The sequence below is a fragment of the Streptomyces morookaense genome, from assembly GCF_013030945.1.
Lineage (GTDB): Bacteria > Actinomycetota > Actinomycetes > Streptomycetales > Streptomycetaceae > Streptomyces > Streptomyces morookaensis.
The window spans coordinates 1-112,469 of the sequence record NZ_JABBXF010000032.1; the positions used below are offsets into that span (position 1 = coordinate 1).

Below are 112,469 nucleotides of genomic sequence, written 5' to 3' on the forward strand. Positions count from 1 at the left end.
TGCGGGCCCCGCGAGCCCCGCACGGTCCGTCGTCGGAGCGCCCGACCCCCGGGGCGGGCTGACCGGGCCGCAGGGCCGGCATGCCGCCGCCCCCGTCGCCGCTCCGCCCGAGGGAACGGTCCGGCTCGCCGGCTCGCAGGTGCCGATCGGCCCCGGCCCCCGGGTCGCGGACGCCCAGGCGCACCCGGCCGCCGGTCCCACGGCCGGCTGGGTCCGGCCCCCGTCCGAGGCCTCCGCCGCTCTGCCGGGCCAGGCGGGTGCACCGGCCGCGCCGCCCGCCCCCGTCGCGTCGCCCGATGCGGGCAGCACCAATGTCCAGGCCGACCAGGGGCGTTGGCGCCCGTGGCGGTTCCGCATGTCGAACGACGTGTGGGGCACGCCCACCGTCGCCGGGGACCTGCTGTACGTCACCTCGTTCGAGGTCCACGCGCTCGATGTCGCCAGCGGGCGGCGGCAGTTCAAGACCCGGGACGTTGCCTGGGCCATGGCCGTGGCCGACGGACGCATACACGCCTCGGACGGGCCCACGCTGTACGCGCTCGACGCGGCGGACGGCGCGGAGCGCTGGCGGCTCTCCACCGACGGCTGGGTGTACTCCCTGCGGGCCGAAGGCGGCACGGTCGTCACGGGCACCCGCGGCGGAGGCGTCCAGGCATGGGAGGCATCGACCGGCGAGCTGCTGTGGGAGACGGGCGGCGCCCAGACCGACTTCGAGACCCCGGACTGCGGGCCGGCCCTCCACGACGGCGTGGTCTACGTCTGGGCCGACGCGCGGCTGCGCGCCCTGGAGGCCCGCACGGGAGTCGAGCGGTGGTCGTATCCGGTGGGCGACGCGGCCTCGTGCGGCGGTGTCCCGGTGCGGCTGCTGGCCGCTCCGGACGGCATGGCGTACGTCGCCGCCGGTACGCGCCTGCTCGCCGTCGACGTGGCGCGCGGCGACGTGCGCTGGCGGTTCGAGGCCCCGGCGGTCTTCCTGTGCCCGCCCGCCTTCGCGCCCGGCCCCGTCGTCTCGGGCGGCGGCGTCTACATCGCGGACTACCTCGGCACCGTCTACGCGCTGGAAGCGGCCACGGGCCGTGACCGGTGGCGCATAGCGACGGAGGCACGGCAGTCGACGGAGCCGGTGCTCGTGGCGGACGGTTCCGTCCACCTGGGCAGCGGCGGCGCGCTCTACACCCTGGACGCGGTGACGGGCACGCCGAAGTGGCGGTTCGCGGCGGGCGGCGACATCGTGGGTGCCCCGGTGGCCGCCGACGGCCGGGTGCACTTCGGTTCCGCCGACCACTGCCTCTACACGGTCGACGCGGCAGGTGGCCAGCTCCGCTGGAAGCTGGCCACGGGCGGCGAGATCACCGGCTCACCCGTGGCCAAGGGCGGTGTCGTCTACGCCTGCAGCAAGGACCGCTGCGTGTACGCGCTCGACGCCGCCAAGGGAACCGGCCACACGCGGCGTTGACCGTGCGGGCGCCGGAGACGGTCCACACCCGGCGTTGACGGGTCGGGCATCGGTCGGTGCCCGCCTCAGCGCAACCGGTATTCGCGGGAGCGCGCCGTGAAGAGGTCCGCCTGGTGTGCCGGCGGCAGATTGCCGAGCGTGACGAGGTGCGGCGCCAGGGCCAGTGCATGGGAGCGGGCCTGCTCCTTGGCCGCCCAGAGGGCCCGCACGGTGCCCTGCACGGCCTCCGTCGGCTGCGCCGCGATGACGGCCGCGGCGCGCAGGGCAGCCTCCACGGCGCCGCCGGGCGGGGTCAGTTCGGACACCAGGCCGATCTCGTACGCGCGTTGCGCCGAGAGGCGCTCGGCCGTGCCCATCAGTGCCGTCCGCGCGGCTTCACCGAACGGCATGCGCCCGGCCATGTACAGGGACTCGTACGCGCTGACCATGCCGTACGTGGTGTGCGGGTCGAAGAAGGTGGCGTTCCGGGAGGCGACCACGAACTCGGATTCGCCCAGCAGGTAGAAGGCGCCGCCGCAGGCCATGCCGTTCACCGCGGCGATCACGGGCTTCCACAGGTCCGAGGCTTTGGGGCCGATCGTGAGCAGCGGGTCGTCCAGGGAGTACGGCGACGCGGGCTGCGGCGTCTCCGTGGTGCGGTCGAGGCCCGTGCAGAAAGCGCGGTCGCCTGTTCCGGTGAGGACGATGCAGCGGATCGCGGTGTCGCCGCGGAACTCGCGCCACAGCGCGGTCAGTTCGGCGGCGGTGGCGGCGTCGATGGCGTTGAGGCGGTCCGGGCGGTTCAGGGCCACCAGTGCGACGCCGTCCGCGCCGCTCTCCACGGTCGTGGTCATGACCGCTCCGGCGTCCAGCGGGGGAGTGCCATCCCCTGGACCCGTGGGAAGACGGCCCGTACGGCCGCGCCGATGCGCAGGTCCTCCGGGGCCGCGGAGTCGATCTCCGCGTCCGGGGAGGCGACCAGGTTGCCCACCAGACGGATGCCGGGTGCGTCGGCGAGCTCGACGAGGACCACGTTGTACGGGGCGTGTGCGGCGTAGCCGGGCAGCAGGGGCGGGTGGGGCCGGACGTATGACCAGATGTGACCGGTTCCGCTCGTCAGGCGCCAACTACTGGTGAAGGAATGGCACTTCGGGCAGCAGGGGCGGGGCGGGAAGCGGGGTTCGCGGCAGTCGGAGCAGATCTGTATGCGCAGTTCGCCCCGTGCTGCGAAGTCCCAGAAAGGGGCGCCGTCCGCGTCCGGGACCGGTGCCAGGAGGCCGTTGTCAGTGGTGGCCCTCATCATGGGGGACATGAGTTCAACTCCTCAGCAGAAGCGCCGATGTGGGGACTCCCTCGCCCGCCGTGACCAGGCACGTCGCGGCGCCGGGGACCTGCGCGGTCGAGCTGCCGCGGAGCTGCCTGACTCCCTCGTTGATGAGGTTGAAGCCGTGGACGTACGCCTCGCTGAGGCCGCCCCCGCCGGTGTTGAGCGGGAGCCGGCCGCCGAGCTCCAGCGCGCCGCCCTCGGTGAAGGCCGCGCCCTCGCCGCGTCCGCAGAAGCCGTAGCCCTCCAGGGAAAGGGGGATGAGCGGGGTGAACGCGTCGTAGATCTGGGCGACATGGACGTCGCACGGGCCGAAGTCCGCGTGCTTCCAGAGGTGTCGGGCGGCGGTCCAGGAGGGGCCGGTCAGGGGGGATTCCGTCCAGTAGTTGACCATGCCGTGGTGCTGGGCCGGCAGGGCCTGGGCGACGGAGTGGATGTAGACGGGGGCGGCCCGGCAGTCCCGGGCCCGCTCAGCGGGGACGACGACGCAGGCCAGCGCGCCGTCCGTCTCCAGACAGTTGTCGAAGAGGCAGAGCGGTTCGCTGATCCAGCGCGAGGTCATGTACATCTCGCGCGTCAGCGGGCGGTCGTACATGATCGCGGCGGGGTTCTGGTTGGCGCGGTTGCGGCAGGCGAGAGCGACGTTGAAGAAGTGGTCGCGGGTGGCGCCGTATTCGTGCATGTAGCGCCGGGCCAGCATGGCTATCTCGTCGACCGGGCGCAGGAGTCCATACGGACGGGTCCACTGCGCGGGCGTGGGGAGCTGGGCCTGCGTGTTCCGCCAGGGGCGGGGGCCCGAGCCGCGCTTGCGTGAGCGCCAGGCCACGCCGACGGTCGCCTGTCCCGTGGTGATGGCCGCCGCCAGGTGGGCCACGGTCGCACAGGAGCCGCCGCCTCCGTAGCCGACCCGGGAGAAGAAGGTCACGTCGCCGGCGCCGATGGACTTGGCGACCTCGACCTCGTCGGTCTCCTCCATGGTGTACGAGGCGAAGGCGTCGACCTCGGACGGGGCGATGCCGGCGTCGTCCAGCGCCGCCAGGATGGCGCGGCACGCCAAGGTCTTTTCGGATTCGGGGAGTTGTTTCGCGAAAGGAGTCTGACCAATGCCGACGATCGCCGTCGCGTCCTTGAGCGGTGCCGCCGTCGTCCTCATCGCCATCGCCGCCTCGGTGGTGTCGGCGCCGGTCGTGCCGGCACTGTCGCCCGTGCTGCTGCATGCCGTGTTGCTGCAAGCTGTGCTGCTGACAGCGCGGAAGGCTATCGCTAATCTGACGTGCCGTCAGCTAGTTCGGCGGGCGGCCGAGGATGGCGAGGGTGTCCGATGTACGGTGACCTGGAGTTCGGATCGATACCCCGTCTCGTCCGCACCGCCGCCGAGCGGTACGGCGACCGCGAGGCCGTCGTCGAGGGCCGGTCCCGGACCGGCTACCGGCAGCTCGGCGAGCGCGTCGAACGAGCCGCCGCCGCGTGCCTCGCCGCCGGCGTCGAGCCCGGTGACCGGGTCGCGGTCTGGGCGCCCAACACGGCGGACTGGATCGTCTGCGCCCTCGGCGCGGTCACGGCCGGAGCCGTGCTGGTTCCCGTCAACACCCGCTTCAAGGGCGCCGAAGCGGCCCATGTGCTGGCGCGCACCCGGGCGAAGCTGCTGTTCGTCACCGGCACCTTCCTCGGCACGTCCTACGTCGCCACGCTCCGCCGGGCGGCGGGCACCAATGGGGGAACCGGCCCTGGCGCCGGCCCCCTGCCCGGGCTGCCTCACCTGCGCCGCGCGGTGGTCCTCGCCGATGCCGCACCCGCATCGGCCGGCTTTCTCACCTGGAAGGAGTTCCTCGCAGCGGGGGAGACCGTCTCCCCCCGGGAGGTCCGGGCACGCGCCGATGCCGTCCGGGCCGATGCGCCCTCCGACATTCTCTTCACCTCGGGCACCACCGGCGAGCCCAAGGGGGCCGTCATCACCCACGCACAGACGTTGCGGGCGTTCGGCACCTGGAGCGAGCTGGCCGGACTGCGGGAAGGAGACCGCTATCTGATCGTCAACCCCTTCTTCCACACCTTCGGCTACAAGGCCGGCATCGTCGCCGCCCTCATGCGCGGCGCGACGATGGTCCCGCTGCCCGTCTTCACCCCGGAAGCGGCGCTCGCCCTGATCGCCGCCGAGCGGATCACGGTGTTGCCCGGGCCGCCCACACTCCACCAGGCGCTGCTGGAACACCCGTTGCGGGGGGCGTACGACCTGTCGTCGCTGCGGGTCGTGGTGACCGGTGCGGCCACGGTGCCCCGGCGGCTGGTCGAGCGGCTGCGCGACGAGCTGGGGATACCGGTCGTGCTGACCGCCTACGGCATGAGCGAGGCCACCGGGCTGGTGACGATGTGCCGGCGCGGGGACTCCGCGGAGGTCGTGGCGGGGACGTCGGGACGGGCTGTTCCCGGTACCGAGGTCAAGGTGGTCGGTGCCGACGGTGCGGCGCGGCCGGCGGGGGAGCCCGGCGAGGTGCTGGTGCGGGGCCACCAGGTGATGTCCGGCTACTTCGAGGACCCCGCTGCCACGGCGCGGGCCGTCGACTCCGGCGGCTGGCTGCACACCGGCGACGTCGGCGTCCTGGACGGTGAGGGCAACCTGCGGATCACCGACCGGCTCAAGGACATGTTCATCGTGGGCGGGTTCAACGCCTTCCCCGCCGAGATCGAGCAGCTCCTGGCCCGGCACCCGGGCGTTGCCGAGGCCGCGGTCGTCGGAGTGCCGGACGCGAGGCTGGGTGAGGTCGGCAGGGCCTTCGTGGTGCGGAGTGCGGGCGCCGCGGCGGCCGGGCTGACGGCCGAGGGGCTGATCGGGTGGGCGAGGAGGGAGATGGCCAACTACAAGGTGCCGCGCGAGGTGGAGTTCGTGGCGGAGCTGCCGCGCAATGCGGCGGGGAAGGTGCTCAAGGGGGCGCTGCGGCGGAGGTGTTCATGCCGCTGACGGCTCTGGGACGCGGGAGCGGGAGCGGGAGGCGGGGCGCGGGACGGTGATCGTCGCCATCCGGTACGGCTGACGTCCGGACGGGGACGTGATGGTGATCACCGGCCCGCGCCTCCGCAAGGCGAAGTGCCGGCTGCCGAGGCCGGGTGCTTCGCGCTCATGGCCGACCCCGGGGCGGCTGTCGGCGGACCTGGGGGGGCGTCGGGCCGAGCCGTCTGTCCGCCCGCCTGTCCGCCCGTCCACCGGGCAGACCCCCGCAGACCGCCGGGCCGCGCACTGGGCCGTCCGCCGGCGAGCCGCACCGATGTCGGCGCGCCGGCGACGACGTCAGACGTCAGCGGTCGCCCATGCCGTGGTCGTCGGCACCGAAGCCCACGAAGCCTCCTGTGTCGCCCTGCATGTGGTCGTCCGACCCGAAGGCGGGGCCTGCGTGGTGGGCGAGGGGCTGGGCCATGCTGTGGTCGTCGGCCGAGGCCTGTGCCGTGCTCAGGAAGGCTGCCGCACCAGTGAGCGCGAGTATGGCGCAGGCCTTCGTGGCGGCCTTGGCTATGGACTTCGTGCCGTTCATCGTGACTCCTCCGAATCGGGGGTGCGGTGTCCCGGCGGGGCGGGGCACCGATGTGACGGTGGGGTGTTCCGGCGGCCGTGGTGGGGCCGCAAGTGCAGTGCTGTGCGGTGGATATGGATGACAGGTGCCGGTGTCCGGTTCGAGTGAACCCGGGTGCGGGAGCCTCCGCTGTAGCACCGAGGCCTTCCTTGACCCGGTGTTGACGGTTCCACGTCGTGGGCAGTCGCCCCTGCGGTGTGTGAACAGCCGCAGGGACCGGCATCGACGGCTCCCCCTCCGCGCCGTCGGTGCCGGCCCCTGTCGATCCCCCGTTGCGGCCACCCCGTTCTCCGGTGGGCCGTTGTGGCCCGGAGGAACGGGTGCCGGGTATGTGCGATGTGGTGCTGGGTGGTGCTGGACTTGCCGGTGGTGCTGCTTGCCGATTCGGCTGGGGAGTTGTCCCGTTTCCCCCGTTGCTCCCCAGCCCTGGAGGCTTCCCCCGAGGAGAGAACGTCCCCCGTTCCCCCGTCCCTCTCCGAGCCTCTCCGCGCCTGTCCTACAGTTCCCCCGTCGATCCCCCGTCGATCCCCCCGGATCGTCGGCCCCCCGGTTCCTCTTCCCCCCGTTCCTCCTCCCCCGTGCTGTCCCCCGTCGTATCCCCCCGGGGAGCGGAGCCCTGGCCCGATGGGCCCGGGCTCCGCCCGGTTGCCGGCGGCAGGCCTGCCGGCCTAGTAGGGCTTCTCGGCGTCTTCCATCGTGAAGACGGGAGCCTCGGTCATGTGATCGTCCATCATGACCCGCTCCGGACCGGTCCCGTGGTCGTCCGCAGGAGACTTCCCGCGGGCGGCCGCGTTCGCGGTGAGCCCCTTCGTGCCGGTGCCGTGGTCGTCGGCCGGTGCCAGTCGTGCGGCGAGGTCGTGCGTCCCCGTGCCGTGGTCGTCCAGAGGCGATGCCGCAGGACTGACCTGGCTCTCGTCGCGCATTGTCGTCAACTCCGTCTGTTCAGTGCGAGTCGTTGGTGGTCTGGGGAGTGTGCGACCCGCCCGGCGACTCCCCCGAGAACCGCCGGACGGGTGCCCTTCCAGGGCTGTTCACCCTAAAGGTGAGGCCTCACCTACGACCCGCCTGCCCCCCGATGCAGCGGATCGACGAACCTCAGACTGGACCCTCGCGATAAACGATCGATGAACGGGCACGTGGAACGGGTTTTTACCGGGGCCGCAGCGGGAAACGGGCCCCGGAATCCACCCCTCTCATCACGTCCGTCTAAGCCGCTTGGACCGGAGCCAGTAGACCGCGGACCTCCGCCGCCTCCGACGAGCCCAACTGGTCGAAAAGGGACAGGGCTTCGGTCCAGCAGGCGTGTGCGCGTCCCGTCTGGCCGAGGGCGTCGAGGCTGCGCCCGAGCACGGTCAGCACGTTGGCCCGGCGCCAGTCGCCGCCGAGGGTGCGCAGCACGGCCAGTGCTTGTTCGGCGTGGGCCGCGGCCTGGGCGAGTTGTCCGGTGGCGAGGTGGAGTTCGGCCATGCGGAAGAGCGTCATGCCTTCCCACATCCGCTGGCGGTTCTCGCGGAAGACGGGCATGGCCTCCAGGAGGCTGGTCATGGCCTCTTCGTGGCGTCCTGCCGCGGTGAGGGCGAGGGCGTAGGCGTAGAGGGCGTTGGCATGGCGCCAGGAGACGTTGACCTCGCGGTAGAGGTGGATGGCCTGTTCGGCGAGGGCGAGTGCGGATTCGACGCGGCCGGTGGACAGATGGACGCGGGAGAGATTGCAGAGGGCGCTGGCCTCGCCGGGGCGGTTGCCGTCGGCGCGGAAGGCGGCGAGGGCCTGTTCGCCGTAGATCTCGCCGTCCTCGTAGCGGTGCTGGTAATTGGCGATGATCCCGCGGTTGTTGGAGGCGTAGCACAGCGGGATGGCGTCCTGGGTGAGGCGTCCGAGGTCGACTGCGGCGCTGGCGTGGTCTTCGGCGAGTTCGAAGCGTCCGGCGAAGTGGTAGACGTGCGTGAGGACGGTCCTGGCGCGGCCTTCGGCGCGGGTGTCGCCGCTCGCCTGGCTGGAGGCGAGCAGGGTGATGGCGGCCTGTTCGTACTGGCGGGAGTCGGCGCCGGATTCGGCCAGGTCCTTGGCGGCGAGGAGCAGGTCGACGGCGCGGCGCAGGGTGTCGCCGGTGGAGTCGGCGTGCTGGCGCACGCAGGCGAGCAGGCATCCGGCCTCGGAGAAGAGCCAGTTGCCGGCGGCTGCGGGGTCGGTGAAGGCCAGTCCGGGGTGGGCGGTGGGTGCCAGGTGGGCGCGCAGCGGGTCGCCGGGCCGTTCCAGCACGTACACGCCCGCCGCCGTGGCCAGGTAGAAGTCCAGCAGGCGGGAGAGGGCGGTTTCCCGTTCGTCCGGGGAGTGTTCGTCGCGTTCGGCGCAGGAACGCGCGTAGAGGCGTACGAGGTCGTGATAGCGGTAGCGGCCGGGTGCCGCTGACTCCAGGAGCGAGGTGTCGACCAGGGACTCCAGGACGTCCTCGGCGTGGTCGGCGTCCATGTCCAGGACGGCGGCCGCGGCGGCGAGCGAGATGTCCGGCCCGTCGGCCAGGCCCAGCAGGCGGAAGGCACGGGCCTGTTCGGCGGTCAGCTGCCCGTAGCCGAGCTCGAACGTCGCCGTCACCGCCAGGTCACCGGCCCGCAGCTCGTCCAGCCGGCGCCGCTCGTCGGCCAGCTTGCGTGCCAGCACCGACACCGTCCACGTCCGCCGCGACGCCAGCCGGGACGCGGCGATACGGATCGCCAACGGCAGGAAACCACATGCAGCCACCACATCCATCGCCGCATCACGCTCCGCCCCCACCCGCTCCTCGCCCACGATGCGGGTGAAGAGGACGAGCGCCTCCTCGGGACTCATCACATCCAGATCCACGAGGTGTGCCCCGGCGAGGTCGACCATGCGGATGCGGCTGGTGACGAGGGCGGCGCAGCCCTCGTTGCCGGGCAGCAGCGGGCGGATCTGGGCGGCGTCGCGGGCGTTGTCGAGGAGGGCCAGGACGCGGCGGCCGTCGAGCGTGGAGCGGAAGAGGGCGGCGCGCTCCTCGACCCCGTCCGGGATGGCCGGGTCGGGGACGCCGAGGGCCCGCAGGAAGGAGCCCAGGACGGCCTCGGGCTCGGCGACGGCCGGGCCCGTGCCCTGGAGGTCCACGTAGAGCTGGCCGTCGGGGAAGTGGTGCCGTGCGGCGTGGGCGACGTGCACGGCGAGCGTCGTCTTGCCGACACCGCCGATGCCCGCGACCGCCGACACGGCCATCACACGGCCCTCGGCGGTGGCCAGCTGGTCGCTCAGCTCGTGCACCATGTCGGCGCGCCCGGTGAAGTCCGGGACGGTGGCGGGGAGCTGGGCGGGGCGGACGAAGGCGGGGCCCGCGGAGTTGCGGTCGCCGCCGGCCATGTGGAGGTTGAGGTCGGCGTCCGCCTGGAGGATGCGTTGCTGGAGTTCGGAGAGTTCGGGGCAGGGGTCGACGCCGAGTTCGTCGGCGAGGAGGCGGCGGGTGTCGGCGTAGACGGCCAGGGCCTCGGCCTGGCGTCCGCTGCGGTAGAGGGCGAGCATGAGGAGCTCGCGCAGCCGCTCGCGCAGCGGGTGGGCGGCGGTCAGGGCGGTGAGTTCGGAGACGGCCTCGGCGTGGCAGCCGACCTCCAGATCGAGGTCGAGCCGGGTCTCCAGCAGGCTCAGGCGCCATTCCGCCAGCCGGGTGCGCTGGGTCTCGGCGTAGGGGCCGGGCAGGCCGGCGAGCGGTTCGCCGTCCCATACGGCCAGGGAATCGGCGATCAGTTCACGCGCGCGCAGCCGGTTGCCCGCAGCCCGCGCCTTGTCCGCCTCACCGGCCAGCCGCTCGGCCGTGTCGATGTCCAGCCCGCCGGGCGTCACTTGGATCGCATATCCGCCGGACTCGCTGACGAGCGTGTCGGCATCCGGCCCGAAGGCCTTGCGCAGCCGTGAGGCGTACGTGCGCAGAGCGGCCAGGGCCGCGTGCGGGGGCTCCTCGCCCCACAGCGCGTCGACCAGCTCCGGGGCGGTGGCGGTGCGCCCGCCGCGCAGCAGCAGGGCTGCGAGCAGTGCCCGCTGCTGGGGTGAACCGGTGTTGAGCAGTTCCTCTCCGCGCCAGGCGCGGACGGGACCGAGCACGGTGAAGCGCAGTGCCTGCCCGTGCCCTGAATCGCCGGCCATCGTGACCCCCTGCCTGTCCTGCTCGGTCGCACCGGCCAGTCTGCCTTGTCCTAGCCGTTTACGTCAGCAGTGGTCCGGCCTCTCCACAAGGCCTGCCAAGGAACATCTCACCGACCGGATGACCGGTCGCCCCCCGCTCTCCTGACGTACCGTCAGATCGGCGCTACCGTGACGGCCATGGAGAGCTTCCCGACGATAATCTCGGTGGACGACCACACGGTCGAGCCCCCCGACGTCTGGCGGGACCGTCTTCCGGCGAAATTCCGCGACGCCGGGCCGCGGATCGTGCGGGCTCCGATCAAGGAGATGACCTTCCTGGGCGGCCGTTTCGCGCCGGTGATGGGAGCCCCCGGCGATGCGGGTCCGGTGGCGGACTGGTGGGTCTATGAGGATTTGCACCGTCCTCTCACCCGGCTGGATACCGCCGTCGGATACTCCAGGGACGACATCGGGCTGGAAGGGATCACCTACGAAGAGATGCGGCCGGGCTCGTTCAGCGTCCCCGAGCGGCTCGCCGACATGGACGCCAACCACGTGCAGTCCGCGCTCTGTTTCCCCACCTTTCCGCGCTTTTGCGGCCAGACCTTCACCGAGGCCGCAGACCGCGAACTGGCCCTGCTGTGCGTACGGGCCTACAACGACTGGATGACCGAGGAGTGGTGCGGTCCTGCAGCCCGCGGCCGCCTGATCCCGCTGGCGATCGTGCCGCTGTGGGACGCGGCACTGGCGGCGCAGGAGGTGCGGCGCAACGCGGCGCGGGGCGTGCGGGCCGTGTGCTTCTCCGAGATACCGCCGTATCTCGGCCTCCCCTCGGTCCACACCGACGCCTGGGACCCTTTCCTGCGCGCATGCGACGAGACCGGCACGGTCGTCGCCATGCACATCGGCTCGTCCTCCCGCATGCCGTCCACCTCCGAGGACGCACCACCCGCCGTGAGTTCGGCCCTCACCTTCGCCAACTGCTGCTTCTCGATGGCCGACTGGCTGATGTCGGGAGCCTTCACCCGCTTCCCGGACCTCCGCCTCATGTACGCCGAGGGGCAGATCGGCTGGATCCCGTACATCCTCGAACGGGCCGACACGGTATGGGAGAACAACCGTAAATGGGGAGGCATCGGCGACAAGGTGCTCGAACCCCCCTCGGAGCTCTTCGCGCAGCACATCCACGGCTGCTTCTTCGACGACGCCTTCGGGCTGCGCAACCTCGACGCGATCGGTGTCGGCAACGTCCTCTACGAGACCGACTACCCGCACAGCGACTCCACCTGGCCGCGCTCGCGGGAGGTGGCCGAGGAACAGATGGGGCACCTGACGCCGGATGTGGTGGAGCGCATCGTGCGCGGCAACGCGATCGAGCTGCTGGGACTGACACCGGACGGACTCTGGGCGGGGGCCCCGGCGCGTGGCTGAGGCCACGGGGCTGCGCGTCCTGCCCGAGGGCCGGCTGTCGTACGGGATGCAGCTGCCCGTGCAGTCGCTGAGCACGCTCTACGCCGAACCGTGGGAGGTGACGGCGGGACCCGCCGAGCTGCGCGAGGTGGCCCGCGCCGCGGACCGGCTGGGCTTCGCGTACGTCGCCACGTGCGACCACGTCGCGGTTCCCGCACGGCTCGCCGCCGCCATGGGCACCGTCTGGTACGACCCTGTCGCGACTCTCGCCCACGTGGCCGCCGTCACGGAACGCGTGCTGCTGCTCAGCCACGTCGCCGTCGCGGCGCTGCGGCACCCGCTCGTCACCGCGAAGCAGTACGCGACCGTGGACCGGCTGTCCGGCGGGCGGCTCGTCCTCGGCGTCGGCGCCGGGCACGTGCGGGAGGAATTCGAGGCGCTGGGCGTGGACTTCCGGCGGCGCGGGGAGATTCTCGACGAGACCGTCGACGCGCTGACCGCTGCGCTCGGGCCCGAGGAGTTCCCGGAGTTCCGGGGGCGGTTCTTCCGGTTCGCGGGGCTCGGGCTGGCGCCCCGGCCCGTACGGGTGCCGAGGCCGCCGGTGTGGGTCGGCGGTTCCTCGCCGGCGGCGCTGCGCCGGGCCGCGCTGCGCGGCGACGGCTGGCTCTCGCAGGGCGACCCGCGGGAGCGGCTGCCGGACCGGGTGGCGGAGCTGCGGCGGCTGCGGGAGGAGGCGGGGCGGACGGGGCCGTTCGCGATCGGGGCGATCACGGAGCCGCTGTACGTGGGACGTTCGGGGCGGTCGCCGTTCTCCGGGGGAGGGGTGCTGGCCGGCGGGCCGGAGGAACTCGCGGAGTCGCTGCGGGCGTACCGCGCGATGGGTGCGGACCAGATCCAGGTGCGGTTCCGCTGCCGCGGAGTGGCGGAACTGGTGGGACAGATGGAGGCCTTTGCCGGGGCGGTTGCACCTTTGCTCAACGGGTAGGGCCGCGGCGCCCCGTAAGGGGCGCGGGGAACTGCGCGATCAGCCACGACGCGCCCGCGGTCGAGGTTCTCGGGGCTTCGCCCCGGACCCCTGGGGCAGTCGTCCGGTTGCGGGCCGGTGGGGGCCGGTCGCGCAGTTCCCCGCGCCCCTTACGGGGCGGTGCTCCTGGTCGGTCGGGTGCGGGCCGTTCGTGGTTGCTCGCGCAGTTCCCCGCGCCCCTACGGGCGCCAAGGTGAAGGGCCGAGGAAGGAGAAGCCGATGGGCAGGCTCGACGGGCGCGTCATCCTCATCACGGGCGCATCGCGTGGCCAAGGAGCCGAGGAAGCACGCCTCTTCGCCGCCGAGGGTGCGCACGTCGTCCTGGCGGACGTCCTGGACAAGGAGGGCGCCGTCCTCGCCGCCGAACTCGGCGAGGACGTCGCCCGTTACGTCCATCTCGACGTCGGCGAGGAAGACGACTGGGACGCAGCCGTCGCAGCCGCCGCCGCGGCCTTCGGGCGTCTCGACGGGCTCGTCAACAACGCCGGCATCCTGCGGAACACCGCCCTCGTCGACACCTCGCTCGACGAGTACCACGAGGTCGTCCGCGTCAACCAGACCGGTACGTTCCTGGGCATGCGCGCCGCAGCGCCCTTGCTCGCGGCGGCCGGTGGCGGGACGGTCGTCAACATCTCGTCGTACGCGGGCCTTTCGGGCCTGCCACTGCTCACCTCCTACGCGGCGTCCAAGGCCGCCGTGCTCGGCATGACGCGGGTCGCGGCGCTGGAGCTGGCGGCGCAGGGGATCCGCGTCAACGCCGTGTGCCCCGGCGGCATCGACACCCCGATGATCAATCCGCGGCCGCAGAAGACCGGTGCGGCCATGGAGGAGATGTTCCGCACGCTGGTGCCGCTGGGGCGGATGGGCCGGCCGCCGGAGGTGGCACAGCTCGTGCTGTTCCTCAGCTCGGACGAGTCCTCGTACGTCACCGGACAGACCCTCGTCGTGGACGGCGGCTGGCTGTCGGCAGGTCGCATGCCCACGTGAACGCCCCGCTTATTGACGTCCGATGGCGCCGGTGCCAGAGTCGCACCAGCTCGATCTGACGGAGCGTCAGAAACAGGGATGGTGACCCCGTGGAATTCGGCATCTTCGTGCAGGGCTACGTACCGGCGAGCAGGCGGCGGGCCGATCCCCACGCCGAACACCACGCGCTGCTGGAGGAGGCCGAGTACGTCGTCCAGGCCGACCGCTCCGGCTTCAAGTACGCCTGGGCCACCGAGCACCACTTCCTCGACGAGTACTCCCATCTCTCCGCCAACGACGTCTTCCTCGGGTATCTCGCCCACGCGACCGACCGCATCCACCTCGGCTCCGGCATCTTCAACCCGCTTCCGCAGGTCAACCACCCGGTCAAGGTCGCCGAGAAGGCCGCCATGCTCGACCATCTCTCCGGCGGGCGCTTCGAGTTCGGCACCGGGCGCGGCGCGGGCAGTCACGAGATCCTCGGTTTCCTGCCCGGTATCTCCGACATGGACGTCACCAGGGAGATCTGGGAGGAGACGATCGCCGAGTTCCCCAGGATGTGGCTCCACGAGGAGTACCCCGGCTTCCACGGCCGCCACTGGTCCCTGCCGCCCCGCAAGGTGCTGCCCAAGCCGTACGGTCCGGCCCACCCGCCCATGTGGTACGCCGCCGGGTCGCCGTCCTCGTACGCCATGGCGGCCCGCAAGGGGCTGGGGGTGCTGGGGTTCAGTGTGCAGAAGGTCGGCGACATGGAGTGGGTCGTCGACTCGTACAAGACCGCGGTCAAGGACGCGGAGCCGGTCGGCGCGTTCGTCAACGACAACGTGATGGTGACGTCCACGGCCATCTGTGCCGAGACCTCGCAGGAGGCACGGCGGATCGCCGCCGCCGGTGGCCTCAACTACCTCCAGTCGCTGCTCTTCCGCTACCACGACACCTTCCCCCGCCCCGAGGGCATCCCGCGGTGGCCCGAGCTGCTGCCCGAGTACACCGAGGAGATCGTCGAACTGCTCGTCGCCGAGGAGCTGATGATCTGCGGCGACCCGGACGAGGTCCTGCGCCAGTGCAAACGGTGGGAGCAGGCGGGCGCCGACCAGCTCGTCTTCGGGCTGCCGGTCGGGGTGCCGTACGAGGACACGATGCAGACGATCCGGCTCATCGGCGAGCACGTCATCCCGAAGATCGACACGGATCCGGTGCACCGCACCACCCGCTTCCGCCGGGCCGCGGGCCGCCGCTGAGCGCCCCGCACCCCCAGTGCGCCGGGGCGGCGCCTCCCGGGTCGCCGCCCCGGCTTCCGCCTGCCACCTGTACGGACGCCTGTCCCGTCGAGTGAGAGGAAGCCGCCCATGCTCGACCACCTCTACCGCCGCGTCACCGTCGTCGACGGCACCGGAGCCGCGGCCTACGTGGCGGATGTCGGCATACGGGCCGGCCGGATCGCGGTGATCGACAGGACGAGCGGATCCGCCAGGGTCATGGGGGCCGGGCGGACCGGCGAGCGGGCCCGCACCGAGGAGGACGCGCACGGGCTCGTCCTCGCGCCCGGCTTCGTCGACCCGCACACCCACTACGACGCCCAGCTCTTCTGGGACCCGTACGCCACCCCGTCCCTCGGCCACGGCGTCACGACCGTCGTCGGCGGCAACTGCGGTTTCTCGCTGGCCCCGCTGCACCCCGGCCGCCCCGGGGACGCGGACTACACGCGGCGGATGATGAGCAGGGTCGAAGGGATGTCGCTGGCCGCGCTGGAGGAGGGCGCGCCCTGGACCTGGTCGTCCTTCGGCGACTACCTCGACGCGCTGGAGGGGCGCATCGCCGTCAACGCCGGCTTCATGGCCGGCCACTGCGCCCTGCGCCGCCGGGTGATGGGCGCGGAGGCCGTGGGCACCGCCGACCCCGGTGCCGAGGGGCTGCGGCGGATGACCGCGCAGCTGCACGAGGCGCTGGACGCGGGCGCCCTGGGCCTGTCCACCACCCGCTCCGCGACCCATGCGGACGGCGACGGCCGGCCCGTCGCCTCCCGCTGGGCGCGGCCCGGGGAGCTGCACGCGCTGGCCCGTGCCGTGGGGGAGCACGAGGGCACCCAGCTGGAGGCCATCGTCGACGGCTGCCTCGACCGCTTCGCCGACGAGGAGATCGAGCTCCTCGTCGACATGACGACGGCCGCCGGCCGCCCCCTCAACTGGAACGTCCTGACCATCGACGCGGCCGTCCCCGACCGCGTCCCCCGCCAGCTCGCCGCGAGCGAGCGCGCCCGAGCGGCGGGCGGCCGCATCGTCGCGCTGACCATGCCCGTGCTCGCCCCCATGAACATGTCGCTGCGCACCTTCTGCGCCCTGAACCTGCTGCCCGGCTGGGGCGACGTCCTGACCCTGCCCGTGCCGCAGCGCATCGACCGGCTGCGGGATCCCGCGGTCCGGACGGAACTCCTGCGCCGGGCGCGGAGCGAGGAGGCCGGCGTCTTCCGGCGGCTCGCCGACTTCGACCGTTACGTCATCGGCGACACCTACGCCAAGGAGAACGACGGCCTGAGCGGACGCGTGGTCCGCGACATCGCCGCCGAACGCGGCATGGACCCCTTCGCCTGCCTCGTGGAGATCTGCGCGGCCGACGAGCTCCGCACGGTCCTGTGGCCGATGCCCACGGACAACGACGACGCCAGCTGGGGACTGCGCCGCCGGACCTGGGACCACGAGGACGTCCTCCTCGGCGGTTCCGACGCGGGCGCCCACCTGGACCGCATGTGCGGGGCGCCGTACCCGACGCGCTTCCTCGGCGACTGCCTGCGGGGCCGGAAGCTGGTGCCGCTGGAGCGGGCGGTACGGATGCTGACGGACGAGCCGGCGCGGCTGTTCGGCCTGCGCGGCCGGGGCCGCATCGCCGAGGGCTGGTGGGCGGACCTGGTGCTCTTCGATCCGGAGCGGGTGGACGCGGGGGCGGCGACCCTGGTGCACGACCTCCCGGGGGACGGACCCCGCCTGGACGCACGGGCGTTGGGGGTGGTGAGCGTGCGGGTCAACGGTGTGGAGACGGTACGGCACGACGTGGTGACGGGGGCGGTGCCGGGGAAGGTGCTGCGGTCGGGGAGGGATACGGAGACGGTGGGGACGGGGGCGTGAGGCGGCCGGACGGGAAATTTTTGAATCGGGACAAATAGGGTGGGGGTGCGGATATCGCGGCGAGGGCGCGGGTGTGGCGAGCCTGCTTGTTACCCGACGTAACGCCGCGGAAGCCTTGCAATGCAAGGCCAATTGGTGCGGTGACGGCCTGTGTTGAAGGAGCTGGAAACGGACCCTGAACCCCCGCATACGGAAACAGCAGCACCTACCGTCCTGCCCATGGTTCAGGCATCCCCACGGCCCCAGGCCGGAGACACGGCAGTGAGCGTGACGGCCCGCGCCGGCGAAGAGGTGCGCGCCAAGGGCCTCGGCGGCAACTCGGTGGGCCTGCTGGGCAGCGCCGTCATCGGGATCTCCACCGTCGCGCCCGTCTACTGCCTGACCTCCACCCTCGGCCCGACCGTCGGCCAGGTGGGAGTGCGCACCCCGGCCGTCTTCCTGGCGGGCTTCCTCCCGATGCTGCTCGTCGCCTTCGCCTACCGCGAGCTCAACAAGGCGCTCCCCGACTGCGGCACCTCCTTCACCTGGTCGGTACGGGCCTTCGGTCCGCGCATCGGCTGGATGTGCGGCTGGGGCCTGGTGATCGCCACGATCATCGTGCTGTCGAACCTGGCCGGTGTGGCGACCTCCTTCTTCTATCTGCTGCTGGGCGACCTCACGGGCAGCGATGCGGTGGCGTCCCTCGACGGCGACCGTCTCGTGCACGTCCTGACCTGCCTGGTGTTCATTGCCGTGGCAACGGCGGTCAGTTATCGCGGAATGACCGCGACGAAGGGTGTGCAGTACGCGCTGGTCGGCCTCCAACTGGCCGTCCTGGCCGTATTCGTGGCGATGGCGATCACAAAGGCGCGGGCAGGAGGCATTCCCGACTCGCTGGACTTCTCCTTCACCTGGCTGAACCCCTTCGGCGTCGAGTCGCTGAGCGCGTTCACCGCAGGCCTGTCGCTGTCCATCTTCATCTTCTGGGGCTGGGACGCGTGCCTGACCGTCAACGAGGAGACGGCCGGCAGCGACAAGACGCCGGGGCGCGCCGCGATCCTGGCGATGGCGGTGCTGATCGGCTCGTATCTCATGACGGCCATTGCGGCCCAGATGTTCGCGGGGAAGCGGCTGGGCGACCCGCGTACGGCGGACAACGTCTTCGCTGCGCTGGCAACACCGGTCATGGGCAAGGGGCTCGGGGTGCTGCTGCTCGTGGCGGTATTGGCCTCCGCGGCGGCCAGCCTTCAGACGACGTTCCTGCCGGCGGCGCGGACGGTACTGGCGATGAGCACGTACGAGGCATTGCCCTCCTCCTTCGCGCGGGTGCACCCGCGCTTCAAGTCGCCGGGCAGGGCGACGATCTGGGCCGGGGCGGCCACGGGCACCTTCTATGCGGTGATGAGTTTCCTGAGCCGGAACGTGCTGGTGGACACCATCTACGCACTCGGCTTGATGATCTGCTTCTACTACTCGATCACGGCGTTCGCCTGCGCCTGGTTCTTCCGCGAGCAGCTCCGGAGGTCGGCGCGGGACGCCTTCCTCAAGGGCGTCTTCCCGGTACTGGGCGGGCTGCTGCTGGCCGCCGTCTTCTGCAAGACGCTGTACGACATGTGGAACCCGGCCTATGGAACCGGGAGTTCGGTGTTCGGGGTCGGGTCGGTGTTCGTCATCGGGGTGGGGCTGCTGGTACTGGGAGCGGTGCTGATGCTGGCGATGCGGCGGCGCAGCCCGGGGTTCTTCCGGGGGGAGACGCTGACGGCGGGGACGCCGGTGCTGGTGGTGGAGGAGTGAGGAGAAGCGGGGTGGGCCAGGGTCTGTCCGGCGGGTCATTCCGCGGGGGCCGCCCCGGTGTTCGACCGCAGCGGCACCTCGCGGATCAGCCAGGCGATCGTGAAAGTCACGGCGCACAGTGCGGCCGTGCCGAGCATGACGCCGTGCAGCCCGCTGGTGACCCCTGTCCGGAACGCGTCCCGCACCGGCTCGGGCAGCCCGCGCAGCATCGCGGGCGTCAATGCGTGGCCGCCTGCCAGGCGTTCCCCTTCCCTGCCGAGCCGGCCCGCGAGGGTGTCGGTCATGCGGCCGGTGTAGACGGAGCCGAGCGCGGCGACGCCGAGCGAGCTGCCGATGGTGCGCAGCAGCGTGGTGGTGCCGCTCGCGGCGCCCATGTCGCGGGGCTCCGCGCTGTTCATGGTGAGCAGCAGGGCCGGCTGCAGCAGGCAGCCGAGACCGGCGCCGAGCACGAACGTCAGCGCGGAGGCCACGGCCGTGGCGGTGTCCGCTTCGACCATGAGCAGGGCGAGGGCGCCCGCCGTGGCGACCGCACCGCCGATGATCGGGTACGCGCGGTACCTGCGGCCCTTGCCGACCGCCCGGCCGATGGAGAGCTGCGCGCCCATCATGCCGAGCATCAGCGGCAGCAGCAGGAGACCGCTTTCCGTGGACGACATGCCGCGGACGAACTGCATGTACTGCGGCAGATAGCTCGCCGCCCCCGTCATCGCCGCGCCCGCGAGGAACGTGAGCACCTGGGCGAGCGTGAAGTTTCGGTCGCGGAACAGGCGCGGCGGGATGACGGGTTCGGCTGCGCGCCGTTCCACGCGGACGAAGGCGGCAAGCGCGGCCGCGGCGAGTAGTGCCAGGCCCGCGATCTGCGGGGAGACCCAGTCGTACGTCGTGCCACCCCAGGTTCCGAGCAGCGTGAGCGCCAGAATGCCCGTGGTGAGGAGCCCGGCGCCCGCGTAGTCGATGCGGGCCGTGCTGCGCTCGGTGCGCAGCCTGACGAGGAGGCCGACGATCAGCAGGGCCGCGGCGCCGACGGGCACATTGACGTAGAACACCCAGCGCCAGTCGAGCTGGTCGGTGAGGAAGCCGCCGAGCAGCGGTCCGCCGATCATGGCGACGGGCAGCATCACGCCGATCATCGACTGTGATCGGCCCGCCTGCGCGGGCGGGAGCAGCGTCCCGAGGACGGATATCGCACCCACGAAGAGGCCGCCCGCGCCGACGCCCTGGAGCGCGCGGAAGGCGATCAACTGCCCCATGTCCTGGGCGATTCCGCAGAGCACGGACCCGGCGAGGAAGACCGTGATCGAGGCCAGGTAGCTGCCCTTGCGGCCGTACAGGTCCCCGGCCTTGCCCCAGATCGGGGTGGAGACGGCGGTGGTCAGGAGATAGGCCGTCACCACCCAGGAGAAGTGGTCGAGACCGCCGAGGTCGCCGACGATGGTCGGGAGCGCGGTGCCGACGATCGTGCCGTCGAGCGTCGCCAGGATGATGCCGAGCAGCAGGCCGAGGATGACGAGGCGGGAGGGCGGTGCCGTCTCTGTGGCTGCGGACTCCGTGATCGTGGAGGGCGGAGCGGATTCTTTCGCGCGCTGATTCATGGCTTCCCCCAGTGCGGTGTCGTGGCGTCAGGCGGCGTACGGGCGGACGGCCTCGGCGTCCCGCAGGGCGTGGCACTCCGGCGTGACGAAGACGAACGCGTCGGCTGCGGGGAGGCGCGGTGGGGCCAGGGCGAGGGCTTCGGCCGTGCCGGGCGCGGCCGACTGGTCGATGGCCGGGACGACGGTGGGCAGCGGGGTCTTGGACATGGGTGCCCCCTGGGGCGTGTGCGACTGGATGTGTACGGCGTATCTCTGGCGTACAACGTACACACCGATGTGTACGTCGTCTACAAGGGATACGGTGTACGCATGGCCACACAGAAGAAGGGCGAGCCCGAGGTCTCGCTCTGGGAACGCATGGAGCGCCCGGCAGCCGCGCAGCGTGCCGCGCTGACGCCGCAGAAGATCGCGGCGATCGCGGTGAAGGTCGCCGACGCCGAAGGCGTCTCGGCCGTCACCATGCGCCGCCTCGCCACCGAGCTGGGCGTCGCGCCCATGGCCGCGTACCGCCATGTCTCCGGCAAGGACGACCTGTGGGCGCTGATGGTCGACCGGGTCACGGCCGAGGTCGTCGTTCCCGAGGACGTGACCGGCTGGCGCGAGGTGCTGCGCGCGTACGCCATCGGCAGCCGCCGGCTGATGCTGGATCATCCCTGGCTCGCCCAGCTCCCCACGCCGCACTTCGCGCTGACGCCGAACCGGATGGCCATGGCCGAACGGCAGTTGGCCGCCCTGGAGAACCACGGCCTCGACGCCGACACGATCATGACGGCGTTCCGTACCGTCGGCGCCTATGTGCACGGTGTCGGCCAGTCGGAGGTGGCGCTGCGCCAGTACATGGAGGACAACGGCTGGACCAGCGGCGACGAGACGCGCCGCGGACTCGCGCCGCAGATGATGTACCTGATGGAAACCGGCCGTTACCCGGCCTATCGGCGCTACGCCCTCGGGGCGGGCCGCAAGGACGACGCCACCTGGCAGTTCGAGACGGGGCTCGACTGCGTCCTCGACGGCATCGGCCTGCGGCTCGGCCTCGAACCGCAGTCATGACGGAGCCTTGGCCTCCTGGACGGAGGGGGCCGGGCTCCGGTGTGCGGGAGTGGCTCAGGCCGCAGTGAGGGCGGCCCGCTTCAGCTTGCGGCGCTCCCGCCGCTTCGGGTGGCGGACGACCACGCCTCCCATTCCGCCGTTGCCGGTGAGACGTATGAGGGGTGTGCCCGGGAGGGGGTCCGGGGCGGTGCCGTTCTTGACGCCGCCGAGAGCGGGGTCCACGTCGTCGGTCTGTGCGGCCCAACCGTCGGGGACGATGATGACGACGCCCCCCATCTGGCCGTGCGCCTCCACCTCGACCTCGTATATCCCTTCGCGGTCTACCTGCGTGAAGTCGAGTATCACGCCCCCGAGGCCGCCGTAGGCGGTCACGCGAGAGGGCACCTGCCAGCGCCCCTTGCGCACCGCGCCGTGCACGCCGCCCTTGAGGATCAGCGGCCGGTCGGGATCCGGCTCGCCAGGCAGCCACAAGTCGGCCGTGAGCCGAGCCAGTTCGGCACGGGTCTTGGCGCTCAGCGCCAGCTCCAGCCGCGCGTCCAGCTCGGCGAAGTCGACGCGACCGTCGGCCGCCGCCTGCTGCAGCCGCGCCACCACGGCCTCGCGGTCGGCGTGCGAGGCGCGTTGCTCGCCCCAGGGCGCCGGTACGGGGATGTCAGCCATCATGCGAACGATGCTACGGACGGCGGGCGGTGGCGGCTCTTCGGGAAGACCCTGATGCGGCCCTGAACCGTCCCCTACGGGCCCGGCTTGCCCGCCCGGCCCGGCTTACTGCTCGCTACCACTCGTCGAGGCAGTCCGCGAGCCGTCGGCAGGTGCGGCCGAGGTCGTTCATGCGGGTCGCCGCCGCGTGGGTGCCGACTTCGCCGACCCGGTAGAGATCGTCCTCGGCACGCATGATCAGCGCGGACCACCGGATCCAGGCTTCGGTGCCGCGCTCGATCCCGTCGGCGCGCCGCTGTGCTTCGCGGACCATGCGCTGGAGGTGGCCGCGCAATTCGGCCGTGATCTGGCGGACTTCGCTGTTACGGGGCGGGCGGGGGTGCTCCTGCAGGGCGCGGCGCACGGTTGCGCGGATGGGGGTGAGGTCGAGGGGTGCGGGGGTGGGGGTCGTCATGCCCAACACGCTAGGAAGGCCAGTGCCCGGCACTCAACGAAGTTCTACGAAGTTCCACGACGGTCACCCGAGCTCGTTCACGGCTGCCGTGATGAGGGCACGTGCCTTGGCCCCGTACACGGCGAGGTCTGCGAACTCCTTGAACGCCTTGAGGTACTGGGCCACTTCGGTCGGTGCCGTCACGTTCACCTGTGCGGTCAGCAACTCGACTTGTGCCAGGGCCTCGTCATAGATGCTGAACGTCTCGATCATCCACATCCGGCGTGTGGCGGAGAACGGAATCACGCCCAAGGAGACAGAGGGGTACGCCATGACCGAAAGGAGATGGCCCAGTTGGCCTGCCATCGTGGCGGCGTCGCCCACTCGGTGCCGCAGCACCGACTCCTCCACCAGCAAGGCGAAGCGATGGTCGCCTTCACGTACGACATGCGATCGCGTCAGCCGGGCTTCGACAGCGTCCGCAACGTCGTTCGGGATGGCGTGAAAGTCGGTGATCGCCTCCAGTAGGGCCGTCGCGTAGGCATGGGTCTGGAGGACTCCTGGCATGACATTCGAGCAGTAGATCCGGAACACCCGGGTTCTCTGGAACAGCGGCACGAATGACTCTTGGAGTCGGCGCAGTCCGGTGCGTTGAACCCGTCTCCACTCAACGTACATGTTGTCGGCGGAACGCGAAGCAGCAATGAGATCGGCGGCTGCGTCGGCTGCTCCACATGCGGCGCACCACGCGTGGATGTCCGCGTCGGACGGGGGAGTCACCGCGTTTTCCAGGCGTGAGGCCTTTGACGGATACCAGCCGGCGCGCCCGGCAACCTCTTTGGCTGTCAGGCCTGCGTCCCGGCGCAGGTCCCGCAACCGATCGGCGACGGCCTTCCTGGCGGCTTGAACGCTGGATGACGGGGGTGTGGGCATGGGTGACTAAGCCGGGTGGATCGGGTACTCCTCGTGTGGCGTCGCGCGGTTCCACACGGCCTCGAAGGCCGTTGTGCAGAGCATTGCCACGGTCTCCCGCCTGTCGACCTCCGGTCCGGCGGACTCGCCGTCGCCGGTGAAGTGGTTCCACATGACGACCTGTTGGTCGAAGAGCCAGTAGTCGTTTCCCGGCAGTGCGAGATCGGACGCTTTGCGGCGGGGCAACCAGCGCACCGATTCCCCCGCGGCAATGTTCTGGTAGGTGCAGCTGTGCTCGTACCTGATGTAGTCGCTCACCGGCTCCGACACGATTCGGGCGCGCCGGAATTCGACTCCGCGTGCCACTGCATCGCGCACCATGGTGTGGAACTCGTTCCACCATGTGTCGGGTTCGGGGGACGGACGCCAGCCCGCAAGCCAGGCTTTGAACTCGGTCGCTTCCTCGCCGATGCCGTAGGAATCGCGCATCTCGAGGTGCACGGCAGAGTGCTTGGTGTCCGCCAATAGGTCAGCGAATGCCAAGTCGGTCTGCGACATCACATGCCTCCCTGATGGCGGGCACCATGCGGATCGGCAGCCTCACCACCGCTTCGCTCTCGGGTACGGGGCCGGTCTCCCGGCAGCGGGCCAGCAGGGATTCCCCGGCCTTCCAGCCCTGGACGACGATCTCCTGTGCTTCGTCGTCCACCCAAGCCGTGGGGCACTGGGTACCGTTCGTGTTCGGGTCCTTCGCGATGAACAGTAGCGCCATGACAGCCTCCGTCGGCGTGCCGGGTTCTACGGGCGTCCATGAGACTGGCGACGAGGGCTCGCGGCGTCAAGGGTGCATGGCTGCAAGGGGAACTGGTGCGGGGCGCCCCACACTGGCGGCCGCGCCAGTGCTTCATCACAGTTGTCCATAGCAGGTGTCGCGCAACTGGACGCAAAATCCGATCTGTTGCTGCACCGCATCGAGGTCCCCACATCCCGGCCCGCCGCGAACTACCCGCCCCCGCCGCCCCGTTGAAGAACTGGCGAAGCACCAATACCAACCCAACCCCGCACACGTCACTCCATCAGGTGACGCGCTGGCATGCGTGCGAAAGCGCGCGGTACGGTCGCCGCGACAACCGCAAAAAGACGACGGCCCCCGCCGGGACTGGCATCCCGGACGAGGGCCTGATCATCAAGGAAGAGAAGGCCTTCCCCATGACTGACGCGCAGTCTAGCGCGCACGCCTCCGTGCGCACCGGGCCTCCCCGTGCCGGAGTGGTGCACATCCGCCACCGCCACGAGTCCCACTTCACCGTCGTGGGCAACCACCTCGCCCAGCACCCCGACCTGTCCCTCGTCGCCATCGGCATCGCTGTCTACATCCAGTCGCTGCCCGACGGCGCCACCGTCGGGATCAAGGACCTCACCCGCCGGTTCCGCGAAGGCGAGATCACCATCGCCCGCGCCCTGCGCGAGTTGGAGCGAGCCGGCTACCTGGAGCGCAAGCGCGTCCGTACCGAAGGCGGGCGGGTCGTGACCGTGACGCGGTGGTACGAGCGGCCCGGGGCCACCGACACCGGCACCAACACCAGCCGCAAGTCCGCCGCCCCCGCCGCCAAGCGGGCTCCCGAGCAGCCCCTGCCGCCCGTCGACCCGCCCGCGGCCGAACTGCTCGCCGGGCTGCGGCGGCGCGATCCGCGGCTGTTGCTGTCCGCCAAGGACGTGCGCCGCCTCTCGCCCGCCGTACGCGCCTGGCTCGACCGCGGCGTCGGCACCGCGCAGATCGTCCGCACGCTCAGTGCGGATCTGCCCGTCGGCGCCATCACCTGGCCCGCCCGGCTCCTGGCCCACCGGCTCGCCAACTGGCTGCCGCCCGTGCTGCCGGTCCCGGCCGCCGAACCGCCCAAGCAGCGACCCCTGCCGCTGCAGACCTGTGACGGCTGTGAACGGGCCTTCCGCGCCGAGCGGGCCGGGCTGTGCCGTGACTGTCGCGATGGCGGGCACGCGGCGGCATGAGCCGATAGTGGCGCGGCAGCGCGCGCTTGGGTGTTGACGGGACACCGGACAGTGGATCATCCTCATTCCACTAGCTGACTAGTGAATTAACAAGCACAGGGTGGGATGGGATGACGTCAGCGATCGAGGCGCGGGGGCTGGGCAAGCGCTACCTGCGCCGCTGGGCCCTGCAGGACTGTTCTTTCCGGATCCCGGCCGGCGTGGTCTGCGGGCTCGTGGGCCCCAATGGGGCGGGCAAGAGCACGCTCCTGCAGCTGGCCGGGCGGATAAGCCGGCCCACGGCAGGGAGTCTGCGGCTGCTCGGAGCGCCCGCGGAGGACTTGTCGGGGCTTGCCCGCATTGCCTATCTCGCGCAGGACAGACCGCTGTTCCCGCGGTTCACGGTCGAGGAGACCTTACGTCTGGGACGGGAACTGAACCCGGCGTGGGACCAGAGGATCGCCGAACGGATCGTCCGGTCCGGCGGGCTCGACCCGCAGGCCTGCGTCGGTCTGCTCTCCGAGGGGCAACGCTCCCGGGTCGCACTCGCGCTGGCCTTCGGCAAGCGGCCGGACCTGCTGCTCCTGGACGAGCCCATGGCCAGCCTCGATCCTCTCGCCGCCCACGAGATCGGCGGCCTGCTGATGGCCGAGGCTGCCGAGCAGGGCACCACGGTGGTGATGTCGTCCCACCAGGTGGGCGACGTCGCGGCCATGTGCGACTACCTGGTGACCCTCGCCGACGGCCGGGTCCGGCTCGCCGGGGAGATCGACGCGCTGCTCTCTGCCCACCGGATCGTCTCCGGCGTTCACCTCGCCGACGGTCCGCCGTCGTGGCTGGACGCGCACACCGTGGTCGAAACCCGCACGCGCGGGCGGCAGTTGACGGCGCTGATACGGGTCGAGGGCGCGATCCCCGCAGACTGGCAGGCCGCCGAGCCCGACCTGGAGGAAATCCTGTTGGGGTGTCTCCGGTCGCCCGGTGTGCCCTCGCTGTTCACGGCTACCGCCCGCATCGAGACCGGCATCGGGAACGGCACCGAGACCGGCATCGGGAACGGCATCGAGGCCGAGGAGGACGCAGCGTGAGTGCTACCGCAGACGCACTGCCGAAGACCAGCGCGCCCGCGCCCGGCCGCCGCGGTCGGCGCCTGCTGCGCGGGATGACCTGGGTCGTCTGGCGGCAACACCGCATCGTGTTCCTGGTCTTCCTGACCGCGGCCGTGGTGATGAGCGCGGGCATGGCCTGGCAGCGATCGGACGTGATGGAGTTCCTGCGGCATCCGTCCGGGACCGACTTCCAGGAGTGGTTCGACTCGGACCTCGACGGCATGAGCCGGATCCTGCGGCTCGTGCCCGTGTTCGTGGGTGTCTTCATCGGCGCCCCGCTGATCGCCGCCGACCGGGAGCGCGGCACCGCGCGGCTCGTCACGACCCAGTCCGTGACGCGCACCCGCTGGCTCGTCACCAAGGCCGCCATGGCGCTGCTGGTCACGGTGGTGTGCACCGCCCCGATGTCCGCCGCGTTCACCTGGTGGTGGAAGCCGGTCCACGCCTACTTCAACGGGGGGAACTGGGCCTCGGGTGCCGTCTTCGACGCGACCGGTCCCATGCCGGTCGCGCTGGCGCTGTTCCACCTCGCCCTGGGCACGGCGATCGGCGTGCTCGTACGCCGTGCGGTCCCGGCGATGGGGCTGACGTTCGTCTGCAGCGCCGTGCTCGGTCTGGTGTGGGACAGGTACCGGTTGGCGTTCGGCACGCCTCGCACCGTCACCGCACCGCTGGGCGGCTCCTTCCCGGAACGGCCCAAGGGCTCCGTGCACCACGACTCGTGGACCGTCGACATGGACGGCAAGCTGCACGGCTCCGGCGCCTGTTCCCACTACGCCGAGCGCACCCCCGAGCTGTGCCGGGCGCACACGGGCATCGTCGCCAAGCGCATCGACTACTTCGGCTTCGACCAGATGCCCGGCATGCAGTGGGCGGCTGCCGCGGTCCTCGTGGCGGTGGCCGCCGTGGTCCTCGGTACCGCCCTGTGGTGGGCGGCCCGGCGCACGCTGTGAGCCGTGCGAGGATCCCGGGGGCCGGGGTCACGGACGGAGGACGGACCTGACCGCGGCGACACGGGAAAACGGGAACAGGGGACTTCGTAGGTGATCGAGTTCAGGATCGACCGGCGCAGCGGAATGGCCGCGTACCTGCAGATCGTGCAGCAGGTCCAGGAGGCGCTGCGGCTGGGCATCCTCACAGAGGGAGACCAGCTGCCCACCGCTGCGCGGGTCGCGCGCGACACCAGGCTGAACCCGAACACGACACTCAAGGCCTACCGGGAGCTGGAACACCTCGGGCTCGTCGAGCCCCGCCCCGGCGTCGGCACCTTCGTCAGTTCCTCGGCGGGGCGCCCGAACCCCCTCGTGGAATCCCCGCTGCGCGGCGAGCTCTCGGAGTGGATGCGCCGGGCCCGCGCGGCGGGGCTCGACTGGGCGGACGTCTCCGCTCTGATCACCGTCGCGCGAGCGGAGCACTACCCGGCCGGATGACGACTGAGCCGGTGACGACTGAGCCGGCTGACGACTGAGGCGTCACATGAACCTGGCGACGTACTCCCCGAACGGCTCGATCCCCACCCCCGCCCGCAGCTCGTCCACGCGCTCCGGCTCCTCACAAGGCCACGGCACCGGTGCGCCGCCCTTCCCCACCCCCGCTATCTGAGTGCCGTACACCTGCTTGCGGCCCTCGTTCACCAGCACTCGGTCGCGCAGAAACGCCAACTGGCGAGCAGGCGTTGCGTCGTCCTGTTCCATCAGACGCAACGCCCTCCGCTGCACGTCCAGCTGGCGGTCCGCGTGCTGAGCGATCAGCCACGCGCTCGTTGCCGCCTCCTCACCGACCAGTGCCACGGTCGGCCAGCCGTGCTCGGTCATGATCTGAGCCAGGCGGTCGCCGTGCTGAGCGGTCAGACGGTGCCACGCCAACCGCTCGGACGGGTCGTCGCTGTTCGCGCCCGGCGACGTCCGCCGGTCAGCCTCCGCCATGGTCACAAGTTCCGCCGCCAGTGCGGCATTTCGGGGTTCCGCTGCATCCATGGGCGCAACGCTACGGTCGCATTCCGGCGCCAAGATCGTTCAGCGGGATGGTGACAGGCACTGGTCCGTACACCGATAATGGATCTACGCGATCACTCCCGTCCCAGGAAAATCGGGTTCGTCATCGCCGCCATCGCCCCCGGCAGCTCGCTTCCCGAGCCCGCCGGGTGCCGGACCTCCGCCCGTACGTACGCCGCATACGCCGGCGTCGTCCGCCACTCCACCGTTCCGCCCCCGCTCGGCACCGGGGCCGTGAACAGCGTGCCCTGGTCCGTCACGAACGAGGCCGTGCAGCCGGACGGGACGCCGGAGATCCTCAGGCGCGCGGTCACCTCCGCGTCCCGGTCGACCGGCAGCCGTTCGCCGATGCCCGCGTGGGCGCCGCGGCCGCCGCCCGTCGCCCCGAAGGACAGCTGTACGTGCCCCGACTCGCAGATCCAGCTGCGGCCCGCGCGGATCGCGGCCAGCAGGGCCGGGCGCGACAGGTCGTCCGCCAGGACCACCGTCTGGGGCAGGCCCACCACCTGCGGTTCGCGGTGCGCGTCGCTGTTGCCCATGGCGGGCAGCCAGCCCCGCCGGTCGCCCCGGACGGTGGCGACCAGCGTGTTGTCCCACTCCGCGATCGTCACCTCGTCGTCGGGCGTGTACGGGCCGTTCCACACCTCCACCGCGTCCGCCTCCGCGAAGCCGAACTTCCAGTTGCAGGCGACGCACGTGGCGTGCGGGTGCGCCGGGACGACCAGGCCGCCCGCCCGGTGGATCTGCCGGGCCACGCGGGGGAAGACGCGGTCGCGGGCGCGGTAGCGCCAGTCGAGGAAGACGCCGGGGTCGGTGCCCAGGGCGACGACGTGGCCGTTGCGGGTTGTGATCTCCTCGCCGGTGAGGATCAGCAGGTCGTCGCCCCACAGGCCCTCCCACGCGCCGTGCGAGGACGTCGTGTTGTGCTCGGTCGTCGTGATCCAGTCCAGGCCGGCCGCCCGCGCCGCCGCCGCGATCTCGGCGGGGGTGCGCAGGCCGTCCGAGTAGATGCTGTGCAGGTGGTTGTCGCCCCGGTACCAGGCGCGCCCCCGGCCCCTCGCCCGCTGGGGCGGGTAGACGGGGTGCGGGGTGACGCCCTGCTTCCCGTAGCGCAGGGTGACCGTGACCTCGTACGCCAGGCCCTGCGGGGCCACCGTGTACGGGCCCAGGACGACATGCCAGGTGCCGGGCCTGACGGGACCGGCGAGGTACCCGGGAGTGGCCTTCTCCGCGCTGATCGCGAATTCCTTGCGCGCACCGCCCGACCAGCCACGGAAGCCCGCGCCGCCGAGCTCGGTGCCGCGCTCGTCGAAGATGCCGATGTCCAGCGCGTTGCCCGGGGTGCCGGGCGGTGCCGAGGGTCTGTCGTAGGTGTAGGAGACGGCGATCTCGCGGACGCCGCCGGGGACTTCCACGGGGAGGTGGACGAAGTCCGGAGCACCGGCCGCCAGCCGGCCGGTGACCTTGCGGGTCTCTTCGCCGGGGGACCGCGAGCCGGTCCCGTCGGCGTGGGCGTCGGCGTGAGCGAACGTCACGCCTTCGAGCGTAAGCACACTCGTCGCTCCCGCGATAGCCGTCAACTTGAGAACGTTGCGCCGCTGCATGACCGTCCCTCCGGGAATGGGTGTCCCCACCGTCGTACGCCCGCGTGGCGCCTCGCGGAACAGGCGCCGTCGCACTCGTGTCCGTCCGCCGTGCGGGTCGTGTCGGGTCGTGGCGGCCCGTCAGGGCATACCGTGGGTCACACACAGCCCCCCGCGACGGAGGTGCCCATGCGGATCGCCACCACGATCTTCCTCACGGACGAGACGATCAGTCCCGTCCGGCTGGCCCGGGAGCTGGAGCAGCGCGGCTTCGCCGGGCTGTATCTGCCGCAGCACACGCACATCCCGGCGAGCCGGGACACCCCCGCCCCGATGGGCGAGCCGCTTCCGCCGGAGTACGGGCGGGCGTACGACCCGTTCGTGGCGCTGGCCCAGGCCGCGGCCGTCACGCACCGGATCGGGATCGGGACGGGCGTCTGCCTGGTCGCCCAGCACGACCCGATCGTGCTGGCGAAGCAGGTGGCCTCGCTCGACCATCTCAGCGGCGGCCGGTTCACCTTCGGCGTCGGCTTCGGGTGGAACGTGGAGGAGGCCGCCGACCACGGGGTGGAGTGGCGGTCGCGGCGCCGCCTGGTGCGGGACCGGATGGCGCTGATGCGGGCGCTGTGGGCGGAGGAGCCGACGGCGTACGTGGGCGAGTTCGGGGCCGTACGGGCCAGCTGGGCGCATCCCAAGCCGGTGCAGGCGCCGCGGGAGCGGAAGGGCGATCTGCCGCTGATCGGGCCGCGCACGCTGCTGGGGGGCGGGGCCGGGCCCCGGCTGTTCGCGGCGATCGCGGAGTACGCGGACGGCTGGATGCCCGTCGGCGGCAAGGGGCTGCGCGAGGACCTGCCCGAGCTGCGCCGGGTGTGGCGGGAGGCGGGGCGGCACGGCGAGCCGGAGGTGGTGCCGTACGCGGTGCACCCCTCGGCGGGGAAGCTCGCGCACCTCGCGGACATGGGGATCGAGGAGACGGTGGTGGGGCTGCCGTCGGGCGACGAGGCGGAGGTGCTGCGGGCGCTGGACGCGCATGCGGAGTTCCTGTGACGGGTACCCTCTCGACCACTTCCCCAACTCGCCGGAGGGTGCCTCCGTCTGACGTGACGAGAGGCACACGGACCTTCCGCTTCCGCTACGGGGCACTGTCAGTGTCCGCTCGTATGCTCGGACAATGACTTCCAGCGCACAGGAATCAGGGCAGCAGCCGACCGCCAACGCCATGCGCCGCGCGCTCAAACGCGCACGGGACGGTGTTGCGCTGGATGTCGCCGAGGCCGCGGTCCTGTTGCAGGCCCGCGGCGCGGATCTGACGGACCTGTGCGCCTCCGCCGCGCGCGTGCGCGACGCTGGCCTGGAAGCCGCCGGCCGGGCCGGCGTCATCACCTACTCCAAGAGCGTCTTCATCCCGCTCACCCGCCTCTGCCGCGACAAGTGCCACTACTGCACCTTCGCCACCGTGCCCGGCAAGCTGCGCCGCGCCGGGCACGGGATGTTCATGTCGCCTGACGAGGTCCTGGCCATCGCCCGCCGCGGTGCCGAACTGGGCTGCAAGGAGGCCCTGATCACCCTCGGCGACAAGCCGGAGGACCGCTGGCCCGAGGCCCGCGAGTGGCTGGAGGCCGAGGGGTACGACGACACCATCGCCTACGTGCGCGCGATGGCGATCCGCATCCTGGAGGAGACGGGGCTGCTGCCCCACCTCAACCCCGGCGTCATGTCCTGGACGGACTTCCAGCGGCTCAAGCCCGTCGCGCCGTCCATGGGCATGATGCTGGAGACCACGGCCGAGCGCCTGTGGAGCGAGCCGGGCGGCCCGCACCACGGCTCGCCCGACAAGGAACCGGCCGTCCGGCTGCGCGTCCTGGAGGACGCCGGGCGCAGCTCTGTCCCCTTCACCAGCGGGCTGCTGATCGGCATCGGGGAGACGTACGAGGAGCGCGCGGAGTCGCTGTTCGCGCTGCGCCGCATCTCCCGCTCGTACCACGGCATCCAGGAGCTGATCCTGCAGAACTTCCGCGCCAAGCCGGACACGGCGATGCGCGGCATGCCGGACGCCGAGCTGGACGAGCTCGTCGCCACCGTCGCCGTCGCCCGGCACATCATGGGCCCCTCGGCCTGCCTGCAGGCCCCGCCGAACCTGGTGGACGGCGAGTACGCGCGTCTCATCGGCGCCGGCATCGACGACTGGGGCGGCGTCTCCCCGCTCACCCCGGACCACGTCAACCCCGAGCGCCCCTGGCCGCAGATCGACCGGCTCGCCGAGCAGTCCGCCGCCGCGGGCTTCGTACTCCGCGAACGCCTCGCCGTCTACCCGGAGTTCGTGCAGCGCGGCGAGCCCTGGCTGGACCCCCGGCTGCTGCCCCACGTGCGCGCGCTGGCCGATCCGGAGACGGGCCTGGCCCGCGAGGACGTGGAGGTCCGGGGCCTGCCGTGGCAGGAGCCGGAGGAGGTCTTCGTCCCGTCCGGCCGTACGGATCTGCACCGCGCCATCGACACCGAGGGCCGCACCGGCGACCGCCGCCAGGACTTCGACGAGGTCTACGGCGACTGGGAGGCCCTGCGCGAGGCCGCGGCGCCGGGCATGGTCCCCGAGCGCATCGACGCCGACGTGCGCGAGGCCCTGGCCGTGGCCGCCGACGACCCGACGAAGCTCACCGACCCCCAGGCCCTGGCCCTGCTGCACGCGGACGGCCCGGCGCTGGACGCCCTGTGCGGGATCGCCGACGCCGTGCGGCGTGATGTGGTGGGCGACGATGTCACCTACATCGTCACGCGCAACATCAACTTCACCAACGTCTGCTACACCGGCTGCCGTTTCTGCGCCTTCGCCCAACGCCGCACGGACGCCGATGCGTTCACGCTCTCGCTGGAGCAGGTCGCCGACCGGGCCGAGCAGGCGTGGGACGTGGGCGCGGTCGAGGTCTGCATGCAGGGCGGCATCCATCCCGACCTGCCCGGCACGGCCTACTTCGACATCGCGCGGGCCGTGAAGAAGCGCGTCCCCGGCATGCACGTGCACGCCTTCTCCCCGATGGAGGTCGTCAACGGTGCGACGCGCACCGGGATGTCCATCCGCGAGTGGCTGGCCGAGGCGAAGGCGGCCGGCCTGGACTCCATCCCCGGCACCGCCGCCGAGATCCTCGACGACGAGGTCCGCTGGGTCCTCACCAAGGGCAAGCTGCCGACGGCGACATGGGTCGAGGTCATCAGGACCGCGCACGAGCTGGGCATCCGCTCGTCCTCGACCATGATGTACGGGCACGTGGACCAGCCGCGGCACTGGCTGGGGCATCTGCGGCTGCTCGCGCAGATCCAGCAGGAGACGGGCGGTTTCACCGAGTTCGTCACTCTGCCGTTCATCCACACGAACGCGCCGGTGTATCTGGCGGGCATCGCCCGCCCGGGTCCGACCACCCGGGACAACCGCGCGGTCACAGCGATGGCGCGGCTGCTGCTGCACCCGCATATCCCCAACATCCAGACGAGCTGGGTCAAGTTGGGCACGGAGGGCGCGGCGGACATGCTGCGCTCGGGCGCCAACGACCTGGGTGGGACGTTGATGGAGGAGACCATCTCCCGGATGGCAGGGTCTTCGTACGGTTCGTACCGTTCCATCCGGGATCTGGTGGCGATAGCCGAAGCGGCCGGGCGGCCTGCGCGGGCTCGTACGACGTTGTACGGCGCGGTGCCGGAGGAGCGGCAGCGGGCAGCTATGGCGTCGGACGGGCATCTGCCGGAGCTTTTGCCCGTGTTGGGGGACGACTGAGGGCCTGCGCCCCGTAGGGGCGCGGGGAACTGCGCGACCAGCCACGAGGGGCCTGCAGACGAAAGTGTTGCGAAGCTGTCGCCGGCCACCGACTTCCGGCCGGCACCCTTTGCATAAGGTGTCCCGCATGTCTTGGCCCCAGAACCCGCAAGATCCGCAACAGCAGCCCGTGCCGCAGCCGCAGAGCCCTCAGCCTCCGCAGGGCGGCTTCGGGCCGCCTCCCGTGTGGGGCCCGGACGGCACCGGACATGCGCAGCCGACCATGATCGGGCAGCCCGCGGTGCCGGCGCCTCCGCCGCCGCCCGGCGGGGCGTCGGTTCCGCCGCCGCCCGCGCCCGCGCCCGGTCCGGGCGGTCCGGGCGGTCCGGGGGCGTTCGGCGGGGCCCCGTCGTCGACGGCCCCGATGGCCCCGATCCCTCCGTCGGGCCCGGAGCCCAAGCCGGCGAAGAGCAGGGCGCTGCTCGCCACCATCGGTGGCGTCGTGGCGCTGGCCGTCATCGGCGGCGGCGTGGCGTACGTCCTCACGAGCGGGAAGAACGACGACGACAAGAAGGCGTCGTCGTCGGCGGCGGCCTCGCAGGCGCCGTCCGCGCCTGCGCAGCAGCAGGGCGGCCAGCCCGCGCCGGACACCAGCGTGGCGCCGCAGGGTCCGTCGGGCGGCAAGGCGCTGGTCGCCGGGTGGCAGACGCAGGTGAACGGCGACCACCACTTCGCCTACGACGTGCCGCCCAAGGGCGACCAGTGGAAGATCTTCCCGACCGACACGATGATCTCGTACACCGAGGACAACAAGCCGGTCGTCACCATGCGGGGCACCGCCAACTACCGCGAGGGCGGCTGCTCGTCGAGCCCCAACCCCGACGCGTTCGGCGAGGCCGGCAAGGGGCAGCTCGCCACGGTCGGCACGACCGGCGGCGGCAAGGACGGCACGCTGCAGGAGAACGCCCGCAACTGGGCGGGCAACTGGGGTGTCATGGCCTACGGCGGGCTGAAGAACAAGCCCAAGATCGAGGTCGGCGAGGCCGTGCCGTGGAAGCACAACGGCATCGAGGGGTACACGGCCACGGCCAAGGTGACCGTCGCCAACCGGGCCAGTGAGTGCGTGCCGCCGACCGCGATCGTGAAGAGCATTGCGCAGAAGCTGCCGGACGGCACCTTCCACGGCTGGGTGATCTACGCCGACCAGGGCGTGCCCAACGCCCTCAGCGTCGAGCAGATCGACAAGATCATGGGAACCGTGCGGCCGACCAAGGGCTGACGCGGGGAACGGCAGCTGGAATGACGCGCGGAAAAGGGTGGGACCGGGGTCCCACCCTTTTCCGTGATGCTCCTGCCGTCCGCGCGCAGGGAAAAGCCTTTCAGCAGCCGCTGACGTCGGCCACGAACGCCGTCCAGGACTCGGGGGAGAAGGCGACGGCCGGGCCCTCCGGGTTCTTCGAGTCACGGACCGCGATGGCCTGCGGAAGGGGGGAGGCGACCTCCACGCAGTCGCCGTTGGCCAGCGAGTAGGAGGACTTCCGCCAGGTGGTCGTTCCCTGCTGAATCGCCATGGTGTTACTCCGATACCTGTGAGCAATGCCTGTCAGTACGCCGGTTTCCCGAGGTGCGATCGACGTTACGCGCCAACATCATGTGGCGAATGGGCTGTTCACTCGACCGGATGGCTTATGTCCTGAGACTCTTCCCGCAGGCCACGCAGAGGTGTACCGTTCCGCCGCCGCGCGGGCGGCCGGTGGTCGGTCAGGCCGACCAGTCCTCGGCGACGCGCAGGATGAACCGCCGCGAGTCCTCCGCATTCAGCGCCTGCATCCGCAAATGCTCGTACATCACGCTGTACGCCTGCACATCATTCGGCTTCTCCAGATAGAGGTCGCTGGTGATGCCTTCGAGATAGACGGTGCTGGCGTCCTGCGGGTCGTGGAATTCGAGGATGGAGAACTTCCCGTACATGCCCGGATGCGCGCCCACGTCATAGGGAAGCACCTGCACCGTGATGTGCGGCTGCAAGCTGAACTCCACAAGATGTTCCATCTGTTCACGCATGATGGCCTTGTTGCCGACGATGCGGCGCAGCGCCGACTCGTCGATGACGGCCCACAGACGCAAGGGGTTGTCGGGGTCGGTGATGCGTTCCTGCCGGCGCATCCGCACCTGGACGCGGCGCTCCACGTCCGCCGCGGTGGCCTCCGGCCAGGACCCCTCGGTCACGGCGCTGGCGTAGTTGGGCGTCTGCAACAGGCCGGGCACCAACGAGGCCTCGTACACGCGCAGCGAGGCCGCGTCCGTCTCGAGACCGATGTAGACGCTGTAGGGAATGTCGCCGAAGGCATGCCACCAGCCTTGCTGGCGTGACTCCTTGGCCATCTGCATCAGCGAATCGACGATGCGGTGGTCGTCGACCCCGTACACGCTGCACAGGTCGCGGACGTCGCGCTGGCTGATGCTGCGCCGGCCGTTCTCCAGTCGGCTGATCTTCGACTGCGAGACCAGGAGCCGCTCCGCGACCTCCTCGGCCGTCATTCCTTTGAGCTCACGGAGCTTGCGCAGCTCCTGCCCCAATCGGCGCCGCCTTACGGTGGGGTTGACACTGGACGCCACGGGACGCACCTCCGGCTCCGTCATGCTGATGTCTCCTGCCCCGCAGCCTGCCACCCCCGGCCTCGGCGGCGCTGGGAAAATGCCGAACCGAAAGTCCGCTTGCAGCCGCCCGCCGCCTGCACGGACGGACGCGTACGCGGGGCGGCGGGCCGTGCCGCCACCGTAAGGGACGGGCCGGCCCGCCGCCCCGCGTCCTGATGCGGCTCCCGAACCGGGCCATGGGGACAGCGGTGCGGTCGAGTTGGAGCGGAGGGTGGTGCTGATGGTGCCGTCTGTCGCTGCTATCGGTGAACGGAAGAACTGCCGAACCGTTTCACGAGGCGCCCGCACGGGCCATGACGCCTTCGCGGACCGGCTGGGCGGCGGCGGCTTCGGCGGGTGCCGCAGCCCTGGAACGCACCGCTGCCCTGCGGCCCGGGGCGCCGGCTCCGCCTGCGGCACCGGCCGCGGCGGCCGACCGCCGGGGCTGTGCGCCGACGCCGTTCTGCACATCCATCACGGCGTGTGCCACGAGCCCGCCCATCGGGTCGTGTCTGATCAGGTCCCGCAACCGGGAGCGCGAGGAACGGCCCTCGTTGCCCGGGTAGAGATGCTTGCCGAGGCCGACCGCGTGCGCGAGCGCGGCGAGCGCCGCCGTCCGCGGGTCCGGCGGCACGCCGGTGCGGATGGCGCTGTCCAGCCGGGTCCTGATCTCCCGGCTGATGGCCGTGTCCGTCGCCTGGTAGCGCGTGGTCGGCAGCACCCCGCACATCTGGCCCGCCACGGCATGCACCATGCCGCACCGCTCCAGGTGCGTGAGGTACGTCTGGCGCAGCCCCAGCCGGGGCCCGCCGATCCAGTGGACGGCGCGGACCGGACTGCCGCGGCGGCGCAGCAGTTCGAGCGCGGTGTCCAGGGTCGGATCACCTGTCGGCCGTGGGTGCACCACGGCGATACGATCCCCGTCAGGGGCTATCCGTCCGGCCAGAGCCAGCTCCACTAGCTGTGCTCCGGCGAGACCGAGATCGAGCGACTGCGGCTGCGCCGTGGTACCCGTGGCCGGGTCCAGGGCGAGCAGCAGAAGCTCCTCCGGAATTGTTCTGCGGCTCCTGCCCATCCATGCCTCCCCGCGTGGATGAGTGACAGGGTGACCCCTCTCACATTGGTCTGTCGAGAGCGCGTGGTGGCTTCGTGTGGGAACCGGTAGGTATGTCGTCTCGTCTAGCACGTGGGTGAACCCAGGCGAAGCCCTCTGGCGATACGGGTGCGCATGCACGCGACGATCACAGAGGACACTGGTAGACGATGAGTGAATTCCGGGCCCGGAGGCGTCGCGTTGGCGCCCGGGGGTTCCGGATGTACGGCGCGGGAATTCTGAGGAGGCATCGGTGGCGGGCGAGTCCCCCGACATGTCGGAGCAGCGGAAGTCGTCGGGGGATCCGGGCGCGGATCGGCCTGCGGCCGGTTCCCGTTCCGGGGCCGGTAGTCCTGCGGACGGCTCCGGTGCCGCTTCGGCTGCCGCCGGGGCGAAGGCCGGGAACGGCGGCCGTCCCGATCCGCGAGTGGCTGTGCGTGACGGCGCGGCCGGGGGCGGCAAGGGCGGCAAGGCCGACGAGGGCGGTAAGGCCGACAAGGCCGACAAGGCCGCCGAGGCGGCTCCGGTGACCGGAACGGCCAAGTCCGGTTCGGCCGGGGGCGGTACGGCGGCTGCGGGTGGCGGCAAGGCCGATCAGGCGACTGCGGTGTTCGGTGCGGTGAAGACGGCCGAGGCGGAGGACGAGTCCGGCGCTGATGCCGACGTCAAGGCCGACGTCGAGGCCGGCCAGGCCACTGCCGTGTCCGGTGCCGAGGACGGCCAGACGCCTGCCGCGTCCGACAGCTCCTCCAAGGACGGTGAGGCGTCTGCGGCGAAGGCGGACGCGGCCGGTAGCGCCGAGAAGGCCCCTGCCGTGTCCGGCACCGCCAAGGACACGAAGGACGCCAAGGCCGACCAGGCCACCGCCGTGATCGGTACCGTCGAGCCCCCCAAGGGCGACGCCGAGGCCGAGCCCAAGGCCGCCTCCTGGGGCGCCGGCAACGGCAAGCCCAAGGAGGACGCCCGGCTCAAGGCCGCCGTCGCGGCCTGGGTCGCCGACACCGAGGACAAGGACGACGCCGCCGACGCCAAGCCGGCGGCCGCGGCCGACCAGCCCACCGAGCTGATCGAGGCCCCCAAGGCGCCCAACGCGCCCAAGACCCCCAAGGCCTCGGCCGATCAGCCCACCGAGCTCATCAAGGCGCCCGCGAACCCGGACTCCGAGTCCGAGCGCACCAGCCAGTTCGTCCCGCTGAAGAAGGACGACGCCCCGGCGCCGCCGAAGCCGCTCAAGACGCCCAAGCCGGAGGCCAAGCCGAAGGCCGAGGCCAAGGTCGAGGCCGAGCCCAAGGCGGCGCCGCCGGCGCCCCCGAAGGCCGAGGAACCGGCAGAGCCCAAGGCTCCGCTGGATCTGCTCGCCCAGCTGACCAACACCCCGCCCCCGCCGGAGACCCCGACGCGCACGGTGATGCGACGCGTGAAGATCTGGACGCCGCTGGTGATCCTGCTCGGGATCATCTTTGTGGCCGTCCAGGCCTTCCGCCCGCTGCCCGACGCCAAGCTCGCCCTCGGTGAGAAAAAAGCGTTCACCTTCGGCGGTGGCGAGTTCGCCATGCCCTGGCCCGACCAGGGCCAGTCCGCCGTGAAGGTGGTCGGCGCGGGCGATGTCGGCACGTCCGGCGAGCAGAAGCCGGTGCCGACGGCGAGCGTTGCCAAGGTGATGACGGCGTACGTGATCCTCAAGGACCACCCCCTCAAGAAGGGGGAGCAGGGCCCGATGATCAAGATCGACGCCCAGTCCGAGAAGGAGGCCGGTGCCCAGGACGAGTCGCGCGTCCCGGTGAAGGAGGGTCAGGAGTTCTCGGAGTTCAACATGCTCCGGATGCTGCTCATCCCGTCCGGCAACAACATCGCCCGCCAGCTGGCCCGCTGGGACGCGGGCTCCGAGGAGGCGTTCGTCAAGAAGATGAACGACGCCGCCAAGGAGCTCGGCATGACCAACACCACGTACACCGACCCGAGCGGCCTGACCGAGACGACCGTGAGCACGGCTGCCGACCAGGTGAAGCTCGGCGAGCCGGCGATCAAGAACGAGGTCATCCGGGACATCACCCAGCAGCCCAACGCCGACATCCCGGGCCTCTCCCCGGCGCGCATCAACAACAACAACGACACCCTGCTCGTGAAGCACACCGGTGTGCTCGGTCTGAAGACCGGCTCCAGCAGCCACGCGGGCGGTGCCCTGCTGTGGGCGGCGCGCAAGACGTTCGGCAAGCAGGAGTACCTGATCGTCGGCGCGACGATGGACCAGCACTTCAAGGGTCTGGACCCCAACGCCGAGAACAGCCTGACGATGGTGAAGGACCGCAGCTACAAGCAGATCACGGCCCTGCAGGACGTCATGACCACCGCCACCGTCGTGAAGAAGGGCGACCTTGTCGGCTACGTCGACGACGGCCTTGGCGGACGGACCCCGGTCGTCGCGACCAAGGACGTCACGGCCGTCGGCTGGCCGGGCTTCAGCAGCAAGTTCGCGCTGGACACTGCCGGCAAGAAGATCCCGCACACGGCGAAGGCCGGGACCGAGGTCGGCGAGCTGGTCGTGGGCAGCGGCGACAGCGCCGTGAAGGTCCCCGTGGCCCTCCAGAAGGACCTCGCGGAGCCGTCGTTCGGGTCCAAGGTGATCCGCCTCGGCTGATCCGTCCCGGGCCGCCGGGGCGGCTCCTGGGCCGTACGAGTGGGTACGGGCCGGGAGCCTCCGGCGGTCCGGGGCGCCGTGACGGCGTCGTGCTAGCGTCGCGGAGGTTTGCGGCCGGGCACCCGTGCCGGGCCGGAGCATGCATGAAGATGGGGCGAGAAGACCTCAGGGGGAAGACGGGGAAGACGGGGAGAGCCGCAGTGACCACCGTGGGACCGGCGCGGGCCGGTACGCCGGGAGAGCCCGGGCGTGACGTCAGGGACGAGGACCGGGTCCGCGAGAGGCCGGCCCGTCGCCTGCCCTCCTGGGCGTTGCGGCCCGACCCGCAGCGCACCGGCTGGCGGGCCGCGCTCACCCGGACCGTGCCGGTCACCCTGATCACGGCGGCCGTGCTGCATGTGCTGTGGTTCTGGATCTTCGCCAACAGCGGCGGCGACCTGGCCGCCCAGGACGCCTGGGCGGAGTTCGCGCTCCAGCACCCCTCCTCGGCGTACAACCTCGCCTGGTACGGCGGCATGCACCCCGTCTCGTACAGCGTCATCTCGCCGTACCTGATGGCCGTGCTGGGCGTGCGCACCACGATGATGATCGCGGGCACGCTCTCCGCCGGGCTGATCGCCCTGATCCTGGTGCGCAGCCGTGCGGTGCGCCGTCCGCTGTGGCCCGCGCTCTACGGTGCGTTCGCGCTGACCTGCAACGCGATCTCGGGGCGGGTGACGTTCGGGCTCGGCATGATGTTCGGGCTGGCGGCCGTGGCCGTGATCTTCGCGTGGCCGGTGCGCTGGCGCTCGGACGGCAGGTACCGCTGGCCGCGGGCCGCGCTCGCCGGTCTGCTGGCCGGCGTGGCGACGGCGTCGAGCCCGGTCGCGGGTCTGTACGTGGGGATCGTGGCGGCCGCGCTCTGGCTGGGCCGGCGGCGGCCCGCCGCGTATGCGCTGGGCGTCACGCCGGTGATCGTGGTGGCCCTGTCGGCCTGGCTCTTCCCGTTCTCCGGGCAGCAGCCGATGGCCTTCCCGTCGGCGATCCTGCCGCTGCTGGCCGGTGTGTTCGGGATGGTCCTGGTGCCCGCGGAGTGGCGCACCGTGCGGGTCGTCTCGGGGCTGTACGTGCTCGGCGTGCTGCTGGTCTGGCTGATCCCCTCGCAGATCGGCACGAACATCTCCCGGCTCGGCATGGTCTTCGGGGGCGTGGTGCTCGTCGCCGTGCTGACGGGGATGAAGGTGCCGCCGCGGTCCGAGCTGCTGAAGCGGGGCCGCACGTGGACGGTGGCGGTGCTCGCCCTGCTGACCTGCACCGTGTGGCAGTCCGTCAACTCCATCAGCGACATAATCCACACCACTCCGGCCGCCTCGTGGGCCCGTGAGCTGGCCCCGCTGGTGGACCGGCTGCAGAAGGTGGACGCCGCGCGCGGCCGTGTCGAGGTCGTCCCCGCCCGCAGCCACCGCGAGGCCTCGGCCCTGACCCCGTACGTCAATCTGGCCCGCGGCTGGAACCGGCAGGCCGACCTCAAGCGGAACCCGCTCTTCTACGAGGAGGGCATGCTCACCCCCGACAGCTACCGGGCCTGGCTCAGCCGCTGGGCGGTGGCCTATGTGGTGCTGCCGACCGACGAGCCGGACAACGCGGCCGTGGAGGAGGCCAAGCTGGTCGCGCAGGGGCAGCCGTACCTGCGCCAGGTGTGGTCGGACGACAACTGGCGGCTGTACGAGGTGAAGGAACCGACCCCGCTGGCCGAGCCGCCCGCGGTCGTGGAGCGCACGGACCCCGACGGTCTGACGATCTCGGTGAAGAAGCCGGGCCCGGTGCTGATCCGGGTGCCGTACTCGCCGTGGCTGGGTCTGGTGGACGCGCAGGGCAAGGACGTCCAGCCCCCGAAGCCGGGAGCCGGCGGCGAGCCGCCGGTCAATGTCGACGGCTGCCTGACGAAGCAGGTGACCCCGCCGAAGGCCGGTGAGCCGGAGGACGACTGGACCGTCCTGCGGGCGCCCCACGCGGGAAGCTACCGGATCGTGGCGCGGTACAAGCTGCCGCGCGGCACGGGGTGCCCGGACGACATGGCGCGGTGAGTTCCCGGGGCCCTGCCCCGGACTCCTCACCCGTTCGGCCCGCCCGGTCCCATGGTCGGAGTGCGGCCCTCGCGGATCCCCGGTTCGCTCGACCTTGGAGGGGCGCGGAACCCCCACCCCCGCGCGGCACATCCGCGTGCCGCATCCGCGCTCACGGAGGAAGAAGCATGCGTACTGCACGAGTGCTCGCCGGGACCGCAGGGACCGCCCTGGCCATAACCGCCCTTCCCGCCTTCGCGGGCGACTTCGGGAAGCTCGAGGTCACGCCGGGCACCGTCCAGCCCGGTGCCGAGGTCACCGTGAACACCACGGCCTGCGGTTCGAAGGGGCAGGGCACGGGCGACGCCAGCGCCGTCGGCGGCCCCGCGTCGTTCGACCTCAAGCCGGGCACCCACAAGGAGGTCGTGGTCGGGCAGTTCATGGTGCCGAAGAACGCCAAGCCCGGCACGTACGGCATCGGTGCCAAGTGCGCCAACGGCAAGGAGGCCACCGGCGACCTGGTCGTCACCGCGGGCAGCAGTGCCCCCTCCGGTTCACCCTCGGCAGCGGCCTCGTCGATGCCGATGCCGAGCATGTCCGCGGCCAAGCCCCCGAAGGGCGGCATGAAGACCGGCGTCGGCGGTACGAGCGAGGAGTCGGGCACGGCCGACATCGTGGCCGGTGCGGCCCTGATGGCGATGGCGGCGGCCGGCGGCGTCTGGTTCCTGCGCCGCCGCGGCACCGGCAGCCGGTACTGAGCCGGCCGCGCGAAGCCGGCACCCCGGCCGGCCCGGACCGCCCCGGCACCCGGACCCCGTATGCGTCCGGGTGCCGGGGCCACGGTTCCCGGCCCGTGGTGGAGGACTCCGATGCGCAAGAACCGCCCCCGACGGCGCGCCCGTTCGCGTGTCCGGCCGGCCGTCTGGTGCGACGGCCCGCCCGGGCTCCCGTACCGGGCCCTCCGTGACGCCCTGCGCGACCTGCGCACCACGGCGACGGCCGCCACGGTCCTCGGTGCCGCGCTCTGCACGGGCGGCGCACTGGTCAGCGAGGGCGCCCGGGAGCACATACCGCCCCCGCAGCCCTCGGCCGCCGAGGCGTTCGCCTCGGGAGCCGCCCGGGTGATCCGCCCGGACCAGTTGATCCCGCCGCTGCCGCCCGCCCCGCCCACCCGGATCCGGATACCCGACATCCAGGTCGACGCCCCTCTGACCACCCTCGGTCTGCTCCCGGACGAGACCCTCGCCAGCCCGCCGGAGGACGACAGGAACCTCGCCGGCTGGTACGCGGCCGGCACCGCCCCCGGCGCCACCGGAACCGCCGTCATCGGCGGCCACGTCGACACCGAGTCCGGCCCCGCCGTCTTCTACTCCCTCGGTGCGCTGAAGAAGGGACAGATCGTCGAAGTGGCACGCGCCGACGGCCGGACCGCCGTCTTCACGACGGACGCCATCGAGGTGTACGAGCGGACCGACTTCCCGTCCCGGAAGGTCTACGGGGCCACGGGCCGGGCCGAGTTGCGGCTGATCACATGCGGCGGGGGCTTCTCGCAGGAGACGGAGGAGTATCTGGGCAACGTGGTGGTGTACGCCCATCTGACGGCGGTGCGCCGGCCGTTGGAGGGGCCGGCGGCGGCCGTCAGCGTCCTGACGCCGGCGGCCGGGCCTCGCGTGCCCACGCCGCCAGCCCGGCGATGAAGCCCGCCCGTTCGTCCGGCGTCAGGCTGTCGAGCGCCCGCAGCAGCGGGGCGGAGCGGCGGGCGATGAAGGACTCGACGAGCGCCTGGTAGCGGCCGTCGATCCGCACCAGCATCCGCCGCCGGTTCTCCGGATCCTCGCGCCGTTCCACCAGTCCCGCCTTGTTGAGCGCGCTCACCAGCTCGCTGACGGTCGACAGCGACAGCCCCATCCGGTGGGCCAGTTCGCCCACGGTCAGCGGCTGTTCGGCGATCAGCTGCGGCAGTACGGCGCCGTGCCGCGGCGTGAGGCCGTGCACGTCGAAGACCGTACGCAGGCGGTCGGGCATCTCGGTGAGCGCGTTGCGCATGTAGGGGGAGATGAGGGGGACGAGGCCGATGGCCTCCATCTCCTCGGCGGTCGGGAGGCGGTGCTTTCCGGGGGTGGGGGCGTGCGGCATACTGCGAGTCTAGATGCTTCGGATATCCGAACTGTTGGGAAAACCGAACTGTTCTGAACCGTTCCGGACAAGGGGGACACCCATGCCTGCCGTCACCTACCGCGACGCGCTCGGCGAGGCGCTGGAGCGCCTGGACGACCTCGGCTACGAGCGCGGCGCCGGCGCCGACCTCGCCAACCACGGGCCCATGGGCGCCGAGGCCCTCGCCGCCCTCGGTCATGGTGCCGAGGTCGCCGCGTGGGTCGAGGGATACCGCACCGCCATGCCCCACCACGAGGTGCCGGAAGCGCGCTTCGCCCTCGATCCCGCCGACGAGTCGTCCTGGCGCCCCGCGCTCGGCGACTTCTCCCGCGCGGGCGACTGGGAACAGCTCTTCGCGCGCGAACTGGCCGGGGCGCCCTGGCGCGAGGTGCTGGTCCGCTGGTGGCCCCGGCTGCTGCCGGGCATGCTCGCCGGCCTCACCCACGGCCTGATCCGCACGGCCCACGCGGTCCGCTCCCTCGCGGCGGCCGAGGAGCCGACGGACCGTCAACTCACCGAGTTCGCAAGGGGGATGGCCTACTGGGCCGCCCGCTTCGCCCACCTCCCGGGCGAGGTGCGGATGACCGGCACGTACGATCTCGCCGCCGCCATCGCCGCTATGCCCCGGACGCCCTACGAGGGCAAGCACGGCCGCGCCGCCGCGGGCGCGCGGCTGGCCGGCCCCGCCCGGCTGCCCGGATACACCGAGGCGCTCGGCGCCCTGGACCCCGCCGCCGCGGAGCGCCCGCAGTGGCTGCTGGCCGAGATGACCACCGAGTTCGCGGGCGTCTATCTGGGCCACCCCGAGGTCTTCCCCGTCCCGCTGATCCACGGCGTCACGGCCCCGGCCGCCGTGCGCCTCGTCCTGCCGCATCTGCCGGAGAGCTTGTACCGGCCGACGGTGGCCGCGCTCTGGCACGTGCACGCCACACTGCTGCTGACCTTCACCGAACACCGCGGCGGCGAGGCCGAGGCGGCGCGGGTGGCGGCGGAGACGGACGTGCCGCCGTTCGACGAGCTCGTCGCGCGGGCGGTGGAGCACGGCGACGAGCACGTCATCAAGTTCACCGAGGCGGCCCGGCGCGAGCATGCGCTGCGGCCGGATCCCCGTTACGCGGCGGCGGTGCTGGCCGCGCAGGGACGGATCAAGCCGAGGCGGCTGCGCCGGGCCGCCTAGCGCTCTGCGGGAAGTGCGGTGCGTCGTCGGCTGCGGGTTCGTCGTGGTTGCCCGCGCAGTTCCTCCCCCAGCTACCGCTGGGGGTACCCCCAGCGCCCCTGCGGGGCGCGATCAGGAGGCCGCTCGTAGTTCGGCGAGCGCGTCGAGGATCGGCTGGCCGTACTTCGCCAGCTTGCTCTCGCCTACGCCACTCATGCCCGCAAGCTCGTCGAGGCCTGTGGGCATCCGAGTGGCGATCTCGCGCAGCGTCGCATCGTGGAAGACGACGTAGGCGGGCACGCCCTGCTCCTTGGCCGTGGCCGCGCGCCAGGCGCGCAGCGCTTCGAAGACCGGTACCGCCTCCGCGGGCAGATCGACAGGGGCCGAGCGCTTCGCCGAACCGCCCGACCGCGCGGCCCCCGCGGAGCGAACCGGCTTCTCCGGCTCCCGCCGCAGCAGCACCTGGCGGCGCGAGCCGAGTACGTCGCCGCTGGCCTCGGTGAGCACCAGCGTCCCGTACTCGCCCTCCACCGCGAGCAGGCCCCGGGCGAGCAACTGCCGTACGACGCCCCGCCATTCGGCGGTGCCCAGCTCCGTGCCGATGCCGAAGACGGTGAGGGCGTCGTGGTCGTGCTGGATGACCTTGGCCGTCTTCTTGCCCAGCAGGATGTCGATGATCTGCCCCGCCCCGAACTTCTGCCGCCGCTCCCGGGCCAGCCGGAGGACCGCCGACAGGAACTTCTGCGCGGCGACCGTGCCGTCCCAGGTGACCGGCGGGGTCAGGCAGGTGTCGCAGTTGCCGCAGGGGCCGCTCGGCTGCCCGAAGTAGGCCAGCAGCTGCACCCGGCGGCACTCGACCGTCTCGCACAGGGCCAGCATCGCCTCCAGATGTGCGGCGAGCCGGCGGCGGTGGGCGTCGTCGCCCTCCGAGCCGTCGATCAGCTTGCGCTGCTGGACGACGTCCTGCAGGCCGTAGGCGAGCCAGGCGGTGGACGGCTGGCCGTCGCGCCCGGCGCGGCCGGTCTCCTGGTAGTAGCCCTCGACGGACTTCGGCAGGTCGAGGTGGGCGACGAAACGCACGTCCGGCTTGTCGATGCCCATGCCGAAGGCGATGGTGGCGACCATGACGATGCCGTCCTCGCGCAGGAAGCGCGACTGGTGGGCGGCGCGCGTGGCCGCGTCGAGCCCCGCATGGTACGGGAGGGCGTCGATGCCGCTCTGCACCAGGAACGCGGCGGTGTCCTCGACCCCCTTGCGGGACAGGCAGTAGACGACGCCCGCGTCCCCCGCGTGCTCGGTGCGCAGCAGCTCCAGGAGCTGACGCTTGGGCTCGTTCTTCGGGACGATGCGGTACTGGATGTTCGGCCGGTCGAAACTGGCGACGAAGTGCCGGGCGCCGTCCAGCTGCAGCCGCGCCGCGATCTCCTTGCGCGTGGCCTCCGTGGCCGTCGCGGTGAGGGCGATGCGCGGAACGTCGGGCCAGCGCTCGTGGAGCATGGAGAGCGCGAGGTAGTCGGGGCGGAAGTCGTGGCCCCACTGGGCCACGCAGTGCGCCTCGTCGATGGCGAAGAGGGAGATCTTGCCGCGGTCGAGCAGCCGCAGCGTGGCCTCGACGCGCAGCCGCTCCGGGGCGAGGTAGAGCAGATCCAGCTCGCCGGCGAGGAACTCGGCCTCGACCATGCGCCGTTCGTCCGGATCCTGAGTGGAGTTGAGGAACCCGGCCCGCACGCCGAGCGCGCGGAGCGCGTCGACCTGGTCCTGCATGAGGGCGATCAGCGGGGACACGACGATGCCGACGCCGGGGCGCACGAGGGCCGGGATCTGGTAGCACAGCGACTTGCCGCCGCCGGTGGGCATCAGGACGAGCGCGTCCCCGCCGCCGACGACGTGCTCGATGATCTCCTGCTGCTCGCCGCGGAAGGCGTCGTACCCGAAGACGCGCCGGAGGCAGCGCAGGGCGTCGCTGTCGGTGATGTCCATTCCGGAAGTGTAGGGCGGGAGGGCTTACACGAATGGGGGATGTGGATAACCAGGGGTCGCACGATCGTGCGATTACTCAGGCCACCTCGATACCGAACTCCTGAACAAGCGCCTCCAGCCCTCCCGCGTACCCCTTCCCTCCCACCACGAAGTCCCAGTCGCCGCTCGCCCGCTTCCGGAAGGACCCGAGGACGAGCGCGGTCTCGCCGGCCCGCCCGTCGGACACCTCCAGCTGCCCGAGCTCGCTCCCGGCCGCGTCCGCGAGCCGGATCCGGGCGTCGGTGAACCCCGAAAGATCGGCGTCCGGGTTCACGGCCGGGTCTATGGCGGCCGCGAGCACCAGCCGGTCCGCCTGCGCGGGCAGCGCCTCGAAGGCGACGCGCAGGGCGGCCTTGTCCGCGGCGGAGGGGGCCACGGCGCGGACGGCGCCGTCGGGCGTGCGCGGATTGTTGTAGAAGACGAAGTGATCGTCGCTGAGGACCCGGCCGCCGGTGCAGACGAGCGCGCAGACGTCGAGGGCGACCCGGCCGGACCAGGACATGCCCAGAACGTTGTGGCCGTCGGGCACCCCCGTCCCGTCGTCCCCGCCCGGCACCCCGGTCCCGTCCGGAGCCGGCCCGGGAGCGCCGCTCCCCGGGCCCAGCCGCCCCCGCAGCCCGTGCTCCTGCAGCAGCCCCACCAGCTCCTCGCCGGAGACGAGCGTCAGCGGCTTCCCGTTGGCGAAGGCGTACGACCCGGGACCGAACCCGGAGGTCGTGACGAGCACGCCCTTGTTGGCACCGGCGCCCTGCACCGTCCCGTAGAGATCGCGGACGGCGGTCGGCGGCACCGTCTTCCGGTACCGCTTGACCTGCACGATGATCCGTCCGCCGCTGATCGGGTCGGGGTCGAGGGCCTCGACGTCGACGCCGCCGTCGTTCGACCGCTGGGTCATCACGGCCTGCATGCCGCGGGCCCGGAAGAGCTCGGCGACGAGCGCCTCGAAGGCGATCGGGTCCATCTCGAAGAGGTCCGGGTCGTCGTCCCCGCCGTGGGACACCACCCCGCGCCCCACGTCGCCGGGCTGCCGTACGGGCCGCACGGCGGCCAACTGGTCGGGCCGGGCGGACAGTTGCCCGCCGAGCCCCTCGACGAGACAGTCGACGGCACTGACCTGCGCCAGCCGCAGCCCGGCGAAGACCGGCCGGGCGACGGACACGGACGCGAGCACGATCTGCGCGCGCTGCCCGGTGACGGGGTCGTGGTCGTCGACGAAGCCGTTGAGGACGACGGACTCCAGCATCCCGAACTCGTCGGCGGCGAACAGCTCGTGGACGGCGAGCAGCACGCACTGCGCGAGCAGATCCCGGTGGATCGCGCGGCGCTGGGTGACGGGCCGGGCGGTCTCCTTCTCCTCGTCGGCGGTGGGCATGTAGCGCACGGACTTCACTGCCGGCACGACGTCGGGGCCGGGCAGCTCCCAGTCGACCACCAGCTGCCGGGGCCCGGGGTCGTAGGCGGCGGAGAGCCGGTGGGGGAAGTCGTCGGGCCGGGCGGAGGCGTAGAGGGCGGCCGAGAAATACTCGACGACGGCATCCGGATCGCCCTGCCGCAGGGCGGCGACGAGCTCGCCGACCCCGGCGTTGTACTGCCGGATCTCCTGCAGCTGGGCGGCAGCCCACTGCTCGTACTGCTGCCGATAGGCGGCGAGTTGCTGCTGCCGCTGCGCCTCGGCGGCCTGGGCCGCCTGCCGGTCGCGCTCGTACTGGGCCCGGGTGCCGAACCCGCGGTACCGGTTGGGGTCGGGCATGGCCACGGGCTGCCCGAGGTGCCCGGGGGAGAAGGCCGGCACCTGCTCGGGACGGGCCAGGGCGGCGGTGCCGAAGGCGGGCGCCCGGCAGCCCGTGGCGAGGAGCGAGGCCAGCGCCTCGACCCGGGCGTCCAGTTCCTCGTTCCGCCGCCGGACCTCGGCCTCCCGGCTCTGCCGGTACGCCTGCCGCTGCTCCCGGTCCAGCCGGGCCCGCTCCCGCTCCAGGGCCCGCTGCTGCCGCTCGGCCTCCCGCTGCGCCTGCACGGCGGCCCGCTGCCGCGCCTCCTGCTGCCGCTGCTGCTGCCGCTGGGTCTCGGCCCAGATCCCCATCAGCCCGTTGGAGCGTCGGCTCATCGCGGCCCCATCCCTCCCCCTTGACCAGCGGTTACGGGGCAATTTTAGGGGGCGGTCGCAGGCGCCTGAGCAGGCGTCAGACGGCGGGTTGGGTGTGTTGGCCAACGAAGCCGTGTTCGCGCCAACTTGGCGACGGCGCCCGCCGTGACTGCCCTCCCGCGGCATCCGGCTATAGCCTGCGCACCGCGCGCGCAGTACGGCTCCTGGTCCACGAAGAGAAGAGGACACATGAAGTCGCACTATCGCCGTCCCGGCATCCTGGCCGCCGCCGCAGCGCTCGTGCTCGGCGCCGGAGTGGCCGGTACGGCCCAGGCCTCGGCAGCACCGCAGAGCCCGGAGCGTTCGTCCAGACCCGCGGGTCCGCAGGACTACGGCTGGATCCGCAACGCCAACAGCGGCCACTGCCTGGCCGTCCCGGGCGCGAGCACGCAGAACGGGATGGGTCTGATCCAGTGGGGCTGCGGCACCTGGCGCGACCACTTCTGGCAGTTCGAGTTCGCCTTCAGCAGCGGCGGGCGCAGCTACTTCCGCATCCGCAACCTCAACAGCGGCCAGTGCCTGGCCGTTCCGGGCGCCAGCACCACGGCCGGCGTCCAGGTCATCCAGTGGCCCTGCGGCGAGTACAAGGACCACTACTGGGGCGTCGACTACACCAGCAAGGGCATGCGGCTCGTGAACTGGAACAGCGGCCAGTGCCTGGCTGTGCCGGGCGCAAGCATGGCGCAGGGCGAGAAGATCATCCAGTGGCCGTGCGGTGACTGGCCGGACCACTACTGGAACTTCTGATCCGGCACGCACGCGTGCGGGGAGCCGGGGCCGCCCGGCCCCGGCTCCCCGGTCACGTCAGTTGACGCAGGGGATGCCGCCCTCCTTCACCGCCTCGCCCGCGAACTTGTCGTCCGAGGACGACGAACTCGCCGCATCGGACGGTGAATCCGAAGGGCTCGGCGAGGCACTGGCGGAGGCCGACGCCCCCGTGAAGTCCTGCCCCAGCGTCACCTGCACATGGCCCGCCGGCACGGTCGGGCTGGCCAGCGGGGCCGCCGTCACGCCGAGCCGGCCCGCGATCTGCCGGCCCGCCTCGTCCGCGCCCTTGCCGTAGACGACGGTGGTGTGGGGCTGGGGCGCCGTGTTGGACGCGTGGCCCTCCGCATAGCCCGCCTCCTTCAGGGACTTGAGCTCCTCGGCCGCCGCGCCGGTCCGGCCCGAGCCGTTCAGCACGTCGACGGTGCCGGGGGCGGGCTTCGCCGGGGCGCTGGACGATCCGCCCGAGCTCGGGGACGCGGACGACGTGGCGCTGCCGAACCGGTCCCGTACCAGCGCCCGGATCTTCTCCGGGTTCACCAGCTGCACGTCCTCGTGGTTGCGGGTGGCCGAGCCCTCCGTCGGCAGCGTGTTGAACTCGACCTTGCCGCCGGTCAGGTTGGTGGCCTGCTGGGCGAAGTCGATGACGTTCAGCTTGCTGTCGATGACCAGGTCCTTCTTCACCACGCCGAACAGGCCCTGCAGCTTGCCCAGGCTGTCGAAGACGCCCTCGCCCTTCAGCTTGTGGGTGACCGAGGAGAGGAACGCCTGCTGGCGGTGCGTACGGTCCAGGTCGCCGCCGTCCAGGCCGTGCCGCTGGCGGACGAAGGCCAGTGCCTGCCGGGGGTTGACCTCCTGCAGGCCGGCCGGGAAGTCGGCGCCCGAATAGCGGTCCTTCACCGGGTGCTTGAGACACACCTGGATGGGCTGGAGCACCTTGGCGATGTCGTAGAAGCCCAGCAGGTTGACCTCGGCGAAGTGGTCGATCGGCACGTCGAGGAAGTTCTGCACGGTCGCCAGCGTGGCCTCGCGGCCCGCCTCCCGGCTGCCCGCCTCCAGGTCGGCGCCCCGCACGCCCTGCTTGTAGAGCCGCTCCCGGGCACCCGTGTAGGCGTTGGAGTACGCCTCCTTGATCTTGTAGTGCCCCTGTGTCGAACCGTCCCCGTTGAACGTCTGGACATAGTCGTCCCGGGGGATGGAGAACGCCTGGACCTTCCCGCCGTCTGCGGGGATGTGCATCAGGATGAGGGTGTTGGTGTTGTAGTAGCCGATATCGCTCGACCCCGCGTGGAGTTCGTCCTGGACGAACTCCTTCGGCAGGTCGTTGCCGTTCATGTCCTTGCGCGAATCGAGGCCGATCAGCAGCAGGTTGACCGAGTTGTCGAGGTGCTTGCGGCCCACCTTGCCGAGTGCGTCGGAGGTGTTCAGGCCGCTGGTGATCCAGTGGTACGCGGCCCAGGAGACCCCGCAGGTCGCCAGCACGGCGGCCGAGGTCAGGCCGGCCACGGTCCGCCCGACGATCACCCCGCGGGGCGTACGGGGAGCGCCGCCGCTCCGGCGGCGGGGGGTACGGCGGCTGCCGGGCCTGCTGCTGCCGCCGCTGGTGCGCCGCTCGGCGCCCGGTTTCTCACGCACGGTACGCACCGCTCTTCCTCGTCCCCCGGCCGGGCGTCACGCCGCGCCTCGACCGCATCCACCGCACCGCCAGCACCAGCAACAGCGCGACCTCGGCCGCCGCCATCGCCGGAAAGGCGTCGATCGCCCAGTGGACGGCCCCTGTCGTGGCCCCCTTGGCCTGGGAATCCTTCGGGCCCGCCGTCAGCTCGGCGACCACGGTGATCAGCAGCACCACGGGGGGCGGCGCGTACGCGACCCACCAGGCACCGGCCCGCGAGCAGGTCAGCGCCGCGGGCACCGCCCCGGCGACCGCCGTGAGCGCGAAGATCCAGCCCAGCGAGGACGTGACCAGCTCGTCGGCGAAGGCTCCGATCACCGGCAGCACCAGAGCGGCCGACACCGCTCTGCGCGCCTGCGCCTGCGTCCGCGTTCTCCCGCTTCCGCTTCTGCCGCCGCGCGCCGCCGCCGACCGGCCCCGTGGGGTCGGGACCCGGCGTGATCCTTGCGCGCGGGGACGGGAGGCGGCCGGGTCCGGCGAGGGCCTCGACGCCCTGCTCGGAGCTGCGGCCCGCTGGCCTGCCGTGGGCATTCCGGGTTGCATGGTTGCGCAATGTAGCAAGTGTTCCGGCTAGGCTGTGCGGGTGTCCGGGGGGAATCCCGTGAACCCAACCGCATACGGGGGAGGAGCCACGCCGATGGCGGCACCTGGGGAGCCTTCGGGGCAGGCGCTCAACGCCGCGGCCCTGAAGTTCGGCCTGCTGTCCTCTCCGCTGCGCCTGCACATCGTATGGGCACTGGCCCGCCGTGAGAGCGATGTCACGCAACTGGCCCGCCGTGTGGGTGCCCGCCCCCAGGCGGTCAGCCAGCACCTGGCCCGCCTGAAGCTCGCCGGCGCGGTCCGCTCCCGCAGCGAGGGCCGGCACCAGATCTATGCGGTGACGGATCCGCGGCTGACGGTGGTGGTGGAGGCGATGTTCAAGTCGCCGCCTCTCTCCTGAATACAGGGGGCGAATTTGCTTTCTCCGCACCACCGGGTGCCTGCCTGACCTGACGCACCGTCAGAACAGCCTTTTCGCTGACGACTCGGGGGAAGAGGAAATCCGCGGCGAAGGTGCTCGTGTTAACGTCTTCGTCGTGGTCAGCCTTGACGTCATCACCGAGCGCTCCGATCCCGCCGTACAGCGAATCATCGATGTCACGAAGCATTCGCGATCCGTTGTCCGGACGGCGCTGATCGAGGACCCCGAACCCCTCCTGCAAAGCATTCGCGCCGGTTTGGAGTTCACCGAGGTCTACGGACTGGAGACCACTCCGCTGCCGGGCGACCTGCTCGCCGCGTGCGAAGAGCGCGGAATTCCGGTCCGGCTGATCGCATCCCCGATCGCCAACCAGGTTTTCAAGACCGAGAAGAAGCCCAAGGCGTTCGGTATCGCCCGCGTTCCGCGCCCGTCCCGCCTCGCGGACCTGGCCGACGCGACCGGTGACCTCGTCCTCCTGGACGGCGTGAAGATCGTCGGCAACATCGGCGCCATCGTGCGGACCGCGTTCGCACTCGGTGCCGCGGGCATCGTGCTGGTGGACAGCGACCTCGTCAGCATCGCGGACCGCCGCCTGGTCAGGGCGAGCCGGGGCTATGTGTTCTCCCTGCCGATCGTCCTCGCCTCGCGGGAGGAGGCGCTCGGCCACTTCCGGGACAGCGGCGCGCGGATGGTGGTCTTCGAGGCCGACGGAGATCTCACCGTCGGTGACCTCGCCGGTATCGACGAGCGGCTCGTCCTGATGTTCGGCAGCGAGAAGACCGGCCCGTCGGGCGAGTTCTCGGACGTCTCCGCCGAGTCGGTGTCGATTCCGATGAACCCCGCGGCCGAGTCGCTCAACGTCTCCGTGTCGGCCGGAATCGCCCTGCACGCGCGGGCCCACCGGAACCTTTCGTAGCGGCCCTGGCCGAAGCGCCGCGTACGCAAACGGCCCCGGACGGGAAGTCCGGGGCCGAGTGGTGCCCCCGGGCAGATTCGAACTGCCGACACCCGCTTTAGGAGAGCGGTGCTCTATCCCCTGAGCTACGGAGGCGCATCCCTACGGGCCGCTCGGAGGCGGCCGAGGGTCAGCCTACCGGGTTCCGGGGCCGGCTGGGGAAGGGGCTGCCCGTCCTGTGTTCGACGGCGGGCCGGGCGGCTGCCGGGGCGTGGTCCGCGGCCCGTCGGCTTCAGCTGCCGGGCCCGGAGGCCCGGCGCCGTCCGGCCCGGTGGGCGAGCGTCTCGACGATGCGGCGCCATGCCGGTGATGCCTCGGAGATCCGGGAGGAGACCAGCTCCGCGGACCCTGCCGGGGTGCCGTCCCCTTCGTGTTCGATCTCCCACGCTTCCAGGTCGTCGATGAGCCGGTCCAGGCGCGGGTCGTGCGGGTCCCAGTCGACCGACCGGTCACAGGCGAGATACAGGCGCGCCGTCTCGGGGTCGTCGAAGGCGGCGTTCTTGTCCCGTATCCGCCGCGGCACGGCGTCCGGGTCCAGTGCCTGCATCAGGATCCACGCGTCGCGCTCGAGCCGCACCCTCGGTTCGCCGACGCCGAGGCCGCGCATCCGGTCCAGGAGGGCGACCACCTCGGGAGGCAGGAAAAGCCTTTCCCCCTCGGCCAGTTCGGCGATTCTGCGGCGGTGTTCCGCGAGCTGGTCGATCCTGCGCTGCAATGCGGCGTCGATCTCGGTGACGGCTGCGGCGAATTCGGCCGGCCGGGCGTGCAGCAGCGCGTCGATACGGGCCAGCGGCACCCCGGCCTCGGCGAGGGTCCTGATCCGGATGAGGTCAACTGCCGCCTGTGCGCTGTAGCGACGGTAGCCGGAGGCGTCGCGCTCGGGTTCGGGGAGCAGGCCGATGTGGTGGTAGTGGCGAACGGTGCGTACGGTCACGCCGGCGGTTGCCGCGAGGCGGCCGATCGTGAGCACCGCTCTCCCGGGGTCGTCGTGCAACGTGGGTCCCGCCGAGTCCATTCAGGGGTTCTTCGAGCGGCGAGCCCGCTCGACGACGTCACGGACCGCCTGGACCACGGCATCGGGCCGGTCGAAGCAGAGCCGGTGGTGGAAGGTGTCGAAGAGGATGCGCTGCTCCCCGTGCGAGACCGATCCCACCAGGGCCGCGTCCATCCTCGTCCTGCGCCCGTGCCGCCGCGGTCGTACACCACGGCGGTGGTGAACCGCGAAACCCCTTGCTGTACACCGAAGTAGTCCAGGCCGACCGCGCCGGCGCCCGGCAGGAACACCGCGGCCGGACCGCCGCTGCCCGACCCGTGCACGAAGAGGCGGCGGCCGTCGACCTCCTGGAACCCTCCGGCCGGCGGGGCGGGGGGAGTTGGGGATGTGCTCGGGAAAGTATGGTCGTTCGTCATGCGCGTCATGCTCCAACCCTGACGCAGGGTCAGGGTCAACTCCCGCCGCCTACATGGCGTTCCGACAGTGCCCGCCTCAGTCCTGCCGCCGCACCCTCACCCGCCAGCTCCCGTCGCGCTCCTGGCGCAGGACGTCGATCATGACGCCGGGTGCCGTGCAGCGCTGGCCCGCGCGGTAGGGGGCGTCCGAGAGGGGGGCGTTCACGTTGGGGTCCGTCGTGTAGCAGCCCGCGCTGCCGGGGGTGGCGTCGGAGGCGCGGACCGGGCCCGTGCCGGAGGGGAGGTCCGAGGCCACCGTGGTGACCAGGACGCCGGGGCGGCACACCGCGTGGTCCAGGGGGCCGGGGGCGCGGGCTTCCAGGGTGAGGGCGTGGGTGGGGGAGAGGGGGATCACGGCGAGCTTGGCGCCGCCGCGGCGGGAGGTCGGGGTGAGGGTGATGGTCCGGGTGCCGGGGCGGTCGAGGCAGTGGACCTCGCGCGGGGCCAGCCAGCCCAGCTTCCACTTGTGCCAGGCGAGGAAGTCGTTGGAGGGGCCCCAGTCCTCGTCCATGGGGTCCCAGTGGCCCACAGGCGTGCGGATCGCCCGGCTGGGGGCGGCGGTGTAGAGGTCGGGGAGGCCGAAGCTGTGGGCGTTCTCGTGGGTGAGGACGCGGTACGGGCTGTCGCCGGTCTGCCGGCTCCAGATGAAGGAGACGTTCCGGAACGGCGTGCCGTCGTAGGTCTCCAGGCCCGTGGCGGCGCCGGCGAAGGTCACCGAGCGGACGTCCTGCACGGCGGGCGGCCCGGCGTTGGGGGCGGCCAGGACGTTGATCAGGTCGTAGCGGGAGAAGTCGACCCGGTCGTCGACGGCCGCGAGGATCTCCTTGGAGATCGCGTGGTAGCCGTCGTCGTGGTTCGGGTCGAAGGCCGAGCCGCGGGTGATGCCGTACCAGCGGTACGGGTGCGCCATGCGGATCCAGTGCAGGAACGGGGTCGAGCGGTAGTCGAGGCGACCGTACGAGCTGCGGCGGAAGTAGTCGGCGACGGCCGGGAAGAACTCGGCGTACCGCTCCTTCGGGGTGATCCGGGCCCGGGCGTCGGGGAAGTCGATGAAGAGGGTGACCGCCCGCACCGTCCCGCTGGAGCGTGCATAGCCGTACGGGGTGCGGGCGCCCTCGGAGACGTTCCGGGTGACCGTGCGCAGCGCGCAGGGGCCGGACGGGCGCCGGCCGGCCCGGTCCGCCGCGGGGGCGCCCGCGGTGTCCGGCGCGTAGGGGTCCGCCTCGGACGGCACGGGGGACGTCAGCGCCAGCACCGTCACCGCAAGGACCGCGACGACCAGGGTCTTCATGTTCTTCACCCTGTGCCGTGGCGGGCCGGTGCGCTCCCCGGACTGCGGCAGACGCGTGACGGCGACGGCACGGAGCGTCGTGTGAGGCGGCTCACCCGGCCGCGCCGAAATATCCGGGGACCTGCTCCCCGTTTAAGTGAGCGTTTCTGTCAAACGGGGAGCTCGTCCCCGGATCTTCATCCCACCCAAGGAGAAGCCGCCGTGGCCGCCGCCCCGCAGCCCCGCCTCCGCGCCGACGCCCTCCGCAACCGCGAGCGGATCATCTCGGCCGCCCGCGAGGCGCTCGTCGAGCACGGCGCCGAATCCTCGCTCGACGAAATCGCTCGACGCGCAGGTGTCGGCAATGCCACCCTGTACCGGCACTTCGCGGACCGCCGCGAGCTGATCCACCACGTCACCCTCTCGGTCATGGCCCGCCTCGCGGACCGTGCCGAGGTGGCGCGAGCCGAGGAGCCCGATGCCTTCCTGGCGCTGAGGCGCTTCGTCCACGCCGCGGCGGACGAGCGGATCGGGGCGCTCTGCCCGCTGCTCGCCGAAGGCGTCGACAAGAGCCACGTCGAGCACATCGCGGCGCGCGAGCGGCTCGACCAGGGGATCGAGGCGCTCATGGCCGCCGCCCGCGCGGCCGGCCAGCTGCGCGCCGACATCTCCGTCGGCGACCTGATGGTGGCCATCACCCAGCTCACCAGGCCCCTGCCGGGGACCGGCTGCATGAACTTCGACCAGTTCGTGCACCGGCATCTGCAGATCTTCCTGGACGGGCTGATGGCCCCCGCCCGCTCCCAGCTCCCCGGAGCCGCCGTCACGTTGGAGGACCTGCGCCAGAAGTGAGGCCGCGCGCCGGGCCGTTGCCCGGCCCGTTGTCAGTACCCCGTGCCATCGTTCTTCAGCAGCCCTTCAACAGCCCCGGTTCCCACAGTTTTTCGCACCCCCCGCCACGCCAGATAGGCCCCTCCATGCCACACACCGCCCCCCACGCAGATCCGCGGCGCTGGAAAGCGCTCGTCTTCATCGCCCTCGCCCAGCTGATGGTCGTCCTCGACGCGACCATCGTGAACATCGCCCTGCCCTCCGCCCAGACCGACCTCGGCATCTCGGACGGGAACCGGCAGTGGGTCATCACCGCCTACGCCCTCGCCTTCGGCGGGCTGCTGCTGTTCGGCGGCCGGGTGTCCGACATGTGGGGCCGCAAGCGCACGTTCGTCACGGGCCTCATAGGCTTCGCCGCCGCCTCGGCGATCGGCGGCGCCGCGGTCAACACGCCCATGCTGATGGGCGCCCGCGCCCTGCAGGGCGTCTTCGGTGCGCTGCTGGCGCCGGCCGCCCTGTCGCTGCTCGCCGTGATGTTCACCGAGGCCAAGGAGCGCGCCAAGGCGTTCGGCATCTTCGGTGCCATCGCCGGTGGCGGTGGCGCCGTCGGCCTCATCCTCGGCGGCGTGTTCACCGAGTACATGAACTGGCGCTGGACGTTCTTCGTGAACATCCCCTTCGCCATCGTCGCGGCGACGGGTGCGATAGCCGTCGTCCGTGAGCCCGCGGGCAGCCGCAACTCCGCCCGCCTGGACGTCCCGGGCGTCATCCTGGCCACCCTCGGTCTCGTCTCGCTCGTGTACGGCTTCACCCGTGCGGAGACGGACGGCTGGACCGCCGGTGCCACGATCGGCTTCTTCGTCGCGGCCGCCGTGCTGCTGGCCGCCTTCGTGGCCGTGGAGTCCCGGGTGAAGGCGCCGCTGCTGCCGCTGCGCGTGGTCACCGACCGCAACCGTGGCGGGGTCTACGCCGCGCTCGGCCTCGCCGCCATCGGCATGTTCGGCCTGTTCCTCTTCCTGACCTACTACCTGCAGGTCACCCGGGGGTACAGCCCGGTCAAGACGGGTCTGTCGTTCCTCCCGATGATCGCCACGATGATCACCGGCTCGACCCAGGTCGGCGCCCGGCTGATGACCCGTGTGCCGCCGCGCTGGCTGATGGGCCCGGGCTTCCTGCTCGCCGCCCTCGGCATGGTGCTGCTCACGCGGATCGACCTCAACACCTCGTACACCACCGGCATCCTGCCCTCGCTGCTGATGATGGGCCTCGGCATGGGCACGGCCTTCATGCCCGCCATGAGCCTGGCCACGCACGGCGTGCAGCCGCGGGACGCGGGTGTCGCCTCCGCGATGGTCAACACTTCGCAGCAGGTGGGCGGCGCGATCGGTACGGCCCTGCTGAACACGATCGCCGCCAGTGCGACCACCGACTACCTCAAGTCGCATATGACGCCCGCCGCCGCGGCCAACCCCAAGCTGCTGCAGTTCCAGTCGGCGGTGCACGGCTACACGACCGCCATCTGGTGGGCGGCCGGCATCCTCACGCTGTCCGCGCTGATCGCGCTGACCTTCGTCAACCACCGCCCCGGCAACGGCGGTTCCGCCGCCGCGTCCGGCGGTGCGGACGAGGCTGCCGCCGAGGATGCGGTGCCGGTGATGGCGCACTGATCGGCTGAACGTGCGCGAGGGCCTTTGCGGGAACCACGGTTCCTGCAAAGGCCCTCGCGGCGTGTAAGGGGCTGCCCGTTTGCCGGGGCTTCGCCCCGGACCCGGTGGCGTGTCGACTGCGGGCCGGTTGCTGGTTGCTCGCGCAGTTCCTCCCCCAGCTACCGCTGGGGGGACCCCCAGCGCCCCTTGCGGGGCGCCCCGTGAGCGGGGCGCTGGTCAGCGCAGCCAGGGCAGGTCCGCGCCCTCCGGTTCCAGGCCCGTCGCGATGGTCCGGCACACCTCGCCGAACTGCTTGACCTGTTCCGGCGTGAGCCGGTCGAAGACCGCCGCGCGGACCGCGGCCACGTGGCCCGGCGCCGAGCGGCTCAGCATCGTGTAGCCCGCGTCCGTGAGGATCGCCAGCTGGCCGCGCTTGTCGGACGGGCACTCCTCGCGGCGCACCCAGCCGTTCTTCTCCAGGCGGGCGACGGCGTGCGAGAGCCGGGAGCGGGTGATCTTGGCCTGCTGGGCGAGTTCGGTCATCCGCATCCGGCGGCGCGGGGCCTCGGAGAGCTGGACGAGCAGCCCGTAGTAGACGTGCGGCATCTCGGCGTCGCGCTGGAGCTGGCGGTCGAGGTGGTCCTCCAGGAGCCGGGTCGCGTGCATGTACGCGCGCCAGGCGGCCTGCTCTTCCTCGGTGAGCCAGTGCGGGTCCTCCGCGGGGTCGTCCGATGCGGGTCGGTTGGTCATGGCATCCACTGTTCCACTTCCTGCACCCCGCCTTGTTCCTTGAACTTTCAATTAGTAAGGGATAAGGTCTCTCGTAGAGCTTGAGATTTCAAGTAGAGAGCCGGGAGTGTGTCATGTCAGCGACCCCCGGGCGGATGCCCGCCCTCTACCTCTCGCACGGTGCCCCGCCGCTGGCCGACGACGCCCTCTGGACCCGCCAGCTCGCGGACTGGTCCGCAGGCCTGCCCCGGCCCGCCGCCATCCTGATGATCTCCGCGCACTGGGAGGAGGCCCCGCTCGCGCTGGGCGCGACCACGACCGTGCCGCTGGTCTACGACTTCTGGGGCTTCCCCGAGCACTACTACCGGGTGCAGTACGCGTCCCCCGGCGCCCCGGCGCTGGCCGACCGGGTCCGCAAGATGCTGCGCGGCGCCGGCACGCCCGTACAGGACCTGCCCGACCGGGGGCTGGACCACGGCGCGTACGTCCCGCTCGTCGAGATGTACCCCGATGCCGACATCCCCGTGCTGCAGCTCTCGATGCCCACGCTCGACCCGCAGCGGCTGCTGCAACTCGGCCGCAGGCTCGCGCCGTTGCGCGACGAGGGCGTACTGATCGTCGGCAGTGGCTTCTTCACCCACAACCTGGCGGCGCTGCGGCACGCCGGACCGCAGCCGCCCGCGTGGTCGGCGGAGTTCGACGCATGGGGCGACGAGGCGCTGCAGGCGCAGGACGTCGACGCCCTGCTCGACTTCGCGCACGCCGCCCCCGCCGCCGCGCTCGCGCACCCGCGCACCGAACACTTCGCCCCGCTCTTCGTCACGCTCGGCGCGGCCGAGGACGAGCTGGACAGCGGGCGCACCGTGATCGACGGCTTCTGGGGCGGACTCGCGAAGCGGTCGGTCCAGTTCGGGTAGGAGCCGGTTCGGGCAGGAGCAGGAGGCGTGCCGATCGCCTCAGTGCTCGTGCGTGTAGAAGACGTAATACGAGATCAGGCCCATCCCGATCCCCAGCGGGAGTCCGATCGCCGTCGACCGGAGCACGGACCCCCCGGACAGGCTGCACAGGAAGCCCATGCAGATGCCGAAGAACGCGCCGAAGGCGGCGGCGCGCACCTCGGCGACCATCCGGTGCCGCTCGCGCAGCAGGACGTGCCCGACGGCGATGGACACCAGCGCGGTGACGAGGCCCACCAGCCAGGCGTGCCCCGCGGAGTTCCCGGTCTCCGAGGAGATGAAGACGGCGTACAGGCCCAGGGCGATGCCGCCGGTGACGGGGACGCCCCACTCCCACCGGGCGTGACCGGCCTCCGCGGTGCGGCGGGTCTGCGGAAGGTGCGTGCCGCGGGCCACCGGGCCCGGGCCCTCGTGGGCGGCGTGTGCCGGCATGACGGGCTCCCTTCGCTGGTTCCGGTCCCACCAGCGCACACCTGTCCCCCCGGCCCGGCAAATCGATCACGGTGCGTCCGCCCGTCCGGGGGTGCGGTCCGGGCAACCGGCGGCCCCTGTGCCGCGTCTACGGGGGCAGGAACCGGAGCCCGCCGAGGGCCGAAGGGCAGTGCCGCCCGCCGGTCCGCCCCTGGCCGATCCCGCGTCCGACCTGCGGTTTCCCCGCCCGTCACACCCCGCGGTCCCCCCTTGCGGCCGGACAGGGTACTGCATGATCACAAAAAAGAAGACGCTCCTGGGAATTCTGTCCTGATTCCAGCCGTTGTTTCCTTCGGACGGCCACCCGTCAGGGGCACCGTCTCCATCCCGCGACCCACTCATCGCAAGGGAGTACGCATGGCAACCCGTGCCGTCGCCCGTCGTAAGACCGCCTCTCCGGGGGCCGACGAGGCCAGCAGTGTTCGCGCCTCGGGCGGGGAGATCGCCGATCGCGACCTGGTCGGCATGTACCTCGACGAGATCGCGCGTACGCCCCTGCTCGACGCCGCCAAGGAGGTCGAGCTCTCGCAGACCATCGAGGCGGGCGTGTACGCCCGGCAGATCCTCGACGGCCTGGAGGACGGAGCCGGAGCCGGGGCCGCAGGCGCCTCGCGCGAGGAGCTCGAAGCCATCGCCGCCGAGGGGGCCCGTGCCAAGGACGTCTTCATCAAGTCGAACCTCCGCCTGGTCGTCGCCGTGGCCCGGCGCTACCCGCGCAGCGGGCTGCCGCTCCTCGACCTGATCCAGGAGGGCAACGCGGGCCTGGTGCGCGCCGTGGAGAAGTTCGACTACACCAAGGGCTTCAAGTTCTCCACGTATGCGACCTGGTGGATCCGCCAGGCCATCACCCGCTCCATCGCCGACCAGTCCCGCACGATCCGGCTCCCCGTCCACCTCGTGGAGGAGCTCGGCCGGATCCGCCGGGTGCAGCGCGAGTTCAACCGGGAGCACGGCCGCGACCCCGAGCACGGGGAGATCGCCGCCGAGCTGGACACCACGGCCGAGCGCGTCGGCGACGTCCTGGACTGGGCGCGCGACCCGGTCAGCCTGAACATGTCCGTGGACGACGAGGGCGAGACCCAGTTCGGCGACCTGCTGGAGGACACCTCCGCCGTCTCCCCGGAGCAGTCGGTGATCGCCCTGCTGCGCAGCGAGGAGCTGGAGAGCCTGATCGGCCGCCTCGACCACCGCACCGCGTCGATCATCAAGGCGCGCTACGGCATCGAGGACGGGCGTGAGCGCACGCTCACCGAGGTCGGCAAGCAGCACGGCCTCACGCGCGAGCGCATCCGGCAGATAGAGAAGCACGCGTTGCTGGAGCTGAAGAAGATGGCCCACGACACGGGGTTCGACGCGGCGGCCTGAACGGCATAGCCTGGAAGTGACCCCAAGGACGGGCCCCGGCGCCTCCCCCCCTGCGTCGGGGTCCTTTTCCGCCCTCGTGGGCGTGGGCTACGCGCCCGCCGCCCGGCCCAGCCTGGCGCCCAGTTCCCGCAGGTGGTCCACCAGGGCCTGCGGCTCGCTCACCTCGAACTCGCAGTCGATCAAGGCCAGTCGCATGGCGATCCACTCCAGTGAGTCGGACGTCTCGAACTCCAGCCGGCAGCTGCCGCAGCCCGTCGGCACCGGGGTGCCGACCGACGGCGGCATCCGGGCGGCCACGAACTCCGCCGGAGCGCGCAGGGTCGCCACGACCCGGTAGACCGGCTGGCTCCGCGACATCGAGCGGCTCATGAACTCCGCCGCGTCCGCCGCCGGCAGCTCCCGCGGGGTGAACCGCGCGCCCGTCGCGAAGGGCTCGCTGACCCGGTCCACCCGGAACGTGCGCCAGTCCTCGCGGTCGATGTCGTACGCGACCAGGTACCACCGGCGCCCCGTGCTCACCAGCCGGTGCGGCTCGACGAGCCGCTTCGTCTCGGTGCCGTCCCCCGTGCGGTAGCCGAAGCGCAGCCGCTCGTGGCCGGTCGCGGCCGCCGCCATGACGGTCAGGGTCCGGGGATCGATCGTCGCCCCGTCCCCCGCACCCCAGACCAGCGGCACGGTGGCCGCCTGCAGTGCGGCGACCCGGTGCCGCAGCCGGGAGGGCAGCACCTGCTCCAGCTTGGCCAGCGCCCGCACCGAGGCCTCCTCGATGCCGTCGACGGCGTGCCCGGCCCCGGCGCGCAGCCCGACCGCGATGGCCACCGCCTCCTCGTCGTCGAGGACGAGCGGCGGCATGGCGGCCCCGGCGGCCAGCCGGTACCCGCCGTCGGCGCCCATCGTCGCCTGGACGGGATAGCCGAGGTCGCGGAGGCGCTCGATGTCGCGCCGGATCGTGCGCGGGGTGACGCCCAGCCGCTCGGCGAGCTCGCGGCCCGGCCAGTCGCGCGGGGTCTGGAGCAGCGAGAGCAGGGTCAGCAGCCGTGCCGGGGTGTCCGTCATGTCACTCAGCCTGCCAGCGAAGTAGGACATGACCTGACCTATAGCCGGGTTAGGTTTTCGGTCACCCCCGGAAAATCAGCACGAAAGGCAACACGCGTGTCCGTCACCGCCACCGATCCGCCGGCCGCCGAGGCCACTGAGGCCTCCGGGCCCGCCGCACCCCGGTCCCCGGCCGACCGCCGCCGCTGGCTGGCGCTCGCAGTCGTGATGACCGCGTCCTTCATGGACCTGGTCGACGTCACCATCGTCAACATCGCCATGCCGAGCATCCAGAAGGACATCGGCGCCTCCTTCAGCATCCTGCAGTGGATCACCGAGGGCTACGCGCTCGCCTTCGCCGCCGGCCTGATCACCGGCGGCCGGCTCGGGGACATCTACGGCCGGCGGCGGATCTTCCTCCTCGGCATGTCCGGCTTCACGCTCGCCTCGATGCTGTGCGGCACAGCCGGGGACCCCCATCTCCTCGTCGCGGCACGGGTGTTCCAGGGTGCGACGGCGGCGCTGATGGTGCCGCAGGTGCTGGCCATCGTCCACGCCACGTTCCCCGCGCACGAACGCGGCAAGGTCTTCGGCATGTTCGGCGCCGTCGTCGGCCTGGGCGCCGTCTCCGGCCCGATCCTCGGCGCGCTGCTCACGCAGTGGAACCTCTTCGGCCTGGAGTGGCGGCCGATCTTCCTGGTCAACCTGCCCGTCGGCATCGCCGGTCTGCTCCTCGGCCGTCGCTACATCTCCGAGTCCCGGGCCCCGAAGGCGCTGAAGCTCGACCTGGTGGGCGTGCTGCTCGCCTCCGGCGGCCTGCTGATGCTGCTCTACCCGCTGACCCAGGGCCGCGAACTGGGCTGGCCGCTGTGGGGTTACCTCTGCATGGCGGGCAGCGCGGTCGTCTTCGCCGCGTTCGTCGCCTACGAGCGGTACAAGGCCCGCAAGGACGGATCCCCGCTCGTCGAGCTCTCGCTGTTCCGCGTCAAGAGCTTCGCCGCCGGCGTCGGCGTCGAGATCGCCTTCGGCGTGGCCTGCGGCATCTTCTTCCTGATCTGGACGCTGTACATGCAGATCGGGCTCGGCTGGAGCCCGCTGCGCGCGGGCCTGACCGGCATCCCCTTCTCGCTCGCCGTGTCGGTCGCGGCCGGCCTGTCCGTCCAGAAGCTCGTGCCGCGCTTCGGCCGCAAGGTGCTGCAGGCCGGTGCGCTGGCGATGGCGGCCGGCGTCCTCCTCTACATCTGGGAGGCGGGCCACTACGGGACGGGCATCAAGCCGTGGCAGATGGCCGCGCCGCTGATCGTGATGGGCCTGGGCATGGGCCTCGTCGTCGCCCCGCTCACGGAGGCGGTCCTCTCCGAGGTGCCGCGCGAGCACTCCGGGTCGGCGTCCGGACTCATCAACACGACGCAGCAGTTGGGCAATGCGGTGGGGCTGGGACTGGTGTCGGTGGTGTTCTTCAACGCCCTGGACGCGAAGGCGCTGGCCGCTGGGCGTACGGGGGAGGCCTTTGCCACTGCGTTCAGGCATGGCATGTGGTGGGTTGCCGGGGTGCTGGGGGTTGTGCTGGCGCTGATGTTCGCGTTGCCGCGGCGCTCCGCGGGGGCGGCCGCCGAGTAGGTCGGGTGCGGGTCCGTTGTGGTTGCTCGCGCAGTTCCCCGCGCCCCTGACGGGGGCACGGAACCACTAGGGGCGCGGGGAACTGCGCGACCGGCCACAGACGACCTGCAGCCGAACGCAACGCTCAGCCGTACAGCTCCGTGTACGACGGAAACACACCGCCGGGGCCATTGATGCCCTCGGCGGCCCGCGCGGCGCGCACCACGCACCGCGTGAGCACATCCGCCCCCGCCGCCAGGATCTCGTTCACGGCCCCTGCCGTGAAGTCCACGCTGCTGGGCAGCGATTGGTCCTCCGCCAACGGGCGAGCGCCCGTCGCCAAAGCGAACACGGTGTCGCCGTCCGTCAGCAGGTGCACCGGCCGTACCGCCCGCGCCAGGCCGTCGTGTGCCGTGCCGGCCAGCTTCTGCGCCTGGGCGCGGGTGAGCGCCGCATCCGTCGCGACCACGGCGATCGTGGTGTTGAGCGGCGGCTGCACCGAACCCGCCCAGCGGCGAGCCGACTCCTGTCGCGCCGCGTCCAGCGCGCGCTGCGCCGCCGTGTGCCGCTCCGGTTCCGGATACGGGACCCGGCCGCCCTCGTACAGCTGCCCGTACAGCACGCCCGTCTGCGGATCGGCCACCGCACCGGCCGCGTTGACGGCGGCGAGCGCGGCCACCGTCACGCCCGACGGCAGCACCACGCTCGCCGTGCCGATGCCCCCCTTGAGGCCCCCGGCCACCGCCCCGGTGCCGGCTCCCACATTGCCCTGCGCCACCGGCGCCCCCGGCTCCGTACGCGCCGCGGCCTCGACGGCCCGGCGGCCCAGGGCGGCGTCCGGGCGGGCCCGCCAGTCGCCGCCGCGGCCCAGGTCGAAGAGGGCGGCGGCCGGGACGACCGGCACCACCTGGGCGGGGTCCGGGCCGACCTGCACGCCCCGGCGCTCGTCCTCCAGCCAGGCCATCACCCCGGACGCGGCCTCCAGCCCGAACGCGCTGCCGCCGGTGAGGACGACCGCCTCGATGCGCTGGACGAGGTTGCGCGGGTCGAGGGCGTCCGTCTCCCGCGTCCCGGGCCCGCCGCCCCGGACGTCCACGGCGGCCACCGCGCCGCCCGGTTCGGTCAGGACGACGGTGGTCCCGCTCAGGGCCCGCTCACCGGTCAACTCGGCGTGTCCGACGCGGAGACCGGGCACGTCGGTCAGGGCATCACGAGGACCGGGACGCAGCAATGCAGTCATGCGGCATGCGTATCACGCGTCCTGCTCCCGCGCCGCCCTCCTGGCCGTCAGAGTGACGCCCACCACGACCGTCGCGGCCGCCACCAGACCGGCGGCGAGCACGGCCCTGTTCCCCGCGAACGTGCACAGCAGGACCAGCACGGCCGAGACCGGCAGCACCAACTGCTGGGCCGGGCCGCGCTTCTGGTGCCGTGAGTGGATCAGCCACACCGTGAGCATGAACAGCGCGGTGGGGACGGTGACCGCCGCGGAGGCGGCGGTCGTCGGGATGTGCGCCTTGCCCGTCGCCGTCTCGATCGCCACCTCGATGCCCGCGCCGACCGCCGCCGCCGAGACGAACACGGGGTAGTGCCCGTAACCCCACAGGAACGCCTGGCTGTTGGAGGCGAGATGAAGGTGGATGGGCACGGCGAAGTAGATCCAGTACGCGGCGAAGATGATGAGCAGCCCGCCGGCCGCGATCGGCAGCAGGGTGCCCAGCGACCCGTGCTCGTCCACCGCCGACTGCACGGCGACCGTGGCCGCGGAGACGGTCTCGCCGAGCACGATGATGGTGAACAGGCCGTAGCGCTCGGCGATGTGGTGCGGGTGCCAGCCCGTCTGGTGCCGGTGCTCGGCGATGGGCGGTACGCACATCTCCAGCACCGCCATCACCAGGAAGACCCATGGCTTGGCGTGGCCCGGCAGCAACAGCAGCCCCAGCCAGCCGACCTGGCACAGACTGATGCCCGCCGCGTAGCGCAGGGCCGTGGTGCGCTCCTCGCCCTCGGCGCCGTGCGCGGCCCGCAGCCACTGCGAGACCATGGCGAACCGCATCACGAGATAGCCGAACCAGACCGCCGTGAAGTCCCCGCGGTCGAAGGCGCGGGGCACGCCGGCGGCGAGGATCAGCACACCGGCGATCTGGACGAGGGTGACGACACGGTAGAGCGCGTCGTCCGTGTCGTAGGCCGAGGAGAACCAACTGAAGTTCATCCAGGCCCACCACACGGCGAAGAACATCATCAGGTAGCCGGGGATGCCGTGCTGCGGATGCCCCTCCGCGAGCGCGTGCACCAGCTGCCGGCCCGCCTGGGCGACCGCGACGACGAAGCACAGGTCGAAGAACAGCTCCAGGGGCGTCGCGGCGCGGTGCGACTCCTCGCGTCCGCGTGCGGTCATGGGGCGCAGCACGCTCATGGGCCGATTCTCACCGCAGCCGCCCCGGCCCGCGCGCGGAGCGGGTGGCCCTACCCTGGAGGACATGAGCACTGCCCCCGAGCCCCTCCCCCATAGCCTGAACGGCATGGGAGGTACCCCCACCCCCGCTGCCGCGCTGATCTTCGACGACCCGCTGTCGCGTCCGTCGGCCGACGACACGGACCGCGGCTGGGGCGACGAGCGCCCTTCGGCTGCCGCCGACCTGGCCCGCTTCCTGAACGAAAAGCCGCCGCACCACATCTAGGCGTAGGCCGCGCCCCGTCAGGGGCGCGGGGCTGTTTTCGATGTGTGCGGCTCCGCCGCGTGGGCGCGATCAGCCCAAGCCGGTCCGCACCTAACGCTGAGCCGGAACCGCCCCCGGATCCTCGCCCCGCCGCGCAGCGACCAGCGCATCGCGGATCTCGGTGAGCAGCTCGACCTCGGTCGCAGGCTTCTCCGCCTCCGCCGGAGGCTTACGCTCCTGCCACCGCTTCATCGGCAACAGCATCAGGAAGTACACCACCGCAGCGGTGATCAGAAACGTCAGCGAGGCGCTGAGCACCGAGCCCCACTGGATGACGACGCCCTTGGTCACCTCGCCCGCCGCATTGCGCGCGCAGGGCCCCTTGATGCAGGACGCGTAGCGCTCCAGATCCTTGGTCCCGAAGGCCCCGACGACCGGGTTGATCACGCCCTTGACCACGGAGTTCACGATGTTCGTGAACGCTGCGCCGATGACCACGGCGACTGCCAGGTCGATGACGTTCCCGCGCATCAGGAACGCCTTGAAGCCGCCGAGGACTCCTGTCTTCTTCTCGCTCACCGGAGAGCCTCTCTGTACGCACCACACCGGAATGTGAGGTTCCGATCCGGTTGCACAACATACGAGAGACTCTGGCCGGTCTGTCCAATCGGCAAACGGGAGCCGGGGGGCCTACGGGAGCGCGATGCCGGGGTCCTGCCCGTCGTACGCGTGCCGGCACAGGCAGTCGGCGTCGGCGGGCTCGGGGAGGGCCTTGACCGTGTCGAAGAGCACCTCGCGCAGCCGTCCGACGTTCTCCGCGAACACCCGCAGCACCTCGTCGTGCGAGACGCCCTCGCCGGTCTCCGCGCCCGCGTCCAGGTCCGTGACCAGGGAGATCGAGGTGTAGCACAGGCCCAGCTCACGGGCCAGGACGGCCTCGGGGTGCCCGGTCATGCCGACCACGGACCAGCCCTGCGCCGCGTGCCAGCGGGACTCGGCCCGGGTCGAGAAGCGCGGCCCCTCGATCACGACCATCGTGCCGCCGTCCACCGGCTCCCAGCCGCGCCCGCGCGCCGCCGCCACGACCGCCGTGCGGCCGGCGGGGCAGTAGGGGTCGGCGAAGGTGGCGTGCACGACGTCGGGGACGGTGCCGTCCGGGAGCGGCTCGCCGTCGAAGAACGTCTGCGGGCGGGACTTCGTCCGGTCCACGAGCTGGTCCGGCACCAGCAGCGTGCCGGGCCCGTACGCGGGCTGCAGCCCGCCCACGGCGCAGGGCCCCAGCACCTGCCGCACGCCGACGGAGCGCAGGGCCCAGAGGTTGGCGCGGTAGTTGATCCGGTGCGGGGGGACGGTGTGGGTGCGCCCGTGCCGGGGCAGGAAGGCGATGCGCCGTCCTGCCAGCTCGCCGAGGAAGAGGGAGTCGCTGGGGGCGCCGTAGGGGGTCTTGACCTGGATCTCGGTGACGTCGTCCAGGAAGGAGTAGAACCCCGAGCCGCCGATGACGCCTATGTCCGCTTGCGCGGTGCCGATGTCGACCATGACCGTCACCCTATTGCGGGGCGCGGCACAACGAAACGGAGCCCGTCACCCCCGAAGGGGCAACGGGCTCCGTCCCGCAGAAAGATCAGGCGGCCGAGGAGGACGCGGTGCTGCTGCTCGACGTGGTCGCCGGCGTGCTCGACGACGTGCTCGACGCAGTCGAGGTGGTCGACGACGCCGGCGTGCTGCTGGACGACGCGCCGCGGCTGTCGTTCCGGTAGAAGCCGGAGCCCTTGAAGACGATGCCGACCGCCGAGAAGACCTTCTTCAGGCGCCCCTCGCACTGCGGGCACACGGTCAGGGCATCGTCGGTGAACTTCTGCACCGCTTCGAGGCCCTCGCCGCACTCGGTGCACTGGTACTGGTAAGTCGGCACTTGCTCCTCCTGGCACTCTCACTCGATGAGTGCTAACGACGATCCATAGTGCAGTATTCCTGCCCGTCAGTCCACCGATACCGGCTCGCGGTGACCGACTCCACTCGCCGCCACCCGCGAAGCGGACCCCGGCTGCACCGCCAGTGCCTTGCGCAGCGTCAGCAGGACGGCCAGCGCCAGGGCCGTGCCGACGAGCGGCACCAGGAAGCCCGCGTGCGGGCTGTACGCGTCGATCAGCCTGCCGCCGACGGCCGCACCGGCCGCCTGCCCGAGACCGACCGCGCCGGTCAGCCAGGTGAAGGCCTCGGTGCGCATGCCGGCCGGTACCAGCTTCTCGACCAGCGTGAAGCCGGTGATCAGGGACGGTGCGATGCACAGGCCCACGAGCAGGCCCAGGCCGCCCAGCAGCGGCAGCGAGTGCGCCGCCCACAGCGGGCTGGTGGCCAGCACCAGCAGCGGGTAGGCGATCAGCAGCCGACGCTGCGGGCTGCTGCGCCAGGCGATGGCTCCGCAGATGATGCCGGCGGTCATGTTGCCGGCCGCGAAGATGCCGTAGAGCAGGCCGTTCAGGCCCGGCTCGCCGATGTCCTTGGTGAAGGCGGCCAGTGAGACCTGCATGCCGCCGAAGACCGAGCCGATGCCCAGGAAGAGGACGACCAGGACGCGGACACCCGCGACGGACAGCGCGGAACGGCTCTTCTCGTGGGTCCCGTCCGCCGCGCGAGAGCGTTCCGGCTGCGTCCGCCGCTGGGCGGCGAACAGCAGGCCGCCGAAGAGGGTCAGTGCCGCCTCGGCGACCAGGCCGGCCGCCGGGTGGATGCCCGTGCACAGCGCGGTGGCCAGCACCGGGCCGATCACGAACGTGAACTCGTCGGTGACGGACTCGAAGGCCGCCGATGTGGCCATCAGCGGCGAGCCGTCCAGCTTGGCCGCCCAGCGGGCCCGCACCATCGGGCCGACCTGCGGGGTGGACGCACCGGCGGGCACGGCCGCGGCGAACAGCGCCCACAGCGGGGCGTCCGCCAGGGCGAGGGAGATCAGCAGCGAGATCGCGGCGGCGTGCACGATCACGCCGGGGACCAGCACCGCGCCCTGCCCGAAGCGGTCCGCGAGCTTGCCGCTCTGCGGGGCGAACAGGGCCATCGAGACCCCCGCGGTCGCCGAGACGGCGCCCGCGGTGGTGTACGAGCCGGTGGTGTCCTGGACCAGCAGCAGAATGCCGATGGTCAGCATTGCGAACGGCTGCCGGGCGAAGAAGCCGGGCAGGAGGAAGGTCCAGGCGCCGCGCGTGCGCAGCAGCCTGCCGTATCCGGGTCGTGCCCCGGCGGTCACGTCGACCGTGTCAGCCACGGTCCGGGCCTTTCCGCCGCCTGGTAGCACGCACCGGACGGGCGACCGCACGGTGCGCGCCGAGAGCTGTCCTCTCGCGCAGGACCGTGGTAGATACCGCTCCGGCCGCCTTGGTTGCGCAGCCGCGGCCGCCGTGCGGTCGCGCCAGCTCTGCATCAGGCAGAGTTGGTTCGATTGGGGAAGTTGTTGATTACTTCCTCTTTATCATACGGGGTCGCTTTCCTGTGCCTATGACCCCGGTCACATCCTGCGGCCGCCGCCGGGTCCCGGCGTGTGCTGCGTGCCCAGCCAGCCGGCGAGCTTGCCGCCCTCGGCGACCGCCCGCAGCCGGTTCTCGGCGGCGTCGCGCACCGGGTCCGTCGCCACCACCAGCAGCTCGTCCCCGTGCCGCAGGACGGTCGAGGGGGCCGGGACGAAACTGGCCCCGTCCCGCACGACGAGGGTGACCGCGGCCCCGGCGGGCAGCCGGAGTTCCGAGACCTCCACGCCGTGCATGCGCGAGCCGTCGGGGATCGCGAACGACAGCAGATGGCCGCGCAGCCGCTCCAGGGGTGCGGACTCGATGCCCAGGTCCTCGGCCTCGGTGTCACCCAGTTCGAGCCGGCGGGCCAGCCAGGGCAGTGTCGGGCCCTGGACCAGGGTGTAGACGATCACCAGCACGAAGACGATGTTGAAGACCCGTCGGCTGTCGGCCACTTCGGCCACCATCGGGATGGTGGCCAGCACAATCGGCACCGCCCCGCGCAGCCCCGCCCAGGACAGCAGGGCCTTCTCCTGCCAGGGGGTGCGGAAGGGCGCCGTGCTGAGGAAGACGGACAGCGGACGGGCCACCATGGTCAGCACCAGCCCGACGACGAGCGCGGGCAGGATGTCCGCGCCCAGCTCATGCGGCGTGACGAGCAGGCCGAGCAGGACGAACATGCCGATCTGGGCGATCCAGCCGAGCCCCTCGGCGAAGCCCCGGGTGGCCGGCTGGTGCGGCAGCTTGGCGTTGCCGAGGATCAGCGCGGCGAGGTAGACCGCGAGGAAGCCGGACCCGTGGGCCAGGGCGCCGCCCGCGTAGGCGGCGGTGGCGATGGCCATGACGGCGATCGGGTACAGGCCGGAGGCGGGCAGCGCGACCCGGCGCAGCGTGTACGCGCCGATCAGGCCGACCGCGATGCCGACGCCCGCGCCGATGGCCAGCTCCAGGGCGATCTTTCCGACCAGGAGGTACCAGTGGTCGACAGGCCCGGCGGCCGAGAAGGCGACGACGAGGATGACGACGGGGGCGTCGTTGAAACCGGATTCCGCCTCCAGCACACCCGTGAGCCGGGCGGGGAGCGGGACGTTGCGCAGGACGGAGAAGACCGCGGCGGCGTCCGTCGACGAGACGACCGCGCCGATGATGAGCGACTGGCGCCAGTCCATGCCGGCGAGGTAGTGCGCGGCCGCGGCGGTGACGCCGACGCTCACGGCGACGCCGACGGTGGAGAGCACGGCGGCGGCGGGCAAGGACGGTTTTATCTCGTGCCACTTGGTGCCGAGACCGCCCTCGGCGAGGATCACGACCAGGGCCGCGTAGCCGATGACCTGGGTCAGGCCGACGTCGTTGAAGTGGACACCGATGCCGTCCTGGCCGATGGCCACGCCGATGCCCAGATAGATGAGCAGGCTCGGAAGCCCGCTCCGCGAGGAGACCCGCACCGCGGCCACTGCGACGAGCAGCACGAGCGAGCAGATGAGCAGGAGTTCGTTGAGGTGTTCGACAGTCAGGGGCCGGTCCCTTCACGAGCAAGCGGGAAGCTTCATTTCCTAATCTAATATTTTACGGGTTCTTAACGCGTTTCGTTGACGGTCGCTTCCCGGGCGCCCGGCGCAGGTGGTGACTCCGCGTCGGGTGGCCCGGCGCCCTGCGCCTATGGTTGCTTCCAGCACTCCCGGACCACCCTGCCCCGCGAAGGACAGCAAGGACAGCGATGCCCGCCAACAAGACCGGCCCTTCCGGCAAGAAGAAGAAAGGCCGACGCGCCCGCCTGCTCGTGATCACCCTCGTGCTGCTGCTCGTGGCGGGCGTCGCCTACGGCTCGTACTGGAGCATCGGCACGGTGCGCGCCTCGTTCCCGAAGACCAACGGCACGCTCCAGCTCAAGGGGCTGTCGGGCCAGGTCAAGGTGGTGCGCGACGGCAACGGCATTCCGCAGATCTATGCGGACAACGCCGAGGACCTGTTCCGCGCCCAGGGCTTCGTCCAGGCGCAGGACCGGTTCTGGGAGATGGACGTCCGCCGTCATCTGACGGCCGGCCGGCTCTCCGAGATGTTCGGCGACTCCACCGTCGAGTCCGACGCCTTCCTGCGCACCATGGGCTGGCGGAAGGTGGCGCAGGAGGAGTACGACACCAAGCTGTCGCCGGCCACCAAGAAGTACCTCCAGGCCTACTCCGACGGCGTCAACGCCTATCTGAAGGACCACAAGGGCAAGGACCTCTCGGTCGAGTACGCGGCCCTGGAGTTCCAGAACGACTACAAGCCCGAGCAGTGGACCCCGGTCGACTCGGTCGCCTGGCTCAAGGCCATGGCCTGGGACCTGCGCGGCAACATGCGTGACGAGATCGACCGCTCGCTCGCCGCGGCCCGCCTGAGCCCGAAGCAGATCGAGGAGCTGTACCCGCCGTACCCGTACGACCGGAACCAGTCGATCGTCGACGGCGGCGCGGTCGACCCCGCCACCAAGGCCTTCGACCCCAAGGCCACCCCGGCCGCGGGCGCGCAGAACGGCGCCGCGAACCCGGCCACCGGCGGCTCCGCCGCCAACGGCCTGCGCACCAGCCTGTCCGCGCTGTCGAGCTCGCTGGACAAGGTGCCGGCACTGCTTGGCCCGAGCGGCAACGGCATCGGCTCCAACTCCTGGGTCGTCTCCGGCAAGTACACGACCACCGGCAAGCCGCTTCTGGCCAACGACCCGCACCTGGCACCCCAGATGCCCTCGCTCTGGTACCAGATGGGCCTGCACTGCACCAGGACGAGTGCCGAGTGCCCCTTCGACGTGGCGGGTTACACCTTCTCCGGCATGCCGGGCGTCGTCATCGGCCACAACCAGGACATCGCCTGGGGCATGACCAACATGGGCGCCGACGTCTCCGACCTCTACCTGGAGAAGGTCACCTCCGACACCTACCTCTACGACGGCAAGCAGGTCCCGTTCACCACCCGCAAGGAGACCATCAAGGTCGCGGGCGGCAAGGACCGTGAGATCACCGTCCGCTCCACCAACAGCGGGCCGATCGTCTCCGACCGCAACGACGAGCTCGCCACGGTCGGCCAGGACGCGCCCGTACAGGACCCCGCCCCCGACCGCGCCGAGGGCTACGCCATAGCGCTGCGCTGGACGGCGCTGGACCCGGGCAAGACCATGGACGCGGTCTTCGGGATCAACCAGGCCAAGGACTTCACCGAGTTCCGCAAGGCCGCCGCCGACTTCGAGGTGCCGTCGCAGAACCTGATCTACGCGGACACCAAGGACAACATCGGCTACCAGGCCCCCGGCCGCATCCCCGTCCGCGGCAAGGGCGACGGCCGCTACCCGGCCCCCGGCTGGGACTCCGCCTACCAGTGGAAGAACTGGATCCCGCAGTCCGAGCTGCCCTGGGACTACAACCCCAAGCGCGGTTACATCGTCACCGCCAACCAGGCGGTCGCCGGCAAGGACTACCCGGAGAAGCTGACCTCGGACTGGAGCTACGGCACCCGCAGCCAGCGGATAAACGACCTGATCCAGTCCAAGATCAAGGACGGCGGGAAGATCTCGACGGACGACATGCAGAAGATGCAGCTGGACAACACCAGCGAGATCGCCAAGCTGCTGACGCCGTACCTGCTCAAGATCAACGTCAAGGGCGCCAACGAGCGCGAGACCAAGTACGTCCGCGAGGCGCAGGCCCTGCTCAAGGACTGGGACTACTCCCAGGAGGCCGACTCCCCGGCGGCCGCGTACTTCAACGCGGTCTGGCGCAACGTCCTCAAGCTCGCCTTCGGCAACAAGCTGCCCAAGGAACTGCGGGTCAAGGGCCAGTGCCTGCGGGTGCGCCCGGCCAACGACGCAGGTCCCCAGGAGGACCTCAACGGCAACACCCGGCTGGTCTGGGAGTGCGGCGAGCGGGACCCCGACGCGGCGCAGCCGGACGGCGGCGACCGCTGGTCCGAGGTCGTGCGCGGCATCCTCGACAAGCCGGAGGACGACTGGTGGAAGACCAACGGCACCCGCACCAACCCCGGCGCCCGCAACCGTGACGACCTGCTCGCCACGGCCATGAAGGACGCCCGCTGGGAGCTGACCTCCAAGCTCGGCAAGGACGTCAACTCCTGGAGCTGGGGTCGTCTCCACCAGCTGAACCTGAAGAACCAGACCCTCGGCAAGAACGGCCCCGGCATCGTCCAGTGGATGCTCAACCGCGGCCCGTGGAACCTGGCGGGCGGCGAGGCCGCGGTCAACGCCGCGGGCTGGAACGCGGCGGGCGGCTACGACGTGATCTGGGTGCCGTCGATGCGGATGGTCGTCAATCTCGACGACCTCGACAAGTCACGGTGGATCAACCTGACCGGTGCGTCCGGGCACGCGTACAACGCGCACTACTACGACCAGACGGACAAGTGGGCCAAGGGGGAGCTTCTTCCCTGGGCGTTCAGTCCGGATGCGGTGAAGAAGGCCGGCGATGACGAGCTGACCTTGAAGCCGTAGGTTCTCTCACGGGGCGAAACGGCGCACCCCCGACGGGGTGACCACCGCATCCACGGGGTGGTCGTGCGGTTCCTTCGGGAGCCGGGCGACCACCTCGTTGTCGTAGAGGAGCACGATCCGCGCCGGGGCCGCCCCCGCGCGGTCCAGGCGGGACAGGACGCGGTCGTACGAGCCCCCGCCGCGGCCCAGCCGCGTCCCGTGGCCGTCCACCGCCAGGCCCGGCAGCAGCACCGCGTCCGCCCGGACGACCGCCTCCGGGCCGAGCCGCTCCCCGTCCGGCTCCAGCAGGCCCCGGCGGGCGGGGGCGAGGTGGGCGGCGCCGCGGTAGAGGGCCCAGTCGAGATCGTTGTCGGACAGCAGCACCGGCAGCAGGACCCGGATCCCGCGGGCGCGCAGCGCGTCGAGCAGCGCGCGGGTGCCCGGCTCGGTGCCCACCGAGACATAGGCCGCCACGGTGCGCGCCTGCGCGAGCTCGGGCAGCTCCAGCGCCCGCTGTCCGAGAACGGCCTGCGCCCCCTCGATGTCCTGGGATGTCAGCGCCGCGCGGGCGGCCAGCAGGGACCGGCGCAGCCCGGCCTTGTCGGACAGGATCATTGTTCGTACAAACTCCCTGGCTAGGGTCATACTCGATTGCGTCGTATCCTCGCCCAAGCCCACCGGATAGTGTCGGCCCATGACTCTCTCGCGCCCTCGGATCAGCAAGGCTGTCATCCCTGCCGCCGGGCTCGGAACCCGTTTCCTTCCGGCCACCAAGGCCACGCCGAAGGAGATGCTGCCGGTCGTCGACAAGCCGGCCATCCAGTACGTGGTGGAGGAGGCGGTGGCCGCGGGACTGTCGGACGTCCTGATGATCACGGGTCGCAACAAGCGTCCCCTGGAGGACCACTTCGACCGCAATTACGAGCTCGAAGAGGCCCTGCGGCGCAAGGGCGACGAGTCCCGCCTGGCCCGCGTCCAGGAGTCCAGCGACCTGGCCACCATGCACTACGTGCGCCAGGGCGATCCCCGGGGCCTGGGCCACGCCGTCCTGTGCGCCGCCCCGCACGTGGGCGACGAGCCCTTCGCCGTGCTGCTCGGCGACGACCTGATCGACTCCCGCGATCCGCTTCTCTCGCGCATGGTCGACATCCAGAACCAGCACGGCGGCAGCGTGATCGCGCTCATGGAGGTCGACCCCGAGCAGATCCACCTCTACGGCTGCGCGGCCGTCAAGCCCACCGACACCGAGGACGTCGTCGAGGTCACCGGCCTCGTCGAGAAGCCGGACGCCGCCGAGGCGCCCAGCAACTACGCGGTCATCGGCCGCTATGTGCTCGACCCGGCCGTCTTCGACGTGCTGCGCGAGACCCCTCCCGGCCGCGGCGGCGAGATCCAGCTCACCGACGCCCTGCAGGCCCTCGCCGCCGCACCCGGTCTCGGCGGGCCGGTGCACGGCGTGGTGTTCACCGGGCGCCGCTACGACACCGGGGACCGCGGTGACTATCTGCGTGCCATTGTCAGACTGGCATGCGAACGTGAAGACCTGGGACCGGACTTCAGGGCCTGGCTTCGCCGGTACGTCACCGAGGAGATGTAGCACTGTGAAACCGGGCAGAGCGGACCGTGTGTGGTCCGTGGACGAGCACCTCGCCGACATCCTGGGAAAAATCCGCCCGTTGGAGCCCATTGCACTCCAACTCCTGGACGCCCAGGGCTGCGTGCTGACCGAGGACGTCACCGCACCCGCCGCACTGCCCCCCTTCGACAACAGCTCCATGGACGGCTACGCGGTCCGCATCGCCGATGTCGAGGGGGCGAGCGAGGAGTTCCCGGCGGTGCTCGCCGTCGTCGGTGATGTCGCGGCGGGCAGCGGCGAGTTGCCCGCCGTCGGCCCCGGCGAGGCCGCCCGCATCATGACCGGGGCACCGCTGCCGCCCGGCGCCGAGGCCGTCGTCCCCGTCGAGTGGACCGACGGCGGGCTGGGCGGCGGCCCGGCCACCACGATGGCCGGCAGCGGCACGGCCGAGGTCCGGGTGCACCGCTCCGTCGACGCCCGGGCGCACGTCCGCGCCCGCGGCAGCGACGTCACGGCCGGGGAGCTCGTCCTCCCCGCGGGCACGCTGCTCGGCCCGGCCCAGATCGGCCTGCTGGCGGCGATCGGCCGCGGCACCGTCTCCGTGCGCCCGCGCCCCCGTGTGGTCGTCGTCTCGACCGGCAGCGAGCTCGTCCCGCCCGGCGAGAGCCTCGCGCACGGGCAGATCCACGACTCCAACAGCTTCATGCTCACCGCCTGCGCCCGCGCCGCCGGAGCCCTCGCCTACCGCGTCGGCGCCGTCGACGACGACCCCGCGACGCTGCGCGCCGCCCTGGAGGACCAGCTCGTCCGCGCCGACGCCGTGGTCACCAGCGGCGGTGTCAGCGTCGGCGCGTACGACGTGGTCAAGGAGGCGCTCTCCGGGCTGCCGGCCGAAGAGGGCAGGGTCGACTTCCGCCGGCTGGCCATGCAGCCCGGCAAGCCGCAGGGCTTCGGCCGGATCGGCCCCGACCGCACGCCGCTGTTCGCCCTGCCCGGCAACCCCGTCAGCTCCTACGTGTCCTTCGAGCTCTTCGTACGCCCCGCCCTGCGCGCCCTGATGGGCCTGGAGCCGGCGGACCGCACGACCGTGCGCGCGGTGTGCCCCGAGGGCGTCGCCTCCTCGCCGAAGGGCCGCCGGCAGTACCTGCGCGGCCGCCACGATCCGGCCACCGGCGAGGTCACCCTGGTCGGCGGGAGCGGATCGCACCTGGTCAAGGCCCTTGCCGGGGCCGATGCGCTGATCGTCGTCCCCGAGGACGCGACCTCCGTCGCCCCCGGCGCCGAACTGGACGCGATCCTTCTCGACTGATGCCGCGGCGCTGCCGGTACGGTGGCTCCCCACAGGACCCGGACCGGGAGAACGATGAGCAGCGCCCAGGACCATCGGCAAGAGCAGCTGACCCACCTCGACGCCGCCGGCGCGGCCCGCATGGTCGACGTCTCCGCCAAGGACGTCACCGCGCGCACCGCCCGCGCGAGCGGCCGGGTGCTGGTCTCCCCGCGCGTCGTGGAACTCCTGCGCGGCGAGGGCGTCCCCAAGGGCGACGCCCTCGCCACGGCCCGGATCGCCGGGATCATGGGCGCCAAGCGCACCCCCGACCTCGTCCCGCTGTGCCACCCGCTCGCCGTCTCCGGCGTCGAGGTCGACCTGGCGGTCGCGGACGACGCGGTCGAGATCACCGCGACCGTGAGGACGACGGACCGCACGGGCGTGGAGATGGAGGCCCTGACGGCGGTGTCGGTGGCGGCGCTGACGGTGGTGGACATGGTCAAGGCGGTCGACAAGGCGGCCGTGATCACGGACATCCGGGTGGAGGAGAAGACGGGCGGCAAGTCGGGGGACTGGCTCCGGTGAACCGGCCTTATCGCGCCCTCGTCGTCACGGCCTCCAACCGCGCCGCCGCAGGCGTGTACGAGGACAAGGGCGGCCCCCTGATCGCGGCCTCGCTGCAATCCCTCGGCTTCACCGTCGACGGCCCCCTCGTCGTCCCCGACGGGGACCCCGTCGAGACCGCCCTCCGCGACGCGGTCGCGGCCGGCTACGACGCGGTCGTCACCACGGGCGGCACCGGCATCTCGCCCACCGACCGCACCCCCGAGGCCACCCGCCGCGTGCTCGACCACGAGATCCCCGGCATCCCCGAGGCCATCCGCGCGCAGGGCCTCGCCAAGGTGCCCACGGCCGCCCTCTCCCGCGGGCTCGCGGGCGTCGCCGGCGGGCGCACGCTGATCGTGAACCTGCCCGGCTCGACGGGCGGTGTACGGGACGGCCTCGCCGTGCTGGAGCGGCTGCTGGTGCACGCCGTGGACCAGATCGGGGGCGGCGACCACCCCAGACCGGCCGAGGGCTCCGCCGGGTGAGCGCCATGTGGCCGGTCGAGCTGGCGGACGGCGACGTCGTCCTGCGCCCCATACGGCAGCGCGACCAGCGCGCCTGGCGCGAGGTCAACCAGCGCAACCGGGACTGGCTGCGCCCCTGGGAGGCGACCATCCCGCCGCCTCCGCCCGGCGGCCCGGCCGGCCGCCGACCCACCTTCCGGCAGATGGTCCGGCACCTGCGTGCCGAGGCGAACGCCGGGCGGATGCTGCCGTTCGTGATCGAGTACCGCGGCCGCCTGGTCGGCCAGCTGACGGTCGCCGGGATCACCTGGGGCTCGATGTGCTCGGCCCACGTCGGCTACTGGGTGGACGAGGCCGTGGCGGGCCGCGGCGTGATGCCGACCGCCGTCGCGCTGGTCGCCGACCACTGCTTCCGCACGCTCGGCCTGCACCGGCTGGAGGTGTGCATCCGTCCCGAGAACCTGCCCAGCCGCCGCGTCGTCGAGAAGCTCGGCTTCCGCGAGGAGGGCCTGCGCCCCCGCTACCTGCACATCGACGGCGCGTGGCGCGACCACCTGGTCTATGCGCTGACCGCCGACGAGGCGGCGGACGGACTGCTGGGCCGCTGGCACCGCACCCGCTCACAGAAATAAAATAAACGTTCGAAATTGACTGTCAATTGACGGTATTCGTTGGCTTCCGTCGCCTTCCGTTGCCAACAATCACAAAAAAAGTTCGAGATATCAGCCGGATCGTGCGACACACCGCGCCAATTGGCGGAATCCGCTGTCCGGACCCCTCTACCGTGTGAAGGGTGAGCAGCAGCGGCCTGATCTACGCAGTCATCGTCGGGGCCTGGGCCGCCTACTTGGTGCCGATGTGGCTCCGTAGGCAGGACGAGCTCAATGAAGCCCGTCCGACGGAACGCTTCAGCACAGCCATCCGGCTTCTGTCCGGACGGGCGGGCATGGAGCGCCGTTACGCCAAGGACCTCGAAGGGCGCACCCCCGCTCCGGCGGCGGTCCCGGCGGACCCCGCGGAGCCGGAGGAGCGCGTCCCCGAGCCGGACGCCGTGACCGAGACGGTCGCCGTCCGGCCCTCCGGCGTGCCCGCGCCCGGCCCGTCGGCGCTGACGCCCGCCGAGCGGGCCCGCCGCTCCAAGGTGCTGGCCCGCCGCCGGCGCACGACCGTGCTGCTCTTCCTCGCCTTCACCGTCGGCGCGATCGTCGCGGGCGTGGGCGGCCTCGAGTTCCTGTGGGCCCCGGCCGTGCCGGCGGCCCTGCTGAGCGCGTACATCTTCTACCTGCGGGCACAGGAGCGACGCCGCTTCGCCTTCACCATGGACCGCCGCCGGGCCGAACTGGCCGCCCAGCGGCTGCGCGAGGGCCGCACGCGCCCTCAGCAGGCGGCGCCGGACAGCGCATCCGACGCCGCTGACACCGTGGTCCGACCGGCCCCGGCCGCGCAGCCCGCGGTGTCCTCGCGCAGCGCGGACCGGCGGGCGCTCGTCGAGCAGACCGACCACGCCGAGTGGGTGGACCAGCAGCGCGAGCGGGACACCGGGGACGGCTGGGAGCCGGTGCCGGTGCCGCTGCCGACGTATGTCTCGGCACCGGTCGCCCCCCGCGCGGGCGGCCCCGTCGACCTGGGTGCCCCGGACACCTGGAGCTCGGCCCGCTCCAGCACCGCCGAGCCGGCCCCCGACCGCAAGCCCGCCGCCGAGGAGCGGCGCGGCTCGCGCCCGCTCCGCCGCCGCCCCCGCGAGCGCGGCCGCACACCGCTGTTCGACCAGTACGCCGACGAGGACCGGCCGCGCGCGGCCAACGAGTGACCGGCGTTCCGGTGCCCGCTTGCTGACCAGCGGGGGAGCGGATTTCCGGGCAGCCCGGTGGGGGTGCTAGAGTTTCACTCGTTGCAAGGGCCTGTGGCGCAGTCCGGTAGCGCACCTCGTTCGCATCGAGGGGGTCAGGGGTTCAAATCCCCTCAGGTCCACCGCACATGGGAAGGTCCCGTCCGAGAGTTCTCGGGCGGGGCCTTTTCGTTGTTCCCGCCTCTTTCCGCCGGTGTGATCCAGATCATCTCCATGCGGCGGCCGAATCGGTTCTGCGGATGTGTGGGCCGTGGCACGATCTTGCCAATCGTTACCCGTGGGTAACGGCTCGGCCGGAGTGAGGACTTCCTCCGGTCGCCCCCACATCACGCCCCTGAGGGACCAACTTTGCGCAACACCACCAGGTATGCCGTTTTACCGGCACTGACTGCCGCCTCCCTGCTCGTCGTCACCGGGTGTTCGGGGTCGTCCGGCACCTCCGCGGCCGGGAAGACCGACCGTACGGAGCCGGTGGCCGCTGCCGGGGCCGCCGCTGACGCGCACCCGCAGCTCGCGGTGGCCGCGGCGCCTGCCGGTGGCGGGGCGCCCAGCGCCGTGGCGACGCCGCAGGCGGGCGGGAAGCCCGCGGCCAAGTCGTCGCTGAAGGTCGCCGAGTTCGACAAGGGCAGCGGACGCGCCGTCATCTCCGGCAAGGAGAAGGACAACGGCAAGGACAAGGGCCACGGCGCAACGCCCAAGCCCGCGGCCCCCGTTGCCGTCGGCGACGTCATCGCCAGCGCCCCGGCCCCCGGCGCGCCCCAGGGCGTGCTGGCGAAGGTGACCGAGGTCGTGGGCACGACGCAGAAGGGCACCGAGGTCAAGACCGCCCCGGCCACGCTGGGTGCCCTGCTGGGCGGCTCCACGGCCAAGGGGCAGGTGCCCGTCGACCCGTCCTCGGTGAAGGTCGAGCCGCTCGCACCGAAGGTCAAGGTCTCCTGGGCAAAGACCGGCGGCGTGCACTTCGGGCCCGAGGGCGCGCAGTTGCCGCTCGGCAGCCTGCGGGTCGACGTCAGCGCGGCGCTGCCCACGCTGACGGGCAAGGCCGGCCCCGCCCAGGGGTCCGTCGACGCCTCCGCCGACGGCTTCGTCCAGCTCGCCCCCGAGGTCGACTTCGCCTACGACGGCAAGGGCACCGCCACCGGCACGCCGGGGACCGCCTCCCTGAGCCTGTCCGGCGACTGGAGCTCCCAGTGGGAGCTCAAGGGCCAGGCGGCCGCCACCACGGCGGACGGCAAGCCGCTGCGGGTGCCGTTCGCCAAGCTGCACGCCGACCCCGTCATCACCGTCGGGGCGGTGCCGGTCGTGGTCAACCTCGACCTCACCTGCTACCTCCAGGTCGACGCCGACGGAAAGGTGAGCGTCGACGTCAAGCAGGACGTCAAGGGCGACTTCAAGGTCGGCGGCTCGTACAGCAGGGCCAAGGGCTGGACGCCCGTCGCCAAGGCGAACATGAGCGGTACGCCGGTGACGGCGACCGCGACCGCCGCCGGCAAGGTGAAGGCCGCGCTCGGCGCGGAGGCCAGTGTCGGCCTCTACGGCAGTGTCGGCGTCACCGGCAATGTCGCGCCGTACCTGCGCGCCGAGGTGGAGGGCACGGCCACCGGGGCCTCCAACGGCACCGGGTCGCTCGTCGGCAAGTGGGCCGCGTACGGCGGTGTCGATCTGGGTGGAGCGCTGCGGGCGCACCTGGACATCTTCGGTACGCCGGTGTTCGAGCGGAGCATTCCGCTCGGTCCGCTCAACCGGGAGTGGAAGCTCGCCTCCGGCGAGGGTGCCGTGCGCCGCTGAGGCGGCTGTTGGGGTGCGGGGTATGCGCGGGTCCGTTGTGGCTTGTCGCGCAGTTCCCCGCGCCCCTTACGGGGCGGGGCATGCGGGGTGCCTACAGCCTCGACGCCACCGTTCTTGCGATTCTTACGATGTCGCCCCGCGGGCTCGACGGGAACGTCGGGCGTTCGCGTGTCCAGCGTTCCTCCAGGGCGAACCAGTCGATCGGTTTCGGGCTGCGGCCCGCCGCCAGGGCGTCGGACAGTTCCGTGAAGTACGTCGTCCAGCGCAGCCGGTAGAGGCCGCCGATCAGGCCGGACCACTCGCGGTTGGCGTAGTCGTGCAGTTTTCCGCCGTCCGCCGCGGCGCGCGGGCCCCATATCGTCAGCAGGGAGACCGCGTCGTACTCCAGGGCGTCGCGCTCCGCGGGAGTGGCTCCCCAGGCGCGGGCATCGGCGGTCCAGCGGCCCAGCAGGTGGTGGGTGTCGGTGGCCGTCACCTGTTCCAGCAGGGTCATCCAGTCCAGCCACTGGCGCGTGAGGTCGCCGAAGCGGGCGCGGTCGCCGGCGTCGTGCGCCGCCTTGATGCGGGGCAGCAGCAGGCGGCTGCGGTTGGCGATGCACTGGCGGGCGACGTCCATCAGGTCGTAGCGGTAGGCGGAACTGCCGCGGAGGCCGGGCGCGATGGCCAGCAGGGCCGGCAGGGCCTTCTCGAACTCGGTGGCGTCGTAGCGCAGTCGGCGCGGCGACCAGGTGCCCGCGTGGGTGACGGCCAGGTCCGGGCGGGCGCCGAAGAGGCCGTCGGCGGCTTCGCTCCAGCTGTCGGTGCGGGTGGTGCCGTAGGCCGTGCGGCGCAGGACGTCCCAGGCGCGGGCGGCGTGCGGGTCGGCGGCGCCGTAGCGGGCGACGGACCACTGCCCGAACCAGGCGGCGAGGTCCGTGGGGCCGTCCGTCCAGGCCAGGTCCGAGAAGAGGGCGAGGGCGGCGGGGTTGTTGCCCGTGGCCTCGGGCATCAGGGCGATGCCGCGCAGGGCGCTGCCCGGCTTCCTCCGCCAACGGTCGTACAGCGCCGCCCAGTCGGGGGTGTTGGCGCCCATCGCGGTGTGGCCGCCGAAGTTCCAGATGGAGCCGAAGGCGTAGGGCGTGCCGCCCCAGTCGGCCTCGCGGTCGGTGACCTTGGGGAAGCGGTCGGACAGACCGTCCAGGACGAGCATCTTCGAGCGGTCGACGGCGTCGAGGATCTCGCGCCGAGGGTTCTCCTGCCAGCCGAGGATGGCCCAGACCGCACCCGGGCGGGCGGACTGCAGCGCCTCCTCCACGGCGCGCGCGGCCTCCGCGACGGGGACGTCGCCGGGGGTGCCGCCCTCGTGCAGCAGGTCCATCTTGTACATCGACGTGGCCCCGTGCAGCTCCTCCTGCACCCGGTAGAAGGTGCGGGCGACCCGGGCGAAGTGCGGGGTGCGCGGGTCGAGCCAGTCGGGGCGCCGGAAGCCGCCCCAGTCGCCCTGCGGGACGATCCGGGCGCCCGGGTTCCGCCGGTCGAACTCCGGGGGCACGGTGCCGAACCAGCCGGGCAGCACGGGCGTCATGCCCAGTTCGCGCAGCCGGTGCACGATGCGCCGCGACAACTCCGTGCGGCGGGCGAGGAGTTCGCGGGAGACGGGGCCGCCGTACGAGGCCATGTTCTGCAGCAGCCACCAGGGCTGGTGCGCGGGCCCCGGGATCCAGCCGCGCAACTCGGCGTCGTCGTAGCCGTGTTCGAGGAAGGTGCGGTGGTAGACGGCGTCCGCGCCCGCGTAGACCAGCACCTCGTTGAAACCGTGCAGGGCGAGGATGTCGATCTCGCGCTCCCAGGCGGCCCAGTCGCGGTACGGGCCGGTGTAGCCGTCGCCGGTGTCGTTGAGCACGAACCGGTGGACGGCGTTCGCCGTGCCGGTGAGCGGGGCGGCGGGGGCCGGGAGGCGGTCGGGCAGGGCGGTCTGCTCGCCGTTCCAGGAGAAGTGGGCGTGCGCCGTGTGTCTCAGGTAGCGGTGGAATCCGGTGAGTTGGACGGCCGGGGTGGTGCCCTCCACCGTGATCCGGCCGGTCCGGCCGGACACCCGGTAGACGTCCGCCCCGCCCTTCCGGGCCATGGTGCGGAAGACGACCTGCTGATGGTGCCGGGGGAGCAGCCGTCCCAGCGCGGCCGCGGCGGCACTCCCCCAGCTACCGCTGGGGGTGCCCCCGGTCCCGGCGGCGTTCGCGGAGGCCGGGGAGGCGCCGGCGACCGCCCCGAGGGCGGCCGACCCGGCCACGGCGCCGAGCAGCGTGCGGCGGGCGATGTGCATGAGTGACCTCCGTGTGGCGCGACGGCCTCTGGACCGGACCACGTGAGCGCGGTGATCCTATGAGCCGACGCCGGGAAGGGGTCAAGGGCGCGGGCGTCGAACCAGCCACGCCGGTTACATTTGGCACGAATGGCCCCATCGAACGCCCGTCTCCGTCCCGTTGTCCGTCCCGTCGACCGTCCTGTTGTCCGTCCCGTCCGTCCGGCATGAGGAAGCCCGTGCGACCACTGATCGCGACCGCCGTCGCCGTGCCGCTCACGGCGGTGCTGCTCGGCGTGACGCTGTGCGGCTGTGCCGACCCCGGCGGGCTGAAGGTCACCGGCCCCGCGTCGAGCCCGGCCGTCTCCGTGGCGGGCCCGGTCTGGATCAGCGAGAGGGCGGGTCAACCCCCGGTGCGCCGTCCGGCGTCCTTCGAGATCAGCGACTCGGTCCGGCTGAGCGGGCTGCGCTGGAAGTCCTGGGGCGGCCCGACCGCCGAGGCGACCGGCGAGGTGTCGGGCGGCTGGTGCGCGCCGGCCTGCCGCGACAGGCCCTACCCGGTCGGCGTCACCCTGGGCGGCCTGGTCCGGCAGGGCGGCACCGGCTACTACAGCCGGGCCGTGGTCGAAGCCGCCGGGCTGCCGCCCGCGCAGCAGAAGGAGCTGCGCGACCTGCGGCTCCATGTGCCCAAGGGATAGAAGGGACAGGGGTCGTCCGATGGGACTGCGCATCAAGACCGCCGTGGCGATCACGGCGGTCTCGGCCCTGGTCGCCGTCCTCATCGGGCTCGTCGTCCATCACCGCACCGCCGTCAACCAGTTGGACACCGCCCGCAGCGACATCGACCAGCGGCTGCTGAGCGCCGTCGAGGACCATGCGGCCGGCTTCGACCGGCCGCGGACGATCCTCAACCCCTACCGGATGCCCGGCCCGCTGCGCCGCGCCGTCGAACAGGGCAAGCGCGCCACCTACCTCGACCGCAGCGGCCCCGAGCCCACGCTGTGGGCCGCGACCCGGCTCGGCGACGACATCATCGTCATCAAACACGCCTACACCCGCCAGGACCGCAACCTCGCCTCCCTCGACGAGGACCTCTGGCTGGCCGGCGGCCTCGGCACCGCCCTCGCCGCCGCCTTCGGCGTGGCCCTGGCCACTGTCGTCGGGCGCCGCCTCAACGCCTCGGCGCGGACCGCCGAGCGCATCGCCGACGGCGACCTGACCGCCCGGCTGAAGCCGCGGGGCGGCAAGGACGAGATCGCCCGGCTCATCCACTCCGTCAACACCATGGCCGACGCGCTGGCCGCCCGGCTGCAGGCCGAGCGCGAGGTGACCGCCAATATCGCCCACGAGCTGCGGACCCCGGTGGCCGGGCTGGTCGCGGCGGCCGGGCTGCTGCCGCCGGGCCGGCCCGCGGAGCTGGTCCGGGAACGGGCGCAGCGGGTGCGGTCGCTGATGGAGGACGTCCTGGAGGTGGCCCGGCTGGACGGCGACGCCGAGCAGGCCGAGACGGACGTGCGGGCGCTGGGCGAGCTGACCCGGCGGGCGGTGCGGGCTGCGGCTGCGCCGGGTCAGGAGGAGGTCACGGTCACGGTGGTGCGCGAGTGCCTGGTGGAGACGGATGCGCGGCGGGTGGAGCGGATACTGGCCAACCTCGTCACCAATGCCTTCCGGCACGGTGCCGCGCCGGTCGTCGCGGAGGTGGACGGTGGCGTCATAAGGGTCCGGGACGGGGGGCCCGGCTTCCCGGAACACCTGCTCACGCGCGGTCCTCAGCGCTTCCGCACCGGTTCGCGGTCCGGGCTCGGCCTGGGCCTGACCATTGCCGCGGGGCAGGCGCGGGTGCTGGGCGCCCGGCTGACGTTCACCAATCCCTCGGGCGGGGGCGCGGAGGCGGTACTGGACCTGCGGGACGCGGTGCGGGGCACCCCGTAAGGGGCGCGCTGGCGTGCGCCGCCGGGGACCCGCCCCGAGAGTGGGAGCCATGAACGACAACGTCCTCTTCATGACCGTGCCCTCCCCAGAGCGCGGGCACCGCGCTCTGGAGGCCCTGCGCCAGGCGCACGCCGACGGCGACCTCACCCTGCGCGAGGGCGCCGTCATCGCCCGGGACGCGGAGGGGGCCCTGGACTTCCCCGACGCCGTCGACAACACCGGCAGCGCCCACGCCTTCGCCATGGGCGGCCTGCTCGGCGGCCTGCTGGGCATCCTCGGCGGACCGCTCGGCGTCATGATCGGCTTCGGGGCGGGCGGGCTGGTCGGCGGGCTGCACGACGCCCGGGAGGCCACGGCCTCGAACGCGGCCCTGGAGATGCTGGCCGCGGAGGTGCCGCCGGGCGCCACGGTGCTGATGGCCGAGATCCAGGAGGACGGCCCGGAACCGGTGGACCGGCTGCTGGAACCGTTCGGCGAGGTGCGGCGCTACCCGGCGGAGCAGGTCCGGGCGGAGGTCGAGGCGGCGATCAAGGCGAGCCCTGCGAGCGGGACGAGCCGGACGAGCGGGGCGAAGCCGGCTCCGTGAGCGGCTTGGTGAAGCAGCGGCTGCTGTCGTACGCGCGGTAGTGGCCGAATTTGAGTTGCTCGGGGACCGGTGCGTAGCCGGACGAGGCGTACAGCTCGATCGCCTCCGGCTGCATGATCCCGGTCTCCAGCACCATCCGTATCCGGCCCGCCGCCCGGGCGTCGTCCTCCAGCGCGGCCAGGATCCGGCGGGCCAGCCCGCGCCCGCGCGCGTGCGGGACGACGTACATCCGCTTGATCTCGGCGTCGCCGTCCGCGTACCCCTCGCCGTTGCGGTCCTGCGCGCGCCAGCCGCCGGTGGCGACGGGCGTCCCGTCGTCCTCGTACGCGATGAGATACAGCCCACAGGGCGGGGCGAACTGGGCCGGGTCCATGACCGTGAAGTCGGGATCGCCGTACCGCTCCACGTACTCGAGTTGGACCTGTTCCTGGAGTTTCACGGCGTCGGGATGGTCGTACGCCCTGGGCAGGATCCGCATTCGACGATCGTACGGAAACGGGTACCGTACCGGAATGCTCACCGTGACGACCGTGAACGTGAACGGCCTGCGCGCTGCGGCCAAAAAGGGCTTCGTGGAGTGGCTGGCACAGACCGAGGCGGACGTCGTCTGCCTCCAGGAGGTGCGGGCCGAGCCGCACCAGCTGCCCGACGAGGTGCGCGAGCCGGAGGGCTGGCACGTGGTGCACGCCCCGGCGGCGGCCAAGGGCCGCGCCGGCGTCTCCGTCTACTCCCGGCGCGAGCCGGACGCGGTGCGCATCGGCTTCGGCTCGGCCGAGTTCGACGGCAGCGGCCGCTATGCGGAGATCGACCTGCCGGGTGTGACGGTGGCCAGCCTCTACCTGCCCTCGGGCGAGGTCGGCACGGAGCGCCAGGACGAGAAGGAACGCTTCATGGCGGAGTTCCTGCCGTATCTGACCGGGCTGCGCGCCCGGTCGGCGGCGGACGGGCGCGAGGCGCTGGTGTGCGGCGACTGGAACATCGCGCACACCGAGGCGGACCTCAAGAACTGGAAGGCCAACCGCAAGTGCGCGGGGTTCCTCCCGGAGGAACGGGCCTGGCTGTCCGAGGTGTTCGAGCAGTACACGGACGTGGTGCGGACCCTCCACCCGGGGGTGGAGGGCCCCTACTCCTGGTGGTCCTACCGCGGGCGTGCCTTCGACAACGACTCGGGCTGGCGGATCGACTACCTCGCCGCCACGGCGGGGCTCGCGGCGCGCGCTCTCAAGGCCCGTGTGGAGCGGGCCGCCTCGCATGCGGAGCGGTGGAGCGATCACGCTCCCGTGACTGCTGTCTTCGGGGCCTGAGTCCGGCTGCGGGCCGGCCCCTGCGGGGAGCTCACACCCGCTGCAGGTCCGACTGCAGTGTCGCCAGGTCGATGCCGTTGACCTTGCCGACCTCCTTGTACTCCTGCGAGAGCACCGCCCACGCCTCGTCCGAGTAGGTGGACCACCAGTCCCACGCGATGGGCTGCACGGCGCCCCAGGTGATGCAGTACAGCCAGTCCGCGTCGTAGCCGAGCAGCGGTATCGCGTGGCCGCCCTCGATCGACTGGTTCTGCCAGCCGGGGTCGAGGGTCCACGGCTTGCCCGCGGCGAACTGGGTCTGGGCGTTGGACGGGACCTGGATGCCGGCGTAGACGCCGCCGAAGAGGCTGATGGTCTGCTTGAGCGCGGTCAGGTCGTGGACGTTGACGGGCGCGTAGGCCACCACCTTGTTGCCCCAGAGGCCGCCGTTCTGCCAGGACTTGAGGACGTGGGACTCCACGAGGCCGGTGTCCTTGCCGCCGGACAGCTTCAGGTACTGGTCGATCACCTGCTGCTCGGTGGGCACCGAGTCCTTGGACCCGGTCTGGGCGTTCCACGACTGGATCGTGTGGGCCGCGGCGGCCATGGTGCAGTCGCCGTAGCGGTCGTTGCCGTCCATGGGCCAGTTCGTGACGTTCTTCGCCCAGTCCACCGCAGGCGGCGGATCGGGCAGCGGCGCCGCGGCATAAGCGGTGAACTCCTTGAGCGCCACCGGGAATTGCGGGCGCAGCTTGCCGAATTTTCCTGCAGCACGGGCCATTTCTCTTCACTCCGTTGCATCCGGTGGGGGAGGTGCAGGGTGAGGACCAAGCTCCCAGAGGAGGGGGTCATTTCCCAGAGTAATGCCGTATTCCGGGGGCGCATTTTTACCCGCGGCGGGGCGCGCTGGGTCGTCGATCCTTCAACAGTTTGGCCCGTTCGGCCTCGAATCCGACGACGACCACGTAGACCACGCTGGCCGCGATGATCAGGTTGGCCCAGAAGAACGCGGCGTAGTCGAAGGCCGAACCGATGGGCGGATCGCCGGGTGCGGCCTTGCGCAGTGCGACGAGGGCGAACAGGGTGGCCGCCATCCAGGAGAGGGCTGCCCAGGCCATGCCGCGGCGGTACCAGGCGGCCAGCCGGGCGCCCACCAGCACCGCCAGGGCCATCAGCCACATCACGATCATCATGAACCAGGCGAGGAGGAAATTGCTGCGCGAGCGCCTGATGCTCAGTCGCAGGCCCGTCCCCAACTCCTTGGCGACGAGCCGGTCCTTGTGGGCGACGAAGAACGGGTCCTTGTCGAGCACGCGCACCGAGACCGGGACGTCCTTGCCGTCGGCCGTGGGGTCGAAGGCCACGTAGGTGATGTAGCGGTCGAAGGGGTAATCGGAGATCGTGCCCTTCTGGAGGTGGAAGGCCAGGGTCTCGGTGCGGATCGGCTGGTGTGCCGGGTAGTGCAGCACGGGCCGCTCGCCCGAACTGGTCTCGATCGTCAGATCCTTGGTCGGCATGTCGCGTTCTCCGGGCTGCCGCAGGGATCCCTTGGGGTCGATGTCCACCCAGGCCGTGACGCTCTGCGTCGCGGCGTCGCTGTGCAGGAGGTGGACCTTGACGTCCAGCCGGTCCGGGGTCTGCTCGGAGCCGGTCTGCATCCCCTGCTCGCGGTGGTCGCGCTCGTTGACGTACAGCACGGCTCCGGCCGCACACAGCCCCGCGATCAGCAGCGCCGCCACGGCCGGGAACCACCAGTGCCGGACGGTGCGGCGCAGGCTGCTCGGAGGGCGGGGCATATGCCGAGCGTAGGCGGGCCGGGGGCGCCGGGGCGCCTCCGGCGAGGCCGGACGGGTGGCGGCGGTTCCGTCTCACGTGTGCGCTTCGCGCTGATGACGCCCCATCAGTACGGTGCAGTCGGTCGCCCTGCTCAAGTCGCCTGCGGCAACGGCTTCCGCGTGCTCGGCCTTGAGCGCGGAGCACTCCACGCAGCGCTTCGTCGTCCCGACGGGCCGGACACGGGCGGGCGGACAGTCCCACTCACGGCCGCCGCCCTGGGGGCGGAGCTGGACGTAGGGGCCCTCGGTGCCCATGACGATGCCGAGGCGGCCGGTGCGGGTGTCGAGGGCGGGGGTGCCGGGTGCCAGGCCGGCGGCTTCGGTGGCGGTCTCCGCCTTGGGGGTGTTCTCCATGAACGGCACGTTAGGGATGGCGGGTTGGCGCTGTCCGCTTCGATTCGCGAATATTCGTGTCCGGGCAGCGGCATGTCTGCATGATGCTCACGGGACTCCGAGGGCGCGCCGGGCCCGGGTGATGACGCGATGTGCATCCGCCCCGTAGGCGGCTGCATCCGACAAGGCCTGCCACACCCGGAGGTGTACGCCGACGCTCTGCGCGTCGTCGAGCCACAGCTCCGCGTGCCAGTCCTCCGCGATCACCAGCCGTTCGTCGTACACCCAGAACCCGTTGGCCGGCGGAATGGCGAGCGAGGCCTCGAACGGGATGATGCCAAGGGACACGGTGTCCAGCCCGAGGACGCCGTTCAGACGGTCGAGCTGTGCGGCAAGCACCGAGGGCGGGCAGACGAGGGAGCGCAGAGCGGCTTCCCACATGAGGATGCGATAGGACTTCCCCGGTACGTAGAGCAGCTCCTGGCGCTTGATACGCGCGCGCACGGCTTCCTCGACGTCCCGTACCGATCCGTGAAGGTCCGCATACCGCGAAAACACGTACCTGGCGTACTCGGCAGTCTGGAGCATGCCGACGACCATCGCTCCTTCCCACGCGTGGAACACGGAGGACCGTTCGTATTCGGCGGTGAGGGCGTCCTGTACGGGCCTGTGCCCGGCGGCGAGTTGCCTGTGCCAGGACCGGGAACGCGACTCCAGGCTGCGGAGGCGTGCCGTCAGCTCTTCCGCCGTTCCGGGCCGTCCGGTTCCCTCCGCCCAGGCCCGCAGGTCGTCCGCGGTGGCCGTCTGCTTGCCGGTCTCCAACTTGCTGACCTTGGACTGGGGCCACCCCAGCCGGGCTGCCAACTCCCGCCCGGTGAGGCCCTCTTCGGTGCGCAGCTCGCGTAGCCGCGCACCGAGGGAGAGCCTGGCCTGCTGGAAGTCCGTGGTCACCCCATGGACGGTACCCGAGCCGCGAAGATGTCGTAGGGGACGGCGTGGTGCCAGGCCGCGTCCCGGATCTGGCAGGCGCGCGCGACCTCCACCGGGTTCGTGATCAGTTCGACTCCCGTCATCCCGTCGGCGTCGTCGAAGTGGAGACGGGCGATCACGCGGGAGTCGAAGAGCCAGAAGTCGTCGTCGGGAAGCTTCAGTCGCTCGGCCTCGCTCCTCCAGAGGTTCCGGATGTCCTCGCCGACGGCGGTGTTGCGGCGTGCGTTGTCGAGCAGATAACGCTGGCCGGGGGTCGGCGGGTTGTCCACGATCCGCACGCGCTCGAACCGCTTGCCCAGTGCGGCCTGCGCACGGCGGGAGGCGCACCACGGGTCGTCCGGATCCCAGCCGGCGTCCTCGCCGCGCGCGAATCGCCGGTACGTCTCCGTCTCCTCGTCCGACCGGTAGCGGCGCCTGGACTCGAGGCGCCATGCCGTGTGCTCGAAGCTCTCGAACATGTCGTCGAACTCTTCGAGAGCAATCATCGTGGCGACCCTGGGGGCATCCCGCGGAGCGAAGTCGGCCAGCAGTACGCGGGGGACCACCACGAACCCTTCCCCGTCCTTCACGTTCCGGAGTTGGGCCACGTCCTCGGGGTCGGTCACCGATTCTCCCTGGACCAGGACGTCGCCCGTGTCCAGGTCCTCGTACAGCGTCGGGCAGCCGTTGTTTCCGGAGTTCGTACCGATGAAGCGCAGTCGCCGGGCCATCGCCGTTTCCCCTTTCGCCGGGCAGGTGGCGTCCAGGATGGCGGCGGCCCTGGCCGGCTGTCCGGCGTGATTCGCGATTATTCGCCCGCCGCACCCCACGTGACCCTCGGTAACTCCCTTGCTCCGGGCCTCTATCGCCATCGGCGGCCCCTGGCTTACGCTCCCGACTGTGCCAGCAATCGCTGGCACCTTCGAGGCGATCCGGGGAGGCTGCGGCAGACATGACCGAGCACGTACGGGTGGCGGTGATCGGGGCCGGGTTCGGGGGGCTGGGGGCGGCCGTGCGGCTGCGGCGGGAAGGGGTCACCGACTTCGTGGTCCTGGAGCGCGCCGGAGCCGTCGGCGGGACCTGGCGGGACAACACGTATCCGGGCTGCGCCTGCGACGTCCCCTCCCATCTCTATTCCTTCTCCTTCGCCCCCAACCCCGAGTGGCCCCGCAACTTCTCCGGGCAGGAGCACATCCGTGCCTATCTGGAGCGGGTCACCGATGTCTTCGGACTGCGGCCGCACATCCGGTTCAACTGCGAGGTGAGGGCCATGCGGTGGGACGCGGACCGGCTCCTCTGGGAGATCGACGCCGGTGACCGTGCCCTCACCGCCGACGTCGTCGTCTCCGCCACCGGGCCGCTCGCCGATCCCAAGGTGCCGGACGTGCCGGGGCTCGACGGGTTCTCCGGCGCGGTCTTCCACTCCTCCCGCTGGGACCACTCCTACGACCTGCGCGACAAGCGCGTCGCCGTCATCGGCACCGGCGCCTCCGCCATCCAGCTCGTGCCCGGCATCCAGCCGGACGTCCGGCGGCTCACGCTCTTCCAGCGCACCCCGCCCTGGGTGCTGCCGCGCGCCGACCGGCGGATCACCGCGGCCGAGCGCTGGCTGCACACCCGGGTGCCCGCCACCCGCGCCCTGCGGCGCGGAATGCTCTGGGGCATCAGGGAGGTTCAGGTCAACCTGTTCACCAAATACCCCGACCAGCTGGGCTGGATAGAAGGCCTCGCCAAGTCCCATATGGCCAAGGCGATCAAGGATCCGGAGATGCGGGCCCTGCTCACCCCGGACTACCGCATCGGCTGCAAGCGCATACTGCTGTCCAACGACTACTACCCGGCCCTCGCGCAGCCCAATGTCGACCTCGTCGCCTCCGGGCTCGCCGAGGTGCGCGGTTCCACGCTCGTCGCCGCCGACGGCACCGAGGCCGAGGCCGACGCCATCGTCTTCGGCACCGGATTCCGGGTGACCGCCATGCCCATCGCAGAGCGCGTCACCGGCGCCGCCGGGACCACGCTCGCCGAGGAGTGGAAGGACGGCATGGCCGCCCTGCGCGGCACCAGCGCCGCCGGTTTCCCCAACTTCCTCACCATCATCGGGCCCAACACCGGCCTCGGGAACAGCTCGATGATCCTCATCATCGAGGCCCAGCTGAACTACCTCGCCGACTTCCTCCGCCAGCTCGGCACCCTCGGCGGCCGCGCCGCGCTCGACGCCCGCCCCTCCGCCGTCCGTGCCTGGAACCGGCGCCTGCAGCAGCGGCTGCAGCGCACCGTCTGGAACACCGGCGGCTGCGACAGCTGGTACCTCGACGCGGAGGGCCGCAACACCGTGGTCTGGCCCGGGAGTACGGGCGAGTTCCGCCGGGTCACCCGCCGCGTCGACCTCGCCGAGTACCAGCTGCTGCGCGCCGCCCGCGTCCCGGCGGAGGCCGCCCGGTGAGCGCCCGTACGAGCCTGGCCGGCCAGGTCGCCGTCGTCACCGGCGCCGCGCGCGGCGTGGGGGAGCTGCTCGCCCGCAAGCTGGCCGCGCGCGGGGCGCACGTGGCCCTGGTGGGCCTGGAGCCCGCCGAACTGCGGCGCGTCGCCGAGACGTTGCGCACCGACTCCGCCCACTGGCACGCCGACGTCACCGACCACACGGCCATGTCCCAGGTGGCCCGCGAGGTCAAGGCCCGCTTCGGCAAGGCGGACATCGTCGTCGCCAACGCCGGTGTCGCCACGGGCGGTCCGCTGGCCGCCTCCGACCCGGAGGCGTGGCGCCGCGTCGTCGAGGTCAACCTCGTCGGCAGCGCCGTCACCGGGCGGGCCTTCCTGCCCGTCCTGGCCGAGAGCCGTGGCTACCTGCTGCAGATCGCCTCGTTCGCCGCCCTCGCACCGGCGCCGATGATGACCGCGTACTGCGCGTCCAAGGCGGGCGTGGAGGCGTACGCGCACTGCCTGCGCGCCGAGGTGGGGCACAAGGGCGTACGGGTCGGGGTGGCGTATCTCAGCTGGACGGACACCGACATGGTGCGCGGCGCCGACGAGGTCGACGTGATGCGGGAGCTGCGGCAGCGGCTGCCGTGGCCCGCCAACCGCACGTATCCGCTCGGCCCCGCCGTCGACCGGCTCGTGGCGGGCATCGAGCGCCGTTCGGCGCATGTGTACGCCCAGTGGTGGCTGCGCGGGATGCAGCCGGTGCGGTGGGCGCTGCCGGGGCTGATCGCCCTGGGCGGGCCGCGCGAGATGCGGCGCGCGGAGCCCCGGCTGACGGCCCTGCCCGGCGGGCTCGTGGGCGCAGGCGGCCGGGCGGACACCGCGGCCCGCACAGAGCGTAGTTGATCGAAATGCGGCATTCGTCCCCGCATGTGAGGCTGGCCGTGCCCGATCACCATCACCCCTGAGGAGTGAGCACAGCATGGGCATGAAGGACGACATGCAGAAGAAGGCCCAGCAGGCCAGGCAGAAGGCCCAGCAGGCCAAGCAGCAGGCGCAGCAGAAGGGGCAGCAGTCCCAGGACAAGGTGCGTCAGCAGCAGCAAGAGCGCGAGCAGCAGGGGCGCCAGCAGTCCCTGGACGACATCCAGGACGAGCTGGGCGACTGATCCGGCGGGTTCATGACCAGTTCCCCGCGCCCCGAAAGGGGCGCGGGGAACTGCGCGATCAGCCGAGAACAACCCGCAGACGACGTCAGGCCCGCGGCGGCAGCACCGGCCGCCGCAGGTCCGGCACCCCGGAATAGTCCGGCGGCGTGGCGGCACCGTGCCGCTCCAAAAGGTCCAGCGCCAGCGCCACGGCGTCGTCCAGCTGCTTGTGCCGCCCCTCCGCCCAGTCCAGCGGCGTGCGGTCCACCTCGATGTCCGGCTCGACGCCGTGGTTCTCCACGCCCCACCGATAGGCGTCGAACCAGGCCGCGTTCATCGGCACCGTGATCGAGGTGCCGTCGCCCAGCCGGTGCCGGCCGGTCATGCCGACCACGCCGCCCCAGGTGCGCAGGCCCACCACCGGGCCGATGCCCTGGAGTTTGAAGGCCGCGGTGATCATGTCGCCGTCGGAGGAGGTCATTTCGTCGGCGATGGCGACGACCGGGCCGCGCGGCGCGTTGCTCGCGTACGACACGGGCTGGGCGTCGCGCGTGAGGTCCCAGCCGATGATGGTGCGGGTGAGCTTCTCCACCACCAGCTCGCTGATGTTGCCGCCCGCGTTGCCGCGCACGTCGACGATCAGGGCCGGGAGCGACATCTCCATCCGCAGGTCGCGGTTGAACTGCGCCCAGCCGGAGCCGCCCATGTCGGGGATGTGCAGGTAACCGCACTTGCCGCCGCTGAGTTCGCGGACGACCGCGCGGCGCTTGGCCACCCAGTCCTGGTAGCGCAGCGGCCGTTCGTCGATGAGCGGGACGACGGCCACGCGGCGCACGTGCCCGTCCGCCTCGGGCGGGTGGAACGCCAGCTCGACCGTGGTGCCGCCGGCCGCCGCCAGCAGCGGGTACGGGCCGGCGACCGGGTCGACGGGGCGGCCGTCGACGTGGGTGAGGATCGCGCCCTCGCGGATGCCCGAACCGGCCAGCGGCGAACGGGCCTTGGAGTCCGAGGAGTCGCCGGGCAGGATGCGCCGCACCGCCCAGCTGCCGTCCTTCAGGTGCGTGAGGTTCGCGCCGAGCAGGCCGATCGCGCGCTGGTAGTGCGGCGGGCCCTCGTTGCGGCGGGCGGGGGTGACATACGCGTGCGAGGTGCCGAGTTCGCCGAGGACCTCGCGGAGCAGGTCGGCGAACTCGTCGGGGGTGGCGACGTGTTCGACCAGCGGCCGGTACTGCTCCAGCACCGCGTCCCAGTCGATGCCGCACATGCCCGGCTCCCAGAAGTACGCCCGGACGATCCTGCCCGCCTCCGCGTACGCCTGCCGCCACTCCGCGGCCGGGTCGACCTCGTGCAGGATGCGGCGCATGTCGATGTAGACGGTCGTCTCGGGGTCGCCGGACTCGGTCGCGGGCACGGCCCGCAGGTCGCCCTCGTCGTTGACGACGAGCCGGGTTCCGTCGCCGCTGACCGCGAACCAGTCGATGGACGAGGTGAGTTCGGAGCGCTTGGCCTTGGCCAGGTCGAAGTGCTCCAGCGTGGGGCGGCCGGAGGTGTCGGCGGGGTTGGCGAAGGTCTCGCCGAGCGCGCCGGAGATCGGCCAGCGCAGCCACACCAGCCCGCCGCCGCTGACGGGGAAGAGGTGCGAGTACTTGGAGGCGGCGACGGGGAAGGGGGTCACCCGGCTCGCCAGGCCCTCGGCCTCGACCAGGGTCGCGCCCTCCTCGCCGGCGGTGTCCTCCTGGTCGAGCCCGCCGCCCGCGGGGCGGCCCTCGATGGTCAGGGCGAACGGCGAGGGCGTCGCCGAGGACAGCGGGACGAGGTAGGGGCGGCAGCCCAGCGGGAAGGACAGGTCGCCGGTGTGCACGTCGTAGACCGGGTCGAAGCCGCGCCAGGAGAGGAAGGCGAGGTAGCGGCCGTCGCGGGTGAACACCGGCTGTTCGTCCTCGAAGCGGCCGTCGGTGACGTCCACGACCGTCCCGTCCGTCAGTCTGGCGATCCTGATCTGCCGCAGCGAGCGGCCGATGCCGGGGTGGGACCAGGTCAGCCAGGCCGAGTCGGGGGAGAAACTCAGGTCCCGCACGGGCCCGTTGGCGGACCGGACCAGCTCGGTGACCTCGCCCGTGCCCTCCGCCGAGGTGTCCACCAGCAGCAGCCGCCCGTCGTGCGCGGCCACGGCCAGCCGCTCCCCGTCCGGCGAGGCGAGCGTCTCGTGCACCCGCCCGATCCGCCCGGCCGCCAGCCGGCGCGGTGCCGACGGCCCGGCGGCGCGCGGAAGTTGGGCGATCTCGATGGCGTCCTCGCCCTCCGCGTCCGTCACATACGCGATACGGCCGGTCGAGCCGAGCATCTCCGGCAGCCGCACCCGCACGCCCGGGGTGTCGGCGATGGCCCGGGCGGGGCCGTCGCGGTGGGTGAGCCAGTAGAGGCTGCCGCGCACCTGGACGGCGCTGGCCCGGCCGGTGGTGTCCACGGCCAGGGCGTCGACGTGGTTCGAGGCCTGCACCTGGTAGGTGCGGCGCCCGGCGCGCGGGCCGCCGAGGCGGACGTCCAGCCGGCGGGGGACGGCGTCCGGCCCGAAGTCCTCCACCAGCCACAGCGCGCCCGCGCACTGGTAGACCACGCGCGAGCCGTCGGTCGAGGCGTGCCGCGCGTAGAAGTCGGCGTGGTCGGTGTGCCGGCGCAGGTCCGAGCCGTCGGGGAGGACGGAGTAGAGGTTGCCGGTGCCCTCGTGGTCGGAGAGGAAGGCGATCCGGCCGCCCACGAACATCACCGAGTCCAGGTGGCCGTTCAGATCCGGTACCAGCCGCTTGCCGTGCAGCCACAGCCTGCCCATGGCGCCGCCCCGGTAGCGCTTCCAGGAGGCGGGCTCGTGCGGCGGCTTGCCCGCGAGCAGCAGGGTGCGGTGCTCGCCGTCCAGGTCGGCCATCGCGATGTCGGACACCGGACCCCACGGCAGCCGCAGGCCCGGGCTGCCGTCGGTGGGCAGCCGGTAGGCCCAGGAGAAATAGGAGAAGGGCTGGCCGTGCGAGGAGACGGCGAGGATGTCGTACCCGCTGCCGCGGTCGGAGGGCGCCCAGCCGCAGACCCGGGCGTCGCTGCTGCCCCAGTGGCTGAGCCGGCGGGCGGGCCCGCCGGAGACGGGCACGAGATGGATCTCGGGATCGAGGCTGCGCCAGGTGGTGAAGGCGATCGACTCCCCGTCGGGGGCGAACCGCGGATGCCCGCAACGGGTGCGGTCGACGGTGAGCCGCCAGGCCCGGCCGCCTTCCGGGGCGAGCGGGGCGAGCCAGAGGTCGTCCTCCGCGACGAAGCAGAGACGATCCCCATGGAGATGGGGGAACCGCAGGTACGAGCCGGTTGCGTCGCTCACAGACACCATGGTTTCGGCCGGTGGGGCCCCCGGCAACTCGGTCCGTGCCCCGCAGTGACCGAGAACACCATCGAAACGGTCCCGTTTCGCTCCCTGCCCGGCTTACGCTCGTACGGTACGAAACCGTTTCGTACGACAGCTTCGGCCGGGAAGGAGGCGGAATGCCGACGGACACACCCAAGCCGGCGGTGCGCCGCACCCGGCTGACGCCCGAACGCGAGGCCGAACTCTACGAGGCGGTTCTCGCACTTCTGCGCGAGGTCGGTTACGACGCCCTCACGATGGACGCCGTCGCCGCCCGGACCCGCGCCAGCAAGGCCACCCTCTACCGCCAGTGGAAGGGCAAGCCCGAGCTGGTCGCGAGCGCGCTGCGGCACAACAAGCCGATGAGTCTGGCGGACATCGACACCGGCACGGTGCGCGGTGACCTCCAGTCCATGGTCTGCAGCGCCGACCAGGACCGGATGGACAAGGATGCGGCCCTCATGCGGGGGCTCCAGCATGCGATCCACCGCGATCCGGACCTGAAACAGGCGCTGCGCGAGGTGCTGATCCAGCCCGAGATGGATGCGCTGGACGCCATGTTCCGGCGGGCCGTCGACCGGGGGGAGATCGAAGCGGGCAATCCGGCGCTGCCGTTCGTCGGGCACATGGTGCTCGGCGGCTTCATCGCCCGTCCGCTGATCGAGGACCGCACCGCGGACTCGGAGTACCTCAGCCGCTACATCGACGCCGTGATCCTCCCCGCTCTCGGCCTCTAGATCCACAACGCATATGAACCACCTGACACGCCGCTCTCGTCGTCGGGCTGGTCTCCCACGCCCGTAATTCCGTACCGATCCGACGGGAGCACACGCCTCGTGGCCACGTTCCTCTACAAACTCGGCCGGCTCGCCTTCCGGCGCCGCTGGTACGTCGCCCTGATATGGGTGACGCTGCTGGCACTCGCCGGAACAGGCGCCGCCACCGCCTCCAAAGCCACCAACGACAGCTTCTCCATCCCCGGCACCGAGGCGCAGCACGCCTTCGACCTGCTCGAGAAGCGCAACCCCGGCCAGCGTGCCGACGGCGCGAGCGCGCGCCTGGTGTTCAAGGCCCCCGAGGGCCAGAAGATCACCGACCCGAAGAACACGGCCAAGGTCGAGAAGGTCGTCGCCGAGCTGAAGGGCGGGGGCTCTCAGGTCGAGTCGGTCGCCGACCCGTTCCAGGCGAAGGCCGTCAGCAGGGACGGGACCACCGCGTACGCGTCCGTCACCTACAAGGTGAAGTCCAACGAGCTCACCGAGGACTCGCGCACCAACCTCAAGGACGCGGCCGCGCACGGGCGCGACGACGGGCTGACCGTCGAGACCGGCGGCAGCGCGCTGCAGTCCATGCCCGAGGGCGGCAACACCGAGGTCTTCGGCATGGTGATCTCCGCCTTCGTGCTGCTGATCACCTTCGGCTCGCTGGTCGCGGCGGGGCTGCCGCTGCTGACCGCGATCATCGGCGTCGGCATCGGCATCTCCTCGATCACCGCGCTCTCCGCCACGCTGGGCCTCTCCAGCAACACCTCGACGCTCGCGATGATGATCGGCCTCGCGGTCGGCATCGACTACGCGCTCTTCATCGTCTCCCGCTACCGGGCCGAGATGGCGGAGGGCCGTGAGCGCGAGGAGGCCGCCGGACGGGCCGTCGGCACGGCCGGCTCCGCCGTCGTCTTCGCCGGCCTCACGGTCGTCATCGCGCTGGCCGGCCTGGCCGTCGTCAACATCCCGATCCTGACCCAGATGGGCCTCGCCGCGGCCGGCACGGTCGCCATCGCGGTGCTGATCGCCCTCACCCTGATCCCGGCACTGCTGGGCTTCTGGGGCCGCAAGGTCCTCTCCCGCAAGGCGCGCAAGGGCGCTGCCGGCGAGGGCGGGGACGCCAAGCCCAACATGGGCACCCGCTGGGCACGCTTCGTGCTGCGCCGCCCGGTGCTGGTGCTGCTGGCCGGTGTGATCGGCCTCGGCGCGGTCGCCGTCCCGGCGGCCTCGCTGGAGCTGGGCCTGCCGGACGACGGCTCGCAGCCGGTGAAGACGACCCAGCGCAAGGCGTACGACCTGCTGTCGGACGGCTTCGGCCCCGGCTTCAACGGGCCGCTGATGCTGGTCGTGGACGCCGCCAAGAGCGACAACCCGAAGGCCGCGGCGGAGTCCGTCGAGAAGACGGTCAAGGGCCTGGACGATGTCGCCATGGTCACCCCGGCCCGCTTCAACCACGACGGCGACACCGCGACGATCACGGTCATCCCCAAGTCCAAGCCCAGCGGCAAGGAGACCGAGGACCTCGTCCACGCGATCCGCGACAAGGGCGCGTCCATCAAGGGCGACACGGGCGCCCAGGTGCTCGTCACGGGCGCGACGGCGATGAACATCGACGTCTCGCAGAAGCTGAACGACGCGCTGCTGCCCTACCTGGCGCTGGTGGTCGGCCTGGCCTTCCTGCTGCTGATGGTCGTCTTCCGCTCGGTGCTGGTGCCGCTCAAGGCGGCGCTGGGCTTCCTGCTCTCGGTCGTCGCCGCGCTGGGCGCCGTCGTCGCCGTCTTCCAGTGGGGCTGGCTCAGCGGGGTCTTCGGGGTCGAGGAGACCGGCCCGATCATGAGCATGATGCCGATCTTCATGGTGGGCGTGGTGTTCGGCCTCGCGATGGACTACGAGGTGTTCCTCGTGACCCGTATGCGGGAGGCGTTCGTGCACGGCGAGCGTCCGGGCGAGGCGGTCGTGACGGGCTTCCGGCACGGGGCGCGGGTGGTGACCGCTGCGGCGATCATCATGATCAGCGTCTTCGCCGGCTTCATCGGCTCGTCCGAATCGATGATCAAGATGATGGGCTTCGGCCTCGCGATCGCGGTCTTCTTCGACGCGTTCGTCGTTCGCATGGCGATCGTTCCGGCGGTGCTGGCCCTGCTGGGCAAGGCGGCGTGGTGGCTGCCGGCCACGTTGGGCAAGGTGCTGCCCAACGTGGATGTAGAGGGTGAGGGCCTCGCCGAGGCCAAGCCGGTTGCCTTGGCGGACCCCGACGAGGACCCGCGCCTGACGCGCGTCTGAGACACCTGCCCGACGGCGGCTCTCCCACGGGGCGGGCCGCCGTCGGCGTCCGCCTGCGCCCCGTAAGGGGCGCGGGGAACTGCGCGACCAGCCCCCACCGGCCCGCAGCCGAACGCACCACCACCCCTGGGGTCCGGGGCGCAGCCCCGGGTACCTCGGCTGCGGGTGCGTCGTGCTTGCTCGCGCAGTTCCCCGCGCCCCTTACGGGGCGCCCTGGTGCCGCGCAACGAAAACGTGGCAAACCCCACCCCGCGGAACCGCGGGGGCGGCAATCCACGTTTTCCAGGGTGGCGCGATCGGGGGCGCGCAAAACGAAAGGGCCCGCGTGTGAACCTGCTCGATCTGCTCCTGCTGCTGGTCGTCATCGGCTACGCCGTCTCCGGCTACCGCCGCGGCCTCGTCGCGAGCGCCGTCCTGCTCGCCGGCTTCCTCGGCGGAGCCGTCCTCGGCGTGTGGGCGCTCCCCTACGCTCTGCGCCCCTTCGAACCCGGCACCGCGACGGCCGCCGTCGTCGCCGTGCTCGTCGTGCTGATCCCGGCCGGTATCGGCCACGGCCTGGCCGGCCGGCTCGCCTGGCGGCTGCGCCGCGGTCTCACCTGGGCCCCGGTCCGCGGCCTGGACGGTGCCGGCGGCGCCGCCGTGAACTCGCTGGCCGCCCTCCTGGTCGCCTGGGTGGCCGCCAGCGTGCTGGTCTCGGCGAACTCCACCCTGCTCACCCGGGAGATCCGGGAGTCCTCGCTGCTCGGCGCCGTGCAGAAGGCGATGCCGGAGCAGGCGCCCACCTGGTTCAGCCGCACCACGGACGCCCTGGCGGGCGCCGGCTTCCCGCAGGTGTTCAACCCGTTCGAGAGCGAGCCGGCCACCAGCGTGCCCAAGCCCTCGGGCGACGCGGTCACCACGGCCGCCACCCAGGCGGCGCGCGACAGCGTCGTCAAGATCGAGGGCGTCGCGGACGTCGGCAGCGGCCGCCGTGGCCAGGAGGGCAGCGGCTTCGTCTACTCCGACGAGCACGTGATGACCAACGCGCACGTGGTGGCCGGGGTCACCGACCCGACCGTCCGTGTGGGCGGTGTCGGGCGGACGTACCGGGCCAAGGTCGTCCTCTTCGACCCGAAGACCGACGTGGCCGTCCTGGACGTGCCGGGCCTGGACGCGCCCGTCCTGCCCTTCGACAAGAGCGCCAAGCGCGGCGACGCCGCGGTCGTCGCCGGCTACCCCGAGAACGGCGGCCTGGACCTGCGCGCCGCGACCGTCGCCAACGAGCTCCGCGCCAAGGGCCAGGACATCTACGGCGACGGCATCACCACCCGCGAGGTCTTCTCCGTACGCTCCACGGTCCGCCCGGGCAACTCCGGCGGCCCGCTGCTGAGCCCGTCGGGGAAGGTCTACGGCGTGGTCTTCGCCCGTTCCACGGCCGATGCGGAGACCGGCTACGTGCTGACCGCCGAGCAGGTCGCCGCGGACGCGGCCCGCGCGGCACGGGCGACGGTGCCGGTGGACACGGGGAGCCGGGCGGCGCAGTAGCGCGCACGACCCGGGTGCAGATGCACATGGGTTGCAGCTACAGCATGAACGCGCCTACGGTGTGCCGTCATTTGCACACCCGTAGGAAGGTCCTGCCGTGGCCAGCTCCGTTCCCTCCCGCCGGCGCCGCATATCCGCGGTGATGACGGGCGCCGAGTGGCGCCGCATGGGCGGCATGGCCGCCTTCATCCTGGCCCTGCACATCATCGGGTGGTTCACGCTGGTGGCCGTCGTGGCCCCCGAGCACCACACGGTGGGCACGAAGACCTTCGGCGTCGGCATAGGCGTCACCGCCTACACCCTCGGCATGCGGCATGCCTTCGACGCCGACCACATCGCGGCCATCGACAACACCACGCGCAAGCTGATGCACGAGGGCAAGCGGCCGCTGTCGGTGGGCTTCTGGTTCTCGCTCGGCCACTCCAGCGTCGTCTTCGGCCTGACCTTCCTGCTCGCCCTCGGCGTCAAGGCCCTGGCCGGACCCGTCCAGGACGAGAACTCCGGGCTCCACCAGATCACCGGCTGGATCGGCACCACCGTCTCCGGCGCCTTCCTCTACCTCATCGCGATCTTCAACGTGGTGATCCTGGCCGGGATCTGGAAGGTCTTCCGGCAGATGCGCGCCGGCCACTTCGACGAGGCGGCGCTGGAGGAGCAGCTCAACAACCGCGGGCTCATGAACCGGCTGCTCGGCCGCGTCATGAAGTCGATCAGCAAGCCGTGGCAGATGTACCCGCTGGGCCTGCTCTTCGGCCTGGGCTTCGACACCGCCACCGAGGTGGCCCTGCTCGTCCTGGCCGGCTCCGGCGCCGCCTCGGGCCTGCCCTGGTACGCGATCCTGTGCCTGCCGGTGCTCTTCGCGGCGGGCATGTCGCTGCTGGACACCATCGACGGCTCGTTCATGAACTTCGCCTACGGCTGGGCCTTCTCCAAGCCCGTCCGCAAGGTCTACTACAACCTCGTCATCACCGGGCTGTCCGTCGCCGTGGCGCTCGTCATCGGCACCGTCGAACTGCTGGGCCTGATCGCCGACAAGGCGGACCTGCACGGTCCGTTCTGGGACTGGATCGGCGGACTCGACCTGAACACGGTCGGATTCGTCATCGTCGGCATGTTCTTCGTCACGTGGCTGCTCGCGATGGTGGTCTGGAAGGCCGCCCGCGTCGAGGAGAAGTGGACCGCCCACGTCCGCCCCGCCCCCGCCCTGGCCGACCGCACCGAGGCCTGATCCGCGCCCCTGCCCCGCCCACCCCCGTGCAACGCGCGAATCGGACACGTTGCACCATGGTGGACTTGGCAACAATCGGCACGGCAGGAGCAGTACCAGTGGTGGACGTCCACGGCACGACGGCGGACGGGTTCGAACCCGTCCGCTCCGCCTTCGCAGACAACTTCGCCCTCCGCGGCGAACGCGGCGCCGCCGTCACCGTCTACCGCGACGGCACCAAGGTCGTCGACCTGTACGCCGGCACCCGGGACGCCGACGGCCTCGGCGAGGAGCCCTGGCGGCACGGCACCGCCCAGATCGTCCGCTCCGCCACCAAGGGCGTCGCCGCCGCCGTCCTGCTGCTCCTGCACCAGCGCGGCCAGGTCGACCTGGACGCGCCCGTCGGCACGTACTGGCCCGAGTTCAAGGCCGCCGGCAAGGAGCGCGTCCTCGTCCGGCACCTGCTCGCGCACCGCGCCGGGCTGCCCGTGCTCGACACCCCGCTCACCCCGGCCGAGGCCGTCGACGGCGTCAGCGGCCCGCGCGCGCTCGCCGCGCAGGCACCCGCCTGGGAGCCCGGCACCGACCACGGCTACCACGCCCAGACGTACAGCTGGCTGCTCGGCGAGCTGGTCCTGCGCGTCACCGGGCGCACGCTCGGCACCTGGGTCGCCGAGGAGATCGCCGGCCCGCTCGGCCTCGACCTGTGGATAGGCCTGCCGGACGCCGAGCGCGACCGCGTCGGCCGGATAGCCGACATCGAGGCCCCGCCCGCGCCCGCCTCGGCCGGACTGCGCGTGCGCGCCAAGCAGTCCGTCACCGACGCCTACCGCGACCCGGAGTCCCTCACCCGCCGCGCCTTCGCGGCGATCGACCCGCACCCGGACGAGAACGACCCGGCCTACCGGGCCGGCGAGCTCCCCGCCTCCGCGGGCATCGCCACCTCCGACGCGCTGGCCCGCTTCTACGCCTCGCTGACCGGCGTCGTCGACGGCGGCCACCGCCTCTTCGCCCCCGCCACCCTGACCCTCGCGCGCACCGAGGAGTCGGCGGGCCCGGACCGGGTCCTGATGGTGGGCACCCGCTTCGGACTGGGCTACATGCTGCACGGCGGGGCGTGCCCGCTGCTGGGCCCCGGCTCCTTCGGCCACCCGGGCCGCGGCGGCTCGCTCGCCTTCGCCGACCCCGAGTCCGGCATCTCCTTCGGCTACGTCACCAACGGCATGCAGAAGAACGTCACCGCCGACCCGCGGGCCCAGGCGCTGGTGCGGGCGGTTGCGAAGTCGCTCGCCGGGTAGTCACCCCGTGTGCTGAGACGGTTCGACGGCCGGACGGCCCTGATCACCGGCGCCGGACGCGGCATCGGTGCCGCCACCGCGCGGCGCCTCGCCGCCGAGGGCGCGCGGGTGCTCGTCACCGACCTGGACGGGGAGCGCGCGGAGAAGACGGCGGCCGGCATCCGCGAGACGGGCCTCACGGCCGAGGCGGCCGCCTGTGACGTGGGCGACCGGGCCGCCGTCGAGGCGGCGGTGGCGACGGCCGTCGCGCGGTTCGGCGGGCTGGACGTCCTCGTCAACAACGCCTTCGCCTGCCATCCGGATCCGGCGCTCGTCGAGGACGAGACGGACGAGGCCTGGCAGCGCGACCTCGACATCACGCTGACCGGCGCCTTCCGCTGCGTCCGGGCCGCCATGCCGCACCTGGCCGCCGCCGGGGGCCGCGGCGCGGTGGTCGGCATCGGCTCGGTCAACGGTGAGCAGGACTTCGGCAACCACGCCTACAGCGCGGCCAAGGCGGGGCTCGCCAGCCTCACCCGCACCCTGGCGGGCCAGTCCGCCCCGCGCGGGGTCCGGGTCAACCTGGTCGCGCCGGGCACGGTGGACACGCCCAACTGGGCAGGCCGGGAAGCCGCCTTGGAACGGGCGGCGCCCCTGTATCCACTGGGGCGCGTGGGACGCCCGGAGGACATCGCGGCGGCGGTGGCGTTCCTGGCGTCGGAGGACGCGGCATGGATCACGGGGGTGACCCTGCCGGTGGACGGCGGCATCCTGATCGGGAACGTAGGGCTGCGCGCGGCGTTGCGGGGTACTCCGTAAGCGCCCCGTCAGCCGCGCCCCGTAAGGGGCGCGAGGCTGTATCTGTTTGCGGCTCCGCCGCGCGGGCGCGAGCACCCGAGCCGACCCGCACATGCAGGACCGGACGTCTCACAGCCCCGTTCCATACGATGGCGCGGTGAGCACTGACACCGCGCCCCAGGAACGGACCCCGCACCCGTGGCAGCACCGGCTCCGCCGCTTCGGCTATGCGGGCCGGCGCAGCCACCCCGGCGTCCGGGAGCGCCTCGTCCCCCCGTACCCCGAGCCGGGGACGCGGGTATGGGCAGCGCTCGGCGCGGGCCCGCGCCGAGCGCACCGGCTCGCCCGGAGCACCGGCTGGGCCGCCCCCCTGGCAGTCGCCCTGCTCGCAGGGCTGACCCGGTTCTGGAACCTGGGCAGCCCGAATGCGGTGATATTCGACGAGACGTACTACGCCAAGGACGCCTGGGCCCTGTGGAAGTACGGCTACGAGGTCGACTGGCCCAAGGACGCCAACGACAAGATCATCGCCGGGCATTCGTACGTCGGTGACGCCGCGGCGTACGTCGTCCACCCCCCGGTCGGCAAGTGGGTCATCGGCATCGGCGAACAGCTCTTCGGGCTGCACCCCTTCGGCTGGCGCTTCATGGTCGCGCTGCTGGGCACGCTCTCCGTGCTCATGCTGTGCCGCATCGGCCGCCGCCTCTTCCGCTCCACCTTCCTCGGCTGCCTGGCCGGCGGGCTGCTCGCGGTGGACGGGCTGCACTTCGTGATGAGCCGCACCGCGCTGCTCGACACGGTGCTGATGTTCTTCGTGCTGGGGGCCTTCGGCTGCATCCTCGTCGACCGCGACCGCGCGCGGGCGCGGCTGGCGGCGGCCCTGCCCGACGACGAGGACGGCGAGGCGTATCCGGATCCCGCCGTCGGCGACGGGCTGCGCCTCGGCCTGCGCCCCTGGCGGCTCGCCGCCGGCGTGCTGCTGGGCCTGGCCTGCGCCACGAAGTGGAACGGGGCCGTGTTCCTGGCCGCGTTCGGCCTGATGATCGTGCTCTGGGACGCCGGCTCCCGGCGCACCGCAGGAGCGCTGCGCCCGTGGCGCTCGACGCTGCGCCGCGACGTGCCGTGGGCGTTCCTGTCGACGGTGCCGGTGGCGCTCGGCGTCTATGTCGCGTCCTGGACGGGCTGGTTCGCCAAGAGCGGTACGTTCAGCCCCTCGCTGGGCTGGCAGCACAGCGGCTACGACCGGCACTACGCCGAGACCGAAGGCGGGCACAGCGCGCACGGTTTCCTCGCCGGGATCCTCAACCCGCTGCGCAGCCTGTGGCATTACGAGCAGCAGGTGTGGGACTTCAACACCACGCTCTCCTCGCCGCACACGTACCAGTCGAACCCGTGGAGCTGGCTGGTCCAGGCGCGCCCGGTCTCGTACTTCTACGAGTCCCCGAAGCCCGGCCAGGACGGCTGCCCCACCGACGCGGTCGACAAGTGCGCGCGCGAAGTGCTCGCCCTGGGCACGCCGCTGCTGTGGTGGGCGGCCTGCTTCGCGGTGCTGTACCTGCTGTACCGCTGGGCGTTCCGGCGCGACTGGCGTGCGGGGGCGGTGCTGTGCGGAGTTGCCGCGGGTTACCTGCCGTGGTTCATGTGGCAGGAGCGCACGATTTTCGTCTTCTACGCCGTGGTGTTCGCGCCGTTCCTGTGCCTCGCCGTGGCCATGATGATCGGCGCGATCCTCGGGCCGCGCGGCTCCTCGGAACGGCGCCGGGTGACCGGCGCGGTCGTCGCGGGGACGCTGGTCCTGCTGATCGTGTGGAACTTCGTCTATTTCTGGCCCCTTTACACGGGCCAGGCGATCCCGATCGACGCGTGGCGCAACCGCATGTGGTTCGACACCTGGATCTGATCCCCTGTGAGAAACGTTCCGGCCACCCTCGCGCCGTATGTCACTCCTGTCCCGTAGAGTTCCCCGTGACGTCTTAATCGACTGATTAAAAGCTGGTCCGAGCCATGGGGGGAACCGTGGGGGCCAGGAGGGGGATCGGCATGCACAAGGGTGCGAAGTACGCCGTCGGCGGGGTCGCCGCCGCGCTGGTGGGGGCCGCCGGCCTGGGGGTCTGGAACATCGCCGACGCCATCGGCGGCGACGGCGGATCCGCGCACACCGAGGCGGCACCGGTGGAGACGGGACCGCCGAGCGCGCGCGAAGTGGAGTCCGCCGCACGGGACTTCCTCGCGGCATGGGAGGCGGGCGACACGGAGAAGGCCGCGGGCCTGACCGACAACGTCCAGGCGGCGACGGCAGCACTGACCGGCTACCGCGAGGCCGCCCGCATCGAGAAAGTGACGTTTCGTCAGGCAGCTGCTTCGGGCGCCACGGTGCCCTTCACGGTCACCGCGGAAGTGGCCCTGGGTGCACAGCGGTCGACGTGGACGTACGAGTCCTCGCTCGCCGTCGTACGGGGCCGCGGCAGCGGCCGCCCGCTGGTCGACTGGCAGCCCGCCGTCCTGCACCCGCAGTTGGCGGCCGGCGAGTCCCTGAAGACGGCCGCGACGGAGGCCCCGCAGATCACCGCCGTCGACCGCGACGGCAAGGAGCTGGACCCCAAGGAGTACCCCTCGCTCGCCCCGCTCCTGCCCGAACTGCGCAAGCGGTTCGGCGAGAAGGCGGGCGGGGAGCCGGGCGTGGAGGTGCGCAGCCAGGGCGCCGGCGGCGCGCCGGGCAAGACGCTGTTCGTGGTCTCCAAGGGCAAGCCGGGCACGCTGCGCACGACGATCGACGCGGGTGCGCAGCGCGCGGCCGAGGCGGCGGTCGCCCGGCACGCCGACGCCTCCGTGGTGTCGGTCAGACCGAGCACGGGCGAGATCCTCGCCATCGCCAACGCGCAGAAGACGGGGTTCAACGCGGCGGTCGGCGGGACGACCGCGCCCGGCTCCACGATGAAGATCGTGACGTCGGCGGCATTGCTGGAGCAGGGCAAGGCGGCACCGTCCAAACCGCTGCCGTGCCCCAAGTTCGCGACGTACGGCATGCAGTTCCACAACGTGGAGAAGAGCGAGAACCCGGGCGCGACGTTCGCGCAGGACTTCGCCGCCTCGTGCAACACGGCGTTCATCTCCCTGGCCGGCCAGCTGTCCGACACCGCGCTCGCGGACGAGGCGCGCGACGTCTTCGGCATCGGGCTGGACTGGAAGGCGGGCATCTCCACGTTCGACGGCAAGGTGCCCTCGGACTCCGGGGCCGGCAAGGCGGCGGCGATGATCGGGCAGGGCCGGGTGCAGATGAACCCGCTGACGATGGCCTCGGTGGCGGCCACGGTCCGCAACGGGTCGTTCAAGCAGCCGTATCTGGTGGACCCGTCGGTGGACGGCCGCGAACTCGCCCGCGCCCCGCGGTCGTTGCCGTCCGGGGTCGCCTCGGACCTCCGCTCGATGATGCGGCTCACCGCCACGGCGGGGACGGGGGCCACGGCCATGTCCGGCCTCGGCGGGGACATCGGTGCCAAGACCGGCTCCGCGGAGGTGGACGGCCAGACGGCGCCGAACGGCTGGTTCACCGCGTACCGCGGCGATGTGGCGGCCGCGGCCGTGGTTCCGCAGGGCGGGCACGGCGGGGATTCGGCGGGGCCGATCGTGGCGGCGGTGCTGCGGGGCGCCCCGTAGGGGGCGCGGGGCTGTTGACATATGCGGCTCCGCCGCGTGGGCGCGACCAGGTGCCCCGTCAGGGGCGCTGGGGGTACCCCCAGCGGTAGCTGGGGGAGGAACGGCGCGACCAGCCCCCACCGGCCCGCAGTTGACGCACCGCAGGGGTCCGGGGCGCAGCCCCGGGTGCCTCGGCCGCGGGCGCGTCGTGGTTGCTCGCGCAGTTCCCCGCGCCCCTTACGGGGCGCGATGTCCGGCGTAGCGGCAAGATCGCGTCCATGACTGCCACCGTCGCCCTCGCCGTCCTCATCGCGGCGATAGCCCACGCCAGTTGGAACGCCATAGCCCACAACATCCGTGATCAGCTCCTCGCGTTCACCCTCGTGGGTGGTGGAGGTGCCCTCTGCGGGCTGGCGTTGCTCCCGTTCGCCGCGGCGCCGGCCGCACCCGCCTGGCCGTGTCTCATTGCCTCCGCCGTCGTGCACGTCGTCTACCAGGCCCTGCTCATGCGGTCGTTCAGCCTCGGCGACTTCGGGCAGATGTACCCGATCGCCCGTGGCACCGCACCGCTCGTCGTCACCGTCCTCGCCGCCGTCTTCGCGGGCGAACTGCCCGGACAGTGGCAGCTCGCGGGCGTCGTCGTGGCCTCCGCCGGGCTGGTCGGGCTCGCCCTGTGGGGCATCCGCGGGCGCGGGGCCGGCGGGCGGCCGCAGTGGCCCGCGGTCGGGGCCGCCCTCGCGACGGGGCTGGCCATCGCCGCGTACACCGTCATCGACGGCCTCGGCGTGCGCGCCGCGCACTCCCCCCTCGGCTTCATCGCCTGGCTGATGGTCCTGGAGGGCCTGGTGATCCCGGCCTGGGCGATGGTCTCCCGGCGCGGCCGGTTCCTCGCGGAGATCCGCCCGTTCGCCGTGCGCGGCCTGCTCGGCGGACTGCTGTCGGTGTTCGCCTACGGGCTGGTGCTGTGGGCGCAGACCCAGGCGGAACTGGCGCCGATCGCGGCGCTGCGCGAGTCGTCCATCATCGTGGGCGCGGCCATCGGCGCGCTGTTCATGAAGGAGCGGTTCGGCGGCCCCCGCGTGGCGGCCGCAGGCCTGATGGTGGTCGGCATCGGCCTGATGCTGCATGCCGGCTGACGGCGCGCCTCCGGGCGCCGGAACGGACAATTCGGGTATCCCTGGCGGCTCGTAGCCAGAGACACGGAAGAGGAACCGTCCATGCCG

The 112,469-nt window shown here is 71.9% G+C and carries 101 protein-coding genes and 2 tRNA genes (1 of these 103 running past the window's edge); 56 read left to right on the plus strand and 47 right to left on the minus strand.

What is annotated here, in order from left to right; all coding sequences use genetic code 11:
• Positions 1-1,456, plus strand: a 1,456-nt coding sequence (locus tag HG542_RS15130) for a PQQ-binding-like beta-propeller repeat protein (protein ID WP_171081648.1), incomplete at its 5' end; no start/stop codon positions are given.
• Between the two features lie 65 nt (positions 1,457-1,521).
• On the opposite strand, the gene HG542_RS15135 is transcribed toward HG542_RS15130, so the two are convergent.
• From HG542_RS15135 to HG542_RS15145, 3 genes are read right to left on the minus strand one after another with little or no spacing between them, the layout of a single operon-like run.
• Positions 1,522-2,289 (minus strand): enoyl-CoA hydratase/isomerase family protein, encoded by a 768-nt coding sequence (locus HG542_RS15135; RefSeq protein WP_171081650.1) that lies wholly within the window; start codon positions 2,287-2,289, stop codon positions 1,522-1,524.
• Positions 2,286-2,747 (minus strand): Zn-ribbon domain-containing OB-fold protein, encoded by a 462-nt coding sequence (locus HG542_RS15140; protein WP_227725921.1) that lies wholly within the window; start codon positions 2,745-2,747, stop codon positions 2,286-2,288. Before HG542_RS15140 ends, HG542_RS15135 begins: the two co-directional genes overlap by 4 nt.
• Before the next feature lie 4 nt (positions 2,748-2,751).
• Positions 2,752-3,918, minus strand: a complete 1,167-nt coding sequence (locus tag HG542_RS15145) for a lipid-transfer protein (RefSeq protein ID WP_373313068.1) — start codon at positions 3,916-3,918, stop codon at positions 2,752-2,754.
• 162 nt (positions 3,919-4,080) lie between these two features.
• Here HG542_RS15145 and HG542_RS15150 point away from each other — a divergent pair, with 162 nt between their 5' ends.
• Complete coding sequence (locus HG542_RS15150; protein WP_171081652.1) at positions 4,081-5,718, plus strand: FadD3 family acyl-CoA ligase; 1,638 nt, start codon at positions 4,081-4,083, stop codon at positions 5,716-5,718.
• A gap of 334 nt (positions 5,719-6,052) precedes the next feature.
• On the opposite strand, the gene HG542_RS15155 is transcribed toward HG542_RS15150, so the two are convergent.
• The 3 genes from HG542_RS15155 to afsR form a co-directional block, all read right to left on the minus strand.
• Complete coding sequence (locus HG542_RS15155) at positions 6,053-6,286, minus strand: hypothetical protein (RefSeq protein ID WP_171081653.1); 234 nt, start codon at positions 6,284-6,286, stop codon at positions 6,053-6,055.
• 707 nt (positions 6,287-6,993) lie between these two features.
• Entirely contained in the window at positions 6,994-7,248 is a 255-nt protein-coding gene (locus HG542_RS15160; RefSeq protein WP_171081655.1) for a hypothetical protein, read from the minus strand.
• A gap of 283 nt (positions 7,249-7,531) precedes the next feature.
• Positions 7,532-10,465, minus strand: a complete 2,934-nt coding sequence (afsR, locus tag HG542_RS15165) for an SARP-family global regulator AfsR (protein WP_171081657.1) — start codon at positions 10,463-10,465, stop codon at positions 7,532-7,534.
• A gap of 177 nt (positions 10,466-10,642) precedes the next feature.
• Here afsR and HG542_RS15170 point away from each other — a divergent pair, with 177 nt between their 5' ends.
• The 6 genes from HG542_RS15170 to HG542_RS15195 all read left to right on the plus strand — a co-directional run bounded on the left by HG542_RS15170 (position 10,643) and on the right by HG542_RS15195 (position 18,739).
• A complete protein-coding gene (locus tag HG542_RS15170; RefSeq protein ID WP_171081659.1) occupies positions 10,643-11,875 on the plus strand; it encodes an amidohydrolase family protein in 1,233 nt (410 codons plus the stop codon).
• 46 nt (positions 11,876-11,921) lie between these two features.
• Complete coding sequence (locus HG542_RS15175; RefSeq protein ID WP_171081864.1) at positions 11,922-12,839, plus strand: TIGR03619 family F420-dependent LLM class oxidoreductase; 918 nt, start codon at positions 11,922-11,924, stop codon at positions 12,837-12,839.
• 258 nt (positions 12,840-13,097) lie between these two features.
• Entirely contained in the window at positions 13,098-13,865 is a 768-nt protein-coding gene (locus tag HG542_RS15180; RefSeq protein WP_171081661.1) for an SDR family NAD(P)-dependent oxidoreductase, read from the plus strand.
• 89 nt (positions 13,866-13,954) lie between these two features.
• A complete protein-coding gene (locus HG542_RS15185) occupies positions 13,955-15,085 on the plus strand; it encodes an LLM class flavin-dependent oxidoreductase (protein WP_171081663.1) in 1,131 nt (376 codons plus the stop codon).
• A gap of 108 nt (positions 15,086-15,193) precedes the next feature.
• On the plus strand, positions 15,194-16,966 hold the full coding sequence (locus tag HG542_RS15190; RefSeq protein ID WP_171081665.1) for an N-acyl-D-amino-acid deacylase family protein: 1,773 nt from the start codon (positions 15,194-15,196) through the stop codon (positions 16,964-16,966).
• Between the two features lie 219 nt (positions 16,967-17,185).
• Positions 17,186-18,739, plus strand: a complete 1,554-nt coding sequence (locus tag HG542_RS15195; protein ID WP_171081666.1) for an APC family permease — start codon at positions 17,186-17,188, stop codon at positions 18,737-18,739.
• Between the two features lie 35 nt (positions 18,740-18,774).
• Here HG542_RS15195 and HG542_RS15200 read toward each other — a convergent pair whose 3' ends face one another.
• Both HG542_RS15200 and HG542_RS15205 read right to left on the minus strand, forming a co-directional pair.
• A complete protein-coding gene (locus HG542_RS15200) occupies positions 18,775-20,331 on the minus strand; it encodes an MDR family MFS transporter (protein WP_171081668.1) in 1,557 nt (518 codons plus the stop codon).
• 27 nt (positions 20,332-20,358) lie between these two features.
• The gene (locus HG542_RS15205; protein WP_176606580.1) at positions 20,359-20,538 is read right to left on the minus strand and encodes a hypothetical protein; all 180 of its coding nucleotides are present in this window, start codon (positions 20,536-20,538) and stop codon (positions 20,359-20,361) included.
• A gap of 102 nt (positions 20,539-20,640) precedes the next feature.
• Here HG542_RS15205 and HG542_RS15210 point away from each other — a divergent pair, with 102 nt between their 5' ends.
• Entirely contained in the window at positions 20,641-21,381 is a 741-nt protein-coding gene (locus HG542_RS15210; RefSeq protein ID WP_171081669.1) for a TetR/AcrR family transcriptional regulator, read from the plus strand.
• Positions 21,382-21,435: 54 nt separating this feature from the next.
• Here HG542_RS15210 and HG542_RS15215 read toward each other — a convergent pair whose 3' ends face one another.
• The 5 genes from HG542_RS15215 to HG542_RS15235 all read right to left on the minus strand — a co-directional run bounded on the left by HG542_RS15215 (position 21,436) and on the right by HG542_RS15235 (position 24,158).
• A complete protein-coding gene (locus HG542_RS15215) occupies positions 21,436-22,044 on the minus strand; it encodes a DUF1707 SHOCT-like domain-containing protein (RefSeq protein ID WP_229922482.1) in 609 nt (202 codons plus the stop codon).
• A 112-nt stretch (positions 22,045-22,156) separates the two neighbouring features.
• A complete protein-coding gene (locus HG542_RS15220; RefSeq protein WP_171081670.1) occupies positions 22,157-22,495 on the minus strand; it encodes a DUF6415 family natural product biosynthesis protein in 339 nt (112 codons plus the stop codon).
• A gap of 63 nt (positions 22,496-22,558) precedes the next feature.
• On the minus strand, positions 22,559-23,407 hold the full coding sequence (locus tag HG542_RS15225) for a helix-turn-helix domain-containing protein (RefSeq protein WP_171081672.1): 849 nt from the start codon (positions 23,405-23,407) through the stop codon (positions 22,559-22,561).
• A gap of 6 nt (positions 23,408-23,413) precedes the next feature.
• On the minus strand, positions 23,414-23,944 hold the full coding sequence (locus tag HG542_RS15230) for a DUF6879 family protein (RefSeq protein WP_171081674.1): 531 nt from the start codon (positions 23,942-23,944) through the stop codon (positions 23,414-23,416).
• Complete coding sequence (locus HG542_RS15235; protein ID WP_171081676.1) at positions 23,916-24,158, minus strand: hypothetical protein; 243 nt, start codon at positions 24,156-24,158, stop codon at positions 23,916-23,918. The genes HG542_RS15230 and HG542_RS15235 overlap by 29 nt, the downstream gene beginning before the upstream one ends.
• 437 nt (positions 24,159-24,595) lie before the next feature.
• On the opposite strand from HG542_RS15235, the gene HG542_RS15240 reads away from it, so the two are divergent.
• The 4 genes from HG542_RS15240 to HG542_RS15255 all read left to right on the plus strand — a co-directional run bounded on the left by HG542_RS15240 (position 24,596) and on the right by HG542_RS15255 (position 27,914).
• Positions 24,596-25,396 carry a helix-turn-helix domain-containing protein gene (locus tag HG542_RS15240; RefSeq protein ID WP_171081678.1) on the plus strand — a complete coding sequence of 267 codons (801 nt, stop codon included), beginning with the start codon at positions 24,596-24,598 and terminating at the stop codon, positions 25,394-25,396.
• A 110-nt stretch (positions 25,397-25,506) separates the two neighbouring features.
• A complete protein-coding gene (locus HG542_RS15245) occupies positions 25,507-26,463 on the plus strand; it encodes an ABC transporter ATP-binding protein (RefSeq protein ID WP_171081680.1) in 957 nt (318 codons plus the stop codon).
• The gene (locus HG542_RS15250; protein WP_171081681.1) at positions 26,460-27,437 is read left to right on the plus strand and encodes an ABC transporter permease; all 978 of its coding nucleotides are present in this window, start codon (positions 26,460-26,462) and stop codon (positions 27,435-27,437) included. The genes HG542_RS15245 and HG542_RS15250 overlap by 4 nt, the downstream gene beginning before the upstream one ends.
• A gap of 123 nt (positions 27,438-27,560) precedes the next feature.
• The gene (locus tag HG542_RS15255) at positions 27,561-27,914 is read left to right on the plus strand and encodes a GntR family transcriptional regulator (RefSeq protein ID WP_171081867.1); all 354 of its coding nucleotides are present in this window, start codon (positions 27,561-27,563) and stop codon (positions 27,912-27,914) included.
• Positions 27,915-27,956: 42 nt separating this feature from the next.
• Here HG542_RS15255 and HG542_RS15260 read toward each other — a convergent pair whose 3' ends face one another.
• A complete protein-coding gene (locus HG542_RS15260) occupies positions 27,957-28,460 on the minus strand; it encodes a DUF6624 domain-containing protein (protein ID WP_171081683.1) in 504 nt (167 codons plus the stop codon).
• A gap of 92 nt (positions 28,461-28,552) precedes the next feature.
• Positions 28,553-30,082 (minus strand): CehA/McbA family metallohydrolase, encoded by a 1,530-nt coding sequence (locus HG542_RS15265; RefSeq protein WP_171081685.1) that lies wholly within the window; start codon positions 30,080-30,082, stop codon positions 28,553-28,555.
• 168 nt (positions 30,083-30,250) lie between these two features.
• On the opposite strand from HG542_RS15265, the gene HG542_RS15270 reads away from it, so the two are divergent.
• The 3 genes from HG542_RS15270 (at position 30,251) to HG542_RS15280 (ending at position 35,085) form a co-directional block, all read left to right on the plus strand.
• Positions 30,251-31,108, plus strand: coding sequence for a TIGR03619 family F420-dependent LLM class oxidoreductase (locus tag HG542_RS15270; protein ID WP_171081687.1), 858 nt, complete (start codon positions 30,251-30,253; stop codon positions 31,106-31,108).
• Between the two features lie 124 nt (positions 31,109-31,232).
• Positions 31,233-33,827: a bifunctional FO biosynthesis protein CofGH gene (locus HG542_RS15275; RefSeq protein ID WP_171081688.1), complete on the plus strand. Its 2,595-nt coding sequence runs from the start codon at positions 31,233-31,235 to the stop codon at positions 33,825-33,827.
• Between the two features lie 127 nt (positions 33,828-33,954).
• Positions 33,955-35,085, plus strand: coding sequence for a DUF8017 domain-containing protein (locus HG542_RS15280; RefSeq protein ID WP_227725944.1), 1,131 nt, complete (start codon positions 33,955-33,957; stop codon positions 35,083-35,085).
• Between the two features lie 100 nt (positions 35,086-35,185).
• On the opposite strand, the gene HG542_RS15285 is transcribed toward HG542_RS15280, so the two are convergent.
• From HG542_RS15285 to HG542_RS15295, 3 genes are all read right to left on the minus strand, one after another.
• Positions 35,186-35,377: a DUF397 domain-containing protein gene (locus HG542_RS15285; protein WP_171081690.1), complete on the minus strand. Its 192-nt coding sequence runs from the start codon at positions 35,375-35,377 to the stop codon at positions 35,186-35,188.
• Positions 35,378-35,567: 190 nt separating this feature from the next.
• The gene (locus HG542_RS15290; protein WP_171081871.1) at positions 35,568-36,425 is read right to left on the minus strand and encodes a helix-turn-helix domain-containing protein; all 858 of its coding nucleotides are present in this window, start codon (positions 36,423-36,425) and stop codon (positions 35,568-35,570) included.
• Positions 36,426-36,738: 313 nt separating this feature from the next.
• A complete protein-coding gene (locus HG542_RS15295; protein WP_171081692.1) occupies positions 36,739-37,521 on the minus strand; it encodes a GOLPH3/VPS74 family protein in 783 nt (260 codons plus the stop codon).
• Between the two features lie 445 nt (positions 37,522-37,966).
• On the opposite strand from HG542_RS15295, the gene HG542_RS15300 reads away from it, so the two are divergent.
• The 4 genes from HG542_RS15300 to HG542_RS15315 all read left to right on the plus strand — a co-directional run bounded on the left by HG542_RS15300 (position 37,967) and on the right by HG542_RS15315 (position 43,919).
• Positions 37,967-40,177, plus strand: coding sequence for a D-alanyl-D-alanine carboxypeptidase family protein (locus HG542_RS15300; protein ID WP_229922483.1), 2,211 nt, complete (start codon positions 37,967-37,969; stop codon positions 40,175-40,177).
• A 200-nt stretch (positions 40,178-40,377) separates the two neighbouring features.
• Positions 40,378-42,243 (plus strand): DUF8823 domain-containing protein, encoded by a 1,866-nt coding sequence (locus tag HG542_RS15305; RefSeq protein ID WP_171081696.1) that lies wholly within the window; start codon positions 40,378-40,380, stop codon positions 42,241-42,243.
• A gap of 167 nt (positions 42,244-42,410) precedes the next feature.
• Positions 42,411-42,980: a GVDTG sorting domain-containing protein gene (locus HG542_RS15310; RefSeq protein ID WP_171081699.1), complete on the plus strand. Its 570-nt coding sequence runs from the start codon at positions 42,411-42,413 to the stop codon at positions 42,978-42,980.
• A 213-nt stretch (positions 42,981-43,193) separates the two neighbouring features.
• A complete protein-coding gene (locus HG542_RS15315; RefSeq protein ID WP_498063286.1) occupies positions 43,194-43,919 on the plus strand; it encodes a class F sortase in 726 nt (241 codons plus the stop codon).
• Here HG542_RS15315 and HG542_RS15320 read toward each other — a convergent pair.
• A complete protein-coding gene (locus HG542_RS15320; RefSeq protein ID WP_171081703.1) occupies positions 43,861-44,358 on the minus strand; it encodes a MarR family winged helix-turn-helix transcriptional regulator in 498 nt (165 codons plus the stop codon). The two genes, HG542_RS15315 and HG542_RS15320, sit on opposite strands and share 59 nt — an antisense overlap.
• Positions 44,359-44,440: 82 nt before the next feature.
• On the opposite strand from HG542_RS15320, the gene HG542_RS15325 reads away from it, so the two are divergent.
• The gene (locus HG542_RS15325; RefSeq protein ID WP_171081705.1) at positions 44,441-45,556 is read left to right on the plus strand and encodes a questin oxidase family protein; all 1,116 of its coding nucleotides are present in this window, start codon (positions 44,441-44,443) and stop codon (positions 45,554-45,556) included.
• A gap of 111 nt (positions 45,557-45,667) precedes the next feature.
• On the opposite strand, the gene recQ is transcribed toward HG542_RS15325, so the two are convergent.
• Together recQ and HG542_RS15335 are read right to left on the minus strand one after the other, a co-directional pair.
• On the minus strand, positions 45,668-47,515 hold the full coding sequence (gene recQ / locus HG542_RS15330; protein WP_171081707.1) for a DNA helicase RecQ: 1,848 nt from the start codon (positions 47,513-47,515) through the stop codon (positions 45,668-45,670).
• Positions 47,516-47,591: 76 nt separating this feature from the next.
• Positions 47,592-49,658: a restriction endonuclease gene (locus HG542_RS15335; protein ID WP_171081709.1), complete on the minus strand. Its 2,067-nt coding sequence runs from the start codon at positions 49,656-49,658 to the stop codon at positions 47,592-47,594.
• Between the two features lie 228 nt (positions 49,659-49,886).
• Here HG542_RS15335 and HG542_RS15340 point away from each other — a divergent pair, with 228 nt between their 5' ends.
• A complete protein-coding gene (locus HG542_RS15340) occupies positions 49,887-50,444 on the plus strand; it encodes an RICIN domain-containing protein (protein ID WP_171081711.1) in 558 nt (185 codons plus the stop codon).
• Between the two features lie 57 nt (positions 50,445-50,501).
• Here the strand turns inward: HG542_RS15340 and HG542_RS15345 are convergent, their stop codons facing one another.
• Both HG542_RS15345 and HG542_RS15350 read right to left on the minus strand, forming a co-directional pair.
• On the minus strand, positions 50,502-52,097 hold the full coding sequence (locus HG542_RS15345) for an LCP family protein (protein ID WP_171081713.1): 1,596 nt from the start codon (positions 52,095-52,097) through the stop codon (positions 50,502-50,504).
• The gene (locus HG542_RS15350) at positions 52,090-52,479 is read right to left on the minus strand and encodes a DUF6542 domain-containing protein (RefSeq protein ID WP_171081715.1); all 390 of its coding nucleotides are present in this window, start codon (positions 52,477-52,479) and stop codon (positions 52,090-52,092) included. The genes HG542_RS15345 and HG542_RS15350 overlap by 8 nt, the downstream gene beginning before the upstream one ends.
• Before the next feature lie 295 nt (positions 52,480-52,774).
• Here HG542_RS15350 and HG542_RS15355 point away from each other — a divergent pair, with 295 nt between their 5' ends.
• On the plus strand, positions 52,775-53,077 hold the full coding sequence (locus tag HG542_RS15355) for an ArsR/SmtB family transcription factor (protein ID WP_171081718.1): 303 nt from the start codon (positions 52,775-52,777) through the stop codon (positions 53,075-53,077).
• Here HG542_RS15355 and HG542_RS35960 read toward each other — a convergent pair.
• On the minus strand, positions 53,055-53,285 hold the full coding sequence (locus HG542_RS35960) for a hypothetical protein (protein ID WP_171081646.1): 231 nt from the start codon (positions 53,283-53,285) through the stop codon (positions 53,055-53,057). The genes HG542_RS15355 and HG542_RS35960 overlap by 23 nt on opposite strands.
• Between HG542_RS35960 and nshR the strand changes: the two genes are divergently transcribed.
• Positions 53,214-54,014 carry an NshR/TsnR family 23S rRNA methyltransferase gene (gene nshR / locus HG542_RS15365; protein WP_171081719.1) on the plus strand — a complete coding sequence of 267 codons (801 nt, stop codon included), beginning with the start codon at positions 53,214-53,216 and terminating at the stop codon, positions 54,012-54,014. The genes HG542_RS35960 and nshR overlap by 72 nt on opposite strands.
• A 59-nt stretch (positions 54,015-54,073) precedes the next feature.
• On the opposite strand, the gene HG542_RS15370 is transcribed toward nshR, so the two are convergent.
• The 4 genes from HG542_RS15370 to HG542_RS15385 all read right to left on the minus strand — a co-directional run bounded on the left by HG542_RS15370 (position 54,074) and on the right by HG542_RS15385 (position 56,793).
• Positions 54,074-54,149 (minus strand) — tRNA-Arg (locus HG542_RS15370).
• 136 nt (positions 54,150-54,285) lie between these two features.
• A complete protein-coding gene (locus HG542_RS15375; protein ID WP_176606583.1) occupies positions 54,286-55,068 on the minus strand; it encodes a MerR family transcriptional regulator in 783 nt (260 codons plus the stop codon).
• Positions 55,069-55,221, minus strand: coding sequence for a hypothetical protein (locus tag HG542_RS34520; RefSeq protein ID WP_218039038.1), 153 nt, complete (start codon positions 55,219-55,221; stop codon positions 55,069-55,071).
• 318 nt (positions 55,222-55,539) lie between these two features.
• A complete protein-coding gene (locus HG542_RS15385; RefSeq protein ID WP_171081721.1) occupies positions 55,540-56,793 on the minus strand; it encodes a M6 family metalloprotease domain-containing protein in 1,254 nt (417 codons plus the stop codon).
• Positions 56,794-56,994: 201 nt separating this feature from the next.
• On the opposite strand from HG542_RS15385, the gene HG542_RS15390 reads away from it, so the two are divergent.
• Positions 56,995-57,624: a TetR/AcrR family transcriptional regulator gene (locus HG542_RS15390; RefSeq protein ID WP_171081723.1), complete on the plus strand. Its 630-nt coding sequence runs from the start codon at positions 56,995-56,997 to the stop codon at positions 57,622-57,624.
• A 125-nt stretch (positions 57,625-57,749) separates the two neighbouring features.
• Positions 57,750-59,270, plus strand: coding sequence for an MFS transporter (locus HG542_RS15395; protein ID WP_171081725.1), 1,521 nt, complete (start codon positions 57,750-57,752; stop codon positions 59,268-59,270).
• Between the two features lie 216 nt (positions 59,271-59,486).
• Here the strand turns inward: HG542_RS15395 and HG542_RS15400 are convergent, their stop codons facing one another.
• Entirely contained in the window at positions 59,487-59,999 is a 513-nt protein-coding gene (locus HG542_RS15400; RefSeq protein WP_171081727.1) for a MarR family winged helix-turn-helix transcriptional regulator, read from the minus strand.
• Positions 60,000-60,112: 113 nt separating this feature from the next.
• On the opposite strand from HG542_RS15400, the gene HG542_RS15405 reads away from it, so the two are divergent.
• Positions 60,113-60,895: a dioxygenase family protein gene (locus HG542_RS15405; RefSeq protein ID WP_171081729.1), complete on the plus strand. Its 783-nt coding sequence runs from the start codon at positions 60,113-60,115 to the stop codon at positions 60,893-60,895.
• A 39-nt stretch (positions 60,896-60,934) separates the two neighbouring features.
• On the opposite strand, the gene HG542_RS15410 is transcribed toward HG542_RS15405, so the two are convergent.
• Positions 60,935-61,366 carry a hypothetical protein gene (locus HG542_RS15410; protein ID WP_171081731.1) on the minus strand — a complete coding sequence of 144 codons (432 nt, stop codon included), beginning with the start codon at positions 61,364-61,366 and terminating at the stop codon, positions 60,935-60,937.
• Positions 61,367-61,762: 396 nt separating this feature from the next.
• On the opposite strand from HG542_RS15410, the gene HG542_RS15415 reads away from it, so the two are divergent.
• Positions 61,763-62,770 (plus strand): sigma-70 family RNA polymerase sigma factor, encoded by a 1,008-nt coding sequence (locus HG542_RS15415; RefSeq protein ID WP_171081733.1) that lies wholly within the window; start codon positions 61,763-61,765, stop codon positions 62,768-62,770.
• 87 nt (positions 62,771-62,857) lie between these two features.
• Here HG542_RS15415 and HG542_RS15420 read toward each other — a convergent pair whose 3' ends face one another.
• A complete protein-coding gene (locus HG542_RS15420; protein ID WP_171081734.1) occupies positions 62,858-63,826 on the minus strand; it encodes a helix-turn-helix transcriptional regulator in 969 nt (322 codons plus the stop codon).
• A 96-nt stretch (positions 63,827-63,922) separates the two neighbouring features.
• On the opposite strand from HG542_RS15420, the gene HG542_RS15425 reads away from it, so the two are divergent.
• Positions 63,923-65,425 carry an MFS transporter gene (locus tag HG542_RS15425; protein ID WP_373313069.1) on the plus strand — a complete coding sequence of 501 codons (1,503 nt, stop codon included), beginning with the start codon at positions 63,923-63,925 and terminating at the stop codon, positions 65,423-65,425.
• A 124-nt stretch (positions 65,426-65,549) separates the two neighbouring features.
• Here HG542_RS15425 and HG542_RS15430 read toward each other — a convergent pair whose 3' ends face one another.
• Both HG542_RS15430 and HG542_RS15435 read right to left on the minus strand, forming a co-directional pair.
• Complete coding sequence (locus HG542_RS15430; protein WP_171081736.1) at positions 65,550-66,644, minus strand: P1 family peptidase; 1,095 nt, start codon at positions 66,642-66,644, stop codon at positions 65,550-65,552.
• 12 nt (positions 66,645-66,656) lie between these two features.
• Positions 66,657-67,823 carry a low temperature requirement protein A gene (locus HG542_RS15435; protein ID WP_171081738.1) on the minus strand — a complete coding sequence of 389 codons (1,167 nt, stop codon included), beginning with the start codon at positions 67,821-67,823 and terminating at the stop codon, positions 66,657-66,659.
• A 64-nt stretch (positions 67,824-67,887) separates the two neighbouring features.
• Here HG542_RS15435 and HG542_RS15440 point away from each other — a divergent pair, with 64 nt between their 5' ends.
• A complete protein-coding gene (locus HG542_RS15440; protein WP_171081741.1) occupies positions 67,888-68,088 on the plus strand; it encodes a hypothetical protein in 201 nt (66 codons plus the stop codon).
• 90 nt (positions 68,089-68,178) lie between these two features.
• On the opposite strand, the gene mscL is transcribed toward HG542_RS15440, so the two are convergent.
• From mscL to HG542_RS15465, 5 genes are all read right to left on the minus strand, one after another.
• The gene (gene mscL / locus HG542_RS15445) at positions 68,179-68,646 is read right to left on the minus strand and encodes a large conductance mechanosensitive channel protein MscL (protein WP_171081743.1); all 468 of its coding nucleotides are present in this window, start codon (positions 68,644-68,646) and stop codon (positions 68,179-68,181) included.
• A 111-nt stretch (positions 68,647-68,757) separates the two neighbouring features.
• Positions 68,758-69,606, minus strand: coding sequence for an S-methyl-5'-thioadenosine phosphorylase (locus tag HG542_RS15450; protein WP_171081744.1), 849 nt, complete (start codon positions 69,604-69,606; stop codon positions 68,758-68,760).
• A gap of 85 nt (positions 69,607-69,691) precedes the next feature.
• Positions 69,692-69,982, minus strand: a complete 291-nt coding sequence (locus tag HG542_RS15455) for an FmdB family zinc ribbon protein (protein WP_171081746.1) — start codon at positions 69,980-69,982, stop codon at positions 69,692-69,694.
• A gap of 66 nt (positions 69,983-70,048) precedes the next feature.
• Complete coding sequence (locus HG542_RS15460) at positions 70,049-71,332, minus strand: MFS transporter (RefSeq protein ID WP_171081748.1); 1,284 nt, start codon at positions 71,330-71,332, stop codon at positions 70,049-70,051.
• A 240-nt stretch (positions 71,333-71,572) separates the two neighbouring features.
• Positions 71,573-73,087, minus strand: coding sequence for a potassium/proton antiporter (locus HG542_RS15465; RefSeq protein ID WP_171081876.1), 1,515 nt, complete (start codon positions 73,085-73,087; stop codon positions 71,573-71,575).
• A gap of 203 nt (positions 73,088-73,290) precedes the next feature.
• Between HG542_RS15465 and HG542_RS15470 the strand changes: the two genes are divergently transcribed.
• Positions 73,291-76,050, plus strand: a complete 2,760-nt coding sequence (locus HG542_RS15470; RefSeq protein WP_171081751.1) for a penicillin acylase family protein — start codon at positions 73,291-73,293, stop codon at positions 76,048-76,050.
• Positions 76,051-76,056: 6 nt separating this feature from the next.
• Here HG542_RS15470 and HG542_RS15475 read toward each other — a convergent pair whose 3' ends face one another.
• A complete protein-coding gene (locus HG542_RS15475) occupies positions 76,057-76,644 on the minus strand; it encodes a 5-formyltetrahydrofolate cyclo-ligase (RefSeq protein WP_171081754.1) in 588 nt (195 codons plus the stop codon).
• Between the two features lie 79 nt (positions 76,645-76,723).
• Between HG542_RS15475 and galU the strand changes: the two genes are divergently transcribed.
• The 8 genes from galU to HG542_RS15515 all read left to right on the plus strand — a co-directional run bounded on the left by galU (position 76,724) and on the right by HG542_RS15515 (position 83,582).
• Positions 76,724-77,626, plus strand: coding sequence for a UTP--glucose-1-phosphate uridylyltransferase GalU (gene galU / locus HG542_RS15480; protein ID WP_171081755.1), 903 nt, complete (start codon positions 76,724-76,726; stop codon positions 77,624-77,626).
• Positions 77,627-77,630: 4 nt separating this feature from the next.
• The gene (glp, locus tag HG542_RS15485; protein WP_171081758.1) at positions 77,631-78,914 is read left to right on the plus strand and encodes a molybdotransferase-like divisome protein Glp; all 1,284 of its coding nucleotides are present in this window, start codon (positions 77,631-77,633) and stop codon (positions 78,912-78,914) included.
• A gap of 54 nt (positions 78,915-78,968) precedes the next feature.
• Complete coding sequence (moaC, locus tag HG542_RS15490; RefSeq protein WP_171081760.1) at positions 78,969-79,460, plus strand: cyclic pyranopterin monophosphate synthase MoaC; 492 nt, start codon at positions 78,969-78,971, stop codon at positions 79,458-79,460.
• Positions 79,448-79,966 (plus strand): MogA/MoaB family molybdenum cofactor biosynthesis protein, encoded by a 519-nt coding sequence (locus HG542_RS15495; protein ID WP_171081880.1) that lies wholly within the window; start codon positions 79,448-79,450, stop codon positions 79,964-79,966. Before moaC ends, HG542_RS15495 begins: the two co-directional genes overlap by 13 nt.
• 5 nt (positions 79,967-79,971) lie before the next feature.
• Positions 79,972-80,577 carry a GNAT family N-acetyltransferase gene (locus HG542_RS15500; RefSeq protein ID WP_171081878.1) on the plus strand — a complete coding sequence of 202 codons (606 nt, stop codon included), beginning with the start codon at positions 79,972-79,974 and terminating at the stop codon, positions 80,575-80,577.
• 161 nt (positions 80,578-80,738) lie between these two features.
• Entirely contained in the window at positions 80,739-81,755 is a 1,017-nt protein-coding gene (gene sepX, locus HG542_RS15505; RefSeq protein WP_171081761.1) for a divisome protein SepX/GlpR, read from the plus strand.
• Between the two features lie 87 nt (positions 81,756-81,842).
• Positions 81,843-81,916: transfer RNA gene (locus HG542_RS15510), tRNA-Ala, on the plus strand.
• A 226-nt stretch (positions 81,917-82,142) separates the two neighbouring features.
• Positions 82,143-83,582 (plus strand): hypothetical protein, encoded by a 1,440-nt coding sequence (locus HG542_RS15515; RefSeq protein ID WP_171081764.1) that lies wholly within the window; start codon positions 82,143-82,145, stop codon positions 83,580-83,582.
• A 91-nt stretch (positions 83,583-83,673) separates the two neighbouring features.
• Here the strand turns inward: HG542_RS15515 and HG542_RS15520 are convergent, their stop codons facing one another.
• Positions 83,674-85,884, minus strand: a complete 2,211-nt coding sequence (locus HG542_RS15520) for an alpha-N-acetylglucosaminidase (protein ID WP_171081767.1) — start codon at positions 85,882-85,884, stop codon at positions 83,674-83,676.
• A gap of 218 nt (positions 85,885-86,102) precedes the next feature.
• Here HG542_RS15520 and HG542_RS15525 point away from each other — a divergent pair, with 218 nt between their 5' ends.
• The 3 genes from HG542_RS15525 to HG542_RS15535 are packed head-to-tail and all read left to right on the plus strand — an operon-like array spanning position 86,103 to position 88,381.
• Positions 86,103-86,561, plus strand: coding sequence for a hypothetical protein (locus HG542_RS15525; RefSeq protein ID WP_171081769.1), 459 nt, complete (start codon positions 86,103-86,105; stop codon positions 86,559-86,561).
• Between the two features lie 19 nt (positions 86,562-86,580).
• Positions 86,581-87,795: an ATP-binding protein gene (locus HG542_RS15530; RefSeq protein ID WP_171081771.1), complete on the plus strand. Its 1,215-nt coding sequence runs from the start codon at positions 86,581-86,583 to the stop codon at positions 87,793-87,795.
• 49 nt (positions 87,796-87,844) lie between these two features.
• A complete protein-coding gene (locus tag HG542_RS15535; protein WP_171081773.1) occupies positions 87,845-88,381 on the plus strand; it encodes a DUF1269 domain-containing protein in 537 nt (178 codons plus the stop codon).
• Here HG542_RS15535 and HG542_RS15540 read toward each other — a convergent pair.
• The gene (locus HG542_RS15540) at positions 88,323-88,859 is read right to left on the minus strand and encodes a GNAT family N-acetyltransferase (RefSeq protein ID WP_171081775.1); all 537 of its coding nucleotides are present in this window, start codon (positions 88,857-88,859) and stop codon (positions 88,323-88,325) included. The two genes, HG542_RS15535 and HG542_RS15540, sit on opposite strands and share 59 nt — an antisense overlap.
• A gap of 34 nt (positions 88,860-88,893) precedes the next feature.
• On the opposite strand from HG542_RS15540, the gene HG542_RS15545 reads away from it, so the two are divergent.
• On the plus strand, positions 88,894-89,685 hold the full coding sequence (locus HG542_RS15545; protein ID WP_171081777.1) for an exodeoxyribonuclease III: 792 nt from the start codon (positions 88,894-88,896) through the stop codon (positions 89,683-89,685).
• A gap of 31 nt (positions 89,686-89,716) precedes the next feature.
• On the opposite strand, the gene HG542_RS15550 is transcribed toward HG542_RS15545, so the two are convergent.
• The 5 genes from HG542_RS15550 to HG542_RS15570 all read right to left on the minus strand — a co-directional run bounded on the left by HG542_RS15550 (position 89,717) and on the right by HG542_RS15570 (position 93,532).
• Positions 89,717-90,445: a hypothetical protein gene (locus tag HG542_RS15550; protein WP_171081779.1), complete on the minus strand. Its 729-nt coding sequence runs from the start codon at positions 90,443-90,445 to the stop codon at positions 89,717-89,719.
• A 106-nt stretch (positions 90,446-90,551) separates the two neighbouring features.
• Positions 90,552-91,460 (minus strand): DUF4436 family protein, encoded by a 909-nt coding sequence (locus HG542_RS15555; protein ID WP_171081781.1) that lies wholly within the window; start codon positions 91,458-91,460, stop codon positions 90,552-90,554.
• A gap of 72 nt (positions 91,461-91,532) precedes the next feature.
• Positions 91,533-91,853 (minus strand): hypothetical protein, encoded by a 321-nt coding sequence (locus HG542_RS35070; RefSeq protein ID WP_373313071.1) that lies wholly within the window; start codon positions 91,851-91,853, stop codon positions 91,533-91,535.
• Positions 91,854-91,940: 87 nt separating this feature from the next.
• Positions 91,941-92,783 carry a helix-turn-helix domain-containing protein gene (locus HG542_RS15565; protein ID WP_171081784.1) on the minus strand — a complete coding sequence of 281 codons (843 nt, stop codon included), beginning with the start codon at positions 92,781-92,783 and terminating at the stop codon, positions 91,941-91,943.
• Positions 92,780-93,532: a DUF6879 family protein gene (locus HG542_RS15570; RefSeq protein WP_171081786.1), complete on the minus strand. Its 753-nt coding sequence runs from the start codon at positions 93,530-93,532 to the stop codon at positions 92,780-92,782. The genes HG542_RS15565 and HG542_RS15570 overlap by 4 nt, the downstream gene beginning before the upstream one ends.
• A gap of 221 nt (positions 93,533-93,753) precedes the next feature.
• Between HG542_RS15570 and HG542_RS15575 the strand changes: the two genes are divergently transcribed.
• From HG542_RS15575 to HG542_RS15585, 3 genes are all read left to right on the plus strand, one after another.
• On the plus strand, positions 93,754-95,244 hold the full coding sequence (locus tag HG542_RS15575; protein ID WP_171081788.1) for a flavin-containing monooxygenase: 1,491 nt from the start codon (positions 93,754-93,756) through the stop codon (positions 95,242-95,244).
• Positions 95,241-96,125 (plus strand): SDR family oxidoreductase, encoded by an 885-nt coding sequence (locus tag HG542_RS15580; protein ID WP_171081789.1) that lies wholly within the window; start codon positions 95,241-95,243, stop codon positions 96,123-96,125. Before HG542_RS15575 ends, HG542_RS15580 begins: the two co-directional genes overlap by 4 nt.
• A 76-nt stretch (positions 96,126-96,201) precedes the next feature.
• On the plus strand, positions 96,202-96,387 hold the full coding sequence (locus tag HG542_RS15585) for a hypothetical protein (protein WP_171081791.1): 186 nt from the start codon (positions 96,202-96,204) through the stop codon (positions 96,385-96,387).
• A gap of 85 nt (positions 96,388-96,472) precedes the next feature.
• Here the strand turns inward: HG542_RS15585 and HG542_RS15590 are convergent, their stop codons facing one another.
• Positions 96,473-99,742 (minus strand): S41 family peptidase, encoded by a 3,270-nt coding sequence (locus HG542_RS15590; protein WP_171081793.1) that lies wholly within the window; start codon positions 99,740-99,742, stop codon positions 96,473-96,475.
• Positions 99,743-99,921: 179 nt separating this feature from the next.
• Between HG542_RS15590 and HG542_RS15595 the strand changes: the two genes are divergently transcribed.
• The 10 genes from HG542_RS15595 to HG542_RS15640 all read left to right on the plus strand — a co-directional run.
• On the plus strand, positions 99,922-100,494 hold the full coding sequence (locus HG542_RS15595; protein WP_171081882.1) for a TetR/AcrR family transcriptional regulator: 573 nt from the start codon (positions 99,922-99,924) through the stop codon (positions 100,492-100,494).
• A gap of 99 nt (positions 100,495-100,593) precedes the next feature.
• Positions 100,594-102,804: an MMPL family transporter gene (locus HG542_RS15600; protein WP_171081795.1), complete on the plus strand. Its 2,211-nt coding sequence runs from the start codon at positions 100,594-100,596 to the stop codon at positions 102,802-102,804.
• Positions 102,805-103,131: 327 nt separating this feature from the next.
• Complete coding sequence (locus HG542_RS15605) at positions 103,132-104,328, plus strand: MarP family serine protease (RefSeq protein ID WP_171081797.1); 1,197 nt, start codon at positions 103,132-103,134, stop codon at positions 104,326-104,328.
• Positions 104,329-104,470: 142 nt separating this feature from the next.
• Positions 104,471-105,556 (plus strand): Nickel transporter NicT, encoded by a 1,086-nt coding sequence (gene nicT, locus HG542_RS15610; RefSeq protein WP_171081884.1) that lies wholly within the window; start codon positions 104,471-104,473, stop codon positions 105,554-105,556.
• A 98-nt stretch (positions 105,557-105,654) separates the two neighbouring features.
• Positions 105,655-106,833: a serine hydrolase domain-containing protein gene (locus tag HG542_RS15615; RefSeq protein ID WP_227726148.1), complete on the plus strand. Its 1,179-nt coding sequence runs from the start codon at positions 105,655-105,657 to the stop codon at positions 106,831-106,833.
• A 12-nt stretch (positions 106,834-106,845) separates the two neighbouring features.
• Positions 106,846-107,631 (plus strand): SDR family NAD(P)-dependent oxidoreductase, encoded by a 786-nt coding sequence (locus HG542_RS15620; protein ID WP_171081886.1) that lies wholly within the window; start codon positions 106,846-106,848, stop codon positions 107,629-107,631.
• Between the two features lie 91 nt (positions 107,632-107,722).
• Positions 107,723-109,510 carry a dolichyl-phosphate-mannose--protein mannosyltransferase gene (locus HG542_RS15625; protein ID WP_171081888.1) on the plus strand — a complete coding sequence of 596 codons (1,788 nt, stop codon included), beginning with the start codon at positions 107,723-107,725 and terminating at the stop codon, positions 109,508-109,510.
• Positions 109,511-109,650: 140 nt separating this feature from the next.
• A complete protein-coding gene (locus HG542_RS15630) occupies positions 109,651-111,267 on the plus strand; it encodes a penicillin-binding transpeptidase domain-containing protein (RefSeq protein WP_171081801.1) in 1,617 nt (538 codons plus the stop codon).
• A 257-nt stretch (positions 111,268-111,524) separates the two neighbouring features.
• On the plus strand, positions 111,525-112,382 hold the full coding sequence (locus tag HG542_RS15635; protein ID WP_171081803.1) for an EamA family transporter: 858 nt from the start codon (positions 111,525-111,527) through the stop codon (positions 112,380-112,382).
• Between the two features lie 81 nt (positions 112,383-112,463).
• Positions 112,464-112,469, plus strand: partial view of a DUF6299 family protein gene (locus tag HG542_RS15640; protein ID WP_171081805.1) — the start only. 435 nt of this gene lie beyond the right edge of the window; only the first 6 of its 441 coding nucleotides appear in the window; its start codon is at positions 112,464-112,466; its stop codon lies off the right edge, out of view.

What these genes read in the sequence shown, in the direction of transcription:
- HG542_RS15135 (WP_171081650.1), bottom strand. Translation starts at nt 2,289, where the DNA reads ATGACCACGACCGTGGAGAGCGGCGCGGACGGCGTCGCACTGGTGGCC.
- HG542_RS15140 (WP_227725921.1), bottom strand. Translation starts at nt 2,747, where the DNA reads ATGTCCCCCATGATGAGGGCCACCACTGACAACGGCCTCCTGGCACCG.
- HG542_RS15145 (WP_373313068.1), bottom strand. Translation starts at nt 3,918, where the DNA reads ATGGCGATGAGGACGACGGCGGCACCGCTCAAGGACGCGACGGCGATC.
- HG542_RS15150 (WP_171081652.1), top strand. Translation starts at nt 4,081, where the DNA reads ATGTACGGTGACCTGGAGTTCGGATCGATACCCCGTCTCGTCCGCACC.
- HG542_RS15155 (WP_171081653.1), bottom strand. Translation starts at nt 6,286, where the DNA reads ATGAACGGCACGAAGTCCATAGCCAAGGCCGCCACGAAGGCCTGCGCC.
- HG542_RS15160 (WP_171081655.1), bottom strand. Translation starts at nt 7,248, where the DNA reads ATGCGCGACGAGAGCCAGGTCAGTCCTGCGGCATCGCCTCTGGACGAC.
- afsR (WP_171081657.1), bottom strand. Translation starts at nt 10,465, where the DNA reads ATGGCCGGCGATTCAGGGCACGGGCAGGCACTGCGCTTCACCGTGCTC.
- HG542_RS15170 (WP_171081659.1), top strand. Translation starts at nt 10,643, where the DNA reads ATGGAGAGCTTCCCGACGATAATCTCGGTGGACGACCACACGGTCGAG.
- HG542_RS15175 (WP_171081864.1), top strand. Translation starts at nt 11,922, where the DNA reads ATGCAGCTGCCCGTGCAGTCGCTGAGCACGCTCTACGCCGAACCGTGG.
- HG542_RS15180 (WP_171081661.1), top strand. Translation starts at nt 13,098, where the DNA reads ATGGGCAGGCTCGACGGGCGCGTCATCCTCATCACGGGCGCATCGCGT.
- HG542_RS15190 (WP_171081665.1), top strand. Translation starts at nt 15,194, where the DNA reads ATGCTCGACCACCTCTACCGCCGCGTCACCGTCGTCGACGGCACCGGA.
- HG542_RS15195 (WP_171081666.1), top strand. Translation starts at nt 17,186, where the DNA reads ATGGTTCAGGCATCCCCACGGCCCCAGGCCGGAGACACGGCAGTGAGC.
- HG542_RS15200 (WP_171081668.1), bottom strand. Translation starts at nt 20,331, where the DNA reads ATGAATCAGCGCGCGAAAGAATCCGCTCCGCCCTCCACGATCACGGAG.
- HG542_RS15205 (WP_176606580.1), bottom strand. Translation starts at nt 20,538, where the DNA reads ATGTCCAAGACCCCGCTGCCCACCGTCGTCCCGGCCATCGACCAGTCG.
- HG542_RS15210 (WP_171081669.1), top strand. Translation starts at nt 20,641, where the DNA reads ATGGCCACACAGAAGAAGGGCGAGCCCGAGGTCTCGCTCTGGGAACGC.
- HG542_RS15215 (WP_229922482.1), bottom strand. Translation starts at nt 22,044, where the DNA reads ATGATGGCTGACATCCCCGTACCGGCGCCCTGGGGCGAGCAACGCGCC.
- HG542_RS15220 (WP_171081670.1), bottom strand. Translation starts at nt 22,495, where the DNA reads ATGACGACCCCCACCCCCGCACCCCTCGACCTCACCCCCATCCGCGCA.
- HG542_RS15225 (WP_171081672.1), bottom strand. Translation starts at nt 23,407, where the DNA reads ATGCCCACACCCCCGTCATCCAGCGTTCAAGCCGCCAGGAAGGCCGTC.
- HG542_RS15230 (WP_171081674.1), bottom strand. Translation starts at nt 23,944, where the DNA reads ATGTCGCAGACCGACTTGGCATTCGCTGACCTATTGGCGGACACCAAG.
- HG542_RS15235 (WP_171081676.1), bottom strand. Translation starts at nt 24,158, where the DNA reads ATGGCGCTACTGTTCATCGCGAAGGACCCGAACACGAACGGTACCCAG.
- HG542_RS15240 (WP_171081678.1), top strand. Translation starts at nt 24,596, where the DNA reads ATGACTGACGCGCAGTCTAGCGCGCACGCCTCCGTGCGCACCGGGCCT.
- HG542_RS15245 (WP_171081680.1), top strand. Translation starts at nt 25,507, where the DNA reads ATGACGTCAGCGATCGAGGCGCGGGGGCTGGGCAAGCGCTACCTGCGC.
- HG542_RS15255 (WP_171081867.1), top strand. Translation starts at nt 27,561, where the DNA reads ATGGCCGCGTACCTGCAGATCGTGCAGCAGGTCCAGGAGGCGCTGCGG.
- HG542_RS15260 (WP_171081683.1), bottom strand. Translation starts at nt 28,460, where the DNA reads ATGGATGCAGCGGAACCCCGAAATGCCGCACTGGCGGCGGAACTTGTG.
- HG542_RS15265 (WP_171081685.1), bottom strand. Translation starts at nt 30,082, where the DNA reads ATGCAGCGGCGCAACGTTCTCAAGTTGACGGCTATCGCGGGAGCGACG.
- HG542_RS15270 (WP_171081687.1), top strand. Translation starts at nt 30,251, where the DNA reads ATGCGGATCGCCACCACGATCTTCCTCACGGACGAGACGATCAGTCCC.
- HG542_RS15275 (WP_171081688.1), top strand. Translation starts at nt 31,233, where the DNA reads ATGACTTCCAGCGCACAGGAATCAGGGCAGCAGCCGACCGCCAACGCC.
- HG542_RS15280 (WP_227725944.1), top strand. Translation starts at nt 33,955, where the DNA reads ATGTCTTGGCCCCAGAACCCGCAAGATCCGCAACAGCAGCCCGTGCCG.
- HG542_RS15285 (WP_171081690.1), bottom strand. Translation starts at nt 35,377, where the DNA reads ATGGCGATTCAGCAGGGAACGACCACCTGGCGGAAGTCCTCCTACTCG.
- HG542_RS15295 (WP_171081692.1), bottom strand. Translation starts at nt 37,521, where the DNA reads ATGGGCAGGAGCCGCAGAACAATTCCGGAGGAGCTTCTGCTGCTCGCC.
- HG542_RS15310 (WP_171081699.1), top strand. Translation starts at nt 42,411, where the DNA reads ATGCGTACTGCACGAGTGCTCGCCGGGACCGCAGGGACCGCCCTGGCC.
- HG542_RS15320 (WP_171081703.1), bottom strand. Translation starts at nt 44,358, where the DNA reads ATGCCGCACGCCCCCACCCCCGGAAAGCACCGCCTCCCGACCGCCGAG.
- HG542_RS15325 (WP_171081705.1), top strand. Translation starts at nt 44,441, where the DNA reads ATGCCTGCCGTCACCTACCGCGACGCGCTCGGCGAGGCGCTGGAGCGC.
- recQ (WP_171081707.1), bottom strand. Translation starts at nt 47,515, where the DNA reads ATGGACATCACCGACAGCGACGCCCTGCGCTGCCTCCGGCGCGTCTTC.
- HG542_RS15335 (WP_171081709.1), bottom strand. Translation starts at nt 49,658, where the DNA reads ATGAGCCGACGCTCCAACGGGCTGATGGGGATCTGGGCCGAGACCCAG.
- HG542_RS15340 (WP_171081711.1), top strand. Translation starts at nt 49,887, where the DNA reads ATGAAGTCGCACTATCGCCGTCCCGGCATCCTGGCCGCCGCCGCAGCG.
- HG542_RS15355 (WP_171081718.1), top strand. Translation starts at nt 52,775, where the DNA reads ATGGCGGCACCTGGGGAGCCTTCGGGGCAGGCGCTCAACGCCGCGGCC.
- HG542_RS35960 (WP_171081646.1), bottom strand. Translation starts at nt 53,285, where the DNA reads ATGCTTCGTGACATCGATGATTCGCTGTACGGCGGGATCGGAGCGCTC.
- HG542_RS15375 (WP_176606583.1), bottom strand. Translation starts at nt 55,068, where the DNA reads ATGGACTCGGCGGGACCCACGTTGCACGACGACCCCGGGAGAGCGGTG.
- HG542_RS34520 (WP_218039038.1), bottom strand. Translation starts at nt 55,221, where the DNA reads ATGGACGCGGCCCTGGTGGGATCGGTCTCGCACGGGGAGCAGCGCATC.
- HG542_RS15385 (WP_171081721.1), bottom strand. Translation starts at nt 56,793, where the DNA reads ATGAAGACCCTGGTCGTCGCGGTCCTTGCGGTGACGGTGCTGGCGCTG.
- HG542_RS15395 (WP_171081725.1), top strand. Translation starts at nt 57,750, where the DNA reads ATGCCACACACCGCCCCCCACGCAGATCCGCGGCGCTGGAAAGCGCTC.
- HG542_RS15400 (WP_171081727.1), bottom strand. Translation starts at nt 59,999, where the DNA reads ATGACCAACCGACCCGCATCGGACGACCCCGCGGAGGACCCGCACTGG.
- HG542_RS15405 (WP_171081729.1), top strand. Translation starts at nt 60,113, where the DNA reads ATGTCAGCGACCCCCGGGCGGATGCCCGCCCTCTACCTCTCGCACGGT.
- HG542_RS15410 (WP_171081731.1), bottom strand. Translation starts at nt 61,366, where the DNA reads ATGCCGGCACACGCCGCCCACGAGGGCCCGGGCCCGGTGGCCCGCGGC.
- HG542_RS15415 (WP_171081733.1), top strand. Translation starts at nt 61,763, where the DNA reads ATGGCAACCCGTGCCGTCGCCCGTCGTAAGACCGCCTCTCCGGGGGCC.
- HG542_RS15420 (WP_171081734.1), bottom strand. Translation starts at nt 63,826, where the DNA reads ATGACGGACACCCCGGCACGGCTGCTGACCCTGCTCTCGCTGCTCCAG.
- HG542_RS15430 (WP_171081736.1), bottom strand. Translation starts at nt 66,644, where the DNA reads ATGACTGCATTGCTGCGTCCCGGTCCTCGTGATGCCCTGACCGACGTG.
- HG542_RS15435 (WP_171081738.1), bottom strand. Translation starts at nt 67,823, where the DNA reads ATGAGCGTGCTGCGCCCCATGACCGCACGCGGACGCGAGGAGTCGCAC.
- HG542_RS15440 (WP_171081741.1), top strand. Translation starts at nt 67,888, where the DNA reads ATGAGCACTGCCCCCGAGCCCCTCCCCCATAGCCTGAACGGCATGGGA.
- HG542_RS15450 (WP_171081744.1), bottom strand. Translation starts at nt 69,606, where the DNA reads ATGGTCGACATCGGCACCGCGCAAGCGGACATAGGCGTCATCGGCGGC.
- HG542_RS15470 (WP_171081751.1), top strand. Translation starts at nt 73,291, where the DNA reads ATGCCCGCCAACAAGACCGGCCCTTCCGGCAAGAAGAAGAAAGGCCGA.
- HG542_RS15475 (WP_171081754.1), bottom strand. Translation starts at nt 76,644, where the DNA reads ATGATCCTGTCCGACAAGGCCGGGCTGCGCCGGTCCCTGCTGGCCGCC.
- galU (WP_171081755.1), top strand. Translation starts at nt 76,724, where the DNA reads ATGACTCTCTCGCGCCCTCGGATCAGCAAGGCTGTCATCCCTGCCGCC.
- moaC (WP_171081760.1), top strand. Translation starts at nt 78,969, where the DNA reads ATGAGCAGCGCCCAGGACCATCGGCAAGAGCAGCTGACCCACCTCGAC.
- HG542_RS15500 (WP_171081878.1), top strand. Translation starts at nt 79,972, where the DNA reads ATGTGGCCGGTCGAGCTGGCGGACGGCGACGTCGTCCTGCGCCCCATA.
- HG542_RS15520 (WP_171081767.1), bottom strand. Translation starts at nt 85,884, where the DNA reads ATGCACATCGCCCGCCGCACGCTGCTCGGCGCCGTGGCCGGGTCGGCC.
- HG542_RS15530 (WP_171081771.1), top strand. Translation starts at nt 86,581, where the DNA reads ATGGGACTGCGCATCAAGACCGCCGTGGCGATCACGGCGGTCTCGGCC.
- HG542_RS15535 (WP_171081773.1), top strand. Translation starts at nt 87,845, where the DNA reads ATGAACGACAACGTCCTCTTCATGACCGTGCCCTCCCCAGAGCGCGGG.
- HG542_RS15540 (WP_171081775.1), bottom strand. Translation starts at nt 88,859, where the DNA reads ATGCGGATCCTGCCCAGGGCGTACGACCATCCCGACGCCGTGAAACTC.
- HG542_RS15545 (WP_171081777.1), top strand. Translation starts at nt 88,894, where the DNA reads ATGCTCACCGTGACGACCGTGAACGTGAACGGCCTGCGCGCTGCGGCC.
- HG542_RS15550 (WP_171081779.1), bottom strand. Translation starts at nt 90,445, where the DNA reads ATGGCCCGTGCTGCAGGAAAATTCGGCAAGCTGCGCCCGCAATTCCCG.
- HG542_RS15555 (WP_171081781.1), bottom strand. Translation starts at nt 91,460, where the DNA reads ATGCCCCGCCCTCCGAGCAGCCTGCGCCGCACCGTCCGGCACTGGTGG.
- HG542_RS35070 (WP_373313071.1), bottom strand. Translation starts at nt 91,853, where the DNA reads ATGGAGAACACCCCCAAGGCGGAGACCGCCACCGAAGCCGCCGGCCTG.
- HG542_RS15570 (WP_171081786.1), bottom strand. Translation starts at nt 93,532, where the DNA reads ATGGCCCGGCGACTGCGCTTCATCGGTACGAACTCCGGAAACAACGGC.
- HG542_RS15575 (WP_171081788.1), top strand. Translation starts at nt 93,754, where the DNA reads ATGACCGAGCACGTACGGGTGGCGGTGATCGGGGCCGGGTTCGGGGGG.
- HG542_RS15585 (WP_171081791.1), top strand. Translation starts at nt 96,202, where the DNA reads ATGGGCATGAAGGACGACATGCAGAAGAAGGCCCAGCAGGCCAGGCAG.
- HG542_RS15590 (WP_171081793.1), bottom strand. Translation starts at nt 99,742, where the DNA reads ATGGTGTCTGTGAGCGACGCAACCGGCTCGTACCTGCGGTTCCCCCAT.
- nicT (WP_171081884.1), top strand. Translation starts at nt 104,471, where the DNA reads ATGACGGGCGCCGAGTGGCGCCGCATGGGCGGCATGGCCGCCTTCATC.
- HG542_RS15625 (WP_171081888.1), top strand. Translation starts at nt 107,723, where the DNA reads ATGCAGGACCGGACGTCTCACAGCCCCGTTCCATACGATGGCGCGGTG.
- HG542_RS15630 (WP_171081801.1), top strand. Translation starts at nt 109,651, where the DNA reads ATGCACAAGGGTGCGAAGTACGCCGTCGGCGGGGTCGCCGCCGCGCTG.
- HG542_RS15635 (WP_171081803.1), top strand. Translation starts at nt 111,525, where the DNA reads ATGACTGCCACCGTCGCCCTCGCCGTCCTCATCGCGGCGATAGCCCAC.